General features: G+C 43.9%; 82 protein-coding genes, 2 tRNA genes and 2 pseudogenes. 50 read left to right on the top strand and 36 right to left on the bottom strand.

Going from position 1 to position 105,790, the window contains the following annotated elements; translation table 11 throughout:
- Window positions 1–304: 304 nt before the first annotated feature.
- Window positions 305–565, bottom strand: coding sequence for a hypothetical protein (locus OGH69_RS15400; RefSeq protein ID WP_265175380.1), 261 nt, complete (start codon window positions 563–565; stop codon window positions 305–307).
- Window positions 565–1,101, bottom strand: coding sequence for a hypothetical protein (locus OGH69_RS15395; protein ID WP_265175379.1), 537 nt, complete (start codon window positions 1,099–1,101; stop codon window positions 565–567). Before OGH69_RS15395 ends, OGH69_RS15400 begins: the two co-directional genes overlap by 1 nt.
- An 86-nt stretch (window positions 1,102–1,187) precedes the next feature.
- On the opposite strand from OGH69_RS15395, the gene OGH69_RS15390 reads away from it, so the two are divergent.
- Window positions 1,188–1,415, top strand: a complete 228-nt coding sequence (locus tag OGH69_RS15390) for a helix-turn-helix domain-containing protein (protein ID WP_265175378.1) — start codon at window positions 1,188–1,190, stop codon at window positions 1,413–1,415.
- 86 nt (window positions 1,416–1,501) lie between these two features.
- Here OGH69_RS15390 and OGH69_RS15385 read toward each other — a convergent pair whose 3' ends face one another.
- Window positions 1,502–1,945, bottom strand: coding sequence for a JAB domain-containing protein (locus OGH69_RS15385; protein ID WP_265175377.1), 444 nt, complete (start codon window positions 1,943–1,945; stop codon window positions 1,502–1,504).
- A gap of 99 nt (window positions 1,946–2,044) precedes the next feature.
- Window positions 2,045–2,419 carry a hypothetical protein gene (locus OGH69_RS15380; RefSeq protein ID WP_265175376.1) on the bottom strand — a complete coding sequence of 125 codons (375 nt, stop codon included), beginning with the start codon at window positions 2,417–2,419 and terminating at the stop codon, window positions 2,045–2,047.
- Between the two features lie 303 nt (window positions 2,420–2,722).
- On the opposite strand from OGH69_RS15380, the gene OGH69_RS15375 reads away from it, so the two are divergent.
- Both OGH69_RS15375 and OGH69_RS15370 read left to right on the top strand, forming a co-directional pair.
- Window positions 2,723–5,782: a metallophosphoesterase gene (locus tag OGH69_RS15375; RefSeq protein WP_265175375.1), complete on the top strand. Its 3,060-nt coding sequence runs from the start codon at window positions 2,723–2,725 to the stop codon at window positions 5,780–5,782.
- A gap of 29 nt (window positions 5,783–5,811) precedes the next feature.
- Window positions 5,812–6,585 carry a DUF1883 domain-containing protein gene (locus OGH69_RS15370; protein ID WP_265175374.1) on the top strand — a complete coding sequence of 258 codons (774 nt, stop codon included), beginning with the start codon at window positions 5,812–5,814 and terminating at the stop codon, window positions 6,583–6,585.
- A gap of 34 nt (window positions 6,586–6,619) precedes the next feature.
- Here the strand turns inward: OGH69_RS15370 and OGH69_RS15365 are convergent.
- From OGH69_RS15365 to rseP, 8 genes and pseudogenes are all read right to left on the bottom strand, one after another.
- Window positions 6,620–7,659: pseudogene (locus OGH69_RS15365) on the bottom strand (DUF3871 family protein).
- Window positions 7,631–8,488: an ATP-binding protein gene (locus OGH69_RS15360; protein WP_265175371.1), complete on the bottom strand. Its 858-nt coding sequence runs from the start codon at window positions 8,486–8,488 to the stop codon at window positions 7,631–7,633. Before OGH69_RS15360 ends, OGH69_RS15365 begins: the two are co-directional and overlap by 29 nt.
- A gap of 21 nt (window positions 8,489–8,509) precedes the next feature.
- Window positions 8,510–9,772, bottom strand: coding sequence for a site-specific integrase (locus OGH69_RS15355; RefSeq protein ID WP_265175370.1), 1,263 nt, complete (start codon window positions 9,770–9,772; stop codon window positions 8,510–8,512).
- 64 nt (window positions 9,773–9,836) lie between these two features.
- Window positions 9,837–10,724, bottom strand: coding sequence for a hypothetical protein (locus tag OGH69_RS15350; RefSeq protein ID WP_265175369.1), 888 nt, complete (start codon window positions 10,722–10,724; stop codon window positions 9,837–9,839).
- A 4-nt stretch (window positions 10,725–10,728) separates the two neighbouring features.
- Window positions 10,729–11,022, bottom strand: coding sequence for a helix-turn-helix transcriptional regulator (locus OGH69_RS15345; RefSeq protein WP_265175368.1), 294 nt, complete (start codon window positions 11,020–11,022; stop codon window positions 10,729–10,731).
- 129 nt (window positions 11,023–11,151) lie between these two features.
- On the bottom strand, window positions 11,152–12,021 hold the full coding sequence (locus OGH69_RS15340; RefSeq protein WP_265175367.1) for a hypothetical protein: 870 nt from the start codon (window positions 12,019–12,021) through the stop codon (window positions 11,152–11,154).
- 98 nt (window positions 12,022–12,119) lie between these two features.
- A tRNA-Asn gene (locus OGH69_RS15335) sits at window positions 12,120–12,193 on the bottom strand.
- 138 nt (window positions 12,194–12,331) lie between these two features.
- Window positions 12,332–13,657: an RIP metalloprotease RseP gene (gene rseP / locus OGH69_RS15330; protein WP_265175366.1), complete on the bottom strand. Its 1,326-nt coding sequence runs from the start codon at window positions 13,655–13,657 to the stop codon at window positions 12,332–12,334.
- Between the two features lie 209 nt (window positions 13,658–13,866).
- Between rseP and OGH69_RS15325 the strand changes: the two genes are divergently transcribed.
- The 5 genes from OGH69_RS15325 (at window position 13,867) to OGH69_RS15305 (ending at window position 19,588) form a co-directional block, all read left to right on the top strand.
- Window positions 13,867–14,943 (top strand): NADH:flavin oxidoreductase/NADH oxidase, encoded by a 1,077-nt coding sequence (locus OGH69_RS15325; protein WP_265175365.1) that lies wholly within the window; start codon window positions 13,867–13,869, stop codon window positions 14,941–14,943.
- Between the two features lie 66 nt (window positions 14,944–15,009).
- Complete coding sequence (locus OGH69_RS15320) at window positions 15,010–16,050, top strand: Gfo/Idh/MocA family oxidoreductase (RefSeq protein WP_265175364.1); 1,041 nt, start codon at window positions 15,010–15,012, stop codon at window positions 16,048–16,050.
- 176 nt (window positions 16,051–16,226) lie between these two features.
- Window positions 16,227–17,177 (top strand): aldo/keto reductase, encoded by a 951-nt coding sequence (locus OGH69_RS15315; protein ID WP_265175363.1) that lies wholly within the window; start codon window positions 16,227–16,229, stop codon window positions 17,175–17,177.
- 60 nt (window positions 17,178–17,237) lie between these two features.
- Window positions 17,238–18,236, top strand: coding sequence for an alpha/beta fold hydrolase (locus tag OGH69_RS15310; protein WP_265175362.1), 999 nt, complete (start codon window positions 17,238–17,240; stop codon window positions 18,234–18,236).
- A gap of 140 nt (window positions 18,237–18,376) precedes the next feature.
- Window positions 18,377–19,588: an MFS transporter gene (locus OGH69_RS15305; RefSeq protein WP_265175361.1), complete on the top strand. Its 1,212-nt coding sequence runs from the start codon at window positions 18,377–18,379 to the stop codon at window positions 19,586–19,588.
- Window positions 19,589–19,662: 74 nt separating this feature from the next.
- On the opposite strand, the gene OGH69_RS15300 is transcribed toward OGH69_RS15305, so the two are convergent.
- Together OGH69_RS15300 and OGH69_RS15295 are read right to left on the bottom strand one after the other, a co-directional pair.
- The gene (locus OGH69_RS15300) at window positions 19,663–20,622 is read right to left on the bottom strand and encodes an OmpA family protein (RefSeq protein ID WP_265175382.1); all 960 of its coding nucleotides are present in this window, start codon (window positions 20,620–20,622) and stop codon (window positions 19,663–19,665) included.
- 57 nt (window positions 20,623–20,679) lie between these two features.
- On the bottom strand, window positions 20,680–21,441 hold the full coding sequence (locus OGH69_RS15295; protein ID WP_265175360.1) for an exodeoxyribonuclease III: 762 nt from the start codon (window positions 21,439–21,441) through the stop codon (window positions 20,680–20,682).
- A 177-nt stretch (window positions 21,442–21,618) separates the two neighbouring features.
- Between OGH69_RS15295 and OGH69_RS15290 the strand changes: the two genes are divergently transcribed.
- Complete coding sequence (locus tag OGH69_RS15290; RefSeq protein WP_265175359.1) at window positions 21,619–23,439, top strand: lysophospholipid acyltransferase family protein; 1,821 nt, start codon at window positions 21,619–21,621, stop codon at window positions 23,437–23,439.
- A 100-nt stretch (window positions 23,440–23,539) separates the two neighbouring features.
- Here the strand turns inward: OGH69_RS15290 and OGH69_RS15285 are convergent, their stop codons facing one another.
- From OGH69_RS15285 to panC, 8 genes are all read right to left on the bottom strand, one after another.
- Window positions 23,540–24,916: a PQQ-dependent sugar dehydrogenase gene (locus tag OGH69_RS15285; RefSeq protein WP_265175358.1), complete on the bottom strand. Its 1,377-nt coding sequence runs from the start codon at window positions 24,914–24,916 to the stop codon at window positions 23,540–23,542.
- A gap of 74 nt (window positions 24,917–24,990) precedes the next feature.
- Window positions 24,991–26,619, bottom strand: coding sequence for a DUF4139 domain-containing protein (locus OGH69_RS15280; RefSeq protein ID WP_265175357.1), 1,629 nt, complete (start codon window positions 26,617–26,619; stop codon window positions 24,991–24,993).
- Between the two features lie 104 nt (window positions 26,620–26,723).
- On the bottom strand, window positions 26,724–28,715 hold the full coding sequence (locus tag OGH69_RS15275; protein ID WP_265175356.1) for a transglycosylase domain-containing protein: 1,992 nt from the start codon (window positions 28,713–28,715) through the stop codon (window positions 26,724–26,726).
- Between the two features lie 15 nt (window positions 28,716–28,730).
- Window positions 28,731–30,092, bottom strand: a complete 1,362-nt coding sequence (radA, locus tag OGH69_RS15270) for a DNA repair protein RadA (protein WP_265175355.1) — start codon at window positions 30,090–30,092, stop codon at window positions 28,731–28,733.
- Complete coding sequence (locus OGH69_RS15265) at window positions 30,093–31,211, bottom strand: alpha/beta hydrolase (protein WP_265175354.1); 1,119 nt, start codon at window positions 31,209–31,211, stop codon at window positions 30,093–30,095.
- A 65-nt stretch (window positions 31,212–31,276) separates the two neighbouring features.
- Complete coding sequence (locus tag OGH69_RS15260; RefSeq protein WP_265175353.1) at window positions 31,277–32,236, bottom strand: lysylphosphatidylglycerol synthase transmembrane domain-containing protein; 960 nt, start codon at window positions 32,234–32,236, stop codon at window positions 31,277–31,279.
- Window positions 32,237–32,238: 2 nt separating this feature from the next.
- Window positions 32,239–32,589, bottom strand: a complete 351-nt coding sequence (gene panD, locus OGH69_RS15255) for an aspartate 1-decarboxylase (RefSeq protein ID WP_265175352.1) — start codon at window positions 32,587–32,589, stop codon at window positions 32,239–32,241.
- 13 nt (window positions 32,590–32,602) lie between these two features.
- Window positions 32,603–33,448: a pantoate--beta-alanine ligase gene (panC, locus tag OGH69_RS15250; RefSeq protein WP_265175351.1), complete on the bottom strand. Its 846-nt coding sequence runs from the start codon at window positions 33,446–33,448 to the stop codon at window positions 32,603–32,605.
- A 106-nt stretch (window positions 33,449–33,554) separates the two neighbouring features.
- Between panC and OGH69_RS15245 the strand changes: the two genes are divergently transcribed.
- The 13 genes from OGH69_RS15245 to OGH69_RS15185 all read left to right on the top strand — a co-directional run bounded on the left by OGH69_RS15245 (window position 33,555) and on the right by OGH69_RS15185 (window position 44,818).
- The gene (locus OGH69_RS15245; RefSeq protein ID WP_265175350.1) at window positions 33,555–34,361 is read left to right on the top strand and encodes a glycogen/starch synthase; all 807 of its coding nucleotides are present in this window, start codon (window positions 33,555–33,557) and stop codon (window positions 34,359–34,361) included.
- A gap of 22 nt (window positions 34,362–34,383) precedes the next feature.
- The gene (locus tag OGH69_RS15240) at window positions 34,384–36,000 is read left to right on the top strand and encodes a BamH family beta-barrel-assembly machinery protein (protein ID WP_265175349.1); all 1,617 of its coding nucleotides are present in this window, start codon (window positions 34,384–34,386) and stop codon (window positions 35,998–36,000) included.
- 13 nt (window positions 36,001–36,013) lie between these two features.
- The gene (gene glmS / locus OGH69_RS15235) at window positions 36,014–37,861 is read left to right on the top strand and encodes a glutamine--fructose-6-phosphate transaminase (isomerizing) (RefSeq protein WP_265175348.1); all 1,848 of its coding nucleotides are present in this window, start codon (window positions 36,014–36,016) and stop codon (window positions 37,859–37,861) included.
- 63 nt (window positions 37,862–37,924) lie between these two features.
- A complete protein-coding gene (locus OGH69_RS15230; RefSeq protein ID WP_265175347.1) occupies window positions 37,925–38,509 on the top strand; it encodes a hypothetical protein in 585 nt (194 codons plus the stop codon).
- 100 nt (window positions 38,510–38,609) lie between these two features.
- The gene (locus tag OGH69_RS15225) at window positions 38,610–39,245 is read left to right on the top strand and encodes a voltage-gated chloride channel family protein (RefSeq protein WP_265175346.1); all 636 of its coding nucleotides are present in this window, start codon (window positions 38,610–38,612) and stop codon (window positions 39,243–39,245) included.
- Window positions 39,246–39,569: 324 nt separating this feature from the next.
- Window positions 39,570–40,250 carry an SIMPL domain-containing protein gene (locus OGH69_RS15220; protein ID WP_265175345.1) on the top strand — a complete coding sequence of 227 codons (681 nt, stop codon included), beginning with the start codon at window positions 39,570–39,572 and terminating at the stop codon, window positions 40,248–40,250.
- A gap of 9 nt (window positions 40,251–40,259) precedes the next feature.
- Window positions 40,260–40,937, top strand: a complete 678-nt coding sequence (locus tag OGH69_RS15215) for a hypothetical protein (RefSeq protein ID WP_265175344.1) — start codon at window positions 40,260–40,262, stop codon at window positions 40,935–40,937.
- Window positions 40,938–40,997: 60 nt separating this feature from the next.
- Window positions 40,998–41,333, top strand: a complete 336-nt coding sequence (locus OGH69_RS15210; RefSeq protein WP_265175343.1) for a type II toxin-antitoxin system RelE/ParE family toxin — start codon at window positions 40,998–41,000, stop codon at window positions 41,331–41,333.
- Between the two features lie 3 nt (window positions 41,334–41,336).
- Window positions 41,337–41,636, top strand: a complete 300-nt coding sequence (locus tag OGH69_RS15205; protein WP_265175342.1) for a helix-turn-helix domain-containing protein — start codon at window positions 41,337–41,339, stop codon at window positions 41,634–41,636.
- A 189-nt stretch (window positions 41,637–41,825) separates the two neighbouring features.
- A complete protein-coding gene (atpD, locus tag OGH69_RS15200; protein WP_265175341.1) occupies window positions 41,826–43,337 on the top strand; it encodes a F0F1 ATP synthase subunit beta in 1,512 nt (503 codons plus the stop codon).
- Window positions 43,338–43,418: 81 nt separating this feature from the next.
- A complete protein-coding gene (locus OGH69_RS15195; RefSeq protein WP_265175340.1) occupies window positions 43,419–43,706 on the top strand; it encodes a F0F1 ATP synthase subunit delta/epsilon in 288 nt (95 codons plus the stop codon).
- Between the two features lie 85 nt (window positions 43,707–43,791).
- Window positions 43,792–44,214 carry a hypothetical protein gene (locus OGH69_RS15190; RefSeq protein WP_265175339.1) on the top strand — a complete coding sequence of 141 codons (423 nt, stop codon included), beginning with the start codon at window positions 43,792–43,794 and terminating at the stop codon, window positions 44,212–44,214.
- 58 nt (window positions 44,215–44,272) lie between these two features.
- Window positions 44,273–44,818 carry a hypothetical protein gene (locus tag OGH69_RS15185; protein ID WP_265175338.1) on the top strand — a complete coding sequence of 182 codons (546 nt, stop codon included), beginning with the start codon at window positions 44,273–44,275 and terminating at the stop codon, window positions 44,816–44,818.
- A 26-nt stretch (window positions 44,819–44,844) separates the two neighbouring features.
- Here OGH69_RS15185 and OGH69_RS15180 read toward each other — a convergent pair whose 3' ends face one another.
- The 9 genes and pseudogenes from OGH69_RS15180 to OGH69_RS15140 form a co-directional block, all read right to left on the bottom strand.
- Window positions 44,845–45,312: a hypothetical protein gene (locus OGH69_RS15180; protein WP_265175337.1), complete on the bottom strand. Its 468-nt coding sequence runs from the start codon at window positions 45,310–45,312 to the stop codon at window positions 44,845–44,847.
- A 414-nt stretch (window positions 45,313–45,726) separates the two neighbouring features.
- On the bottom strand, window positions 45,727–46,359 hold the full coding sequence (locus OGH69_RS15175) for a hypothetical protein (RefSeq protein ID WP_265175336.1): 633 nt from the start codon (window positions 46,357–46,359) through the stop codon (window positions 45,727–45,729).
- Between the two features lie 311 nt (window positions 46,360–46,670).
- Window positions 46,671–46,805: pseudogene (locus tag OGH69_RS15170) on the bottom strand (helix-turn-helix domain-containing protein); the annotation flags it as partial.
- Window positions 46,805–47,356 (bottom strand): hypothetical protein, encoded by a 552-nt coding sequence (locus OGH69_RS15165; RefSeq protein ID WP_265175335.1) that lies wholly within the window; start codon window positions 47,354–47,356, stop codon window positions 46,805–46,807. The pseudogene OGH69_RS15170 and the gene OGH69_RS15165, both read right to left, overlap by 1 nt.
- A 475-nt stretch (window positions 47,357–47,831) precedes the next feature.
- A complete protein-coding gene (locus tag OGH69_RS15160) occupies window positions 47,832–48,056 on the bottom strand; it encodes a helix-turn-helix domain-containing protein (protein ID WP_265175334.1) in 225 nt (74 codons plus the stop codon).
- 3 nt (window positions 48,057–48,059) lie between these two features.
- The gene (locus OGH69_RS15155) at window positions 48,060–48,911 is read right to left on the bottom strand and encodes a DUF2975 domain-containing protein (RefSeq protein WP_265175333.1); all 852 of its coding nucleotides are present in this window, start codon (window positions 48,909–48,911) and stop codon (window positions 48,060–48,062) included.
- Window positions 48,912–48,913: 2 nt separating this feature from the next.
- The gene (locus OGH69_RS15150; RefSeq protein ID WP_265175332.1) at window positions 48,914–49,450 is read right to left on the bottom strand and encodes a hypothetical protein; all 537 of its coding nucleotides are present in this window, start codon (window positions 49,448–49,450) and stop codon (window positions 48,914–48,916) included.
- Window positions 49,451–49,453: 3 nt separating this feature from the next.
- A complete protein-coding gene (locus OGH69_RS15145) occupies window positions 49,454–49,951 on the bottom strand; it encodes a DUF2975 domain-containing protein (protein ID WP_265175331.1) in 498 nt (165 codons plus the stop codon).
- Window positions 49,952–49,954: 3 nt separating this feature from the next.
- Window positions 49,955–50,410 carry a DUF2975 domain-containing protein gene (locus OGH69_RS15140; protein WP_265175330.1) on the bottom strand — a complete coding sequence of 152 codons (456 nt, stop codon included), beginning with the start codon at window positions 50,408–50,410 and terminating at the stop codon, window positions 49,955–49,957.
- Window positions 50,411–50,594: 184 nt separating this feature from the next.
- Between OGH69_RS15140 and OGH69_RS15135 the strand changes: the two genes are divergently transcribed.
- A complete protein-coding gene (locus tag OGH69_RS15135; protein WP_265175329.1) occupies window positions 50,595–51,734 on the top strand; it encodes an aminotransferase class I/II-fold pyridoxal phosphate-dependent enzyme in 1,140 nt (379 codons plus the stop codon).
- On the opposite strand, the gene OGH69_RS15130 is transcribed toward OGH69_RS15135, so the two are convergent.
- Window positions 51,712–52,827 (bottom strand): AI-2E family transporter, encoded by a 1,116-nt coding sequence (locus OGH69_RS15130; RefSeq protein ID WP_265175328.1) that lies wholly within the window; start codon window positions 52,825–52,827, stop codon window positions 51,712–51,714. The genes OGH69_RS15135 and OGH69_RS15130 overlap by 23 nt on opposite strands.
- Window positions 52,828–53,004: 177 nt before the next feature.
- Here OGH69_RS15130 and bioD point away from each other — a divergent pair, with 177 nt between their 5' ends.
- The 5 genes from bioD to OGH69_RS15105 all read left to right on the top strand — a co-directional run bounded on the left by bioD (window position 53,005) and on the right by OGH69_RS15105 (window position 57,300).
- The gene (gene bioD / locus OGH69_RS15125; protein WP_265175327.1) at window positions 53,005–53,622 is read left to right on the top strand and encodes a dethiobiotin synthase; all 618 of its coding nucleotides are present in this window, start codon (window positions 53,005–53,007) and stop codon (window positions 53,620–53,622) included.
- Window positions 53,623–54,897 carry an adenosylmethionine--8-amino-7-oxononanoate transaminase gene (gene bioA, locus OGH69_RS15120; protein ID WP_265175326.1) on the top strand — a complete coding sequence of 425 codons (1,275 nt, stop codon included), beginning with the start codon at window positions 53,623–53,625 and terminating at the stop codon, window positions 54,895–54,897.
- A 66-nt stretch (window positions 54,898–54,963) separates the two neighbouring features.
- Complete coding sequence (locus OGH69_RS15115) at window positions 54,964–56,103, top strand: beta-ketoacyl synthase N-terminal-like domain-containing protein (RefSeq protein ID WP_265175325.1); 1,140 nt, start codon at window positions 54,964–54,966, stop codon at window positions 56,101–56,103.
- A gap of 16 nt (window positions 56,104–56,119) precedes the next feature.
- Entirely contained in the window at window positions 56,120–56,743 is a 624-nt protein-coding gene (pth, locus tag OGH69_RS15110; RefSeq protein WP_265175324.1) for an aminoacyl-tRNA hydrolase, read from the top strand.
- Window positions 56,744–56,793: 50 nt separating this feature from the next.
- Entirely contained in the window at window positions 56,794–57,300 is a 507-nt protein-coding gene (locus tag OGH69_RS15105; RefSeq protein WP_265175323.1) for a hypothetical protein, read from the top strand.
- A 57-nt stretch (window positions 57,301–57,357) separates the two neighbouring features.
- Here OGH69_RS15105 and OGH69_RS15100 read toward each other — a convergent pair whose 3' ends face one another.
- A complete protein-coding gene (locus OGH69_RS15100; protein ID WP_265175322.1) occupies window positions 57,358–60,012 on the bottom strand; it encodes a zinc-dependent metalloprotease in 2,655 nt (884 codons plus the stop codon).
- 194 nt (window positions 60,013–60,206) lie between these two features.
- Between OGH69_RS15100 and OGH69_RS15095 the strand changes: the two genes are divergently transcribed.
- The 20 genes from OGH69_RS15095 (at window position 60,207) to OGH69_RS15000 (ending at window position 93,771) form a co-directional block, all read left to right on the top strand.
- Window positions 60,207–61,142 (top strand): bifunctional riboflavin kinase/FAD synthetase, encoded by a 936-nt coding sequence (locus tag OGH69_RS15095; RefSeq protein ID WP_265175321.1) that lies wholly within the window; start codon window positions 60,207–60,209, stop codon window positions 61,140–61,142.
- Complete coding sequence (locus OGH69_RS15090) at window positions 61,139–62,461, top strand: HTTM domain-containing protein (protein WP_265175320.1); 1,323 nt, start codon at window positions 61,139–61,141, stop codon at window positions 62,459–62,461. Before OGH69_RS15095 ends, OGH69_RS15090 begins: the two co-directional genes overlap by 4 nt.
- 269 nt (window positions 62,462–62,730) lie before the next feature.
- Window positions 62,731–63,204 (top strand): hypothetical protein, encoded by a 474-nt coding sequence (locus OGH69_RS15085; protein WP_265175319.1) that lies wholly within the window; start codon window positions 62,731–62,733, stop codon window positions 63,202–63,204.
- Window positions 63,205–63,272: 68 nt separating this feature from the next.
- On the top strand, window positions 63,273–64,367 hold the full coding sequence (gene bioB / locus OGH69_RS15080; RefSeq protein ID WP_265175318.1) for a biotin synthase BioB: 1,095 nt from the start codon (window positions 63,273–63,275) through the stop codon (window positions 64,365–64,367).
- Between the two features lie 176 nt (window positions 64,368–64,543).
- Window positions 64,544–66,211: a tetratricopeptide repeat protein gene (locus OGH69_RS15075; RefSeq protein WP_265175317.1), complete on the top strand. Its 1,668-nt coding sequence runs from the start codon at window positions 64,544–64,546 to the stop codon at window positions 66,209–66,211.
- A 121-nt stretch (window positions 66,212–66,332) separates the two neighbouring features.
- Complete coding sequence (locus OGH69_RS15070) at window positions 66,333–68,570, top strand: T9SS type A sorting domain-containing protein (RefSeq protein ID WP_265175316.1); 2,238 nt, start codon at window positions 66,333–66,335, stop codon at window positions 68,568–68,570.
- A 132-nt stretch (window positions 68,571–68,702) separates the two neighbouring features.
- The gene (locus tag OGH69_RS15065) at window positions 68,703–73,370 is read left to right on the top strand and encodes a gliding motility-associated C-terminal domain-containing protein (protein ID WP_265175315.1); all 4,668 of its coding nucleotides are present in this window, start codon (window positions 68,703–68,705) and stop codon (window positions 73,368–73,370) included.
- 447 nt (window positions 73,371–73,817) lie between these two features.
- A complete protein-coding gene (locus OGH69_RS15060) occupies window positions 73,818–74,759 on the top strand; it encodes a PorP/SprF family type IX secretion system membrane protein (protein WP_265175314.1) in 942 nt (313 codons plus the stop codon).
- A 20-nt stretch (window positions 74,760–74,779) separates the two neighbouring features.
- Complete coding sequence (locus OGH69_RS15055) at window positions 74,780–76,636, top strand: OmpA family protein (protein WP_265175313.1); 1,857 nt, start codon at window positions 74,780–74,782, stop codon at window positions 76,634–76,636.
- 184 nt (window positions 76,637–76,820) lie between these two features.
- Window positions 76,821–77,693 carry a cupin-like domain-containing protein gene (locus tag OGH69_RS15050; RefSeq protein WP_265175312.1) on the top strand — a complete coding sequence of 291 codons (873 nt, stop codon included), beginning with the start codon at window positions 76,821–76,823 and terminating at the stop codon, window positions 77,691–77,693.
- A gap of 49 nt (window positions 77,694–77,742) precedes the next feature.
- On the top strand, window positions 77,743–78,216 hold the full coding sequence (locus OGH69_RS15045; RefSeq protein ID WP_265175381.1) for a regulatory protein RecX: 474 nt from the start codon (window positions 77,743–77,745) through the stop codon (window positions 78,214–78,216).
- Between the two features lie 92 nt (window positions 78,217–78,308).
- Window positions 78,309–80,150: a tetratricopeptide repeat protein gene (locus tag OGH69_RS15040; RefSeq protein ID WP_265175311.1), complete on the top strand. Its 1,842-nt coding sequence runs from the start codon at window positions 78,309–78,311 to the stop codon at window positions 80,148–80,150.
- A 1-nt stretch (window position 80,151) separates the two neighbouring features.
- A complete protein-coding gene (locus OGH69_RS15035; protein WP_265175310.1) occupies window positions 80,152–81,993 on the top strand; it encodes a tetratricopeptide repeat protein in 1,842 nt (613 codons plus the stop codon).
- Between the two features lie 578 nt (window positions 81,994–82,571).
- Entirely contained in the window at window positions 82,572–87,344 is a 4,773-nt protein-coding gene (locus OGH69_RS15030; RefSeq protein WP_265175309.1) for an Ig-like domain-containing protein, read from the top strand.
- A gap of 397 nt (window positions 87,345–87,741) precedes the next feature.
- Complete coding sequence (locus OGH69_RS15025; RefSeq protein ID WP_265175308.1) at window positions 87,742–88,167, top strand: hypothetical protein; 426 nt, start codon at window positions 87,742–87,744, stop codon at window positions 88,165–88,167.
- Window positions 88,168–89,003: 836 nt separating this feature from the next.
- Window positions 89,004–90,050 (top strand): hypothetical protein, encoded by a 1,047-nt coding sequence (locus tag OGH69_RS15020; protein ID WP_265175307.1) that lies wholly within the window; start codon window positions 89,004–89,006, stop codon window positions 90,048–90,050.
- Window positions 90,051–90,083: 33 nt separating this feature from the next.
- A complete protein-coding gene (locus OGH69_RS15015) occupies window positions 90,084–90,584 on the top strand; it encodes a hypothetical protein (RefSeq protein ID WP_265175306.1) in 501 nt (166 codons plus the stop codon).
- Window positions 90,585–90,653: 69 nt separating this feature from the next.
- Window positions 90,654–92,738 carry a T9SS sorting signal type C domain-containing protein gene (locus OGH69_RS15010; RefSeq protein WP_265175305.1) on the top strand — a complete coding sequence of 695 codons (2,085 nt, stop codon included), beginning with the start codon at window positions 90,654–90,656 and terminating at the stop codon, window positions 92,736–92,738.
- Between the two features lie 257 nt (window positions 92,739–92,995).
- The gene (locus tag OGH69_RS15005) at window positions 92,996–93,289 is read left to right on the top strand and encodes a hypothetical protein (RefSeq protein ID WP_265175304.1); all 294 of its coding nucleotides are present in this window, start codon (window positions 92,996–92,998) and stop codon (window positions 93,287–93,289) included.
- A 14-nt stretch (window positions 93,290–93,303) separates the two neighbouring features.
- Window positions 93,304–93,771, top strand: a complete 468-nt coding sequence (locus tag OGH69_RS15000) for a hypothetical protein (RefSeq protein WP_265175303.1) — start codon at window positions 93,304–93,306, stop codon at window positions 93,769–93,771.
- A gap of 83 nt (window positions 93,772–93,854) precedes the next feature.
- On the opposite strand, the gene OGH69_RS14995 is transcribed toward OGH69_RS15000, so the two are convergent.
- A tRNA-Leu gene (locus OGH69_RS14995) sits at window positions 93,855–93,934 on the bottom strand.
- A 147-nt stretch (window positions 93,935–94,081) separates the two neighbouring features.
- Between OGH69_RS14995 and OGH69_RS14990 the strand changes: the two genes are divergently transcribed.
- Together OGH69_RS14990 and OGH69_RS14985 are read left to right on the top strand one after the other, a co-directional pair.
- Window positions 94,082–95,023, top strand: a complete 942-nt coding sequence (locus OGH69_RS14990) for a ribose-phosphate pyrophosphokinase (RefSeq protein WP_265175302.1) — start codon at window positions 94,082–94,084, stop codon at window positions 95,021–95,023.
- Between the two features lie 35 nt (window positions 95,024–95,058).
- Window positions 95,059–95,667, top strand: a complete 609-nt coding sequence (locus OGH69_RS14985; RefSeq protein ID WP_265175301.1) for a 50S ribosomal protein L25/general stress protein Ctc — start codon at window positions 95,059–95,061, stop codon at window positions 95,665–95,667.
- Between the two features lie 219 nt (window positions 95,668–95,886).
- Here the strand turns inward: OGH69_RS14985 and OGH69_RS14980 are convergent, their stop codons facing one another.
- Together OGH69_RS14980 and OGH69_RS14975 are read right to left on the bottom strand one after the other, a co-directional pair.
- The gene (locus tag OGH69_RS14980; protein WP_265175300.1) at window positions 95,887–96,717 is read right to left on the bottom strand and encodes a T9SS type A sorting domain-containing protein; all 831 of its coding nucleotides are present in this window, start codon (window positions 96,715–96,717) and stop codon (window positions 95,887–95,889) included.
- Window positions 96,718–96,899: 182 nt separating this feature from the next.
- The gene (locus OGH69_RS14975; protein WP_265175299.1) at window positions 96,900–105,503 is read right to left on the bottom strand and encodes a YDG domain-containing protein; all 8,604 of its coding nucleotides are present in this window, start codon (window positions 105,501–105,503) and stop codon (window positions 96,900–96,902) included.
- Between the last annotated feature and the right edge of the window lie 287 nt (window positions 105,504–105,790).

The raw sequence follows: 105,790 nt of genomic DNA, 5'->3' as shown, positions 1-105,790 counted from the left end.
AAAACGTATAACCTTTTATGGGCTAAAAAGGAGACTTTAAAATGTCAAAATCAGCATGCAAAGAAAAGTAAACTTAATTAAAATGAAAAAGGGGCTATCCTTTTGAGACAGCCCCTTTAAAAAGCTCCCCCTCTTGGGCTCGAACCAAGGACCCTCTGATTAACAGTCAGTCACTGGATGTTATCATTTATTATCTAATACTTTCAAATGTAACCAAAATCAAAGGTTTACAATTATAAGTCTTAATACTTATTGACTCTTTTAAACAGGTGTTTTCTAAATTGTTTGACCTATGTTTGACCCATTATTTACAATGTAGCACCCTATAATAAGTATCATTTGGCTGTCCATTGTTGTAGTCAGCATAGTAAACCTTAATTCCATCAAGTTCGCAGTCTGTAGTATCTGAGGCTTGTGTCCAACCTTCCTGTGGCTGTCCTCCTTCAACGAGAGTGTAGTGGCAATCACATTGCACATTGTTTGTTGATTTACTGTCATCTCCTGAACAGGATGTAAATGCATATAGCATTATCATGGCTAATGAGCCTTTAATAACTGTTTTCATTATTTTGCTTTTTTGGTTAGTGATTTTATAATAGTGGTTATAATGGATATTACCAGCACTGCAAAGAATACATTACAGAAGCCGATATAGAAACTCTCTCCCCATGTCTTTGGCCTCTGTAAGGCTTGGAGGCTGCTGTAGTATTTTATGGCTATAATAATTCCTGTAATAGCACCTAAAGCTAATGTGATAATGGCAGTCATTATCCAACCTGCTTTTTTTGCAGGTTTATTTCGTGATTTGATAAAAGGGAGTTTCTTAGCCCTGGATTTCACTTCTTCATCTGTCATATAAAGAAACGTATATACTCCTATACCTGAAAGAATGATGAACATAATAATGATGCCTTTATAAGGCAAAGTCATACCCAGTATATTCACATCATACAGGTAAAGTGGTATAGAAAGGCTATGCTGTTGGAGATACCCAACCATAGTATAATCATTAGGCTCTTTAATCAAATACGCAATGAGAATAATGCTTATACTTATGAGTATGATGCTGACAGATATTTTTTTGTTTTCTAACATTTTCATAATAAGGACTATGTTGACATATATGTTAACCAATTAGACAAATTTAGAGCAAATTTTGATGTTGACATAAAAATCAACGTCATAGTTTGAGAGATTATACTCTACATAAGAAAGTGGGCAAGAGAATTCAGCAGATAAGGGCAGAGAAAAACATTACTCAGCAACAATTGGCTGCAGACTGTGATTTTGAAAAGAGCAGTATGTCAAGACTTGAAGCGGGGAGGGTTAATGGTACATTGTCAACATATGAAAAAGTTGCTAAAAACTTAGGTGTAGACATTATTGAACTGTTCAAGTTTTCAGATCAATCTTAATACATAATAGCTATTAATATTAATCTTTACTGTTTTCAACTTTTGAAATTTACTTCTTTAAAGCCTGTTTTTCCTCTCCTTCACATTCATCTTAACAAACCATTTTCTGCAAAACTATAGTGACCATGCCTGGTAATAATCATATGGTCAATAATAGAGAGTTCCATTAGAGCAGCAACTTTCAGTATTTTACAGGTAATATCTTTATCCTGTGAACTTGGCTGTGTATTGCCACTGGGGTGATTGTGGCAAAGTATAAGACCTGATGCATTACATTTTAAAGCAACAGCAAAAAGGAGCTTAATATCTACCACAGTACCGGATACACCCCCTTTAGATAATGGATATATTCCCAAAACTTCATTGGCTCTGTTAAGCATCAATATTTTAAATTCTTCCTGAAGCTCAATTGTGTTTTGGTTCCAGGAGCTTAGGAGTACATCCAAAGCTTCCCTACTACTCGTTACTTTAATCTTTTCACTGAGAGTTGTAGAATAAGAGACCTGTATTTCAGAAACAACATTTTTCATAGTTGACTATATTAATAGCCAAAACTTGTTTTATCAAGTCTTGGCTATAGTAGTTAATGTATTTTTTCGAGGAAGCCATTTTTAGAAAAGGCTTCTTCATTACCAGTTTATGAACGTGTCTATTGTAGCCTCAGACTTCTCAACAGGCATAGCCTTTGTAAACTTCGCCACAGGTGCATCATCAGGCTCGTAATCAAACCTGTGGGTCAAGGTAATAATCTCTCCTGTGTCTCTGATTGTGTATTCATAAGGCTCACATTCAACCTTGCTAATTTTACCCGGCATTTCAGTTCCGATTAAGGCCTTACATGTTAGCTCATCAAAAGTTGATGTAATGCTTGCTTTTCGTGCAGTAGCATAAAATTTACCTGTTTGATGTGACCTTACCATTTCAATGCCTCCTTGCACTTCCAGTACAAAGAAGTTTTTCCCATCCTCAGATGTTCTTTCCTTGTAATTAATGATTCTTACCATTTTTTAAAATTTTGAGTTATTCATTTGTGCCTTATTGTGGCACACTCATGATAAGTGAGGGTTTTGAGGGGGGGATAGGAATTTCGAAATTGGAGGGGTGGGGGAAGTGTAATAGTAGATTAAGCTCTCTTTATTATAAGTTAAAATCGTTGACCAACTACGTTGCTAAATTTTATAGACAATTTATAGACAACAAGGCAATATCAGTTGTTGTTGATATTTTACTGAATATTTGCTCGTCAATTTGTTATAATATATACATATATTTGAAAAATTAAGAACTTTAAATTCCTTTTGCTCATTATGAAAATTTTACATTTGACAGATTTACATTTTAAAGATACGAGCTCAACGAACTATAGTATAAGTAAAATTGTAAATAAAATATATGAAGAGACTAAAAACCATGGCATTCAATATATTTATTTTACAGGGGACTTAGTATTTTCCGGCAAGTCATATGATGATTTTTTAAAAGCAGAGGAAATTTTACTAACTCAACTTTCCACCAAATTTAATATACCCCATAAAAATATATTTATAACTTGTGGAAACCATGACGTTTATAGGAACCAAGAGATGTCCGTTATTACTGAAAAACTTTTCAATCTTAAAACTGAAGATGAATTGAATAGTTTTTTAAAAGATGAGAATCAATATAATGCCAGCTTGGAAAACATTAAAAACTATCTTGAATTTCAAAAACATTTTTATGAGAAAAATCAATTAGATGATACTGAAGTGGATATTTTATCGGATTTATATACAATTCATAAAAGGATATTCCATAATAAAAATGTATATATAGTCTCTATCAATACAGCATGGAGGGCGAATGATTCAAGTACTGATGCCGGAAATTTACTATTTCCTTCTGAAACGTTAAAAAGCATTATTTTGAAGTTGCCAAAAGAAAGCTTTAAGATTTTACTATTGCATCACCCTCTAACCGATTTAAGATATTGGAATCGTATATTAATTGAAGATTTGATATATGATAATTTTCACGCATTGTTTTACGGCCATACACACAAATCTCTAAATACATCCATAACTAAGAATTCTGACGGAATAGTAACTGTCTGTTCAGATGCATCATTATCAAAAATTAATAATTACGAATATGTCGGTTTTACAATTATTAACATTGATATCGATGACATGAGTATGGAACTTAAAAAATTTAAAATCGATAGTGAATTTCTTGCATATCCTAATGGATATCCATTTAATATACAAATTCCCGTTGATGATAAGAAGAGGGAACTTCTTGATTTTAGAAAAAAGGTTTTGAAATTATATGATATTGAGTTAAATAAGGCTAAAGAGATTTTCGTAAACAACTCGAAGTCATTATCAACATTTGAAGATTTATTTTCTGAGCCGATATTAAAAACAACTTCCTCAACCTCAATAAATAGCATTGCCAGAACTTCAAATTCTGCTAAAACGGTAACTTTAAAGGAGATTGAAGAAGATTTTGACAATAATTATTTTGTATATGGAAAGGATAAATTTGGTAAAACTGCAATTCTGTACAATCTATTTGTTCATTACTTAAAAAATATATCATTTTACAAGGTTCTTCCAATCTACATTGATTGTGGAGCAAAGAGTATGAAGGAATTGACTATAGAGGATATTTTTATACGCACGTATCAAATTAATAAATCATTCTTTCAACAATTAAAGAACGAATATCATTTAAGGCTTCTTTTAGATGATTATAATAAATGTGACACCAATTTTAAGACTACAATAGCAGATTTTATAACTAACAATAAAAACGTTACTTATGTTACAACTTTCGATGAAAATATTTTAAGCGATTTTCAGGAAATATCCATAGACTCAACAACGCATATAAAACTATACATTCACAATCTTACATCAAAACACGTAAGAAGTATTACCGAAAAAACTCTTAAATGTGATGTTGAAAAGACAGAAGAAATCATTAAAAAAATTAAATCAATTTTTAAGCAATTAAATTTACCTCTTAACTATTGGACTGTTTCATTATTTCTATGGATTTTTAATAACACTAATGAACAAAATTTCCACAACAATTTTGAATTAATCCAACTATATATTGACAATCTATTGGATAGGCAAAACATTGTTACAGATAAACAAATTAAAATTGAATATGAAACTTTGAAGATATTTTTAGGTGAATTAGCAAACCATTTAGTGAAAGAATATCATAAATCGAACTATAATATCAAATACGCGAAACTTGTTAATTTTATTGAAGAATATAAAGTTAGAAACAAAAGACTTGTTATCACTACGGAAGCTCTATTAACTTTAATATATGAAAAAGGAATACTAAAACAGGTTAATGAAGACCAATATACTTTTCGGTTAAAAGGAGTTTTTGAATATTTTATTGCATACTATCTGAAAGACAACAAGAGGAGCCGAGATGAAGTCATTCAAGATGACCATTTTTATTTGTCGTTTGGAAATGAACTCGAATTGGTTTCTGGATTTAATAAACGTGATTCAGATTTTTTAACTCAAATTCTTGATAAATCTTCTGGATTATTTAAGGAAACAAATGATTATTATAAGAGCATTGGAAATGCTGATGAAATTTTAATCACTAAAACATCGTCGTTAAACTTGAAGTTATCTACTTACAAAAAAGGTATTAAGACTCTTGTAAAAAAAGATATTGATACTGTAAGTGATGAAATGTCACAATTTCAAAGCACAGATAGTGATGTAAGACCGAAAAAAATGTATGATAAAATAGAATCTATTTCAGATCATCTCGAAAAAGTGCTTTTTATTATGTCAAGAGTTTATAGAAATTCGGATGTAACAGATGACAAGTTAAATAATAAAGTTTTAGATTTTATTTTAGAATCCGCTTGTAATCTTTGTTTTTTAATTATTGATGAACATGATGAAAAGGCCGATTTTGACGAAAATGTTTTTAAATTATTTACTAACTTCATACCTCTGGTAATCCAAAATTTCCTTTTTGATGCGTTAGCTCAAAATAATCTTGAAAATATCTTTTTAGATAAAATTGAAGAGTTAAAGACAACCAAAGGTAATGAACTTAAGATATTCGTTCTATATTATATGCTTGTTGATTTAGATATCAAGAATAATAAGAAATATATTGATGAGGCAATTTCTTATATTAAAATTAATAGCCTCAAACATGCCTCAATGTATAAATTGTTTTCTATGCTACTATTTGGTAGTTATAGTTCACATGCAAATAAGCAGTTTATTGAAACTGCTGCTTTAACACAAGCAAAGAAAATTGATAATTCTAAAAAGAATATTGAAACTACTTTAAAGACACTACAGAGTATATCTAATAAAAGTAAAAACGAGAAATAATAGGAAGTAAAACTTCTTAGAACAAAGAAATGAAATATCAATCGTATGACTTAGGTCAATTAAAAGGAGGAGAAATAGTAGAGGTAACCCTAAAGGGAAATTCTGCTAACGTTAAATTAATGGATAGCTCTAATTTTTCACATTATAAATCTGGAAGACGCCATACATTTTACGGAGGGCATGTTAAGCGTTCACCGTTTAAGATTCCTGTACCTCGCTCAGGGAAATGGTATATTACAATAGATTTAGGAGGATATGCTGGAAATGTGAGTTCTTCAGTCAGAATACTTCCTGGAATATTACCAGAAGCTCGCCAAACAAGGCTCTCGAATGTGCCTTCATTAGTACAAGATAGGGAAATACAATCAGAGTTTGGAGAAGAACCTATTGTGAGGAAATATGATGTATTTATTTCTCACGCATCTGAGGATAAAGACGATATTGTAAGGCCATTGGCACATGCTTTACAGAGCAAACAGTTGAGAGTTTGGTATGACGAATTTGAACTTAGAATAGGAGATAGTTTACGTCAGAAAATTGATAAAGGTCTTGCTAATAGCAGATTCGGAATTGTGGTTTTGTCTAAGAACTTTATTCGTAAGGGATGGACAAACTATGAATTAGATGGTATAATTACTAAATCTATAAGTGGTGAACAGATTGTGTTGCCACTGTGGCATAATATTACAAAACAAGAGGTGATGGATTTTAGCCCGTCTCTTGCTGATAAGGTTGCAAGAAACACTGCGAGTTTTACCATTGAAGAAATTGCTGATGAAATCGCTGAGGTAATTAATAATTAAATGATGATTAGGCACCCATTTGTGGGTGCCATTTTCAACTCAAAAACCAAGAGTAGTTGGTATCACTACTACTTAGTGCTTTAGAAATGCCTTCAGCAAAACCAAAGACATTAACTCCCCTTTGCAGAAATGTATCTACATAAGAGCCTTTATTAGCTCCTGTAAAGAGGTTATACATATTCCATAGACTTATGTTTCATTCCGGCAAAAACTCTCATCAAGGTAATAATCTTTTGCAACCGTATTTATATGCCCATCATTCAGAAGCAACTGTGGTAATTTCACTTTCTCCTTTTTTGGCAAAAAATTATATAGTCTGCTTTTCCCTATGAGTTGCGCAAATTGTTTCTCTGTAAGCTCATGCTCAGTTAAGTCCTTCATAGCTTGGATATGTTGACTGAGATTGTATGTCTCAATGCCCTGTGTAATCTTCTCTTCAAGGTCAAGTGTGCTCATTGCTCTTATTTCATCCTGAAAGCCATCTGTACTTATACATAAGTTACAGCAAACCATATTCTGAAACCCAATGAAGAACTTAAACCTCTCATGCGTCTTTTTGCTATAGAGGTTATCATGATTATACGCTCTTACACCACCTACAGTAAGGCTTAAGTCATTCCCGTTGACAGTTTCTGTGATTGCAGGTATGCGTATTATAAAAGCCATCCTCTCATAATACGTTGTTCTCTGATGCTCCTGAAGGTCTTTTGCGGCAATATGCAATGCATCAGATGTCCTTCCCTTAATTTGATGACTTACCCTTACTTCAGGTTGCTCAAAAGAGCCATCAGGAAAGAACTTACTAATGCACTTTTGGGTAACTTCAATAAATTCCTGATGTGACAATGTAATTTCATTGTCTTTAGTAAACACAGGAATTATACAGTCCTCTTTTAAATGAGTAAGGCTAACCTCATGTGTGTTAGCCACAATAAACGGACTTTTATGTATGGTCTGTTTAGGAACGTAATTACTCCTAATCCCAAAAGCAATATCATCATGTCTCTCCTCATGCTTTGGGCTTAGGAGTATTTGTGTTTCATTACTATTGATTGGTGTGAGTGCCGTTTCCATTTGATTTATGATTTAGATTAGTTAGTTGTTGTAATAGGTTTTTCTTATTTACGAAGTCTGCCTCAATGGTTTTAGCTACGTCAAAGTTCTTGTTGAATAAGTCTGTCAGCTCTTCCATAGTATTGCATTCAGTAACCAATATCTTAAGCTGCTCTTTAGTCATAGTACTATTGCACCATTCAAGTATTTTCCTGCCAGTGTGTGAGTTGATAATAAACTGTGGCTTACCCTCAAACAGGTTTGTCCTGTCCTTAGATGCTGTAGCGAAGTGCTTTATGTCTATATCGAACACTAAAGTAAACTCGTAACTGAGTTCATCCCTTTGTATAGCCTTAAGGCCTACCTTTTCAGGCACCATCTTGCCATTACGCTCACTAAGTACATAGTCCTGCTTAACCCTCAGGGTACAAATGAAATGAGCTTGCCCCTGAAGTATCTTATCAACAAATGCTTTCTGCCTTGGAGTAATTTTAGCCCAGTTGGTAAAGGAGTTTCCTGGCAGTGATGCATGATAATCTATGAGGTAGTCCCAACAGTGACTGATGCTATCCATAATGATAACTTCCATTCCTGCGTTGATACAAACATCCATAGCTTCAATATACCTTTCAGGAGAATAGGGTGGCTCTAAAGGCAGCACATTGTATTTACCCAAATGCGCATAAAGGTCTGCACTGCCATTTTCAGTATCAATGACAGCAACCTTTGATAAGTTGCCTGTTAAACCTTGTGCCAAAAGTAAGGCACTTAAACTTTTGCCTGAGCCACTTGGCCCCTGCAAGGCCATTTTGATTTTAGCCTTATTTCTTTGAGATTGTCTTAAATTCATAGTTATAATAAATAAAAAGGCCTACGCTGAGGTAGGCCATTGGTTAATATCAGTTTTGTAAATCGGAATAGATTCTTCTATGAGTTTCCTGTTGATAATATCTATATCATCTTGCTCAAATTCCTTAAGATAAGCAGTTGTAATACCTACATTACTATGTCCCATTGATTGGCTAATAGCTTCTGTACTGACTCCTAAATACCTCAGAATAGTTGCATAACTGTGTCTTGCAACATAACTTGTAACGGTACTATAAATGCCTTGTATTTCGGCAATTTTCTTAAGGTCACTATTGAACTGTTTAAGCTTCTTAGCCTTCCTGTTCTCAATTTGAACAGGTGTTAGGTCTCGATGCAGGAGTATCGGGAAGACATAGTTAGTTGTACTTTTTCTATCTCTGTATTCATCAAGTATCTTCATCACAGGGGGCAGAATCTCTATTCTAAAGCCAACCTTAGTTTTGGAGCGACTATACACTATGTAATTTCCTTGTATGTTATCCCAGGTCAACTTCATCATATCATAGAAGTTCATTCCCCTTGTGTAGAAGGAGAACATAAACAGCTTCTTTGACTGTATTAACTCTGGGTGCTGTTCCTCGTCAAGTTCCTCAATTAGCTTTATCTCTTTATGTGTTAGAGCACGTTTTAACCCTTTTCCTTTAAGCTTAGATACCTTATATGCTTTGAAGGGATAATATTTTTCATCAACAATGCCTTTTTTAATACCATCGTTAAATAATGCCCTAAGCTCTCTCATTCTTACACCTATCCCACCATCTTTACTACCTGTGCTTCTTAGATAGGTTTCATACTTGTCAAGCATCTCTACATTGACCTCTCTGAACATTAGCTTCTCATTCTTAGCAAACTTATAAAAAGAGGTCATCGTGTCTTTATATGCCCTTGCGTTGCCGGTTCTGCCTGCTAAGTTTAGGTCATTTATCTTTTCTTCCCAAAACTGTTTCATTGAAATGTTCACGTCCTTAGCTCCTCGAAATCTGCTCTCGAATTGGGTAAGGGTAAAGTCCAGCTTCTCTAACTCAAACTCATCTATTATCTTTAAGGCTTCCTCCTGTCTTTGTAGTAAAATCCTATTACGCTGAACATAATTATTATCACTTTTTTTTAATTTACTACTACCTTCATCCCAATCCTTTTTAAGGCATTTAATTCCCAGTGCTATAACTTTTGCTTTGCGGTCTTTTATAATGCTTAGAACAATAGGATATAGCCCTTCCTTAGTTGGTTTTTCTTTGAGTTTTATTCTTATACTTGCACTCATAATAAATGTGTTTTATAAGGTTGACATAATCCTGTAATACAATATATGGATTATGTCAACCATGTTAATTACTAATCAAAAAATGGAATTTATCAATGAGACTCTGCCGAAGGTTATTCCTTGTCTTTAGTAGGTCATACTTGGCTAATAGTTCACTAAATTTCTTCTTATGTATACTTTTGGTTTGCCTACTATATTGCTTTGATAGGTCAGTCCAGTAGCGTCTACTTGTATAGGTATTAAGGGCAGCTTTGTCGACTTCACAACTTATATACGAAAAGTCATCAATGATAACCATATTGTCAAACCTCTTTAGTAAGTAGTCAAATAACCTCCGTAATATATCTTTATTTAGAAGGTCAGTTATATTATACACATCAAGTTTGTTAAACTCTCTTTTCCTTATAAATTTGATTTCAAACCTGAGGATATTGTCTATAAGCCCGTATTGTTTAGCCTTGTCATACACTTTTATATAATAGTCAGTATGGTCAAACTGCATATACTCACCTTTCCCTTTAAATTTCAATCTATGGCTGTATTCTTCTCCTCCATGCCTGATGATGTTTCCTCTAATTATGTCCTCAGCAGGGATAGGAGTACTTATGTTTAAACCAAATTCAAGAACCGTTAACTTAGCATCATCCAATCCTATGAATTTACTACGTAGATAGTTTATAGTTCCAGATAGCTTAGAATATGTTAAATCATTATGATTCTGCTCTCCATTATTTTCCAATACATTATAGAGTTTATGAATTGAGTTCTTTATAAATACCACCTTGTTATTAATACCAACTTCCATGTTTTCACACGAAGCCTTATATGGATATAAGATTTCTCCACTATGGTATTCAAATATTGTATAAACCTTATCGAAGTTTTCTTTGAGAAGAATATATTCCTCAATATCCTCTTTATCATCGTAGACAAGTCTAATGAAATCTATCATAACATTAGGCTTTAAGGATACGGTTTATATAATCATTCACTTCGCTGTTTAGTTCTTCAGTGGAGGAAACCCTATTAGAAAGTAACCAACTGTCAAGCTCTGCTCTTCGGAAGTATATAATCTTACCTCCTGGTACGTAATAAGGTATTTCTTTACTACTCGTCAGCTTATATAAGGCAGACTTAGATAAGTTGAGATACCCTGCTGCTTCCTCTAAGGTTAGGAAGTTCTTGCTTAACACGTACTGCTTTTTTACTAAAGCTTCAATATCTAAAAGCTTTTTCTCAATACTATTCATCGTTTTATATTTATGAATAGGGGTGCACCAACTATTCGATTAGAGGTGCAAGATTAAGATATAAAAAAGGCTTTTATTTTAAAGTGTAATGCGGGTGTAAGATGTAGTGTAATATAAAGTGTAAGGTTATTAAATTTTGGAGAGGAAGGGTTTTACTGCTTCTGTTATTTCAGAATATTTACCTATATTATTATGCCTTAGATAATGATTTGCTTTATTAATATCATTTTGATTAAGTAGTTTCATAGACTTATTGTAAAATGCTTGACTGGCACTTATACGTGAAGCAGATAGGTTACTGAATAAAGGCTCAATAGCATTTAAATAAAACATGATGCTTCTATTATCCCTGTTGAATATGATTTTTCTATTTTCTTCTTTCGGGTTTGGAGAAATAAATACATCTAAAAACTCATCCTTTGTTACTATATCCGAATCAATTATGTTTAAAGTTACTGAAGCATAATACAGACTTCCCAAAACTTTCCCACTAACCTTTGTGCCAAAATAGGAGGATGTTGATAATTGTTTAGCAGGTCTTTTGATAGGGAAATTGGTGTTAACAAGTAATTTGTTGAGACATAGCCCTATTGTCTTAAGATGCTTTAATATAATAATTTTATGATTTGGAATAGAATTAACCTCTTTCTTTATTTTTACTAAGACATTAAGTTGTTTATTTATAAATAAATCAGCCTTACTATTCTGATATTGTATTTCACTTTCCCTTTCTTCAAGTAGCTTACAGGTTAATATAACGTTATTGGTAAGTAAGGTGTTGAGCTGGTCTTTAAAATACACTTTCCGTAAAGGATTATCTCCTTCTATATATTCACTTACGCTGTATTCAATATACCCTCCAATCTTAGATGATACTTGTGAAGGATTTATAGAATAATCATAGAAAGAGGATTCATATTTATGCAAACATTCCTTTGTTAGGAAGGTTTCAAAAAATTGTAGAGGTTTATATTTGGTACTGTCTTGGTAAAGTTTCATAATCAAAATTAAAGAAAATCATGATTTGTTTTACCTCTGTTTTACCCACATAAAACAAAAAAGCCCTTACATTGCTGTAAAGGCTTCTTCTTCAGTAGCTCCCCCTCTTGGGCTCGAACCAAGGACCCTCTGATTAACAGTCAGATGCTCTAACCAGCTGAGCTAAGGAGGAAACTGTATATTGTTCTGGTTATACCGATATTTCTGAACGTTTGCCGTAAAAGCGTTGCCTTTATTGCGGTGCAAATATATAACGATTTTTAGTTTTCGCAAATAAATTGGCGAAAAATTTAAAAGAATTTTTTAGCGTTTACTTAAAGATAAGCTGATATATATCCTTACCGAAGGTTAATACCATGAGGCTTAGCAGGATAATCATACCCACGGTTTGCACCGTTCCGGCTGCCTTATCACCCAGCCTGCGTCCGGTAATCATTTCGGCGATGGTAAACAATGCATGCCCACCGTCCAGCCCGGGTATTGGCAGCAGGTTCATAAAGGCAAGCCCTATCGAGAACAGCGCTGTAAACTTCCAGAAGAATTCCCAGTCCCATTCTGACGGCAGTGCCGAGGCAATGCCCACTACGCTTTTTACGTGCTTGTAGGCTCCTGTAGAAGGGCGCAGGATCAGTTTAAACTGCTTGATGTTATATACTACCAGGGCATAAGATTCTTCCACCGCTTTCGGCATGGCCGAAAAGAAGTTGTAATGCTCTGTTGTTGTCAGGCTGATACTGTCCCTTAACCTCTGCGTATAACCCATCGTACCGTTTTCGTCGACATTCACCATAAGTTTTACAGGCTGATTATCACGTAGGATATTTAGAGTGACTTTGCCATTCTTGTTTTTGTACGCCAGTTCGGCTGCCTGCCTCATGTAACGCAGCTTCTCATTATTTACGCCAACAATAATGTCACCTTTCCTGAGCCCTGCTTTTTCGGCATTTGAGTTAAGATTTACAGAATCTATTATGGTACTGTTTACCTTATAGTGAATGAAATCGCGGCCTTCTTTGTCAAGTATCTCCTTCTTGTCTTCATCGGTAAGCACAAGGGTCTCCACTTTGCCCTCGCGCTGAACTTTTATCGTATCACCCAACAGAATGTCTAAAACAAGCCTGTCAAAGCGTTCCTGGTACTTGCCGTCGACACTTACAATCTTGTCGCCATCGCGAAAACCAACTTTCTGCCCGGTTTCTCCAAACACGAGTCCGACATTTTGTATCTTTTCCGTTGAAGCATATGTTTTGCCATAGGTGCTGTATACTATGGTAAAAATCAGCCATGCCAGCAATACATTCACAATGATGCCTCCCAGCATGATGATAAGCCTTTGCCAGGCCGGCTTGGCGCGGAATTCCCACGGCTGTGGCTCGCTTTTCATCTGTTCGGTGTCCATGCTCTCGTCGATCATGCCCGAAAGCTTCACGTATCCGCCCAGTGGCAGCCACCCGATGCCCCATTCCGTTTCACCTATTTTCTTTTTTACCAGCGAAAAGCCCGCATCCATGAAAAGGTAAAACTTTTCTACCCTTACCTTAAACCATTTCGCGGTTATGTAGTGCCCAAATTCATGCAGTATGACCAAAATCGACAGCATGAGCAGCATTTGGCCAACCTTTACAACTATATCCATTCTTTTATTTTAGTTATCTGTAAACGCACAAAAATAGTGTTTTCTGATTACTTACATCGATTTAATTTCCGTATGCGTTTAAATGTTTGTTAATAATCGCCGCCATGGTTTTTTGGTTTCGATTTTACGGGGTAAATTTACGTGGCAGATCCAAAATCCGTAAGAATTGCTTTCGGATTGGTATCGACTGCATTAAAAAAAAGTACACCATGGCTCCATCACTCTTTTCACTGCTCCAGATAAAAAGTATTATACTCAAGAACCGCATTGTCATTTCGCCCATGTGCCAATATTCAGCGGAGGATGGGTTTGCTAACGACTGGCACCTGGTACACCTGGGGGCGAGGGCCATCGGGGGTGCGGGGCTTATTATTCAGGAAGCAACTGCCGTGTCGCCGGAGGGACGGATATCCCCACAAGACCTCGGTATTTGGAGCGACGGGCATGTTGAAAAATACAAACAGATAACAGCTTTCATCCTTTCGCAAAATGCATTTCCCGGAATACAACTGGCGCATGCGGGGAGAAAGGCGAGCATCACCGCGCCATGGCAGGGTAACCGCAAACTGACCCTGGACGAGAATGGCTGGCGTACGGTGGCACCAAGCCCAATACCGTATCATGAGAATGAAGCGCTGCCGCCTGTCGAAATGGATGCAGAGGCCATCCGTAAAGTTATTGCCGATTTTAAAGCCGCCACCAAACGCGCCCTCGAAGCGGGTTACAAAGTGCTCGAGATACACGGTGCGCACGGCTACCTGCTGCACCAGTTCCTCTCACCGCTGATCAACAAACGTACCGATGAATATGGTGGTAGTTTTGAAAACCGGACCCGCCTGCTTTTGGAAGTTGTGGATGCCGTAAATACGGAATGGCCGAACGACCTGCCTTTATTTGTAAGAGTGTCCGGGACCGATTGGGCTGACGGCGGCTGGAATGAAGATGAAACTGTAGCGCTCGCAAAGTTATTGAAGGATAAAGGCGTGGATATCATAGACTGTTCGTCAGGTGGGGCGGTGTCGTACCAAAAAATACCTGTTGGCCCCAACTACCAGGTTCCAATAGCCGAAAGGGTAAAAAGGGAAGCTCAAATTTGCACCGGTGCCGTTGGCCTGATCACCGACGCGCAACAGGCCGAAGACATTATTAAGGAAGGGAAAGCCGACCTGGTATTCTTTGCCCGCGAAGCCCTGCGTGATCCCAATATTGCCCTTACCTTTGCCCACGAGCTCCATGCCGATGTCATTTGGCCAAAGCAGTACGAACGTGCACAACTGGAAGACTAACGATAAATATTAATTTGAAAACGTCCTATTCCCCTCTCCTTTGGAGAGGGGTTAGGGTTGAGGCCTATGATAAAAACAGCACTACTCTCTTACGGAATGTCGGGCAAGGTATTCCATGCCCCGTTCCTCGAAATGCATCCCGGGTTTGAGCTTACCGGCTCGTGGGAACGCAGCAAAAAACTCATACAACAGGATTACCCCAACGTGAAAAGCTATGCCTCGCTGGAGGAGCTACTGGCCGATGATGTTGAACTGGTCATTGTCAACACGCCTGTGGATACCCATTTTGAATATGCCAAAAAAGTACTGGAAGCAGGAAAGCACGCCCTGGTAGAAAAAGCGTTCACCACCACCGTGGCAGAAGCCGAAGAGTTGAGTGCCTTAGCGAAAGAAAAAGGCCTGAAGCTGGCCGTATTCCAGAACCGCCGTTGGGACAGCGACCTGAAAACCGTAAAGCAGGTGCTCGACGAAAATCTGTTGGGCGACATTGTGGAGGCCGAATTCCGCTTCGACCGTTATAACCCTGTCCTCAGCCCAAAAGCATGGAAGGAAAGTGCCAATCCGGGTGCGGGCGTACTGCTCGACCTTGGTCCGCACCTTATTGACCAGGCGGTTTATCTATTTGGTTTCCCCGATGCAGTTTTTGCCGACATACGGCAGTTGCGGGAAAACTCAATTGTGGATGATGATTTTAGCATACTTCTGTATTACCCCGATAAAAGGGTTAAGCTGCATGCGGGCTTCTTTGTACGCGAAGGTGTACCGGCCTATGCGCTGCACGGACGTAAAGGCTCGTTCCTGAAGCAGCGTGGCGACATTCAGGAAGATGTTTTGAAAACCGGGCACAAGCCCAACCTGGCCGACTGGGGTACAGAACCCGAAGACAAGTGCGGGTTGCTCCACTGTGAGAAGAATGGTGAAGTTTTGCGCAAAAATATCCCGACACAACAGGGCAATTATTACAGCCTGTTTGACGGACTACATAAATCCATCACGGAAAATACAAAAGAACCCGTTACCGCCGATGACGGCATCAGGGTCATGAAGATAATCAATGCAGCGCAGCAAAGCAGCAAAGAGCGAAAAGTAATAGAGTTGAAAGAATAACCATTTTACCACATAGATACATAGGGTTCATAGTCTTGGCCATTTGTGGCGAAAATATAATTCCACATAGTTGAAGCGACGCTTCACTCTGTGATGCTAAATAAGGCCTTGATTATAGGAAATAAAAACTATGTGCCTATGTGGCTAAATCTTAAATAACACTTCAGGAAGTAATCATGGAAAAAAGACAATTAGGCAACACCGGCCTGCATGTATATCCCATCACCTTTGGGGGCAATGTATTCGGCTGGACGATAGATGAGAAAAAATCTTTTGAGCTGCTCGATGCCTTTACCGGCAGGGGATTCAATTTTATAGATACTGCCGATGTGTATTCGCGATGGAAGCCCGGCAACCAAGGAGGCGAATCGGAAGCCATACTTGGCAACTGGATGAAGAAGCGCGGCAACCGCAAGGACGTGATCATCGCTACCAAAGTGGGAAGCGACATGGGGCAGGGCAAGGTTGATCTGTCAAAAAAATACATCATGAAGGCCGTGGATGCTTCCCTGAAGAGATTGCAGACAGACTATATCGACCTGTACCAGTCCCATTGGGACGACCCCACAACCCCATTTGAGGAAACGCTCGATGCCTACGCTGATTTGATTAAATCCGGCAAAGTGCGCCACATTGGCGCCTCTAACCTTACTGCGGACAGGCTTAAAGAGGCACTGCAAACTGCCCAACAGCATGGATTGCCGTTATATGAAACGTTCCAGCCGCATTACAACCTGTACGAAAGGGCTGCTTTTGAGGACGGACCCGAACCGGTGTGCCTGGGCAATAACCTCGGTGTGCTGAATTATTATTCCCTCGCCAGTGGCTTCCTTACCGGGAAATATCGCTCTAAAGACGACCTTGGCAAAAGCCCGCGCGGTGGCGGCGTTGAAAAATACCTCGACGACCGCGGCTTCAAAATATTGGCGGCCCTCGATGAAGTAGCGAAAACGCTAAACACCACGCCGGCCACAGCAGCCCTGGCGTGGCTCATCCACAGGCCGTCGGTTACCGCACCCATAGTAAGCGCCACAACGATTGAGCAGCTCGAGAGCATTATGAAAGCGCCTGACCTGCCCATCACTGCCCATGAAATTGAGCTGCTGACGCAGGAAAGCGCCTGGTAAAAGGGTTGTTGCGTTGATTTGTTTATCGTTTAGCCAAACTCAAGATTTTCCATTATAACCATGCGTACTATGAAATACCTGATCATCCTGTTCGCTTTTGTAACCTTTGCCACTGCCCAGGAAAAACCACTCCAGCCTACCGGTTTGCAGATGGAAAACATCGCTTACCCATTTCCCGTAAAAGAGTTCCCGCTCAGGATACAGGGGGAAGATCTCGTAATGGCTTATATGGATCTGCAGCCGCAAAAACCTAACGGTAAAACGGTGCTCCTCCTCCATGGCAAGAATTTTCCGGCTATGTATTGGGAGCAGACGGCCAACGACCTGGCGAAAGACGGATACCGCGTCATCATGCCCGACCAGATCGGTTTCGGGAAGTCTTCTAAGCCCACTACTATCCAGTTTACCTTTCAGCTGCTGGCACAAAATACCAAAGCCCTTTTGGATAATCTAAAGGTTGCGAAAGTGTATGTCCTTGGACATTCTATGGGTGGGATGCTCGCTACCCGCTTTGCTTTGATGTACCCTGATATAACCGAAAAGCTCATCCTCGAAAACCCCATCGGGCTGGAAGACTGGAAAACCATTGTCCCGTATCAAAGCGTAGACGACTGGTATGCCGGTGAGCTGAAGCAGGATTACAAAAAGATGAAGGACTACCAGATGCAATTTTATTACGATAACAAGTGGAAGCCTGAATATGACAAATGGCTGCTGCCTGTAGCGGGGTGGACCATAAATAAGGAGTATGCTGTGATAGCCAAAACCTCGGCATTGGCCTATGATATGATATTCACCCAGCCGGTAGTGTACGAATTTGAGAATTTAAAGATGCCGGTGCTGCTCATCATAGGTCAGCGCGACCGTACCGCATTGGGCAAAAATAAGGCTCCTGAGGAAGCGCAGGAAAAGCTGGGCAACTATCCGGTCCTGGGGCGCGAAACCCAAAAAAAGATAAAAGATGCCACCCTTGTTGAACTTGACAATGTGGGCCACCTGCCACACATTGAGGCCTATGACAGGTTTATAACCCCGCTAAAGGGATTTTTGAAGAAGTAAAGTTTGGAAATTTCCATGGCGGATAAGGCATTCCGGTGAAGTTCCCATAAGGAGGTTCTGCTGCCTGAATACAATTTTGACAAAATAGTATACACCCTGTTTTAGTTAATTCTTTACTTTTATTCGGTAAAAGCATTCCAATGGAACAAGAGCTGATTGTTGCCGATGAACCTTCCAAACGATTAAAGAAGGCTTATAAGGATATGAAGGCATCCTACCTGAAACGCGTCAGGTGGGCCGTAACACTGTTCTATTTTGCCATGGGGCTCAACTTTGCCACATGGGTAAGCCGCATCCCCGACATTCAGGCCTACCTGCGCCTCTCCGAGGGCGATTTGGGGACAATATTGTTTGCCATCCCCACAGGACAGCTTTGCATGATGCCTTTTTCAGGTGGGCTGGCTTTGAAATACGGCAGCCACCGTACGGTTGTCATAGGCCTTTGTTTTTACGTCTGCGGGCTCATAGGGTTGGGTTTTGCACAGGAGCAATGGCAGCTTATGGTGGCGCTTTTCTTTTTCGGGATCTTCAGTAACCTTACCAATATTTCTGTCAATACCCAGGGAATTTATACCGAAGGGCTGTTCCGCAGGGCAGTGATGTCATCGTTTCACGGCGCATGGAGCCTGGCCGGTTTTACAGGTGCGCTTATCGGCATCGGGATGAAAAGCCTGCACGCCGGGCCGTACCTGCATTTTATTGTTGTGGCGGTAGCCATATGGGCAGTAGTTTTTTTCAACTACAGGTATCTTGTAAAAGCCAAAAGGCCGGATAAGCCCAAAGAAAAACGCAGGCGCTTCTCCAAGCCAGATACCGTCCTGCTTTGGCTGGGCATCATGTCATTCTGCTGTATGCTCAGCGAGGGCATCATGTTCGACTGGAGCGGGGTGTATTTCCGTAAGGTCGTTCATGCCGAAGGAGCCCTTAGCGGACTCGGGTATGCCTCATTCATGGCCTTTATGGCAATAGGCCGCTTTTCGGGCGACATCATCATTGCAAAATACGGACGCAAAAGAATATTGCAGGTTGCAGGCTGCATGGTGTCGGTAGGGCTGTACAGCGCGGTCGCATTCCCTTACCTGGTGCCGGCCACCCTTTCGTTTATGTTAGTGGGGTTGGGTGTCTCTACCATTATACCCATTATCTTCAGCGTTGCGGGCAACCGCCCGAACATTGCCCCCAGCATTGCATTGCAAACCGTGTCCAGTGTAAGCTTTTTGGGTTTCATGCTTGGCCCGCCCATAATAGGCCATGTAGCCGAAGCCACAAGCCTTCGTACCTCTTTTGCTATTATAGGCGTGTTCGGAATCGGCATAGCGCTTTTGGCTTCGTGGGTGAAGGGGATTGAGTAATTAGTGCTTTTCTGTAATAACATAAAAAAGGCCGGAAATCACTCCGGCCTTTGCTTATCTATGAATGCTGATGATTAAATCTCGTTCAGCATTTTTGATATTTCATCTAATTTTGGCGTCAGGATGATCTCGATCCTGCGGTTTTTCGATTTGCCTTCAGCAGTATCATTGCCTGCTATCGGGGCAAATTCGCCCCTTCCGGCAGCAGTCAGGTTTTGCGGGTTCACGCCCTTGTTCTCACGGATGATGTTCACGATGGCCGTGGCACGCTTGGTAGAAAGGTCCCAGTTATCGGTAATCTGGCCGCTTCCCTGGTACGGAACATTGTCGGTATGGCCCTCAATGAGTACCGATATTTCAGGGTTGGCCGCAAGTACTTTGGCTACCTCGACAACTGCTTTTTTACCTTCGGCGCCTACTACCCAGCTTCCGGAACCGAACAGCAATTTATTTTCCATCGAAACATATACCTTTCCATTCTTCATCTCCACGGTCAGGCCTTTGCCTTCAAAGCTGTTCAGTGCCCTTGAAAGCGTTTCTTTAAGCTTTTTAAGCCCCGCTTCCTGTGCCGCCATCATGCTTTCCAGCTCATTCACGCGCTGCGAGCGCTCCTGCAGTTCGGTTTTCAGCTTGTTTAGCCTTTCCTGTTCGGCGGCCAGCGCTTTTTCCTTTGCCTCAAGCTGTGCGAGTAGTTCACGGTTCTTTTTCATGTTGCTGTCCAGCGCGTCGCCACTGTTTTTTTCCAGTGCGGCATAAGACGATTTCAGGGTATTCAGGCTTGATTGCGATGCGGCATAGTCGGCAGCCAGCTTATCACGGTCAGCCTTCATCTTGTCCAGCTGTGCCTGCAGGTCTTTCGATTTCAGGTCCAGCTCGTTGCGTTCTTTTTCAAGCTTGGTGTTTTGGTCGGCCATCTCGCGGTTTTCCTTCTTCAGGTCGGCATACTTGTTCTCCAGGTCGGTATACACTTTCTTGGAAACGCAGGAAGTTGTCAGTGCTACAAGCAGCAACCCTACGGAAATTCTTCTTAGTATCATTTGTATTTGTTTTAGTGGTTATCCGGCCCTCCACCGGCTTTATTGTATTGATCGTTATTCAAATTCTACCAGTATGGGGCAGTGGTCGCTGTGCCTCGCCTCAGGCAATATTAGGGCACGGGTGAGCCTTTCGCGCAATGGCTCGCTCACCAGGGCATAGTCAATGCGCCACCCTTTGTTGTTGGCGCGTGCATTGCCAAAGTTGCTCCACCAGGTGTAGTTATGGGGTTCCTTATTGAAATGGCGGAAGCTGTCTATGAAACCGCTTTCCATAAAGCCTCCCAGCCAGGCTCTTTCGTTGGGCAGGAATCCCGAAACCTTTGCGTTGCGCACCGGGTCGTGTATGTCAATCTTCTCGTGGCAGATATTATAATCGCCGCAGATGATGAGGTTGGGTATCTCGTTGCGCAGGTCTGTGATATACTGGTGAAACTCGTCCATGTATCGGAATTTGTACTCATGCCTTTCCACATTCGTTCCCGATGGCAGGTACAGGCTCATCACCGAAAATTCTTCAAAATCCAGCCTGATGTTGCGGCCTTCAAAATCCATGTGCTCAATTCCCGTGCCATATACCACGTTATTAGGCTTGTGTTTGGATAGTATTGCCACGCCGCTGTAGCCTTTTTTTTGTGCAGAGAACCAGTAATGGTAGGGGTAGCCTGCTGCCTCGATTTCGTGTACCGCCACCTGGTCAACAGTTGCTTTGGTTTCCTGCAGGCAAATGATGTCGGGGTTTGCCTGTTGCAGCCATTCGATGAAGCCTTTGTTGAAGGCTGCCCGGATGCCATTTACGTTGTAGGAAATGATTTTCATTAAATTGTGTTTGATTTTCAAAAATAATTAAAAAAATAAAGTGTGAAACTTTTCTTAAAGATTCATTTAATGAACTTATGAACGGCATATTTATTGAGGTTAAATTAAAAATTAATCCAACCATAACGTTTCATCAGATTTACTATCTTTGTTTTTCGTGCGAAACACCAATGCAGAATGAGCCTAGTTACAGCCAAAGAAGTTGCAAAAGCAATAAAGACTGACAAATACGGGTTTTTAGGCACTTTCTCAGGCTGGTTACTGATGAAGGTCCTGAAAATCTCGACCATGAATAAGATATATGACAGGAACAAGCATCTTAGCGATCTTGAGTTCCTGAACGCCATTCTTGACGAGTTTCAGATAAAATTTGAAATACCGGAAGAAGACCTCAAGCGATTGCCAAAAAGCGGGGCCTATATTACGATATCCAACCATCCGCTTGGAGGGATAGACGGCATTTTGCTGCTGAAGCTGATGGTCGAGAAAGAACCCAACTTCAAGATCATTGCCAATTTCCTGCTGCACCGCATCGAGCCGCTAAAACCGTACGTGATGCCGGTGAACCCTTTTGAAAACCACAAGGATGCCAAATCGAGCGTATCAGGCATTAAGGATGCGCTGCGCCACCTGAGCGACGGTAAGCCACTGGGCATTTTCCCGGCGGGCGAGGTGTCTACTTATAAGGATGGAAAGCTGGTAGTTGACAAACCCTGGGAGGAAGGTGCCCTAAAGCTGATCAAAAAAGCCAACGTACCCGTAGTGCCCATTTATTTCCATGCCAAAAACAGCAAACTATTTTACTTCCTGTCGCAACTGAGCGATACGCTGCGTACAGCCAAGCTGCCGTCGGAGCTGCTTACGCAAAAGGACCGTGTGATCAAAGTACGCATAGGCAAGCCAATTTCTGTAGCAGAACAAAATGAGCATGAAGGGCTGGAAGCCTATTCGGAATTCCTGCGCAGGAAGACCTACATGCTGGCCAACCCGTTTGAAAAGAAAGACAGTAAACTTATCGATACATCCAACCTGAACCTCAAGATACAAAGGAGCCCGAAGGAGATAGCCGGGCCTGCAAACCTCGACAAGATATTAAACGAGATTGCTTTCCTGCGTAAGGGTGACTACCGCCTGCTGCAAAGCAAGAACTATGAGGTGTTTTTTGTTTCGGCAGACAAGATACCCAACATCCTGCATGAGCTGGGCCGCCTTCGAGAAATCACTTTCCGTGAAGTGGGTGAGGGTACCAATGAGTCGCTGGACCTGGACCGCTACGACAAATATTACCACCACATGTTCCTGTGGGATGAGCAGGCCCAATGCATTGCGGGTGCCTACCGCATGGGGCTTGGGTGTGATATCTATAAAAAATATGGCATTGACGGGTTCTACATGCACGACCTGTTCCGCTTTGAGCCGGAACTGTATGACATGATGAGCAAGTCTATCGAAATGGGGCGGGCCTTTATCATAAAATCCTACCAGCAAAAGCCAATGCCGCTGTTCCTGCTATGGAAGGGCGTTGTGCACACCACCCTGCGTTATCCGGAGCACAAGTTCCTTATCGGCGGGGTAAGCATTAGCAACCAGTTCTCAGACTTCTCCAAGTCGCTCATGATTGAGTTTATGAAATCGCATTACTACGACCCATACATAGCACAATACGTACACCCTAAAAAGGAATACAAGGTAAAGCTGAAGGATGCTGATAAGGATTTTGTTTTTGAGGAAGCGGAAGCCGACCTTAACAAGTTCGACAAGTTCATCGAGGAAGTGGAGCCGGGCAACCTGCGCCTGCCGGTGCTCATTAAAAAGTACATCAAGCAGAACGCAAGGGTTATCGCCTTTAATGTGGACCCGCTGTTCAATAACTCAGTAGACGGGTTAATGTACATACGCATTGCCGATCTTCCCGAAAGCACCGTTCGCCCTGTAATGGAGGAATTCCAAAAGGAGCTGGAGCGCAAGCTTGCCGAGAAAGGCGAGGAGCACCTGTAATAGTCCTGTTCGGTTATTTAAAAAAAACGAAGCAATCTTTCCATTATAGTGACATGGAAAGATTGCTTCGTTTTTGGCAGGATGTTAAGGCTGGGCTAACTTATTTCACTACCAGCTTATGGTGTTTTACCATGCCCGACGATTCCAACCTCATAAGGTACATGCCTGTACCTAAAGACGCAGTGTCAATGCGCGATTCGCCCGGTGCCAGGTCCTGTTCAAGTACTACTTTTCCCCTTATGTCCAGAATGCTCATCGCTACCGGGTTGTCAATGTCATTAAGCTCCACAAAAACCAGGTCGGCTGCCGGGTTAGGGTAAACAGCAAATGACCCTCCTGCAAAACTTTCCCTGCCCGCTGCTGATGCATCAATGATCTTATATACCGTGCCGCTGGTCCTTCCCGCAACATACAGGTCGCCATCGGGGCTTTCGCCAAAAGTTGTGAAATTATTGCCGCCAAATGTGGTGCTCCAGGTAATGGTGTTGCTGCTGTCCAGCACGCCTATACGGTTATTGCAGAAGTCGGCAAACACATATTTGCCCAAAAGCAACGGAAATTCTGAACCGGTATACACATATCCGCCGGTTATGGAACAGCCTCCCGTACCGTTATGCGTATACTGGGCAACAGGTTGGGTAAAGCCGGTTATGCCACTGCACTCGGACATATCATACTCAGCAAGGCCTTCATAGCACCTCCAACCATAATTGAGCCCGGCTGCTCCCTGCGCCGCAGAGTTGATTTCCTCGCGTACTTCCTGTCCTACGTCGGCTATCCATAATTCTCCATTTATCCTGTTAAAGGAAAACTTCCATGGGTTGCGCAGCCCTATTGCCCATATTTCATCTGCTCCCGCCACACCCAGATAAGGGTTTCCTGCGGGGCTGGAATAAGGCATACCATTATCTACGTCTATGCGCAGCATTTTGCCCAGCAGCGTGTTAATATTTTGCGCCCTGTTTTGAGGGTCGCCACCACTGCCGCCATCACCCATGCCGATGTACAGGTAGCCGTCCGGGCCAAATTTGAGGCAGCCGCCGTTGTGGTTGGCATAAGGCTGGTCTACGGTGAGCACTATTGAGGCGCTGCCTGCGTCGGCCTGGTTCTCGCTGCTGCTAACGCTGTAGCGGGCAATCACCGTATTGCCTGAAGTATTGGTATAGTTAAGGTAAAAATATCCGTTGGTTTCATAGTCGGGGTGAAATGCCAGGCCCAACAGCCCTCCCTCATTCGATTCGGTATCCACCAGCCCCGAGATGTTAAGGAATGTATTCAGGTCCGGGTCGTCGTCGCCATCGTTGTCGGCCATGAGCCGTATGTAGCCGCCCTGCTCCACGATATACATCCGTCCATCGGGGTCAAAGGCAATGTCGGTTGGGGCTTCAAAACCCGTACGGTATAGTTCAAGGTCGATATCCTGCGCCGCCAGGGATCCGGAGAGTGCCAGTGCGGCAAAAAGTAGATTTAATTTCATAGCTAAGTTGTATTGTGTTATCTTCCATAAAGTTACGGATTATAACACAATACAACTTACTGCTTAACAAAACATTAGAGATTTCCTACAGCAATGTTCTTCGGGTGCCGCACGCGGTAGCTCAGGCGTACCTTTTTAGTCTCGCCCGGTTTCAGCTTCATCTGCCATTGCAGCATGCCGGTTTCTTTGGCGACTTCGGCGCCGCTGCTTTCCAGCAGTTCCACCTCAAGGTTTTCCAGCGTGCTTATAGGGTACTGGTCTTTTACGGTAATGTTGGCGGCCTCTTTTTTGTTATTGCGCACAATGATATCGTAGGTAAACGTCTGCTCTTTTTTGGATGAAAGGAACTTGCTGCCCGACTTCTCGATCACCTTCACCCTTTCCACAGAGATCTTTTTGTCCCTGCCCATGCTCAGGCTCAGGGTATCGGTAGTCTGCAACGGGTCGATATACGTCTTCCCGGCATACATCCCTTCAAATATGATGTTGGCCTCACCCTTCAGCAGGTTGTATTTGGAATAGTCGGTTATCTCGGCAAGCAGGTAGGCTTCCTTGTCCACTTTAGGTACGGTAAGGTGTTTATAGGATGCAGGGAGCTTGATTTCGTTTAGGGTTACGCTATGCCTTTTGCCGTTTGAAAGAATGTCGTAAGGAATGGCAATGTCGAAGGAGACGTTGAGCTGGTTTTCATTAGCATTTGCTCCAACACTTCTGTATTCGGCTTTCTCTTTCATTACAACATCACCATTAGGTTCACCATATCCAGTGGTTATAGCTATTCCAGGGACTTGTCCTTGTAAGGTGTTTATATATCCCGAATTAGCTCTTTCCCTCATCTGTAAAGTCTGTAAAAACCATGGGTTTAGCCCCGGTGCCACGTTATTCTGGTTCGGCATCCCGCTGGAAAGGGTGAGCTTTACTTTCTTCCAGTCGAGGCCCGTTTGCTGTACCACCTGCGCTTTATATACCAGGTTGATCGGCTGCGAAATATTATCAGCCCTAAGGTCATAAAAAACGGTCCATCCGGCGTTTTGCGCCAGGTAGTCTATGGTAAGCGGCACGTTGCCGGCCACCTCGTTCATTACCTGCAATACCAGCTTTCCGTTGGAAATGTTTTCTTTTGCCTGCGTGTTGGTTTCAAGGCGGCGGTTGAGTTTTGCCAACAGCTCGTTCAGTTTCTTTTCTTTTTCGACCAATGCGTTGATGGCCGTGGCCGTTTCGGTGCGCTTGGCTTTGTAGTAGTCGGCCAGTTTCATCAGCTCGGCAACGCTAAGGCCCGACTGCTGCCCGCCCACCTGGGTGTTCTTGTCGAGCAGCTCAATGACTTTCATTTCCTGGGCCTTGGCGGTAGTGGTGCGCTCAAGGTCTTTCTGCACAAGCGTAATGCTGTCGCGTACCCTTTTCATGGCAGGCGAAGTCTCATCCGGCTCGTATTCCGAAATATAGTCGCGGGTAAATTGTACCGAGAGCACCGTGAGTCCGGATGGCGCTCCTATGCGCACGGTATTTTCGTTGAGGTAATCGGCTACATTCTTAACCACAATCTCGCTGCTCCCGGCAGGCAGGTTTACGGTTGCCGTCTGCGATAGCTCGGCACCGTTAAAGTACACCGTGGCTGCAACGGCCTTTGCCGTAGTGAATACCGGCTTTTGGGCAAATGCCATGCCGCAGGTGAGCAGGCACAATAAAAGTATCTTTTTCATAAAATGAAGTATTTATTGGTAGGAGCAGTTTTTGGCGGTGAAGGTTGGGACGGGGTGTGTTAATTTTTGACACGGATTACATTATGTTCAAAAGGGACTTAAAATTAAAAAGCCGATTTCGACAAATTGAAGAAAAACTCATCCAGTTCCATTGAATCACCAACAAATTCAGGCAGTTCGGTAATCCTCAATCGCGACCTCCCCCTTCCTGTTACCTGTACATCGCCATGTTGGGCGATGGTGTCTTCGGGAACCAGGAGGCCCCGGCGCAGCATCAGGTCCTTTATGAACTTATTGTGCTTTACGGCATACGGTTTCAGCTGGCCGGCACCGTCAAACTGCCACATGAAGGCCTTGGGCCTCGGCACGATGCTCGCCAGGAATACCGATTCGTCGAGCGATAGCTGCGATGGGTGCTTGTTGAAGTAATAATTGGCTGCCTCGCCAATGCCATACACGTCCGGCCCCCACTCAATAACATTAAAGTAAACTTCCAGCATGCGCGATTTGCCGGCTATGGCGTTGTTTTCCAATATGTAAACCAGCAGTATCTCTTCCAGCTTGCGCGAAAGGGTCTTTTCGCGCGTAAGGAACACGTTTTTCACCAGTTGCATGCTTATGGTGCTGGCACCCCGGGTAAACTCGCGGGTTTTGAGGTTCTTGATGATGGACTGGCGGAAAGCTTCTGTAATAAAGCCCTTGTGCCTGTAGTAGGATGGGTCTTCGCTGGTTAATACCGCATTTATCACATAAGGCGAAACTTCCTCCAGCGGTGTAAAGAACGGGTTGGAAGGCCCCACGACTATCGGGCGCTGGGCCCTGCCGTTGTCTATCGCACGGTAGGTAAAAGGCGTGTTGAGCTTGGCCAGGTCGGCGGCGCCGTATTTGGTGATCTTAAGCCCATCCTTTTTCAGGTTGCTGTCAAATATGAGTGCGCCGGGCTTGTTCTTGTTGTATTTGAATTCCAGGTCGTAGCTAAAGGTCCCTTCGGCCTCCATGCCTTCAAAATTGGTAAACAGACCTGTGGGCAGCGAGTTGATAAAGTCCTGCGCCGTGGTTTTCGGCAGCTTTACCTTCAGTTCGTATATAGTGTCTTCCGCCACGCTGTAGCGGGCATAGGGATTGAATTTTATATGGTTCAACTGTACGGTCGAGGTACTGTCTACAGCCATGAAATCGGGGCCGAAAAGAAAATGGTAATCAAAGCGGGCCTTGTCGATAACCACGTCTTTTCTGGCTATCCGCGGATTGTTTACCATAAAGTTGCCTATGGAGGCAAATCCGTCCACATGGAGCTCACCACCATCCATGTCGATGTTCTCCACATTCAGGTGGATGGAATCAAAACCTGATTTCAGGCCGAACCTTTCGTAAATGTAAGGGACCCTGATGCGGGAAGAATCGGAATTGAAGAATTTCAAATCGGCCTGCTTGCCCCTCGGGTCGGCCATGCCTTTCACTTTCCAGGTCTGGCTTATGCTGTCTGCCTTTACGCCGATGGTCGATTCGAGCTGTTCGTCGGCAAGGCGCATCTGTTGCAGGTTGAGGCTTACCTTACGGCCCATGTCGTCCAGGCGCAGGGTAAGGTTGTCCAGCCTCATGTCGGTAGGTACCAGGTTCAGGGCAGTGTTCAGTATGTTGTAGGCCCGTTCGGCATAGTTGGTTTCTTTCGGGCCGTCATCTTCCTGTTTGTCTTTTTTCCTTTTCAGGAAGGCATCAAAGTTTTTGCCTTTTTTGTTCCGTACCAGCTGTATGTAGCCGTTCTGCATTTTCAGCGTGCCCAGCTGCACATCGCCTGTAAGCAGCTTCAGGTAATTTACCGATGTTTTTATTTCCTGTACATGCAGCAGGGTGTCGGCATTGTTGGGCACCAGGGCGATCTCTTTCATCTCAATGCCCGAAAAGCCCTTAAAGGCTGCTTCGCCCACGGTAAAGCGGCTGTTGTATTCGCGCTCCATCTTGCCGGCAACTTTGGCTATGGCTTTTTCAAGCAGCATGTTCCGGAAAGCAAAAAAGCAGATGGTGCCAATGATGAGCAGTACCGCAACTATTTTTAAAAGTAAGAAGGCTATTTTTTTTATTCTTCTTTTACGCATCAGGGTTGTGATTTCCTAACCGAAAAGATAGCCCGCTACATCTTCAATCTTGGCTACCAGTTTTATTTCGATCAGGGTGTTTTTTAATGAGATCTTATTGTACTTAGATACAAAAATAGTGGAAAATCCTAACTTTTCCGCTTCCAGTATGCGCTGGTCTACGCGGTTTACGGGCCGTATTTCGCCGGAAAGCCCTATTTCGCCCGCAAAGCAGTAGCCTTTGCTCACCGGAATATCCTCATTAGAAGACAGTATCGCGGCTACTACGGCAAGGTCTATCGCCGGGTCATCCACATTGATGCCGCCTGTGATGTTGAGGAATACGTCTTTGGCACCCAGCCTGAAACCCGCCCTTTTTTCGAGTACAGCCAGCACCATATTGAGCCGTTTGGCATTGTAGCCTGTAGTGCTGCGCTGCGGTGTGCCATATACTGCCGAGCTTACCAGCGCCTGTATCTCTACCATCAGCGGGCGCATGCCTTCCATGGTGGTGGCTATGGCGGTGCCGCTCATTTCTTCATCCTTGTGCGAAATGAGTATTTCCGACGGATTGGTTACCTCCCTGAGGCCGCTGCCCAGCATTTCATAAATGCCCAGTTCGGCGGTAGAGCCAAAACGGTTCTTGAGCGAACGCAGTATGCGGTACACGTGGTTGCGGTCGCCTTCAAACTGCAGCACGGTGTCTACCATGTGTTCCAGTATCTTGGGCCCGGCTATGCTGCCGTCTTTGGTAATGTGGCCTATAAGGATAACGGGCACATTGGTCTCCTTGGCAAATTTTATCAGCTCGGCAGTGGTTTCGCGTATCTGCGAAATGCTCCCCGCGGTCGATTCTATGAAGTCGGTGTGCAGTGTCTGTATTGAGTCGATGATCAGCACCTCCGGTTCCAAAACCTCTATCTGCTTAAAGATGTTTTGCGTTTTGGTTTCGGTAAGCACATAGCAGTTATCGGCAGCGGGCGTAATCCTTTCGGCACGCATCTTTATCTGCTTCTGGCTTTCCTCACCCGATACGTACAGCGTGCGGTAGGGCAGCTTCAATGAGATTTGCAGCAGCAGTGTACTCTTGCCTATGCCCGGCTCGCCGCCCAGCAGGGTTAGCGATCCCGGCACAAGCCCTCCGCCCAGCACGCGGTTCAGCTCACCGTCGCCGGTATCCAGGCGCAATTCTGCCGCAGAGTCGATCTCTGTTATTTTGAGGGGCTTTGGCGCCCTTTTGGTTTCGCCTGACGATGGCTTCCAGGCCTGTTTTTCTTCTTTTTGTATTACTTCTTCAACTATGGTATTCCATTGCTTGCAGGCATTGCATTGCCCCTGCCATTTGGAATACTGCGTACCGCAATTCTGGCAGAAAAAGGTAGTCTTGAGTTTGGACATTTATCTTTCTTTGAGTTTTTCGGCCTGCTCCAGCATGAAATCCGTGGTGTATTCGCCAATGGGTTCAAGGTTATAGCTGCGCATGTAGGCTTTTATGGCTTTTTTACTGTCGCCTGTCTTTTCATAAAATAGCCCGGAGTAGTAGTCACTCAGGGTTGTTTTCGGGTATTGTTTTGAGGCCACGTCTGAAAGGTCGCGAAGTTCATCATACACGCCGTTTTTCAGTATGGCGGCTTCAATGGCCTTAAAATCGTTAAGCCTTATAGGGATTTTCAGGCCCAGGTCTTTTTCAATGATATCATATTTGTCGGTAAGGTATTTTACGTAGCCTGAAGGGAGCGTAACTATTTTTTCAAGATATTCCGACGATGATATGGGCTGGTAACAGGAAAAAATATCATACAATGATGCGGGTATGGCATGCGCCACAAGCGAATAATGGGAAGCGCCCTTAAAGTCATCGAAAAAATATTTCAGGTTGGGGTTGGTTACCGCCTTAATATTGGTGTCCAGTGTTTGTATGGCCTTGCGCTGGCTTGCCAGGTCGCCGTCGGCGGTAGCCAGGTAATAATATACGGGGGTTTGCAGCTTTGCCAGCTGTTCCGGCAGGTGTATCTCCATGTCCGTGGCCAGTTCGGGGCTCATGCTGATATAGGCATTGAATACCGGTTTTTCCTTATATAGGAAAAAGTTCATGAAGGTCGCTGTCAAGTTATGCCCGGCGATGATCTTGAAGGGGGCAATGCGGTATTTTTTTTCCAGTGACGGCACCAGCTCATAGGCCAGGAACTCAAAGAACCTTTCGCTTTGTTCAAAGGGCAGTCCGTTTTGTTCGGCTGTCTGCGTATCAAATTCGCGCTGTTCGGCATTATACTGGGTGAGCGCTACAATGATGACTTCGGGCAGGTCGTTCCAGTACTGTGTATACGCAACAATGCCCGAAAAAGGATCCAGGAGGTAGTCGCCGTCCATAAGGAAAAGCAAAGGATACTTCCTGTTCTTGTCAGTATCGTAGGATGGCGGCGTAAGGATGGTAATTTCGCGGCTCGAGTTGAGTTTTTTTGAGGGAACTTCTTCGATCTTGTATTGTGCCGAAACAGGCAGAAATACAGCCATCATAAAAGTTAATATGGTGTTTTTCATAGCATTACGGGGTTGGAGAAAATAGTTAGGCAAGATAACAATTATTTCTTTCTGTATGCAAGGGGAAGCAACAAAAATGATAATCCGCCTAAAAACAATATCTGTCCCGTTTGAGAAGTCCATACAATCCAGCCAAATGCAGCGCCCGCCGATTTGGGTACGCCATACACAAAAAGTATTTTGGCAATGGCAAAAGGAAAGAAGCCTGTACCGCCATTGGTAAAGGTTATAACGATGCTCCCTATAACGAAAGCCGTAAATACTGTGCCAAAGCTAAGTCCCGAAGTTTCAGGCAGGGCATAGATGGTGATGTAGAACATCAGCACATAGCTGAACCAAATATAGAGGGAAAGCAGCAGGAAGGGCCATTTGTTGGGCATGGTGAAAACGCTCAGCGCACCCTGCGTAAGCCCGCCTATCCGGATCTTTATTTTTTGTACCCACCCGAGTTTTGAGTAAATGAAGAAAAGCACCGAGCCCAAAAACAATATGCCTGCAATGGTTCCGTAAAACAGCAGTTGTTTAAAAGGGATGTCGGCCAGGTAGGACTGCATGGCGTCGAACTGGAGTATGGCTGTAAGGCCTACTACCAGTACCAGGAGTATCATGTCTACAATACGCTCGGCAATGATGGTGCCAAAGGCTTTGTCGAAAGGCACACCCGCATACTTGTTTATGGCTACTGCACGGCTCACCTCGCCGCTGCGCGGTATGAGCATGTTCATGATGTAGGTGATGCATACTGCGCCAAACTTAGCGCCCATGGGAGCCGTGTAGCCTATGTGGGCCAGGGTATACTTCCAGCGGTAGGCGCGGGCCCAAAAGCCTGTCAGGCCTATGATGAGCGAAATGAAAACATACAGGTAGTCGGCAGTGCGGAAGCTGTTTTTCATGCCCTCCAGTTCTGTGGGGGTAAACTGGCGGTACATGTATATAATTAAAAAAACTCCCAACAATAGTGGGAGTGCAATGCTTACTATCCTGCTTATCTTTTTTTTCAAAGCTACGTTAGCGAGTTGTCATTTTCGTTAGGGAAAACAATGGATGGCTTAAAGGTTTTGGCTTCCTCAAAGTCCATTATCCCGTAGGATATGATGATGATGATGTCGCCTTTTTGTACCTTTCTTGCAGCAGGGCCGTTAAGGGTTATCTCGCCGCTGTCCCTGTTTCCTTTGATCACATAAGTTTCGAGGCGTTCGCCATTGTTGATGTTCACAATCGAAACTTTTTCACCTTCAATAAGATTGGAAGCTTCCATCAACGCTTCGTCAATGGTAATGCTGCCTATGTAATTTAAATCAGCTCCAGTCACCTTAACGCGGTGAATCTTGGACTTTACAACTTGAATTTGCATGGCGCAAAGGTAATCAATTTAATGAAATATTGTCAATTAGCCGCACATTGCTTAAAAAAACTGCAACGAATGCCCTGTATTTCCTGTTTTCCTTTACGGTTGCGGGCTTCAGGTCGTCTTCTGCGGCAATCTCAAAATAGTCCATCGTAAACTCGGGGCGGGCGGCAAAAGCATCGTAAACATACGCTGTCACTTCAGCAGGGCTTTCATTTTCAAAACGTTGCCTTGCCTCCTTCAGGGTTTGGTAAATGAAGGCGGCCGCATCCTTTTCGCCGGTGCTCAGCCTCTGATTCCGGGAGCTCATGGCAAGCCCGTTTTCTTCGCGGGTTATGGGGCAACCCACAACATGTACCGGCAGTTTTTCCTTTTCCACCAGTTTTTTTACAATCTGCAGCTGCTGGAAATCCTTTTCGCCAAAATAGGCGTTGGCCGGCTGCACGATTTCGAACAATTTCTTAACAATGGTGCCCACACCGTCGAAATGGCCGGGGCGGAAGGCGCCTTCCATCTGGTTTTCGAGCCCGTCGAAAGAGAAATGTGCCGAAATGGTGTTGCCGTCATACATTTCGTTTACCGTTGGGGCGAACACAATGATGTCGTCGCTCACGGTCTTTATTTTTTCTACGTCGGCCTCCAATGTGCGGGGGTATTTTTCCAGGTCCTCGGGGTTGTTGAACTGCGTGGGGTTCACGAAGATACTGATTACGGTAACGCCATTTTCACGTACCGAACGCTCCAGCAGTGAGAGGTGGCCGGCATGCAAAGCACCCATTGTAGGTACAAAACCGATGGTTGTTTTAACATTTCTATAATCAGATAAAACTTTCGTTAAACCGGCTTTATTGTTGAAAATGAGCATTAACTTAAAATTAAAAATCGAAGCAAAATTAATCTTTTAGTTATTACCTGCGCAAAATTGTTTAATTTTGCGTGTTTTTACACCGGAATAAAATTAAGTATTGAAGATGGAGGATAAGAGGATATTGTATGTATCATCTGAAGTAGTGCCTTATTTGGCGGAGAATGAAGTGTCGTTAATGTCGTATGATGTGCCAAAAATGATCAATGACCAGGGTGGGCAGATAAGGATTTTCATGCCCCGTTACGGCAACATCAATGAGAGGAGGCACCAGTTGCACGAGGTTATCCGCCTGTCCGGGATGAATCTGGTGGTTAACGATATGGATATGCCGCTTATAATAAAAGTAGCTTCCATACCCAAAGAAAGGATACAGGTCTATTTCATAGACAACGATGAATATTTTAAGCGTAAAGCTACGTTTACCGATGAGGATGGTACGCTTTACCCTGATAACGACGAAAGGGCAATCTTTTTTGCCAAGGGCGTGGTTGAGACCGTTAAGAAACTCAACTGGGTGCCGGACATCATCCACGTTCATGGATGGATGGCGGCCATGCTGCCCATATACATGAAGCATTTTTATAAGGACGAAGCGCTTTTTGCCGATACAAAGATTGTAACATCCGTTTACGGACAGGGTTTTGAAGGTACGCTCGACAACGAAATGCTGAAAAAAGTGCTGTTCGACAACGTGCCCGAAAGCGATGTAAAGGTGCTGGAAGTGCCCAATTATGAAAATATCATGAAGGCGTCCATTGCCCATTCGGATGCTTTAATCATTGCCTCAGAAAACCTGCCCGAAGGGCTTAAACAGGCGGTTGAGGCTTCCGGGAAGCCTTACCTGGAGTATGTGCCGAAAGATAATTTTGCAGGTGCATATACTAATTTCTATAAAACTAAGGTTTTATAGATAAATTTTTTAAAAAAAACCTATGATCAATAGTTCCTTCGTAAAGAAATTCATTCTTGCCTTAAGCGTTATTTTCCTTGTGTCGTGCGATACCGATTACAATTCCATCGGCTCGGACATTATCGATGACGATGTGCATTATGGCATGACCAGGCTTGTTACACCGGTAACGGCATACGACCGTGCCACCAATGTGGTGCAGTCCAACAACCTTACGCTGAATACCCTTGGGGTATATGAGAACCCCGTATTTGGAAAAACCGTTGCGCACTTTGTAACGCAGGTGCAGCTGGCTACGACCAACCCAACCCTGTATGAGCCAATTGTTGATTCGGTGTACCTGTATGTGCCTTATTTCAGCGCACTGGAAGAGACCGACTCTGAGACGGGTGCAAGTACCTATACCCTTGACTCTGTTTATCCTGCTACAGGCGGTAAATTCAGGCTGGATGTGTACAGGAATGGTTATTTCCTGCGTAATTCCGACCCGGGTTCGTCTTTCGTAGACGGCCAGAAATATTATTCTGATGAGAAAAACCTTGTTGAAAGCAACCTGGTAGGCTCAAGGCTTAATAACTTTTCTGAAGCGCAAAATGACCAGTTTGCCGTTAGCGCAGCCGAGATTGAGCGTACTGCAATTCCGGAAGGACAAATGGCTGCAAAAATTGTGGAACGTAAAGCACCCGGAATTTTCCTCTATTTTGATAAGGATGAGTTCCAACAAATAATGTTTGGCGCTGCCGCACAGGGCAAGCTGGTGAACAACAACGTTTTCATGGAGTACTTCCGCGGGCTGTACTTTAAGGTAACGCAAAACGGCAACGAGTCGGTTATGGCGGTACCAAGGTTTGACCAGGGTACCATTACCATTAAGTACAGGGATTACATTGCCTGTTCCACCTGTGAGGGAGGCGAGCATAGTGAAGAGCCTGAAGCAAAGACCATGACGTTGAACCTTGACGGCAACACGGTAAACTTCTTTGAGAATACGCCAAACCCTGCCTATGCATCGGCTATAAACACATTCGACCCTGTACTGGGCGATGACAGGCTGTATGTAAAGGGCGGAGAAGGATCTATGGCGTTCATCGACATTGACGACAGCTATTTTGCAGACCTGAAGCGCGACCCTGTAACCGGGCAAAAAGTACTGGTGAACGAAGCCAACCTGGTGTTTTATGTAGATAAAGAAGCTATGGGTACTGCTGTTGAGCCGTTAAGGGTGCTGCTGTATGACATTAACAATAAAAGGCCTGTAATAGATTATTATAACGATGCCACCTATGTCACATCGGCGCCTAAGTATGATAAATACATTCATGGCGGTTTGATTGAAGTTGATTCAGATAAGCGTGGTTTCAGATACAAAATCAGGGTTACCGACCACATCAATAACCTTATCAATAAAGACTCAACCAATGTAAGGCTGGGCCTTGCGGTAACCGAGTACATTAACCTTTCGGGCAACGCGGCGCTGAAAACGCCGATAGCACTCCCTGGTTTTGACGTGAAGACATTGCCGGTATCGTCAGTAATGCACCCGTTTGGCACCATATTGTATGGGTCTAACATTCCGGTTGGCGACCCGAATTATGACAAGCGCCTTAAACTTGAAATTTATTATACCAAACCCAATTAATTAGCTATTTACTATGTGTGGAATCGTAGGTTACATCGGTCACAGGGAAGCATACCCTGTTGTTATAAAGGGCCTCAGGAGGCTGGAGTACAGGGGTTATGACAGCGCGGGCGTTGTGCTATACAACGGCTCTGACCTGACGCTATGCAAAACCAAGGGAAAGGTTTCTGACCTTGAGGAAAAAGCCGCTAAGGAAATAAGCACCGAAGGGACCATTGGCATAGGCCATACCCGTTGGGCTACCCATGGCGTACCAAACGATGTAAACTCGCACCCGCACTTTTCCAACTCGGGCAACCTTGTTATTGTGCACAACGGCATCATCGAAAACTACGAGCCGCTGAAGAAGGAGCTTATTAACAGGGGATATACCTTTAAATCGGATACCGATACAGAGGTGCTTATCAACCTTATTGAGGACGTAAAGAAAAAAGACAACCTGAAGCTGGGCAAGGCAGTACAGATTGCCCTTAACCAGGTGGTGGGCGCGTATGCCATTGCGGTATTCGACAAAGAAAGGCCTACCGAGATCGTGGCCGCCCGTTTGGGAAGCCCGCTGGCCATCGGAGTAGGCAAAGATGAGTTCTTTGTAGCATCGGATGCGTCGCCGTTCATTGAATATACATCAAATGCCATATACCTTGAAGATGAGGAGATGGCCATAGTGCGCCTTGACAAGCCGCTCAAGATAAGGAAGATCAAGGATGACTCATTGGTTGATCCGTACATCCAGGAGCTGCAGATGAACCTGGAGCAGATAGAGAAGGGCGGTTACGACCACTTCATGCTTAAGGAGATCTATGAGCAGCCGAATGTAATAAAGGATACGTACCGCGGAAGGCTTCATGCCAACGAGGGGCTTATCAAGATGGCGGGCATCGAGGACAACCTCCAGAAGTTTGTCAACGCTGACAGGATACTCATCATCGCGTGCGGTACCTCATGGCACGCAGGCTTGGTAGCCGAATACATTTTTGAAGAATTTACCCGCATACCGGTAGAGGTGGAATATGCATCGGAATTCCGATACAGGAACCCGATCATCCGTCCTACAGATGTGGTTATCGCGATATCGCAATCAGGAGAAACGGCCGATACGCTTGCCGCCATTAAACTGGCGAAACAAAACGGTGCCTTCGTATTTGGCGTGTGCAACGTGGTGGGGTCGTCTATTTCCCGTGAGACGGATGCAGGCGCTTATACGCATGCCGGCCCTGAGATCGGGGTGGCATCCACAAAGGCTTTCACGACGCAGATAACCGTGCTTACGCTTATCGCGCTTCGTTTGGCGCAGGCCAAAGGCACAATGAACAATTCGCAGTTCCACAGGTACCTGCAGGAACTTGAGGTAATCCCTGAAAAGGTTGCCGAAGCGCTTGAGACCAACGAAGTAGCCAAAGAGATCGCGGCTATTTATAAGGATGCTTCCAACTGCCTTTACCTGGGCAGGGGATACAACTTCCCGGTAGCGCTTGAAGGCGCTCTGAAGCTGAAAGAGATATCATACATCCACGCGGAGGGCTATCCTGCCGCCGAGATGAAGCACGGGCCTATCGCGCTTATCGACGAGCAGATGCCGGTAGTGGTGGTTGCCCAGAAGCAGGAGCACTACGACAAGATCGTGAGCAACATACAGGAAATAAAATCAAGGAGCGGCAAGATCATTGCGGTGGTAACCAAGGGCGACGTACAGGTAAGGGGACTTGCCGACCACGTGATCGAAGTGCCGGATACCGTGGACGCTTTGTCGCCGCTGCTTACTACCATCCCGCTACAGCTGCTATCGTACCACATTGCGGTAATGAGGGGCTGTAACGTAGACCAGCCAAGAAACCTGGCGAAGTCGGTTACGGTGGAGTAATCTTCTGATAGTATAATTTATAGACAGCCGGAATTTCCGGCTGTTTTCATTTAAGATTTTTGTATGGCTAGAGTAAAGTATACCGATGTGATGGCTGTCGTTTCGTGTGCAGGAATGATCGCATGGCTTTTGACACAATTTTTTGGAGGTATGGCAATATGGTTTTTTTCCTATCCGCTGATCATCTTTCCGGTATTGATTTTATATATTATTTCAATATTCAATACACTTATTGCTATTGGCAGGAAGGGCTTTGGAAGCAACAGGATAAAAATAATGTCCCATTGTGTCGTTGTCGTTCTTATCGTTGCATCTGCAATTTTTGATTCCGACCTGTTAAGGTCAAAGAGGATAATGACAGCAACACTTTACGACGACCTGTTTAGCTATACCCTTGTTTTAAGGCAGAATGGCTCTTGCCAGAATGAAGTTAATGGATTCATGGGCTTTAGTGAAGTGTTTAATGGGCAATATACCATAAAGGGAGATACAATCATTTTTTCAAAGATGCCGTATGACAATGAGGACTTCATTCCGGATACAATATTAATTGACAGAAGGGCAGGGGCAATATTTATTGAGAGGGATACAACAGGTAATTTCATTAAGGAGAAAGGATTTTTGAATCATTTTAAAATTGAAGAGTAGTCACCTCCGTAAAGTCTCCCGACTTCGTGGAGCAATAAGAAAGCGGTTGGGAAATTATTTCCGGCCTTTTTTTGTATGTTTACTTATCATATGCTCAATCATGGCTAAATATAAAAAGCTAATCATAGCATCAGTGATTTTCTTTCTCTTGGTAAATACTGTATATTATTGGGAAGGAACGTTAGGGATATTTTCGATGCTCACATTTCTTTTAATGGTGTTATATTTTATAGTGTTGGCCGTATTATTGTACGTCCAGATATTTAGGGCGATAACCGAAAAGTTGAGGGATAAGCCGCGGCTTTATTTAATTGGTTTAATGACGGGTGTTTTGGCTTTGGCTTTTTTCTTTCCGAATGGAATTGTGGATTTCGAAAAAATGGAAAGCGATGCTGTTCTTATTGCCCAAAGAGAAGGAGTAGCTAATTGTATGATAACATTAAAGTTACGAAAAGATTATACATTTAAGAGCAGGGAGGTATGTTTTGGGGTTGACGAGATAACGGGAACGTACAGAATAAAAGGGGATACTGTTTTTTTTGAAAGGAATCCGCTAAGGAGGAGAGGAAATTTTTATGAGTTTGCAGTAATAGAACGCCGGAAGTCTAAAAGTGAAAAAAATTTGGGTACACTGGTGACTTTTAAAAACAGTTCAGATACCACAGGGATGAGGTTCGGAATAGTTAAAATGAACTTGGCAAATAATAAGAGTAAACAGCTGAAATCGCTGAATTGATCACTGTCATTGAAATAATGAGGAATGTAACGTAGACCAGCCAAGAAACCTGGCGAAGTCGGTTACAGTGGAGTAACTGTACTGTATAAAATATATGAAACCCGTTAGGAAATTTCTTAACGGGTTTTTTTGTTGCAACTCGCTCCGCGAAGTCTCACGACTTTGCGGAAGTGATACAAGGTCTTTGACCTTAATCCTGCATGCCAGAGACATGCCAACGCATCCGCGAAGTCTCCCGACTTCGCGGAGCGTTTGTAAAATTATTTCCGGCCGCTTTTTTGCATCTTAAAATTCCCTACGTTTGCTAAAACCAATTTATAAACCATGAAAAATTTTCTTGTTGCAGCCCTGATGCTGTGCTCGCTTGCCTCTCTTGCGCAAAGCAAATTCATTGAGGTAGAAGTGACCGATACGATAACGCTGAAGCCTGTGTCATTTCAATGTAATATTTACCTGCAGGACGATTACAGCGCCATAGATACATCGGCAGTCGTATTTGATGAAAACTACGACCCGATGGCCGAGCAGGAGAAACAGAAAAATAAATTACAGGAAATAAAAAGGAAACTGGAGGCCAAAAAATATAAAGTGGGGCCGCTTTCGCCAAAAGGGGATATCATGGGCGTAAGATTGTACGGCATGAATGATAGTGGCTGGAGCGTAAACGTAAACAATGAGGCCGACATACAAAAGATAAGAGACCTGTTGGGCGTGGGTGCCTACGTGGACGTGGAAGTGATTAAATATGCCGATGAAGCCAAAGCTGAGGAACAGCTGATAAAAAAGCTCATTGAAAAAGCGAAGTCGAAAGCCGTGATCATCGCTTCGCACTCGGGACTGAAGGCAGGAAAAATACTGGAAGTGAAGGAAGGTAAAGGAGGCAGTGGCAGCGCATTTGAAACATTTATGATGGAGATGATGAAATCCAGGAGTATGGGCCGCGACAAAACAAGCTATTCCGGCAGCCTTGAAAAAACATTTGTGGTAAAGTTTGCGGCGGAGTAATTTTAGGATATGAAAAATCTGCTGGTAATTTTTTCGTTTCTTTTTTCGATGGTCTCTACCGCACAGGATAAATTTATCGAAGTGGAGGTTGAGGATACGATTACGCTGAAGCCGGAAAGGTTTGATATAGCATTATTTGTTGCAAGTGGAAGCCCTTACGAAAAAGTGGATGTGAATAATTCTTTTAATATAAAAGAAAATGAAAAGCGGCTAACGCAGAACATTGACAAAGTTAAACATCAGCTTAAGGCAAAAAGCTACAGATACAAGCAGGATGACACGCTGACAATGTATCCACCTTTGTCTGCCCCGTCAGGTGCCACTATAGTGGTAAGTTTGACAAGCGAAAAGGAGTGGGGCGAATTGAGTAAGCTTTTAAGTCAGTTTGATTTTGTCAATGCAACGATTACAAAATTTAAATTTCTAAATGAATCGGAGGCGGAGACAATGCTATACAAGAAACTTGTAGAAAGAGCAGGTATAAAAGCAGATGTTATTGCTGCGGCTTCAGGATTGATTATCAGAAATGTCATAGCGGTAAAGGAAGCTGAAGGTATGGATGATTTTGAGCTTAATCTCCATGATACTTACTTTGTTGGTGAGAACAGTAAAAAATTGCAAATGCAGGATGGTAAGCTTGTGGGCAGCCTTTATAAGAAACTGGTGGTAAAGTTTGGAGTGGAGTAATGTATGTAAAAACTAAGGATTTATTTTGATTTTGTTCACTTTTAAGATAACTTTGCGAATATGCCGAGAACAATTATATTTCACGGAAATCACTTTATAAGGTTTTATCAGGAACAGGACGATAAAGTTAAAAGCAAGATCCAGTATGTGCTTGAATTAATCAAGCAGGTGGACCGGGTGCCTGAAAAATTCCTGAAGCATTTATCCGGGACTGATGGCTTGTATGAGGTGAGAGTGGAATATCAATCCAATATATACCGGATATTTTGTTGTTTTGATGAAGGTAGGTTGATAGTTCTTTTTAATGGGTTTCAAAAGAAAACGGACAAGACACCAAAGAATGAACTGGAAAAGGCAACCGCGTTAATGAAAGAATATTTTGAACAGAAAGGATAAGTCATGAAAAATTACGACAACATAAAAACATTCGACGACCTGATTGAAGCAGAGCATGGCAGAATAGGTACCGAAAGCCGGAGCGCCTACGAAGAGCGCTCCCAAATGTTCATTATAAGTGAAATGCTGAAAGAAGCGCGCAGGGAGGCAAAGCTTACCCAGGAACAGCTGGCCGAAAAGGCAGGCACGAAGAAAAGCTACATATCTAAAATTGAAAACGGAAAAGGGAATATCCAGCTCTCTACACTCATAAGAATATTTGAAGTGGGGTTGAACAAACGGATAGGGTTAACATTCCTGTAATCGGAACATTTGCTCAAAACATTTGCCCTTAACTGATAATTCAAAACCATATTCCCAGCATTCCCCTCATTTATCGAAAAAAACGCAAAATTAAAATTGCATAATTCGTTTATAAAAAACTATCTTTGCACTCGAAAAAATAAGGTTTTTTCGCAATTCGTAAATCGCTGTTTAATAAATACATAAGCAATGTCTAAATCAATAGGAAAAGTTGCACAGATCATCGGGCCGGTTGTTGACGTAGTGTTCAGCTCGCAGGACGCCGAACTTCCAAAGATCTATGATTCATTAGAGATCACTAAGAAAGATGGTTCAAAATTAATCCTTGAAGTACAGTCGCACGTTGGTGAAAACACTGTTCGTACAATTTCGATGGACTCTACAGACGGCCTTAGCAGGGGGCAGGAAGTAACCGCAACAGGTGCTCCTATCCAGATGCCGATTGGCCCGGATGTTTACGGACGTTTGTTTAATGTTATCGGCGATGCCATTGACGGCCTTGACGAATTGCCGAAAGACGGTGCGAACGGCCTTCCGATCCACCGCCAGGCGCCTAAATTTGAAGACCTTTCAACTTCATCAGAGGTTCTTTTCACAGGTATCAAAGTAATCGACCTTATCGAGCCTTATGCAAAAGGTGGTAAAATTGGTCTTTTCGGTGGTGCCGGTGTAGGTAAGACCGTACTGATCCAGGAGTTGATCAACAATATCGCTAAGGGCCACGGTGGTCTTTCCGTATTCGCAGGAGTAGGTGAAAGGACACGTGAAGGTAACGACCTTCTTCGTGAGATGCTTGAGTCGGGCATCATCAAGTATGGTGACGAGTTCATGCACTCTATGGAGAACGGCGGATGGGACCTTAGCAAAGTAGACAAAGCCGGCATGAGGCAGTCGAAAGCTACCTTCGTATTCGGGCAGATGAACGAGCCGCCGGGAGCACGTGCACGTGTGGCGCTTTCAGGCCTTACCATCGCTGAGTACTTCCGTGACGGAGCAGGCGACAGCCAGGGGAAAGACGTTCTTTTCTTCGTTGACAACATCTTCCGTTTTACACAGGCAGGTTCAGAGGTGTCTGCACTTCTTGGCCGTATGCCTTCTGCGGTAGGTTACCAGCCTACGCTTGCTACCGAGATGGGTGCGATGCAGGAGCGTATTACATCAACTAAAAAAGGTTCGATTACATCAGTACAGGCGGTTTACGTACCTGCGGATGACCTTACCGACCCGGCACCGGCTACAACCTTTGCCCACCTTGACGCAACAACTGTACTTTCCCGTAAAATCGCCGAGCTTGGTATTTACCCTGCGGTTGACCCATTGGACTCAACTTCAAGGATCCTTACCCCGCTTATCCTGGGCGACGAGCACTACAACTGTGCGCAAAGGGTAAAAGAGATACTTCAGAAATACAAGCAGCTGCAGGACATCATCGCGATCCTTGGTATGGAAGAGCTTAGCGAGGAAGATAAACTGGCCGTATCACGCGCACGCCGCGTTCAGCGTTTCCTTTCGCAGCCGTTCCACGTGGCCGAGCAGTTCACAGGTATCCCGGGCGTTCTTGTAGACATCAAAGACACCATCAAAGGATTCAACATGATCATCGACGGTGAGCTTGACCACCTTCCGGAAGCGGCCTTCAACCTTAAAGGTACCATCGAGGACGTTATCGAGGCCGGACAGAAAATGTTGACTGAAGCGTAAAACCCGGTTGATGGTTGATAGTTGATGGTTGTCAGATTGGCCTCCAGCAACCGGCAACCGGCAACCAACAACTAAACGACTATGTTATTATTAGAAATAGTATCGCCGGAAGGCCATTTGTTTAAGGGAGGCGTTACTTCGGTAACCGTTCCGGGATCGGATGGCGAATTCCAGATGTTGGACCACCACGCGAATATCGTTGCGGTACTCGTTGAGGGAACCATCAAGATAGGTGTGCCTGATTTCAAGACCAACAAGGATTTTTCCGTAAAGTTCGACAAATCAGAAAAAGACCAGAAGTTCCTGCTTCACATAAAATCGGGAACCCTGGAGCTTAAAGACAACAGGATCATCATTCTGGTTGACTAAGTTCAGCCGGTGAAAATATAAATAGCCTCTTCGATTTGAAGGGGCTTTTTTTTGTATATTTAACTCAGCATCAAATCAATAAGCCATGAAGGTATATTTCTCACTGTTTCTAATAAGCTTCGCCATTATCCTTTTTCCGTTTTCGGGCGGTGAAGATGACCTGACGGGTGTATATGTAAGTAAAAATCCTACATTTGGCGAGAAAACGGCCATTATGTATTCACAGGGATATATGAATTTTTTGTTCCTGGGAGTAAAAGATGAGACATTAGAATTAAGGCAGGACAATACTTTTACCCGTACCTTAAATGCTTGTAAAGTTGGGCCGGTTAGTGATACCGGGAAGTGGAAGAAATCCGGGAAAACTATAATCCTTGATTTTGACACTCCGGAATATGAAGACCAATCTTTTACCATTTACAAAAAAACAAGGCTCTATATGGTAGCTGATATGGATATCGGGGAGGGTGAAACAATGCCACACCTCACGCTGCTAGAAAAGCAATAAAGATCTTTTATAAGCATAGCCCCTTCAATTTGAAGGGGCTTTTTTGTATTATTGCGGTATGCAATACAAAGAACAGGATGTCATAGTCGTTTTAGAAAATACTGGCACTTCGGCGATATTCAGACGGTTGATGTCACTGTTGCTTTTGCTTGGTTCGGTTGGCTTAACGGCCTACTGTTATTGGTACTCCCCATCTTTAGGTCATTATTTTGGGGGAGCGCTCCTTATACTGATTTTTGGCTTGCTTGCATTCGATAATTATGCTGAGGATCGCTTTAGGGTACGCTATTGCCGTACAAAATATCGTTTTGAATCTTCCCTCGGCACGCTGCATTTGACGCGAGGATGGAAACCGCTTCCGGAAACAGAGTATGTATCGGTCTTTTACCAATTGCACAGGGATGAAGATGGTGAAGTTACCGGATGTTACAATGTCAATGTGTGGCAGGAGGGCAACCGACACTTAACTGTTTTTGCCGATTACAATGCCGAAGTATGCCTGAAAGTTGCACGGAAGATTGCCATTGGGCTGAATGTGCCCTTGCTCGATGCTACAATAAAGAACAATTCAGTTTGGGTACGGCTGGATAAGGAGATGAGTTAATAAGGGGGAAAAGTTTTTTTGCTAAATTATTTTTTAGAATTTGGCCTTATTTCAAAATTGCTGTTTAAATGGTATTTATAGTCGTCAGTAAATTCTAAAATTTTTTTGCCATCTTCTGTTATGATTATCATTCCTTCAACGCTTGCTATATAAAACCACTCCCATTCCCGGATGAATTCAGAGGTTTTTATTTTAATAATCGGGTCGTCCCAACTCAGCCATGTGAGTAGATACTCATGATCTTTGAGTTCACTTTCCTTTAGCCAACTTTCAATTAATTGTTCATCTCCTTCATAATCGAAGAAAAATTGGTGGTGATTTGAAGTTTTATCCCAGTCAATCGTTGAATGGTCTGTTTTATAATAAGAGCCGGATGTGCCAAATTTAAGATTACTCAATAAGTTTATGAAATGGTCGTTTCCTAAAATACCAATTGATTCCATGTAGGTGACTCGACTGTGTAAAAAGTGCTGTTTGTTTGAAAATATTGACATAGCTATTATATTATTATTTTACCATCCGAAAAAACACCATGATGTCTCCTGGCTGGCATTCCGCACGTTGCATATCGCCTTTCTTTCCTGTTCTCAAGACAAGGGATCAGTCGAAGCGCCACGGTAAAGAAAATTCGGTCTGGGCATGGCTGGATAAAGAACTGAGTTAAACTCTTTGCTTGCGTAAATTTAACCTGTAAGTAAAATAACATCCTCCAATAATACCCAAAATTACCATTCCTCTCAGGATATTTGCGGTAAGGCAGAGGTCAGTCTCAGATGATAAAGAAATGCAATCTCCGGGATTTTCGACTTCATATCGAAGGCTTACCCCGTTATTGACTATGGCATAAACACTTAATGCTATGAGCGCTAAACAAACGATTATCCCGACTACAAACTTAGCCATGAGTATTAAAAAACCAACCTTACATTTGTCTCATAATCCCAGCCTTCCATCCAGGCAATTTTCCACTTGCCTTTTTCCTTTACAACCCTTATGTGGTAATGCTCCTGTTCCCAGTCTTTGCCAAAGCCCTTCCAGTTCCAGTAGAGTGTTGCGGTATCGGCAGTCATTTTTTCGACGACTACATGTATCTTGTCAAAATCATCCGTTGGACGGTCCTGGCATCTGCACCAAGGGTTGACATCCGACCCGCCAAAAGGAGGCATGTCTCCCTCATGCCATTCGGCTTCACCGCTGCGAAGCAATTCATCCTGCTTATTGAATATCCTGCCCATGTTATCCATGAATTCGGTGGCAAAAAGCCCTGACTTATCCATTTGAACTCTATAAAGGCTTTGCTCAATGGGGTCATAGCCCACAATCATGCTGTCCTTCATGAATGACCGGAATGTGTTGTGTGTTTTTACCGTGTCTTGCCATTTGTACACGTCTTTTACCAGCCTGGTAATTTCCTGCCTGTCCGGGTCGGCTTCCCGGGTTTCGGCTTTAGTAGCCGTTGCGTTTTCGGGTTCCTTTTCACCCTTGCAGGCAATAAGGAAAACGAATGAGCAAAGAAGGAGGGCTGTTTTTAAAGGTTTCATGTGAGGACTGGATTACAGGACTAAAGTAATAAATTTGGAGAATATTAAACCACAGGTGATTTTCAATTTTACCACAAAGCGCACGAAGAATTTCACGGAGGCCACAAAGCTGTATGCATAAAGGCCACAGAGGGTTACGCTTCGCTTTGTGCTCTTTTAAGAGTGATATTTCATCGTGCCCTTTGTGAAAGACTTTGTGTTCCTTGTGGTTAAAAAAGGACTCAGCAAGAAAATTTTTCCGTCTAACTCCCTGTTTTTGGAGAATTTTTGCTGTTAATTCGGGTTTAGAGGCGAATTTTTCCGGTTAGCAACTACAATTTATTCTCCTCCACATCCGAAATGAATTCCATGATGTCCCCCGGCTGGCAGTCCAGCACTTCGCAAATCGCTTCGAGGGCCGAAAAGCGGATTGCCTTGGCTTTCTTTATTTTCAGGATCGTAATGTCTAACTGTATTTTTTCTTTAGCGCGACACTATTTGGCTCGTAACTTGTCGTATAATTTCCATTTGCATCACGCTTATAAATTTTATAAGGTTCTCTGATTCTGTTGTGCTCCGATCTGGCTTTTAAGAACAAAGTTAGGTCTCCCTGCAAAAATGGTTCTGCATATTGTATTATCTCTCTGCATGCATTAGCAATGCTAAACCTAACTTCATCCCCAAAAGGAAAAGCAAATTCGTTGGTATTTGTTTCGGGGTCAGTTAAAGATTTTAACCGCCAAAGGGCTATTGAATTCCAATCTGATTCCAAAAAGTTGTCGCTATAGCCCTCACCCAATACAATGTTGTAATGGTAAGGATAATCTGTAAGATATGTAGTTCCTGAAACTTTGATGTACTGCTTATCTTTTCTAAAAACAATCTCGGTAAAGTATTTTTCAATTTTTATGCGATGCGTTTCGAATCCAAACTTTTCGATTTCAGGGCTAATCAAATCCAGAATCGTGTCGCCAAATAGTTTATGTTCTTCCGAAGGATTTATAAGATTCTTTTTCAATTCTGATTTGTTTTAGTTGTGGGCTATAATAGCAGAACAGAGTTGGGTGTTACGTTTTCGGATTCCTTTTCACCCTTGCAGGAAATAAGGAAAACGAATGAGCAAAGAAGGAGGGCTGTTTTTAAAGGTTTCATGTGCGGAATGTATTACAGGCCTAAAGTAATGAATTTGAAGAATATTAACCACAAGTGGTTTTCAATTTTACCACAAAGCGCACGAAGAATTTCACTGAGGCCACAAAGCTGTATGCATAAAGGCCACAGAGGGTTACGCTTCGCTTTGTGCTCTTTTAAGAGTGATATTCCATCGTGCCCTTTGTGAAAGACTTTGTGTTCCTTGTGGTTAAAAAAGGACTCAGCAAGAAAATTTTTCCGTCTAACTCCCTGTTTTTGGAAAATTTTTGCCGCTAAATCGGGTTTGGGAGCAAATTTTTCCTGCTAATTATATGTGTATGGCAAATTTTTCCGGTTAGCAGCTACAACTTATTCTCCTCCACTTCCGAAATAAACTCCATGATATCCCCCGGCTGGCATTCCAGCACTTCGCATATCGCTTCGAGCGTGGAGAAGCGTATTGCCTTAGCCTTACCGGTTTTCAGGATGGAGAGGTTGGCTGTGGTGATGCCCACGCGGTCGGCGAGTTCGTTGCTGCGCATTTTACGTTTGGCCAGCATTACGTCGAGATTGATGATAATGGGCATAGGCTAAATGGTTAGGTCGTTTTCCTGCTGCAGCTCGTAGCCGTAGTTGAGGAGTTTGCTTAACACTACCAGGGCAAGGCCTGAAAAAAGCATTATGATACTACCGCCAAAGCTCACACTGAGGTTCATGATCTGTCTCCCGCTATACAGGTCTCCCGCTGTTTCGGTAATTATGACTGACGATATGTATTTTTCAATGATTGTCCCGGTTACAAGCAGTAAAAACTGGTACAGCAGCAGGCTGTTGCCTATAAGCCAGATGGAGCGGCTAAGGGAAGCGTTAAATGTAAAGTCATTCTTTAGCCTCTTGAAAAGCTGCATCAGCCAAAACAGCACAAAAAGTACCACAGCGTATGTCGCGTAATTCCGGATGGCCAGTAGCAGTGTAAACCATAAGCTGTCGGGCCTGACAAGGATAAACCCTTCTGCAGATAACGGAGCCATATCGATTTCACCGATATCGACATTGAATTCATCGTCCGAATGCACCTGTTTCGATTGGGTTATAAAGGTTGTGTTGTAATCCGGGTCATTGAGGATGTTATTCGTTTCAAGCCGTCCGGTTTCGGAATTGCTTCCGGTTTTTAAGATAAAAGTACCACGATGGGACGGAGTGTTTTCGATCTTCGGCCGTTCGTAGCTTACCAGCGTATCAAAGGTTATGACATTCATCTTTACCGGAAGGGTGTAGCCGGTAACATGGTTGGGCATGAAGGTAAAATTGCGGTATGGGTCTTTCTGGAAAATGTCAAAAGCCAATGTTACTGCTGTCAGTACGCCGGCTAAGGCCAACAGCCCCGCCGATATGTAATACAGCCTCGAAACCAACCTGTCTTTGCGTTGTCTCTTTTTCATGATCATATTGTTAGCTGGTTCTCTTCCTGTATGAAGGTGCCTTTCTCTGCCATGCCCGAGATCAGGTAGATGAACTTCCCGATAAGGTACACAGCCAGGAATGAGGGTATCTCGCGGAAGAAGATGGTGAGGTCAAAATACAGCAGGCTGCCCATGGTAACGAACAGCAGGTACTTCGACTTTGCGAAAATGACCACCGTAGCCGCCGCCTTTCGGAACGACTCATCCTGGCCGGGTTCGAACATGCCGCCCTTTTTGATGCGCTTCAGGCTTCTGTGGAAACGCTTGAGGCCGGTTACGCAGTAAATGAGCAGCCCGGCATAAATAAGGCAAAAAGCCGCCCCGAACCATTCGTTGTTCCTGTAGGGTACCGAGGAAGTGATGGATGTGAAGTAATCACTGAAAAAATCCTTCACTAACAAATGTCCGTCTTCCAGATGGAAGAAAACTCCCATTGCCAGGTAGAAAACTGCCATGCAGGAAGCTGCTGCCATGGCCACGCGAACGGCCAGCGCGATGATGTTGATATGGTGCCTCATAATTTATACGTTTAGGTCGTTTTCTTCTTTAAGGCCCTTTGCCACCAGGAATACTTCGGAAAGCACGATGAAGAACAGGCCGAGCATTAGCACGAAGAAGGTATAGGTGTTCATTTCAAAATTCAGGTCGCCAAATCGTATGGCGTCATACAGGAACTCCGGTACAACGTCAAAGCAAAACCCTATGAGTATCGCTTTGCCTGTCTGGTCCAGCAGCACAATTACTTTATCATGGAATACCTGCTGCTTTTTGAAGTGGCCTAATACAGTTTTGAACAGGTAGAGAGCATAGGCCCAAAATCCTGCTGTGAGCAGCTTCGATACAAATACGATGTAGCCGTCGGCACCCCAGTCTTCGGCAGCAATGCCATTTATGGTAAATGGAATGTTATCGGGTGCAATGATGGCAATGGCCAGACACGGTATGCCAAATATGATGATGACCATCACAAGGATAAAAAGGATGTTGGTAAGCAGTTGGAGTAGTGGCAGTCGTTTCATGGTTTATATGGTTAAGTCATTTTCAAGTTTGATGTTGATGCCCTTTTTAACGATGTCGGAAACCCCGAGGAGGGCAAGACCAACAAGCAGGACGGTAATGTCGTAGATGACTTCTATCAGGAAATAGGAGGCCCTTTCCCTTGTGATGTCTGAAATATAGAACATATTGGGTATAAGGGTGGTCAATGCCGAGGCTGCAAGGGTATAGCCGCCGACGGTAAGGTAACGGGCGCTTTTGGTGTTGAAATATCCGTGCCGAAGGAACATGCCGCAGGCCTGTTTAATAAAGGACAGGGATATGGCCAGCAAGAGTATTTTTGCAAATACCATCGTTGTGGAGAGTAGTATTTCAGGGTTGGAATATTCGACAAAAAGCATCATTCCAAAAAGGGTCGCTGCCAGGATGCATAGTGCTGCAATGATCAGGACGGCATAATTTAAGATTCGAAATTTTATCATGGCGAATGGTTTTGATGCAAATATAAATAAATTATCGAAAAACAATAATATATATTTGAAAAACAATATTTTCTCTTTTATACCCTTTTGTTTCATCAAAAATCATCATGTAGTGGCCCTTAAATCATACAGCAGGTACCGCAAAATACCCCCGCATATACCATAAGTTCACTACTTTTGGAACATGGAAAAATTCCCTAAATCGCTTGCGGCAAAAATGGCACAGAGAGAACAGGAAAACGCCCTGCGTACGCTGCGCAAACCCACGCCCACAGTGGATTTTTCCTCTAATGACTACCTTGGTTTCGGCGCCGACAGGTCCATTTTCGATGCTGCCCACAATTACCTTTTAGAGCATGGCTTTACACAGAATGGCTCCACAGGATCGCGGCTCATATCGGGCAATCATGGTTTGTATGTTGTTGTAGAAGAGATGGTTGCGAAATTCCATAACACCGAAAGCGCCCTTATTTTTAACTCCGGATACGATGCCAATGTAGGATTTTTCTCATCGGTATCCCAAAAAGGCGACGTGGTTTTGTATGACGAGTACATCCATGCCTCGATACGGGATGGGTTAAGGCTTTCTAATGCAGCGACTTACAAGTTTCCGCATAATGATCTTGAGGCCCTGGAAGCCCTGGTCAAAAGGCATGAAGGTAAGGAGGTATACATAGTGACCGAGTCGGTTTTCTCAATGGATGGAGATAGTCCTAATCTACAGTTAATGAGCGAACTATGTAATAAATACGGTTGCCGCCTGGTTATAGATGAAGCCCATGCCATAGGCGTTTTTGGACAAAAGGGAGAGGGGTTGGTGCAGTCTTTAGAACTGGAAAACAGCGTATTTGCCAGGATTGCTACATTCGGCAAAGGCCCCGGGTGCCATGGCGCGGCTGTACTGGGTTCGCAACAGCTGAAGGATTATCTGGTCAATTTTGCCCGAAGCCTGATCTATACCACAGCACTGCCACCCCACAGTCTTTCCACGATACTGGCGGCCTACAGCCGCCTTGAAAACGCCCCGGAAAGAGAAATGCTTGCTGCTAACATATTGTTTTTCAGGGCAGAATTGCAAAGACTGGGACTGACGGATATTTTCATTGAAAGCCATTCCGCCATCCACTGTGCAGTCGTTCCCGGAAACGAAAGGGTAAGAAGCATTGCTGCGGCATTGGCAGGCAAGGGTTTTGGTGTAAAGGCCATACTGTCGCCTACCGTACCCGCTGGCAGTGAGCGGCTGAGGTTCTGCTTGCATAGTTACAATACAGAACGTGAGATAACAGGAGTATTGGGAACACTTAAGCAGCTTCTTCAGCCTTAGCAGCCTTTGCTTTGTTGCGCCGCTCCCGCCTTCGAAACCAGTTACTGTCTTCTTCCCCAAACAGATAGGCATAAGGCTGTGTATCAGGACTTAGCTCGAACAGCTTTTTGAGGATCGCAATTGTCGGGATGATGAGTATCATTCCCGTGATACCCCATATGGCACCGCCAATCAGCAGTCCTATAAAGGTTACCAATGCATTGAGGTTTACATTGCCACCCGTTATCTTGGGGGTAAGGAAAGCTCCCTCAAGTAATTGTATGAAGGTGAATGCAACTACAACTGCAATGGGATAAAAAGCGCTGTCCTTGGTCATTAGCGCAAATAGGAAAGGCAGTATAGCGCCTAGTGAGGGTCCGAGATAGGGGATGATATTCAGCATTCCTGCCAGCATCCCAAAAAATATGGCGTGTTCAATTCCCAGTGCAAACAAAACCCCGGTATTAACTATCCCAAGGATTAACATCACTTTTCCGGCTCCGACTATATATGCATGGACAATTTTCCGAATTGAAGTCATTTTTTCGAGGAGGCCTTCATTGTTTTGCCTGCGAAAAACTTTTGTAATAAAAATGGCAAGATGGTCTCTGTAAATAAGCAGGAAAAATATAAATACAGGTAAAAGGATAATATCTGAAAGCATGCCGATGGTAGAAAATATAAGCTGTGTTGCACTTGTGTTTTCCGGTTGCACGATTTCCACTGCTTTCTTCATTTCGAAACCGTTACCCATGCCGGGGTCAAATCCAAAAGTTTCATAACACCAATTATTAGCTATAATTACAAATGAATTGAGCTTATCAGTAAAATTAGACCCAAGATCCTGCACAAATCCCCGTACCTGAAAATAAATGAAAACGAATATTCCAATGATTAGTGTTAGAAATATTATCAGGCATATGAAAGCGCTTATCGAACGTGGAATTTTCCTGCGCTCTAAAAAATTGCAGGACGAAGTAAGCAGCATGGCGATATATCCGGATACTAATAATGGAACAAGCAGCGTTTTTGCTATTATCATAAAAAACACAATGATAATGATCAGCAGTGCTATATAAACCGTTTTTATGTAATTGGGTACCTTTACATCCATCAGTATTAATGTGTTAATTTATTTAATGATCCTATCAAAATTAGGAATTGTCCAACCGCTTATTGGTAATATTATATTAAAACTTTGCTAATCAGTTGGTAAAGAATTAATGCTGAAATTTTGGGTATAAACCTTATGAATGATTGAGTAAATTTGTATCTCACTATTCATTAGCCCATGAAACTTTTCATTACAGGCATTGGCACCGATGTAGGCAAGACCATAGCCTCGGCCATAATTACGGAAGCTCTCCAAGCTGATTACTGGAAACCTGTACAGGCAGGAGACATTAAGGATTCGGACAGCCACAAGATTGAACGATACATTTCCAATAGCAAAACCAGGATTTTCCAAAACAGCTATGTTCTAAATACACCGGCCAGCCCTCATTTGGCAGCAGAGATTGATGGTATAAGTATTGATATTAAAGAGATAAAAGAGCCCAAAACAGGCAACCATCTCATAATAGAAGGCGCAGGGGGTGTACTTGTGCCACTGAATGGAAATGATGTAGTAGCCGACCTGATTAAGCGTGATTATAAGGTGATATTGGTGAGCCGCCATTACCTTGGCAGTATTAACCACACGCTGATGACAATAGAAGTATTGAAAAGCAGAGGGGTAATTGTAGAGGGAGTCATTTTCAATGGCAATGAAAATACGTCCACACAGAGCATCATTCTCCAAAAAACAGGAATAAAAATGCTTGGCCGCATCGATGATGAACCCTATTTCGATAAAAACGTGATTCTTGACTACGCCGACCGTTTCAGGAATAATTTATTAGAGCTATAAATGAGTTTACAAGATAGAGACAGCCAATTTTTATGGCATCCTTACACCCAGCACAAAACTGCGACTCCTCCCATAGGAATTGTAAAAGGTGAAGGTGCATTATTGTGGGACGAAGAAGGAAAGCAATACATAGATGCCATTGCTTCGTGGTGGGTAAACCCATATGGACACAGTAATAAATACATTGCGGAAGCTATTTACAAACAGCTTACCTCACTGGAGCATGTGCTTTTTGGTGGATTTACCCATGAGCCAGCCGTTGTTTTGGCCGAAAGGCTTATGGAACTGCTTCCATCCGGTCAAAAAAAAATCTTCTTTTCGGATAACGGGTCGACTGCAGTTGAGATCGCCGTTAAGGTTGCGCTGCAATATTTTTACAATAAAGGGGATAAGCGTACTAAAATCATTGCTTTCGAAAATGCCTTTCATGGCGATACTTTCGCCGCTATGGCAGCGAGTGGCATATCCTTTTTTACCGAGGCTTTCCGTGGATCACTGATAGAAGTACAACGCATTCCCGTGCCTGTTGAAGGAAAGAAAGAGGAAAGCATTGAATCGCTAAAAAAACTGGCGTTAACCGGCGAATATGCCGCATTCATTTTTGAACCGTTAGTGCAGGGTGCGGCCGGGATGGTAATGTATGCTCCGGAAGTGCTGGACGAACTGATGGCTATCTGCAAAGGCAACAACGTCTTTACTATTGCCGACGAAGTGATGACGGGCTTTGGCAAGACGGGGAAAACTTTTGCCTGTGATTACCTTATGCGCCAGCCAGACATGATGTGCCTTTCAAAAGCGCTGACCGGTGGGACAATCCCAATGGCGATAACCACTTTTACACAGGAATTATTTGACGGTTTTTATGACGACGATGTGAATAAGGCATTGTTTCACGGGCATACCTTTACGGCCAACCCAACCGGGTGCGCTGCCGCACTGGCAAGCCTGGACTTGCTGCAAACAAACGAAATGCAGGATAACCTGGTCCGGATAAACAAAAAGCAACTTGCCTTCAGAAAGGAAATAGAAAGCCATCCGAGGGTTAAAACCGCTCGCGTGTTGGGTGTAATCCTCGCGCTGGAAATAGCACGTGAAGGCAATGAGGATTATTATGGTGGTTTCCGTAACAGGCTGTATGATTTCTTCCTGAATAATGGTGTCATCCTGCGCCCTGTCGGGAATATTGTATACATCCTTCCGCCTTACATTATAAGCGATGAATTGCTGGAAATAGTTTATGCAGTTATAAGGCAGGCAATTGAAGAGGTGCAGTAACCCAAAGGTTATTCCTGTTGGCACTAAGGAGTTTTATTGCGTACTTTTGCAGTAAAATCTACTGTATTGGTTTCACCTGTATCCATCATGTCCATTGGTTCCGTTTCCCCATTAGGCAGCAGTCCTGATGAGGTCTGGGAAAGCTATCTGGATGAACGCGCATTCATCACCAGGGGCGCACTCAATGTTCCTGTGGCAATCCTGTCTCAACGGGAAACAGATGAAGTAGCAGGGCTGCGCGATTCCAATCCTCACTACCGCCACCTGGATAATTCAGTGCTGTATGCCATCCTTGCCTCACGCCGTGCCTTGCGAATTGCAGGCTGGAATGACGGTGAATTCGGCATCAATATCGGTTCTTCAAGAGGGGCTACGGGATTGTTTGAAAAACATCATTCCGAATTCATAAATACAGGTATTACCGGGGCGCATACCTCACCTGTAACTACACTCGGCAACATTGCCTCATGGGTAGCCCAGGATGTAAGAGCTAATGGTCCGGACATATCTCATTCCATAACCTGTTCTACAGCACTTCATGCGGTACTCAATGGTGTAGCATGGCTAAGCAGTGGTATGGCTGACAGATTTCTTGTAGGTGGCAGCGAAGCTCCGCTTACACCCTTTACCATAGCCCAAATGCAAGGCATGAAAATCTATTCGCAGGAACAAGGTGAACATCCTGTTCGCGCTTTAGATCTTGAAAAAAAAGGCAACACCATGGTGTTGGGTGAAGGGGCAGCAATGACATGCCTTCAGGCCGGCAAGAATTCCCAAGCCCATGCTTATATTGATGGTATTGGTTATGCGACCGAAATGCTGGAACATGGCGCATCATTGTCTGCTACAGCGGAATGCCTGCAAAAGGCGATGCGCATGGCGATAAAGGACATCAATCCTGCCGAAGTAGATGCTGTTGTAATGCATGCCCCGGGAACTGTAAAAGGGGACCTTTCCGAATACAGGGCGATACAGGAGGTTTTTGGCGGAAATCTGCCCTTGCTCACGACCAACAAATGGAAGATTGGCCATACGTTTGGGGCTTCGGGACTTTTGAGCCTGGAGCTGGCAGTACTGATGCTACAGCACAATAAATTTGTTGAGGCACCATTTTATAACCAGGAAACAGGCCGCGACATTAAAAAGGTATTGGTAAACGCGGTTGGTTTTGGCGGCAATGCGGTGAGTGTTTTGGTCTCAAAATAGATGCTATCTTTGCACTATGAACTGGCTAACCTCCATTTTCGGAACAAAACAGGAAAAAGAACCCATTGACCCCATGAAAAAATACCTTATTGCCTGCCTGGGCAACATTGGAGCTGAATATGTAAATACACGTCACAACATTGGCTTTAAAGTCGCCGATCATATTGCTAAGCAGGAGGGAGCTTCGTTTGAAACAGTTAAACTTGGAACCCTGGCTGAAGTGAAGATAAAAGGGAAAACGGTTTTTCTTCTCAAGCCCAATACTTACATGAACCTGAGTGGTAAGGCCATTAAATTCTGGTTAGATAAAGAAAATATCCCGCTTGAGAATTTATTGGTTGTGACCGATGACCTAAATATCCCTTTTGGCACTATCCGTATAAAAGGTAAGGGCAGTGATGGAGGCCATAATGGACTGAAAAACACGCAGCAGGTACTAAATACAGGAGATTATGCGCGTTTTCGTTTCGGTATCAGCGATGATTTCAAGAAAGGCAGGCAGGTAGATTATGTTCTTGGGGAATGGGACGAAGAGGAAAAAGCAAAGCTTCCGGAACGCCTCGATATGGCTGCAGAAGCGGTGAAGTCGTTCGTACTTTCAGGGCTTGCCAATACCATGAGCAGCTACAATGGCAAATAAACCTTTCGAAATGGCTTCAAATTTGTATCTTTAGCTTTAAAGATAATTTCATGAAAAGATTAGTCCTTACGATGCTGCCATTTTTATTCATGGCCTGTGCGCCAAAAAAAGGAGTTACAGCTTTCATTAATGGAAAACACAAAATTGAAAGCCCGTGTCCTGAAGAAGGTGACTGCAAATTGGAAATACTGAAAGACAAAAGCCTTGACATTAAAGTGGATGATACCGGGAGATTGTATCATTCCATTACTGATACTCCTGGAAAAGTTTTAGTGCGCTATACCTATGATTATGATGCTCCTAAGGGTGTAATGGACGCCGGCTATACTGAAACTGTCATCTTTGAAACTGATGATGAATTTTCAAATCTAAATACAGGAAATATAAAAGGTACTAAAATGCTTTTCGGTGTACAGTGCTTCTGCCGTGGCAAGGCTGGATTTTATACGGTTAATGAAGGGAAAATCAGCTACAAAGACGAAAAATTGACAGTGAAAATACCTGACACCATTGTAGATGGGCAGCGGATTTACAGCATAGATGTTTCCTTGAAATAGAAATTAAAACGAAAGGCGCCTCAATTGAAGCGCCTTTGTTTATTTTGGGTTATAGTATTAATTCACCACAATCTTCTTCACGGCTTTTCTTGCGCCATCCTGAACGGTTACAAGATATACCCCTGACTGGATGTTCGAAAGGTTTACATTGCCTGAGAATAATCCTGTATTTTCATATGCGGCATTGTAAACTTCACGCCCCCTCAAGTCATGCACGCCAATTTGTATGGCATTTTCGCTTTCAGAGGTAAAGCCTACTGTAAAGCTCCCGTTGTTAGGGTTAGGATATAGTGTAAAATTCTTAAGGCTGAAGCCGTCCACAGCATTTACGGTTTGAGAACATATTTCAACGAACCAAGAGTTAAGAGTTCCTGTATCATCAGCACCGGCATCAGCAAAAGCCAATATCCAGTCACCCTGTGCCTGTGTTCCTTCAAATTCGGAAAGAGGCTCTGAAGGAATAAAACTTCCTGATGTCGTTGCGCCACAATTTACAGAACTTCCTGAATCACTGAAAGTAACATTCAGGTTGTTACTTGTCCCGCAAGCCATTTGCCACAATAATGCCTGTGAATTGTCCGGCCTTGCAATAATAAGTATAAGGTCACCAATGTAAGTGTGTGTAATGTTTACCCCAACATTCACTGTTTGAACAATAGAATTGTCCGGCACATTAATCGTTGATATACTATAGTTTTGACCATTGTCCGGGATATTGACAGCAGTATCATTTGTATAAGTATTACATTCTGTAACCACTTCCACTCCAATTGAAAACGGGGTCTGGTTAACCGCATAATAGATATTCCCTACGGCTTCAACCATAATTCGGCAAGAAATAGCTTCTACGTTGGGCACTGTAATGTTTTCCGACCCGTCATTCGGTGTATTGGATGCCAATACGGTAGGCCATGTAAGTCCTCCATCTGTTGAAAGGAGTATGTTGACATTTGAAGTATTAATTCCATTGCCAGTAGTGCCGGCTACATTCCAGGTTATGGCTTCGGTGCTACCCTGCTCCCAGGTAATGTTTGTTGTGTTTTGCGATGTTACTGTAAATGGCCCGGCAGTATTATTTACAATTACGTTCATGTTTTGCCTTGCCGTTTGGCCACCGTTGGGTGTATTGTTGTCCCTTACGGTAAGTGCAAAGTTGAGCGTTCGGCCCACTGTAGGCACTACTTCCCAAGTAGGAGCGAGATTGTTGTTTAATACGCTTGATAGTTCTGGCATGTACCTGTTTGGAGACGCAGAAGGATCAATTGACCTGAAGTTAGGGCCTGATGTACTTGTGGACAAGGGGGTAAAGTCTACAGTTGAGTTTGCACCATTGTTATTCGTTTGTTCCCAACAGTAGGTGAGCGCATCCCCATCAGCATCTGTACCATTGCCTTTTAATATAAATGCAGTTCCTTTTGGAATGGTACGGTTAGGTATTGCAGCGATAACGGGAGGGGTGTTATTGTTCTCTTCCAACATTGCACAGCCGCCATTGCCATTCACAAAATTAAACATCTGGTTTAAGCTTACTGCATGGAAATAATCATCGGAGTTGCTTTGTACATTTGGAGGGCTTATGCCTGCATAAGCCATGATTGTGCTTCCGCTACCAGGTTCTACAGCAGTGCTTGCGGTTCTTTGGTAAGAGTTGTTAAATGTGTGGTTAGCCCCAAATTGGTGGCCCATTTCGTGTGCAACATAGTCAATGTCAAAAGGGTCGCCCACAGGAGCCGGGCTACCGGTTACACCTTGCGCTTTAAACTGTGAACAGACAGATCCCAGTGAGGCTATTCCTCCCCCTCCTGTGCCAAATACATGTCCGATGTCGTAATTTGCAGAACCTATACCGCTATTGATGATAGGCTGTATTTGATCGATCATAGTGCCTTCATCGTTGTTTTGGAGGTTGTCTGAGGTTACAAAAATGATATTCTCATTATTAGGTACGATTTGCATGGTAAGTGACATATCCTTTTCGAAAACTCCGTTCACACGTGTCATTGTTACAGTCATTGCGGCAAGTACTGCTGCTTTTTTCTGCTCAAGAGTTCCGGCACCTACGCCGGCGGCGTTAATTTGGTAAGCAGCATATTCAATGGTGCAGGCAAGTGCAAGGCGATATGTCCTGAATAACCCGTCATTGGCCATTGTTGTGGGTGGCGGGGGCGGAACATTGTCCAAAGCAGGTTCGTTTACGCTGCAATGAAAAGTGCGGGCCGCTTTTACATTCGACTTTTTGTAAACAATGTAGTTTTGAAGATCCGCTGTGTAAGGATCGATGTATTGCGTGCCTTTGTCTGACATAATTATAGCATGCACACCGAAGATGGTCGTGCTGAATCGTATAGTAGTTGCAGGATTTTCAATGCCACGGCCTACATACGATTTAATATTAGGATGCTGCGCGCCAAGGTCCGGATGTAGTACAGGCGCTTCATATATCCTGAAATTTTCCATTTTGCCATCGGCTGTAGGAAATGAAATAAGCACATTCGAAGGCTGGCCCGAATTTCGCAACGGGGTATTTACCAGCATATTTTCTAGTTCAGGCTGGTTGATGCTAAAAGTATGGAAAATGAGCGGTGTAGAAGCTCGTTCCACCTTTCGGACCGTTGCGAGGCTTTCCCGTGGAACAGCGCTCCAAATCGGCACCTGTGCATAGGATAGTGCCGATCCTCCAATGAGCAATAGGGATAGTAGTAGTTTTTTCATAATAAAATTTACATTAATGCCTGCTAAAGTAGGAATTAAGTAGTTATATTTTAACATTCTTTGTGAATATAACATTTTTTTAGGTTGTATTCATTTTTGTCTGAAATTGTTTCCGCAAGCAAAAAGCTGAAAAACATGCCAAAATTTTGCTATGCACCCTGCATTAGTTAAATTTGCCAACTTAATACTTCGGTTTGAAAATCTTCAACTCAATACACGAATTCAGTTCTACTGCCAAAACCATAATAACACTGGGTACTTTTGATGGTGTGCATAAAGGACACGCATCCATATTGCGCAAAATTATAAGTAATAGCAGGGCATTGGGCTATGAAAGCGTGGTACTGACATTTTTTCCGCATCCCCGAATGGTCCTCCAGCAAAACAGTGCCATAAAGTTGCTTAGTACAATGGAAGAAAAGGCCCAATTGCTGGAAAGTTATGAGCTTGACAATCTTGTGATCCATCCGTTTGATATTGAATTTTCCAGGTTAACGGCTGAAGAATTTGTAAAAGATGTTCTTGTTGACAGGCTTAATATACATAAGGTAATTATTGGACACGACCACCGATTTGGGCGCAATCGCACTGCCAACATAGATGATCTCATACGTTTTGGCAATGAGTATGGTTTTGAGGTAGAAAAAATCTCAGCACTTTCAGTAAATGAGGTATCTGTAAGCTCGACTAAAATCCGGAATGCGCTTACCGCAGGCGATATAACTACTGCTAACGATTTTTTGGGTTACCCATATTTCCTGACCGGGACTGTAGTAAAAGGAAAACAACTAGGCAGGACCATTGGCTTCCCGACAGCAAATATGCATATAAAAGAAGATTACAAGCTTATCCCGGCCAATGGCGTTTATACTGTTTCGTCTGAGATTGACGGGAAAATAGTATACGGAATGATGAACATTGGGGTAAGGCCTACTGTTGAAGGTACAAGCCTGTCAATAGAAGTGCATTTTCTCGATTTGGATAAAAATCTTTATGATGCCCGTATGTGCATTGCCATCCATCACAGGCTCCGTGATGAGCAAAAATTTGAGTCCTTTGATGCACTTAAACTGCAATTGTATAAAGACAGGGAAGATACCATTGCCTACTTTAAAAAGCATAAGGTATGAAAGGGCTTTTCCGGCCAATAGATAACGCCCCACTTATTGTTTTCAGGATATTCCTTGGATTCCTGTTGGCCTGCGAAACTTTCGGAGCAATTCTTACCGGATGGGTAAAGAGCAACCTTGTTGAGCCGAAATTCACTTTTTCGCATATTGGCATGGATTGGCTTCAGCCGCTGCCCGGCAACGGTATGTACTGGTACTTTGCCGCTATGGGAGTATTGGGGCTACTTGTCATGGTTGGCTACAAGTACCGTTTTAGCATAGGGATGTTCACCCTTTTGTGGGCCGGAGCCTATTTTATGCAAAAAACATCATACAACAATCATTACTACCTGCTTATGCTGGTGTGTTTCATAATGCTGTTTCTGCCAGCACACCGATATGCTTCAATAGATGCCCGGCTGAATCCATCAGTAAAAAAGCTAACAATGCCTGTTTGGTGTTCCTGGATCATGATAGCGCAGGTAAGCATCGTTTATTTTTATGCTACTCTGGCAAAATTTTATCCGGGATGGCTTGATGGCACATTTACGCATGACCTGTTGGAACGCTCTATAACTAACCCTGCGCTGCGGGAGTTCATGACGCAAAAATGGTTTTATCTTTTCATAGCTTATGCAGGTATAGCTTTTGATATGTTAGTTGTTCCCTTGTTATTGTATAGGAAGACAAGGACAATTGCGCTCATCGCTTCGGTCATCTTTCATATCTTCAACTCAATTACATTACAGATAGGTATTTTCCCATTCTTTGCGCTTAGTTTTGTGGTGTTCTTCTATCCTCCGCAAAAAATCAGGAAGGTATTTCTAAGGCAGAAGCCCGAAGTCGCAGAAGATGGGGGTAATTATGAGGGTGCAGGGTTGCTGAAATATCTTTTCGTGCCTTACATTATTATTCAGTTGCTGCTACCATTGAGGCACTACCTTATCAAGGGAGATGTATTGTGGACAGAAGAAGGACATCGCCTGAGCTGGCGGATGATGCTGCGTAGCCGGTGGGGTGATACCGATTTCCGCATTATTGATAAAAAGACAGGAAAGAGGCTTTATTACAGTGTAAGCCACAACCTGACCCACAAGCAAAAAAGCGGCATGGAAACGCGTCCCGACATGATATGGCAGATGGCACAGCGTATTACGGAGTACTTTAAGTTTCAGGGCAAAGATGTAGCGGTATATGCCGATACGCATGTATCAGTGAACAATAGCCGTTTCAAAAGACTCATAGATCCTGATACAGACCTAGCGGCAGTTCAGTGGGATTATTTCTTTCACTGTAAATGGATATTACTGTACGATGAGCAGGGCAATTTGATTCAATAATATATGCTCAAATCAAAGTATATGCTCTGTCTTCAAATAGGTTACAAATGTTTTTATCAAACTTTTTACGTATTTAACAATCCTTTAATTTAATCATACTTATTGTATTAAAATTTTACTAATTCGTGTTTCTGTGTGCGTTTTTATAGCTAAATTCGGGTAAGGTAAACGTTAGAAAAGGAAGTGGCTCTAAAGACAGTTTTTTTAGTGACCCTCTTAACCGTTGCTGTTGATCTCTTAACTGATTATAAAACAAAAACATACTGAATATGAAAGTCTCAAGAATTTTAATTAATGGTTTGATCATCTTCATAGGGATAGCTGCATTTTTCCTTATTATGGAAAGTGCCGGGCTTAAAGACCAAATCTATCTCAGGCTGATAAATTTTATCTTCGTAATATACGGTGTCAACAGGACGATCAAGGGTAACTTTAAAGACCGTATTGATGGTTATTTTACTAATCTTGCCGCCGGCTTCCTTACATCGTTTATAAGCTTGGTGCTTGGCATTTTCAGCTTTATGTTGTATGCGGAATATAAAGGTGGTACCGACTACCTTCAAAACTTCCCGCACAGCTATATATTTGGTGGCGGAGAACCTGAAATAGGTGAATTCTGCTTCGGATTATTCCTTGAGGGCCTTGCAGCATCGATGATTGTATCATTTGCGCTGATGCAGTTCTGGAAAGATAAACTGGAGAAAATCAATGAAGTGGATGACGTTGCTCACAGGCCCCACTAATCTTTGTATGTGAAATGGCGGAGGGTTCAATGGAAATTGCTATTTTTGAAGCCACTTAAATTTCCGTTATGAGCATAAAAAGGCACGACTGGACCAAAGAAGAGATTATTGCTCTTTATAACAAGCCAATGATGGACCTGCTGTATGAGGCAGCATCCATACACCGCGAGCACCATGACCCTAATGTAGTGCAGGTGTCAACATTATTGTCCATAAAAACAGGGGGTTGCCCCGAAGACTGCGGTTACTGTCCGCAGGCTGCCCGCTACCACACCCATATAGAAGGTAACGACCTTATGAGTGTGTCGCAGGTAAAAGCACAGGCTTTGCGTGCAAAGGCCAGCGGATCATCGCGTGTGTGCATGGGCGCGGCATGGCGCAATGTAAAGGACGGCCCTGAATTTGACAGCGTATTGGAAATGGTCCGTACTATCAACAAACTCGACATGGAGGTATGCTGTACTCTTGGCATGCTTACCGAGAACCAGGCAGCGCGACTTGCAGAAGCCGGGCTGTATGCTTACAACCACAATCTAGATACGTCAGAAGAATACTATAAAGAAGTGATTTCCACACGCGGATTTGAAGACCGCCTGCAAACCATAGAGAATGTGAGGAAAACCAATGTTACCGTTTGCAGTGGCGGCATTATAGGCATGGGCGAAAGCGTTGAAGACCGCGCCGGGATGCTCGTGGCGCTGGCGTCGCTTAACCCACAGCCGGAATCGGTTCCAATCAATGCACTAGTGGCAGTGGAAGGTACTCCGATGGAAGACGAAAAGCCGGTGGAAATATGGGAAATGATACGTATGGTGGCAACCACCCGCATTGTGATGCCCGAAACACAGGTGAGGCTATCGGCAGGGCGTACCCAAATGAGCCGCGAGGGCCAGGCTATGTGCTTTTTTGCAGGAGCCAATTCCATTTTTGCAGGCGATAAGCTGCTCACCACACCAAACCCCGATGTGAATGAGGACATGAAAATGTTCGAAATGCTTGGTCTTGTTCCGCAGAAGCCATTCACCAAAGTATCGCAGCCTAAAACGGTGGAAGCCGAAGATTCGCAATATGAATCCCTTGGAGAAAAGCCACGTTGGACAAGGCCGGGCCACAAGATTGAACGCAACCTCGAGGCATCGGGCAAGAAAATGCAGGAGAATTAATCAGAAGCTAAGCAAATATAAACCCCAAAGATTTTGAATTCTTTGGGGTTTTGTCATTTATTATCGATATGTTTTGCAATCCTTACCAGCACAAATTAACCTGGCTTCCGCATAAAAAAGCTTTTTGATTTGATATAATTCTTATGCTTATATTTGGCGTACCCAAACCCTGAAACGTGAAAAAGCAAAAGAAATGTACCGGCAGCAAGGCAGCTTTCCTGGCATTATTGTGCTTTTTCCTTTGCACTTCGGCCATCGGGAATACTATTGAGCACTGCGATGCCCTGATAAAAAAAGGCATCGATGCCATGTGGGACAAGCAACACGTAAAATCGCTTGAATTCCTCACTGAGGCGCGCAACCTGGCCGAAAAGAACAGGTGGTATAAACAGCAGTTTTTGGCAACCAATAACATAGGGGCCAACTATTATACGATACTCGAATATGGAGAGGCACTGCATTACTATTTAGAAAGCTATAACATTGCTGTTAAAGAACTTGGCCCCAAGTATGAAATGGTGGTGCTGAACAATATTGCCATATTGTACTCTAAGGAAAAGAATTATGCCAAGGCACAGGAATACTTTAAAAAAGCTTATGACATAGCCCGGGAAAATAAGGATGGAACCAAAATAGGCCTCTATGCCATGAACCTTGGTAACCTTGCCAACGAAATGGGAAATGTAAAGGAAGCCAGGGTATACATACTCGAATCGTTCCCATACCTTAAATCCGATCCCCAAATGCTTGTACTGGCGCAAGTAGGCCTGGCCGATAACGACCTGTTGCAGGGCAACACGAGACAGGCAAGGGAAAAGGCCATGAACCTTTACAAAAGCGATGTTAACCTGAATTTTAATGATATAGGCACTTCGCTGATGCTTATCATCATGAAGGCCTACCTTAAGGAAGGCAATTATCCTAAAGCTATTGAAAGCGGGCACAAGCTTTTGGGTACAAAACCAAATGCCGATAACCGTAAGAAGGTTTTTGAGGTGCTCTCGGATGCGTATACCAAAAACGGTAATTATACCGAAGCGCTTCGTTACAAAGACTCCATCGTATCTGCCATAGAGGAGCTCGAGGAAACCAAGAACAAGATATTGCTCAACAGCAACGAGGCTAAATTTCGCATACAGGAATATAAAAACGAGTTGGCTATCAATGAGGAGAAAAGGTCGTCCGAACGCAACCTTTTCTACTTCATAATAGGGGGTATCATTGCCGTGGCCGCCATTATCGTGCTTATAATCCGGAACATTTCGGTCAAGCTTAGGCAAAAAAAGCTGATAGCGGAACAAAATGAAAAAGTGATTGCGCTGGAACTTGAAAAGGAAAAGCACGAAAATCTGCTGCTGGAAAAGCAGATCCGTGAAAAGGAAACCCAGGCGCTCTTGGAGCAGGAACAGCTAAAGAATGAAATAGAGTCGCGCAACCGTAAGCTCTCGGCCAAGGCGTTATATCTTTCCGGAAGGAATGAACTGATTGAGGAAGTGATATCCTCGCTCTCCCAGATACCAGACCTGGCAGGTGACCGGTCACTCTCGGGCCACATAAAAACACTGAAGGGGCACCTAAAGACCGACCACGAATGGGATAGTTTCATTACCCATTTTGAGGAAGTCAACCATGGCTTCCTAAACCGCCTTAAGGTAATGCATCCGTCTCTCAATGCAAACGACATCCGTTTCATATCTTATATCTACATGAATCTTAGCACAAAGGAAATTTCGTCGATGCTCAACATTACACCCGAAGCCGCACGGAAAAGGAAGGAACGCGTAGCATCTAAAATGGAATTGCCCGAGGATGTTTCCTTATACGATTATTTATCAAACGTTTGAGGGTTGAATAATCACGGATTTTAGGGTTTTATGTCACACTATTTCTGCATTAAATTTTTGTTATCTAATTGTTTTTACTGAAAATTGTCAGGTGAAAATTTACCAACAAAAAACAATTAGCATGAAAAAAATTACGATCCTTGCCCTGCTCCTTATGGCAGGCGTTAGCGGGCATGCGCAGTACAGCTATGAGGCTACGGATGACTATGGAAGGCTGGAGGGCATTACCTATGACCTGGAAACTGCGAATAAATTATATGCGGTTTCGCTGAACAACCACATTGTTGTTTCCTATGACAACGGTGTTACTTGGGATTTGCTGTTTGCCTACCCTAATACAGGTGCAAGGCTGACCAACCTGAGGATGCTGCCCGGCAATGAGAACCTGTGCTTTTCGGTACTGAATCTGGAGGCTGAGAACGGCATACATATATTTAATGTTGAGGACGGTGAAATAATTAGCACAATCCCTATGCCGGTGCTTGAAGGTGATGTGAATGTTAACAATTTTGATGTGTATGATAGTGAAGCTTCAACAATCATATTGAATATCAGTAATAGCGGCCATAAAGTTTTTTATACTACAACTGGTGGTGAAAACTGGACACAAGTATATGATGCCGGGGATTATAACGACGTTGCGATACAAAGTGTTGCCATTAGCCCAAATGATCCAACAAAACTGTTCATGACCCGCGGTGGCGGGCCTACTGACGTAGATGGCGGTATTTTCATTTCAGTTGATTCGGGTGAAACGTGGACGGAAAAACTCACTGGGGTAATACTGAACCCAATTGCTTTTAAGCCGGGCGTGCCTTCTGAAATAATGGTGGGCACAGATATGTTTGATTTTGATACAGATCAGAACCTGTACCGCTCTACTGATGGCGGCGAAACATGGAATATCGTTCCGTCTACCTGGACTGATATGGTAACTGATCATTTCACGGTAATAAAATACCATCCTACAAATCCGGAAATCATTTATGTGCTTGAAGAAAACGAGATAGGCTTTTCTGAAGATGGAGGTACGACCTGGCAAATAACAGCGTATCCTGAAGAGGTGTACTATGCGGGGCTTTCAGTCAGTGTTAACCCTTTCCAGAACAAGGAAGCTGTTATCACGGCAAATATGTATCCGGTTAAAACAGCCGACGGTGGATTGACACTTACTCAGGTAAAAGCCCCTTTCTATAATATTGCCAGCTTATCGGCGGTTAAGTTTGGCACTGCCGAACATTTATACTATGGTGCACAGGGCGGTTTGCTGCACAAAGACTACACAACAGGTGAAACTGACGCGTACAATATTGAGTCGGCGGCTACATTCAGCCCGAGCCAGAATGTGGTATTTGCGGATGCGCTGAACGAAGGCAGGCTGTTTATTTATGAAGGTGGCTGGATTGGCGGCAACTTGTATGTGAGTACAGACCACGGTGCTACTCGTTCTACGCTTATAAGTGCATCCGGGATTTCGGATGTGGCTACACACCCGGGCAATGACAACATCGTATATGCGGTATTGGAGGACTGGGGCAACGGATCAGTGCGCAAACTGGACATTACCGACCTTGAGAATGTGGTAGATACCCCAATAATCACTCCGGGGGAGGATGGGCCAATCGGCGGTGTGCTGGTGTATGCAGACCATGTAATTGTGGCTAAGAACGGTACGGTTTATAAAACAACTGATGATGGTGCCAACTGGACAGAGCTTTACACGGTGACAGGCACAACCATTGCCGATATTGCTGCGAACCCGCTTACTGCAGGTGGATTTGGTATTGCTACAGGGAACGGTGTATACACAACTGCCGACGGAGGCGCCACATGGACATCGGCTTTGGAAGGCGCAAATGCCCGTAAATTGGAATTCTCAGACCTTGATGCCGGTGTAATGGCAGTTGGTCTTTATAACAGTGTAGATACAGAAGATGCCTATATCAGCTACTACAATGGCGGCGAATGGATAACAGTTTCTGCAGAAGAGCTTAACTATATCCATTCGTATGGCATGGGCTTCAATTTCATAGGCGATAATATCAATGCCTACATTGGAACGGTTGACATGGGTGTAATACGTTACATCTTCCCAATAGAGGAGCTAAGCACAGACAGCCCGGCAATAGCAGCCAACAAAGTGATACTGGCGCCAAATCCGGCATCGGACATATTTACGGTACAAACCTCACAGCTTATAGAGGTTAAAAATGTTACGATTTACAGCATTACAGGCCAAAAAGTAGTCGAGTCGGCGCAACCAACAATCAATGTTTCGCATCTGGGTAAAGGTGTGTATGTAGTGAAGGCAGAAACAGCTTCCGGCGAGGCAATATCAGCCAAGCTTGTAAAAAAATAAGGAAGAGAGTTTATTAGTTTTTCCGATAGTTACCGGTTTGCAGCCCAATACAGGGCTGCAAACCATATTTAATGCCAATCCTGTTTTCAGGATACAGGCCCAAGGCCTGACAAACAAACAGCAAAAAAAATCATGAAAAGAATTATTACAGCATTATCCCTTACTATACTGTTTTCACTGTGTGGCTATGCGCAGGAATTCAGCGAGGATTTTGAAGGTGCCTGGACAACGGGTACCGGACCAAACACAGGGCCTGGGGGCGGATGGGGGATATATGATAATGGCATTGGCCTGGGCGTAAACTGGGTGCAAAGCCCGTTGAACAACCCGCTGCAGCCACCATATGAAGGCCTCCGTGCAGCCTATGTGGACAAACAAAACGTAGCTACGGGCATGGCCGAAGACTGGCTCACAACACCGCAGTTTAACGTGCCGCAAAACGCTCAGGTACGCTTTTTCTCAAGGCTTACCACACCGCAGATAGAAGGAAATATATACGAACTGAGAATATCCACGGCTGCGGTACAGGGTGATTTGGCCAGCTATGCGCTATTGGAGGACTGGACAGAAGATGAGATAAACCCCATATACAATGAATATACAGAAAAGGTAGTTGACATACCCTCTGAGTACTTTGGGCAACAGGCTTATATTGCGCTTGTTATGAAGAATGACAACGGCGACCGTTGGCTGGTAGACAACTTTAGCGTGGTCATAAAATGCATGCCGCCGACCGACATTAGCATACCCAATGTAACGCTCGATTCTGCGGAGATTGACTGGACGAATAACAGCGGGGCAACCCAATGGGAATTCGAGATAGTGGAGCAGGACCAGCCTTTTTCCGGAACAGGGGAATTTTATAGTGGCCAGCCCCCGATTTTAGCGGATGGGCTTGATGATTCTATGGTATATAAAGTGAGAATTAAGGCGATATGCGGTACGAATATGGAGAGTGACTGGAGCGAACCCTTCACTTTTTCTACAGCTTTTACCGCTCCGGCCAATGACGAGTGCAACAACGCAACAAATCTTACGGTAAATCCTACAGAAGTTTGCACCGCCACATCGCCCGGCATCATAAACGGGGCAACAGCGTCGGCACAGGGCAATACCTGTACCGGTACCGCTGATGACGACGTTTGGTTTGAGTTTACCGCCACCAATGTAAAGCACACCATAGCCATAGGCAATGTAACCGGCAACGACACCGACCTGGTGCATGCCGTATACTCGGGTAGTTGCGGTGCACTTTCGCTGGTATATTGCAGCGACCCCGATAGCAGCACCGCCAACGGCCTTGTTGCCGGGCAAACCTATAAAGTCAGGGTGTATTCCAAATCGGCCACGGCGACAACTACCACGTTTACCGTATGCGTGGGTACACCGCCCCTGCCACCGGCCAATGACAACTGCGCCACCGCGACAGCACTTTCTGTTAATCCGGATGACTCCTGCACGCTGGTTACGCCGGGCACTGTAGCCCTGGCTACCGGATCGCCCGAGGCCAACACCTGCGGGGGCAATGACGACGACGATGTTTGGTTTGAGTTTACCGCAACCAATACCTCCCACATCATTTCGCTGCTTAATGTGGCGGGAGGCACCCCGGACCTGTTCCATGTGGTGTACCAGGGCGATGTGTGCGGATCGCTTACGCAGCTGTACTGCAGCAACCCGGACAGCAGTGTGGCCAACGGGCTTAACATCGGACAAACCTATAAAGTAAGGGTATATAGCTTTACCGGTACGGGCGGGCAAACTACCTCGTTCGATATTTGTGTGGGTACGCCACCGCCACCACCGGCCAATGACGAATGCGCCACGGCTACCGTGCTTACGGTAAATCCCACGCTGGATTGCACCGCATTCGAAACGGGAACGGTAGAATGGTCTACGCCATCTGCGGAGGTGAACACCTGTACCGGTACCGATGACGACGATGTTTGGTACGAATTTACCGCTACGCAGACCACCCACAACATATCCCTGTTCAATGTAACGGGAAGCACCAACAACCTGGTGCATGTGCTGTATGAGGGCGATAACTGCGCCACCATGGCCCAGCTGTATTGCAGCGATCCGAACAACAGCACCGCGCAAAACCTTACCGTAGGGCAAACCTACAAGATAAGGGTATACACCTTCTCGGCGACAACGGGGCAGGATACGGCATTCAATATTTGCGTGACCACACCGCCGATACCGCCTGCCAATGACGAGTGCGCCACGGCTACCGTAGTGCCCGTGAACCCTACGGATGTGTGTGACCAAAAGGTTGCCGGTACGGTACTTTCGGCAACTGCATCGCCACAGTCGACAAGCTGTGCAGGATCGGCTGATGATGATGTTTGGTTCGAATTTACCGCCACAAATACAACACATCTCATAAGCCTTTCGAATGTAACCGGAAGCGCCCCGGATCTTTACCACTCGGTGTATTACGATTGTGCTGCATTCACACAGATGTATTGCAGCGATAGCAACAGCAGTGTTGCCAGCGGTCTTACGGTAGGGGAGGTATATAGGGTGAGGGTATACACAACGACCGCCCTGCCGGGACAAAACACTTCTTTTGACATCTGTGTAGGCACGCCGCCGCAGCCGCCGGCCAACGACGAGTGCGCCAATGCTGTTGCGGTTCCTGTAAATGCAGGGGCAGCATGTATAGAATCGGTTGCGGGTACGGTCTATTCGGCTACGCCATCGGGACAGGCCAATGTTTGCACCGGCACCGCCGATGATGACATTTGGTATAAATTTACCGCTACCGAAACCAACCACGATATTGCCATAACCAACATTACGGGCAGCACCAATGTTTTGGTACACGCCCTGTACCGCGGCAGCGACTGCGGAGCGCTTACGCCCATATATTGCAGTACATCCAACAGCAGCAATGCATCCTACCTTACACCGGGCGAGCAATACCTGATACGCATTTATACCTTTACGGCCGACCCGGGACAGACTTCGACATTCAGCGTATGCGTAACCACGCCCAACCAGCCGGTATTTACCGATGATACCACCTATACCGTGCCGGAACTGGTATCGGAAGTGGTAGTGAGTACTGCCTGCGCGCAGGTATCGAACCTGACATGGAAAACCGGCATTACAGAAGGCTTTGAAGGCGATAACGGTATTGCTTACTTTAATGCCAACGGCTCCGGCTTCCCTATAGAAGAGGGTGTGGTGCTGAGCACAGGAAGGGCTTTCCGTTCGCGTGGGCCTAATACTTCCGAACTTAGCGATGGCGCTGCGGCATGGAGCGGTGATACCGACCTGTTTAACTATATACAGGGACTGGGAATCGACCCTGACCTGGAAGATTATAATAACGCTACGGTATTGGAATTTGACTTTGTACCCCTTACCGGGCATATCAGCTTCCCATTTGTCTTTGCTTCCGAAGAATACGGACAGTTCCAATGCAATTTCTCAGATGCCTTTGCCTTTTTCCTGACCAATACGGAAACGGGCCAAACGACCAACCTGGCCCTGCTGCCCAATAGCAACACGCCGATTTCGGTTGTAACCATACGCGACGGGGCTAATGCCGACTGTGCCCCGGCCAACCCGGAATATTATGCGCAAAACAACCAGGGCAGCAATGCGATGGCAGCCGACATCAATTACAACGGGCAAACCGTTCTGCTCACGGCCCAGTCGGATGTTGAGGTAAACACGGTGTACCATATCAAGCTGGTTATTGCCGACAGGAATGATGAGCTGCTGGATTCGGCAGTATTCATAGGGCCGTTTGACATTGGGAATATCGACTTGGGCGAAGACTTTTTGGTGGCAACCGGCAATGCGCTGTGCGAGGGCGAAACGTATACTATCGACAGTGAACTTGACCCTGCGCTGTATACTATTGAGTGGCTGCGCAACGATGTGGTGATACCGGGCGCAACGGGCCCTTCGATCACTATAAACGAGGCAGGCAACTATACCATACAAGCACAATACATCAGTTCTACCTGTGTGGCGGTAGAGTCGAAGAATATTGAGTATTACGATTCGGTTGCAGCCACTACCGGCAACCCAGAAAACCTTGTGATATGCAACACCAACGGAACAGCCGAATTTGACTTTACCGGAAATACCGGAATCATCATCAACGGGCTGGATGCCGCTGATTATACCATCAGCTACCACGTATCGCAGGCCGATGCTGATAATGATGTGTTGCCGGTTGGCCCGCTGTATGAAAATACCTCGTCGCCACAAACCATATATGTAAGGATTGTGAACGACGTTAACGGCTGCATGGCCTTTAAGCAATTTACCATTTCTGCACAGGTAGTTAATCCTGACCTTGGTTTTGCCGAGGGTTGCCGGGGCAGCCAATATATGCTGGAGGTGCTGGCACTTGACGATTTTGACACTGAAACCGCTACCTATGCCTGGACAGGCCCTAATGGGTTTACCGCCGCTACAGGGGAGATAGAAGTGCCGGTGCCTGGAGAATATTCGGTGCTTGTAACCACTGCCGAAGGCTGTGTGGTAACGGCGAGCCGCATCATAGACGAGTTTAGCTGCGTGATCCCGAGGGGCATTTCGCCGAATGGCGATGGGAAGAATGAAACGTTTGATCTTACCGGAATGGATGTAAGGAAGATAGCTATCTTTAACCGCTACGGGCAGGAACTGTTTAGCTATGGCGCTTACGTAGACCAATGGCACGGGCAGGACAGCAGCGGCAACGAGCTGCCTACGGGTACGTACTTCTACTCGTTCGAAACCCTGCACGGGGAGACGAAGACGGGTTGGGTATACATTAACCGCGAAGAGTAGTTTAGGGAATAGGGTTACCGTATTGTTTTAAAGCGGGTTCGATATAAAATTACAAAGGCTGATTCTATATGAGCGCCCTGCAGAGACGTTGCATTGCAACGTCTCTGCGTTCGTCGAACCCACATTATTTTAACCACATAGAGACATAGGTTTGCATAGCCATTAAGCAGAGGCGGCATATTACACATAGATGAAGCAAAGCTTCATATTATGCGTTGCTTACACAAGCCTAAATGGAGTTTAGAAGAGATATATTTCTATGTGGTTAATTTTTTCGGATAGTGGGATAACAATAATACAGTAGTAAGGCGAAAAAACCTGTTTCCTTTTAAAAATCATGCATTTTAACATTAAACATGCCCATAAAGTACACGAAATTGAAAAATTTTCGTTTGCTTTGGAGGGAATTAACCAATTCAGGCCGTTTAACCAAACAAACACAAATCAATGAAGAAATTATACCTTGCAGCATTATTGGCTCTGGGTGTACTGCCAAATGCGACGGCCCAGCAGGACCCGCACTACACGCAGTACATGTACAACATGAATGTGATCAACCCGGCTTATGCGGGCTCGAAGGAGAATTTGGCCTTTGGGTTATTGTACCGCAAGCAGTGGGTTGACATCCAGGATTCCCCGAGTACGGGTACCTTTTCGGGCCACAGCCCTGTTGGTAAGAATGTAGGATTGGGCTTATCGGCGATAGTCGATGAGATCGGCCCTGTACAGGAGACCAACCTGTATGCCGACTTCTCCTATACCCTTCGCCTTGGCGGTGAACACCGGCTTGCCCTTGGCCTGAAAGCGGGTCTTACCTTCCACGACGTAGGATTGTATGACGACATCGGTAACGGCTATGTACCGGATGACAATGACCCTGCATTCCAGGAAAACGTGAACAACACGTATTTCAACGTAGGTGCAGGAGCATTCTACTACACAGAGAGCTACTATTTGGCTTTCTCGGTGCCGAACATGCTCAAGAGCAAGCACCTTGATGTACGTTCTACCGATAATGGCGATGCCTACGAATTCGGTTCAGAAGTATCGCATTACTTTTTGACGGGTGGATACGTGTTTGAGATTGGCGACAACTTCAAGCTGAAGCCCTCGTTCATGGTAAAATCGGCCTTTGGGGTAGACCCTTCGATAGACGGCTCTTTGAATGCCCTTTTCTTCAACAGGTTCGAGATCGGCGCTACCTACAGGCTGGATGATTCCTTTGGCGGCATGGTGAACTATGCCATCACCCCGAACCTGAGGATCGGCTATGCCTACGACCACATCGTATCGGACCTGAAGGTGACCACCCCTGCCTCGCACGAAGTCATGCTGCTGTTCGATGTGAACTTCCCGAAAAAAGTATCACGTTCACCACGTTATTTCTAACCTAAAGAGAGACATTTTCAATGAAAAATCTATATATATCACTTGGCTTTATGCTGGTGGCTATGAGTGTTGCGGCGCAAAACGCGGCTACCGCAGAGGCCGACAAGCTCTTTAAAAAGTTCGAGTACCTGGATGCGGCCAAAGAGTACCAGAAAATCAAATCGAAGGACGGCTATGTGTACAAGCAGATAGCCGAGAGCTACTTTAATGTATATAACAGCAAGGAGGCTGTAAAATGGTACGCCAAGGCGGTAGAGAGCAAGCAGGATGCAGAAACCTACTACCGTTATGCCCAGATGCTGAAGGCAGAGGGCAAATATGAGGAGTCGAACAAGCAGATGCAGAAGTTCGCCTCGATGGCACCGAAGGACCAAAGGGCGATTGCCTTTAACCAGGATCCGGATTACCTGCCGAAGCTAAAGACGCAAACCAGGCTGTTTGATGAGCAGTTGCTGGACATCAGCGATAAAAAATATGCCGATTTTGGTGCCGTACTGGTAGACAATACCCTGTACTTTACCAGTGCCAGGAACACGGCCAGGAGGACCTATGGCAGGAACGAGGAGCCTTTCCTCGATATGTATATGGCTACCTACAACAGCAACGGCACCATTAGCAACCCGACTCCGATAGAGGAAATCAACTCCAAATACCATGACGGGCCTGCTGCGGTGACTGCCGATGGCAATACAATGTACTTTTCGAGCGAAAGCTTTAAGGAGGGCAATTATGAGAAAGACACCCCCGGACAAAGGACAGGCCTTATATACCTGTTTGTTGCAACAAAGGTGAATGGAGTGTGGACGAACATAAAGCCGGTACCTTTTAACGGGAAAACGTGGTCTACCGGAAACCCGTCGATCAGCAAGGACGGCAAGACGCTGTATTTTGCTTCGAACAGGAAAGGTTCGCTGGGCGCTACCGACATCTGGAAAGTGGAAGTGAAAGGCAACAACACCTATGGTGAGCCGGTAAACCTGGGCAAAAAAGTGAATACGGAGGGCAATGAGAACTTCCCTTTCATAGCCGACGATAACAAGCTGTATTTTTCTTCGGACGGAAGGAAAGGCGTTGGTGCGCTGGACATTTATGTGAAAGACCTGAATGCCGACAGCGAGGCGCTGAACCTGGGCCTGCCTGTAAACTCACCGCAGGATGATTTTTCGTTCAGCTTCAATGTTACGGCCAACAAAGGCTTTTTTGCCAGCAACCGCAATGGTAACGACGACCTGTACCTTGCCACGCCTATATGCGGTGTGGATGCGGTAGTGATGGTAACCGACTCTAAGACGGGCAAGCCGCTCGTAACGGCCAATGTGGCGATACTGGATGCCAAAGGCAACATCATTGAAACGCGCAAGACCAATACCGACGGCTGGGTGACCTACAGCATTGACTGTAACACGCCCTATTCGCTGCTGGTGTCGGCAGACGGCTATACGAGTGTTTCTAAGCCGCTGGACAAGCATGCCGGAGGGAAGCAGGAGGCAAAAGTGTCGCTGGATCCTATAGAAAGCATCATAAAAGGCGACATGGTACAGCTGAACGATATTTACTTTGAATTTGACAAGAGCAACATTACCCAGGAAGGCGCCGCTGAACTGAACAAGCTGGTAGCTGTAATGAAGGCCAGGCCGAACATTGTGATCATGGCCAAGGCGCATACTGATAACAGGGGGAGCGAGGAATACAACCTTAGCCTGTCTGACCGAAGGGCAAGGGCAGTGGTGCAATATGTAATATCGCAGGGTGTTGATGAGAACAGGATATCGGGGCAGGGCTATGGCGAAAGCCAGCCGCGCGTAAACTGTACCGAATGTACCGATGAACAGCACGCACAAAACCGCAGGAACGAGTTCATCATCGTGAAGAAATAATTTGGCTACAGCATATTGTAAGGGCTGCCGGATAGCAAAAAAAGCTATTTAAGGCAGCCCTTTTTGTATAATGCGGCCTGGTTTTTGGAGTGCTTTTTTGGGCAAATTGTGAAAATTTTGGCTAGCCATAGTTTACAATTTCGCAACGCTTTATTAATTTTGCAGAGCTTAGTAACCCAGTAGTATGCCATTGAACCTAACCGAGATTGAACGTGTAAAAACCATCTCAAAGGAGGATTTTTACAATAATTATGTAAAAAAGCAAAAACCGGTTGTCATAGAAAGGCTGACAGAGGACTGGCCGGCATATACCAAATGGAGGCTTGAATACATACGGGAAATAGCAGGAGAAAAAGAAGTGCCGCTGTATGACGACAGGCCCGTGAGCCACAAAGACGGCTTTAATGAGGCACATGCGAAAATGAAGATGGCCGACTATATTAACCTTCTGCAATCAAAGCCTACAAATTACCGTATTTTCCTGTATAACCTGATGAAGGAGGTGCCGTCGCTCAAAGATGATTTTCGCTGGCCGGACATAGGGCTGAAGCTGGTCAAGCAATTGCCGATGCTCTTCTTTGGCGGGGAGAACTCTAAGGTGTTCATTCATTACGACATTGATTACTCCAACATACTGCATTTTCATTTTCATGGCAAAAAGCGCTGCATACTTTTTGCGCCCGACCAGACACCGTATTTGTATAAGGTTCCGCATGCGCTGATATCGAGGGAGGACATTGATTTTGACAACCCCGATTTTGAGAAATGGCCGGCGCTCAGGCACGCGCAGGGGCTGGTAGCCGACCTGGAGCACGGCGAGATGCTATATATGCCCGAAGGCTACTGGCATTACATGAAATATGTTACTCCGGGCTTCTCCATGAGCCTGCGGGCTTTCCCGAGGAAGATTAGCAATCTCTCCAAAGCGGTGTACAACATACTGATCATGCGGTACTTTGATAATGCCATGCGCAAGATGAAAGGCCAGGCCTGGATAGACTACAAAAACGAGCAAGCGGTCATCCGCACACACAAGAAACTTAATATACCTGTATGATCCCGCTATTTTAGCGGGATTTCTTTTATCTTTACATTGCAAAATGCAGCTGAAGGCAATGTATAAATCGTACACGGTAGATGAAGCAAAGAAAAAACTGGAGCATTATTGTGCTTACCAGGAGCGATGCCATGGGGAGGTTATACAAAAACTCAGGAGCCTGAACATGATCCCGCAGGCTATTGATGCCATTGTGGTACACCTAATCGATAATGATTTTTTGAATGAAGAACGCTTTGCGTGTGCTTTTGCGCGTGGAAAGTTCAGGATAAAGCAATGGGGACGCACCAGGATTGTAAATGAACTGAAAGCGAGAGACATTTCTATTTATAATATAAATAAAGCACTCAGGGAAATACGCGAGGAGGAATATCTGGAAAGCTTTGAGAGGCTTTTCGAGAAAGAATGGGAAGCAAGTGTTGAAAAAAGCCTGCAAAAGAAGAAAAAAAAAGTGATGGATTTTCTTTTAAGGAAGGGTTATGAAACTCATTTGGTGCTGGATAAAGTTTATAATGCTGTCTGAAATAATTAATAATTAGATATTTTGCATTTCATAAATATTTGTTAAATTTGACTGTAGCCAAAAATGACATAACGAATATTAAAGCTGAGACTATGGCTAAAAGAATTCTCCCATTCCTTTTTTTCTTACTGAGTACGGCAGCCCTTGCGCAGCACTATGATTTCAAAAAAGCCGAAATGGATGCCAGGAAGCTGATTTATTCGAAACCTGACAGTGCACTAACCATCATTAAAAGGACACTTGCCCAAAAAGGTGCACATGATACGATATACGGCAATACCTATAATATCTATGGTATGTATTTTGGGATGAAAGGCAACTCTGACTCGCTCATTTACTACACAAAAAAATCACTCACCTATCTTAACCGTTACCCAAGGAATAAAGCCCGGAGCCTGATGAATATGTCCATTGGCTACCGTAATAAGGCGGATTACAATGCGGCAATAAACCTTATTGAAGAGGCGCTGGAGCTTCATAAAAAAGAAAATAACAATGTGGGCGTGGCGATGGCCTACGGGGAACTGGCTTCCAACTATAACTACATGCTGGAGTATGACAAGTCGATTGACCTGCTGCTGAAGGCAATAAAAATACTTAAAGCAGAAAAAAATACCAAGCAGCTTGTAGCCATAAAGCAAAAACTGGCCAATACCTACCTGGCGAAAGAGAATTACCCATTTGCAATTGATCTGTATAGGGAATGCCTCGCTGAATTCAAGGCAGGGGGCATGGCCAAGAATTATTACATGACCCTGATGAACCTTGGCGAGGCACAAATACAGGTGAATGACATGGTGGGTGCACAAAAATCGCTTTCGGAGGCAGTCGTGGGCCTTGAGCCATTTGGCGATAAGGAAATGATAGGTATTTGCTACTCTAAAATTGGAAACCTTGAAAACGCTTTGGGACATTATGAGAAAGGCGTTGCTTCATTCCAAAAAGCAATGGATTACCTTGTGCCTTCGGGTTCGGGAAGGGTAGTGCGCATAGCGGGCGAATACGTCAACCTGCTGAATAAAGGCGGAAATTATAAAAAGTCGATGGAAGTGATCGCTTTGGTAGAGAAACTCAAAAAATTCAACAACGCGAACCTTCAGGACCGCATGGTATATAAAAATGCCGCCGCCGATACCTATAAAGGGACTAATAATGATAAAGAAGCAATTAAGGCTTACCAGCAAACCATTGCCATAATGGATTCGATTGCGGACCAGGAGCAACAGAGCGCTGTAGAAGAAATACAGGCAAAATTCCAAACTGAGCTGCAACGCGAAAAAAATGTAGCACTGGAGGCAAACAACCGCGTACTGCAGGCTACCATGGAGTCGGAAAAGAACCTGATGATGTTATATGTCTTGGTAAGCATAGCCATTATCGTGCTTATATTGCTGTTTTTAAGGGGTTATTGGCTGAAGGCAAAACTTCAAAAGGAAGAATTGAGATTGGTAGAATCTGAGAAGAATATGATTAGGCAACAGCACCAGTATGAGCAGGAGCTTACCAATGCCCAAAAAGAAATTATTGAAGAAAAGCAAAGAGAACTCACCTCGAGCGCATTGCGAATGGCCAATTACCAGGACGGCATCAACCAGATCATTGATAAGTGCGAATCGAATATTTACACAAAAGTTACAGAGGTGAAAAAAGATTTGCAGGGCATCATTAAGCAAAAAGACTACTGGAAGCAGTTTGAAACCAGGTTTAATACCCTGCATCCTGAATTTAGCAACACGCTTACCAACCGCTTTGAAAAACTCACCAAAAATGATATTGAATTTTGTTCTTTATTGAAGCTTAATCTTTCCAATAAAGAGATTGCATCCTTGCTGCAGATCTCACATGAAAGTGCCATTACCAAAAAATACCGTATCAAAAAGAAGATGGATATTAATGATGATGCCGACTTTGAGAAACTCCTTATGGAAATATAATATGCTTTACCGTGCAATCCTGCTGTTATCTCTTTTTATTCCGCTGATTGGATTCGGGCAGGAGCCTTTTGATTATAAAGCTGCCGAAGCCAGGATTAAAAAGCATATATTCTCTTCGCCGGACAGTACACGGATCATTATAGATGAGATACTTGAAAGGAAAGACCTTCATGATTCCATTCGTGGGACTGTCCATAACATTTATGGCATTTACTTCAGCCATATGGGGCAGCTGGATTCTTCGGAGGTCCATTATAAAAGGGCGTTGGCCTATTTAAAGAGCTATCCTAAAATACGGACGATGCCACTGATGAATTTTTCTGTAGACTACAGAAACAGGGGTATGTATGAGGAGTCTTTCCGATGCCTTAGCGAAGCGCTGGAAATTTGCAAACGGCTTGGCCTAAAGGATAAGGAGGCTATTATATATGGTAATATGTCGTCCAATTACCAGTTTATGCTCAATTATGACAAGGCAGTTGAATATTCTTTAAAAAGTATTGAGATACTAAAGCAGCAAAAGTCGCCTACACTGACTTCATCTACCCAAAAGCTGGCAAATATTTACCTGAAGATGGAGAATTTTACTTTTGCCAGGGACCTGTATGAAGATTGCCTTAAGTCCTTTATGTCTCAAAAGGATATAATGAACTATACTATAACCCTTATAAACTATGCAGAGGCGCTGCTTCATCTTAGTGAGCCCAATAAAGCTGAAAAAGCACTCCGCGAAGCCATCGGACGGCTCAAAGAGCTCAAAAATCCCGGCCACCTTGCAATAGCCTACTCCAAGCTGGGCAATATCGCAAAGGCAAAAGGCGACCTGAAAGGCGCAGGCAAGAATTATAAGTTTGCCGTTGATATCCTCACGGGATCAAACTCATTAAATTCGGTGCTTATTGCCGCGGAATATATTGAGGTGCTCAACATGAAAGAAGATTATAACGAAGCGTTGAGGGTAATAAAGCTTGTAAGGTCGCTTCCTGTATTTAATAATGTGAACCGGGAAGACAAGGTGAGGTTTGATGTCGCCGCGGCAGAAACTTTTAGTAAGACTAACAATGGCAAAGAGGCTATTGCCGGACTGGTGCGGGCTATAAAAGTTAAGGATTCCATTTCAAAGGCTGATGCCGGAAAATATTCGTCCGAAATGCAGGCGAGGTTCCAGGCCCAATTGCAGCGTGAAAAGAACAGTGCCCTCAAGGCTAAAAACCTGGGTCTGCAAAAAGAACGTGAAGCAGAAAGGGTGCTTATGTATGTGTACATTGCGGTGAGCTTTGGCATCATAGTGATAATATTGCTGTTTGCCAGGAGCCAATGGTTAAGGTCCAGGCTGCACAGGGAACAGTTAAAGAGGGCAGATAACGAAAGAGCTTTGCTTTTAAAGCAGCATGAACATGAAAAGGAACTTACAAATGCCCAAAAGGAAATAATATTGGAAAAGGAGAGGGAGCTTGCATCCTCAGCATTAAAAATGGCCAGCTATCAGGGCAGCCTCCAACAGATAGTATTGCATTTTGATGATGGAAACATCCGGACAGTAGCAGGTGCCAGAAAAGAACTCGAGGGTTTAATGAAGCAAAAGGATTATTTAAAGCAGTTCGAAACAAGGTTCAATGCGCTGCATCCTGATTTTGGGCAATCGCTTTTGTTGCGTTACGCGAACCTTACGCGAAATGATATAGAGTTTTGTTCGTTACTCAAGCTTAACTTATCGAATAAAGAAATTGCACAGCTCCTCCAGATATCTCCTGAAAGCGCTACGACAAAAAAATACCGCATAAAAAAGAAAATGGGTATTCCTGACGATGCTGAATTTGAAAAAACACTCTCCGGGATTTAAAAATACTCTCAAACATTCAGTTAATATAAAGAGGTGCAAGATTGCGCTTCTTGTCTATGGTTTTTGTCTATATAAATAGGTTTTTATCTATAAATAGCTGATTTTTAGCAAATACAAGGTGTGAAAAGTTTTTTTTGTCTATACTTTGTCTATTAAAATTTTGTTAATATTTGGAAATTATATAGTTACTTTGCCACAGAAATCAACTCCTTGCATTCCCCCTGCACGGAGTTGGATTGAGCAACCACTAAAACATTACTATTTGCTATTATGAAACATTTAACACTGTTTAAAGATAATTTTCGAGCCCCCAAATAACGAAAGTTACTCCCTGAAATAAGATGCTGCCCCCACATCTTATTCTTCTCCGATCCTCATACATTTTGATATTTTCAAGATGAAATCCTGGACACCATCATTAAAAAAAGATGGTTCTTCGGCAAGAACACAAGTCTTAAAATTATCCTAAAATCAAGAAAAATATTTTTTTTAATAAACAAGAATTGTTGTACATTTGCACCCGCAACCAAAAATCAGTTATGCCCCCATAACTGCCTAAAATTAAAAACATTACTACTATGAAAAAAGCACTATTTTTTCTGATGCTATTGCCGTGCCTTGCGGTTTCGCAGACGCTGGCAAAGTGGACAAATCAAACACCAGGTTCAATAGCTTCCAATATGAATGCTTACGCCTTTACCGGAGCAGGTGGAGTATCTATACAGGAAAATCAAAATGAAGCTTTTGGATTTCTTCTTATGGGATGGCACACCCAAGGTCTTGTAAATCCTACTTTGACTGAAAGTAAGTATTTGGAGTTTACTGCAGCTCCACATTCTGGTTTCAAAATCAATCCATCTCAATTTAAGATTAATCTCAACTCATCATCGCAGGCACCAAGGAAATTACAGGTGAAAGCTTCTGTTAATGGCTCGACGTGGGTTAATTTGACTAATGCTGCAACATCGCAGAACGAAGTGTCAATGAACCTCGAGCAAAATGTAAATCTGACGATGAATTTCCCTTCAGGTTATGTTGTAATGCCTTCGGAAACATTAAGGATCAGGGTGTATATGTATGATTGCTCCGATACATATTATACAAAGAACTTTTTAAGGAGCATGAACTATCCGACAGGAAATGCCGACGGGCCAACCCTTACGGGAACAGTAACCTCCGCTGCGGGTATAAGCCCTCTTCCTGACACAGACGCGATTTTCGAAGGTGCATCGGTAACCAGAGATGTAACCTCAAATGATATTTTTACAGGCACTACGCTAACAAATGTAGAAATCATTGCCCCATTTGTTCCTGCGGGCGAAGGTGCTGCTACTATAAATGGTAACAGCATTACCTTTACGGCTACCGCATCTACAGGTGCTAAAGTAATTCGTTACAAGGTTTACGGTACAGGTGGCTATTCTGCAGAGTCAACATATACGGTTACAGTAAATGCCTACCCAAGCCCTACGGCTAATAATGACACTGCTACAACTGGAAAAAATGTGCCGGTTACCATTCTGGTGCTTAACAATGATGTTGCCGGTAGCGGTACACTAAGTACAATCACTATTACGGCCCAGCCTCTGGGTGCCGGTGGTGCGGCGGTTATTGGCAACAATATCGTGTATACGCCATCAACTACCTTTACAGGTACGGCAACCATCAAATATAAAGTTACAAACAGCAACAACAAGCTTTCTAACGAAGCTACAGTAAGTGTTTCTGTTGTGAATGTTATTGGGGTAACGGCGAATAATGATAATATTTCTACGGCTAAGAATACTGCAATCACATTTAACCCGCTTGCTAATGATGTTGCCGGAAATAGTACAATTACATTGGTTACCCTTGCAGGCAACCCAAGCCACGGTTCTGTAACACTGAACCCTTTGACCAATGAATTTACTTACACTCCGGATAATAACTACATGGGCTCGGATTCATTTACCTATACGGCTAAAGATGCTTATAACGCAACGGCTACGGCTACTGTAAGCATATCTGTACTGCAGCCTACAATGACAGGTGCCCTGTGCGGTACATACGCTATTGGCACAACGGTACAAAATACCTATCCGCAGTTTACAACCATTACTGCTGCTGTAAACCACCTGAATGCTAACGGCATTACCTGTCCTGTAACTTTCCTTTTGATAGATAATGATTACAATAACGCTACAGGAGAGAGTTTTCCGATAATAATCGATCAATTTAACGGTTCGAGTACCAATAATACTGTTACTTTTAAACCGGCCCCTTATAAAAATGTAACCATCCAGGTTAATGATATTTGGGTTAATGGTTCAAATTACCAGGCTACTACCGTATTCCAGCTGGATAGGGCTGATAACATTATATTTGACGGAAGTAACGCTGTAAACGGTACTACAAGAAACCTTACAGTATTTAATAACAACTCGATTGATTACCGAAACCGCGCCTGTATATGGCTGGGTGCGCAAGGTAACAACGGCGCAGAAAATATTACCATTAAGCATACCAACTTAAAGCAGGGTTACAGGAATCAGCAGGGCTTGTATACAATGGGTATTTATGCGGGCCGCAATACTATTTCAAATGCAAATTCTGAAAATGGAAGGGATATTGATGTTACCCTGCTTGCAAATGGGAATAATGCCAATCTTTATGTATGGGATAACGACTTTATAAACACTAAGCAAGGTGTATATGTTCAGGGTAATGCCAACAACGTAACTACAGGTGTCAACATTTTCCAGAACGACCTTGGCGCAGAAGACAACCAGGAATCGGTAATACTCCCGGTTTCCCTGAATAACGTATCTAACTTCTCCGTATCTGAAAACCAGATTTACAACCTGTACCGTACTACTACTGCTGCAGACCTTATATCCGGTGGTATCAATGTGAAAGGTAATTCGACTAACGGATCTATCACGAAAAACAGCCTTAGAGAACTTCAGAGGCTTACTGCGGACGCCAATACCTTTGCCGGGATAGTGCTTGCTTCAACCAGCACCAGTTCAAACATCCTTGTAGCGAATAACTATATCCTTGACCCAAGGGCAAAAGGAAACGGTGGCGGCTACAGTAACGGTTTCGGTATGATTGTAGACAATGGCGGTGGGTACAGGATTTACCACAACACGGTTGTGCTTACCAAAAATCAAACGGAAGTTGGCTATTCTGCTGCACTATATGTAAACAGCAATGCCTCTAACCTTGATGTAAGGAACAATATATTTGTAAACAATCAGACACATGCCGGTACCAGAAGGTGTGCCATCATGGTAAACAATGATGTGGATAACCTGAATGCGATTTTCACTCACCTTGACTATAATAATTATTATTCTGCCGACAGGATAGGATACATTGCCAACCAGCAGGGTGTAAACCTTACATGGTTTGATAACCCAGACTTTGTATCAACATTCGGCGGATGGACATCTGCACTTAATGCAACGAATAATACTGCTAACGCCAATAATAAAGATTCTCATTCTATAAATATAGACCCGGTATTTGTTGCTACAGGCGATGTTCACCTTGCAACAAACAATGGTGAGATGAATGACAAAGGGCAGTTTATCGCTGAGATAACTAAAGATATAGACGGCCAGCTAAGGAGTACCACAACACCGGATGTGGGCGCAGACGAGTTTGGCGGTATATCGGTAATACCAACTCCGGAGCCCGGAACAGATGGAGGTATATACTGTACTACATCTACAACATGGGAAAATGGCGCCTGGAGCAACGGCCTTCCTGAAACGGGTAAAGACGTCATCTTCCGTTCAGATAAAACGTTCTCGCAGGATATGTATGCATGCTCAATTTTTGTTGAAAACGGCGCAAATGTTAACTTCATCAGCGAGTCGAATGCTTATGTAACGCACAATGTAAACGTTGAAGAAGGTTCATCGCTTACTTTTGAAAGCAGCTGTAATCTTATGCAAACGGAAAATACACAAAATATTGGTACTGTCATTGTAAAAAGGAACGGCTCTAAGCTTAAAAGGCTTGACTATATCCTGTGGTCATCGCCGGTAACCGGCACACAGACACTGCACGACTTTTCGCCAAACACGCTTGATAACAGGTTTTATAAGTATGTGAATGCGACCAACCTGTATTCATCTGTAGATAGCTATTCGACAACTTTTACAAAAGGAAAAAGCTTCCTTATCCGTATGCCAAACAACCATCCTACCACGCCAACCGTATGGACAGGTGTATTTGAAGGCACGCCAAACAATGGTAATGTTTACTATCCATTGGAATATTTAGATGCAACGCACCGCTTTAATGCGGTAGGAAATCCTTACCCATCTCCTATAAGCGTAGCTGCATTCATCGATGCGAACATCCATAATATAATCGGTACATTGTGGGTATGGAGGAAAACCAATGACTCTACCCAGTCCAGCTACTCTACAATCACAAGGGCCGGCTATACAGCAAACCAGGCTCCTGGAGGATCTTCAGCAGATAATGACCTTATTGGCAACCCGTTTGAAATTGCACCCAATGTAGGTGTGCTTAACGCAGGGCAAGGGTTTATTGTAAAGGCCAAAGGAGCGAATAAAGATCTTGTGTTCAGGAATAACATGCGTATGGATTTGAACTATGCGAACTTCTTCCGCACTGCCAACAATGACGAAACGCCTGAAGTTTATCTTTGGAGCCGCTTATGGTTGAATGTAAAAGGACCACAAGCTGAAAACTTCTCTCAAATCCTTGTAGGATATTCTTCAAATGCGACTATGGGCTATGATGATGGTTATGACGGTACTTCACTTTCCGGGGGCGATGTAAACCTTTCATCGATAATTACAGAAGGCGAAGAGGAAATGAAACTGGCAATCAATGCACGTTCTCCGTTTGTGAATACTGATGTTGTAAGGCTCGGGTTCAATACCGAAGTTGCAGGGACATTTACTTTAGAGCTTGACCATGTTGACGGCCTGTTTACAGGTGACCAGAATATTTATATTGTAGATGCGCTGACTAACAACTTCCACAATATTAAGGAGGGGAACTATACCTTCTCAAGTGAGATAGGCACGTTCAACGATCGTTTCACAATTGTATATGCTACTGAGGAAGAGCTTGGGACTACTGTACCGGTGCTTGATGCTAAAGATGTCATTGTATACCGTGACGGCAAGCAGATAAGCATGAAAGCGCCACAGGAAATAAGTTCGGTGACGGTGTATGACATGCTGGGCAGGACACTTTATGAGAACAGCAACATCAATGCCGAAGAGTTCGTGACTTCTAATATCGAAACTTCACAACAGGTTGTTATCGTAAAAATGACCTTTGCCGACAGGCAGGTTGTCTCCAAGAAAATAATGATGAACTAATTTTAGGTATTCAGTTAAAAATATGCCTACGGGAATCATACCCCATATTGAGATGGATTGCCGGGCAACGAAATTATAATGCGTAGTAAACATTATAATGTTTTAGTAAGTTTTTTTAGTGGATTTCCAGGCCTCCTTTAGTTGCAACTTAGGAGGCCTTTCACTAAAAAGTAGTTTTCATGCAGCCGCATTATAACAATATTTAAAGTTAATTATGGATGCTTCCGTAATGTTTTAGTAATTTTTTAGTTGGATGTAAGAGCCTCATGTTTATAATGACGTGAGGCTACTTATTTGTATATTAACTTAAAAAACATATAATCATATTCTGATTCTTTTTAGTAATTCATTGCTAATTAAATATTTATAGTATTTTTTCAGGTACAAAATATAATCTATGTGCAATAATATTCAAAAAATAGCTTTAAGATTTCCGATTGGCTTCTTTATTATTTTCGCTGCTATTCTAAAAGTCGGCGGTCTTTATGCGCAGTGTTCTCCCGAAGGTGACCAGGTTACCTACGGCGACAATGAATGGATAGGGTATGTATACACAAACGTAGATTTATCCGGGCCGGCCGGACCTACGGGTGCCTTTGCCGGAGCCTATTCCGGCTACATCCTTCCCGGACAGACATTTGACGTGCACCTTGCACAAAATGAACCCCTAACCGGGGACAATCTGTGCGGTTCCTTCCTGGACACTTATTCGATCAGATTCAAAATGCACCTTGACCTCGAGCCAGGCTATTATACTTTTACAGTGGGTGGTGATGACGGCTACTGCTTAAGCCCGCGGCAGTATCAATTCGCAAAGTTTTGAGACAAACCGCCTTTCATTACCGGAAGGTGTTATTTTGGTAAAAGTTGGACTTTATGACAATGCCTTTGTAAATAAAAGAATTATCATCCAATAGTCGACAGGAGTAATTTCGTACAAAACCGCGCCATGTTTAATTTTTACGCATTTTTAAAAATTTGAATAATTACATTATTCATTGAGAATTATTTATGCAATATGTTTGTTATTGTAGTTAAAAATTAAATAAAGCTGCCAACTTGTTATTTAAATATAAAAATAAAGTAATGTATTGGTTAATTAAGGTTTAGAAATATCTTTGCAGAACAGAACTGAGATATTAATTATTTATTTTTTAAGTATAGTATATTGTGAGGTTGCTCTCATAATGTTTTAGTAATTTTTTAGTTGGATGCAATTAAATCCCCTACCGTTTGGTTTGGGGATTTTTTATTTCTACTTATCTCAAAACATTAAGCTATAGTAAGAATTTGCCTGCATGCATAATGTTTACCGCCGATTTCAATAATCCGTTTATCGATAAAAACATACCGTTCATCGGAATAAGTTTTCACTCAATCGAATTGTACCTCACCTCCCGGGACTGCCGGCCTACCTTTGTCATGTAAATAATAAGGATTCCGAAAACGTAAGGTTCCTGATGAAATAAAAAGAAGGTTTTTGACCACGAAATATTGGATAGGTTTCTCTTATACTAAAATAGTAAAAATTAATGATTTGATTTCCTTATGGTTACATAGAAAATAAGTGTGACGTGGAATTATAAAATAGAAGTTGCAAGCATACATTTGCCCCAATAAAAATTTACATAAAAAGCATAGATTAAACCCCCAATTAAAATGAAAACACTACCACTTTATTTCGCCTTTTTACTTTTACCGCTTGTTGGCTTCAGCCAGGTTGATTTGGTAAAATGGGGAGGCGTTTATAACAATCAGCCTTCAAATGTGCCTACTTTTTTGGCTGGCTATGTTGCTGCAGATGAATTTACGGCAAGCAGCGACGTAAACCTTAATACAAACTGGAATGGCTTTGAAACCTCAGGATGGGGTGAAGCTAATGCCTTAGCGGATTACAGTAAATATTATCAAATGAGCTTCAGGCCGACTATAGGAGCTTCGCTTACCGTAACCAAAATCAGGTTTAAGTACCAGGGAGAATACAGGAAATTTGAAGTGCGTTACTCTAAAAACGCTGATTTCTCAGGCTCGGTATCACTTGGTATTACTAATCCTGCACAATTTTACAATACAGGCACGCAAAAAGATATTGCAACAAACATTTATGTTGCGGCAGGCGAACGCCTGTATGTAAGGATATTTGTATATGACAAAGTGGGTGGGACTACCTGGAAGATACTTCATACGAATGGAAACAATGTTCCGCCAACAATCCAGGGTGTGGTAACAGCACCGCAGCCATTGACAGGCACGTATACAATTGGCCAGGCTTTGAGCAACGATTTCAAAACCATTACAGATGCTGCCAACGCAGTGAACAATGTAGGGGTGCAGGGTCCAGTAACTTTCCTTCTTAATGATGCGGTATACAACAACACCCTTGGTGAAGTATTCCCAATCACTTTTAACCAGTTTACAGGCACAAGTGCTGCAAACACAGTAACCATAAGGCCAAATACAGGTGTTAACTCGAGGATTGATGCTTACAATGCAAACGGCACAGTACCGGTTCAGGCAGTATTCAAAATGAACGGTGCCGATAACATCATTATCGACGGAAGCAACATAGCAGGAGGTACTTCAAAAAACCTTACTATCGATAACAACGGACAGCTTACGTATACAAACCGTTCGGTTATTTTCCTTGCCAGCCCAGGCAGCAGCAATGCTCCGGAAAATGTAACAATTAAAAATGCAATCCTTTAGCAAAGTTTTACCAACGGCGATAGCTTCTACACTATGGGTGTATACGTTGGGAAAGATACATTGGCTAACAACAGCCTGAACATCGGGGCGGCAGCAGCTAAAGTGAAAAACCTTACAGTGAGCAACGTAACTTTCCTTAACGTAAAAGAAGGTGTTTACATCCTTGACAATTCAACTGCATCATCTGCGCTTCAAAATGTAGTGGTTGAGAAAAGCACTTTTGGCGGCACGACTAACGATGAAAGGACCATCACTGCCATCTATGTATCGAACCTGAACGGTTTTACCATCAATAAAAATAACATCACCGGAGTGTACAGAAGCCATAATAGCGGTGACCTTGGTTTTGCAGGCATCCAGGTTGCAGGCAACAGTACAAACGGGACCATCTCTGCCAACAATATCAACAAGGTAGAGAAAACGGTGGCAAACGGCTCAGGAATTGCAGGCATCAACCTTTCGTCTACATCGACTAATACGAATATTACGGTAGTGAACAACTTTGTGCTTGATGTAACAGGCCCAGGCAACTGAGGCGAGAACCAAAACGGTTTTGGTATCGGTATCTTCTCAGGTAGAGGTTACAAAATATACCACAATACTGTGAGGCTTACACAAAACCAGTATAACAACGCCGGTATCTCTGCAGCGCTTTTCATTGAAAACAATGTACTGAACCTTGACGTAAGGAACAACATCTTTGTGAACACACAGCCAACTAACTCTGCTCGTTTTGCCATCTACGTAGCAACAGCAGGACAGGCAACTTTTGCAACGCTGGATAACAACAACTACTACTCTGTAGATAAAATGGGCTCTATAGGCAGCTTTTACACGGTGGCAAACATCAAGACCCTTGCGCAATGGAAAACGGCTACGGGAAAAGATGGTAATGCGACAGAAGTAAATGTGAAATTCGTTTCGGAACAGGACTCGCACATCGCACCGTTTCAGGTAATCAACCAAACACTTGCGGCAGGCGCAGTGCTTAATGTAACAAATGACATTGATGGTGACTCAAGAAGCCTTACGGCTCCTTACAGGGGTGCTGATGAGTTCGGAAGCTCAAGCTGTGGCGATACTACAACCTACAATGCGGATGGCACATGGTCTAACGGTTTCCCTAACAGCAATAAGGCGGTAATCATCAATGGCATATTTGCTCCAACGACTGATATCCAGGCTTGTTCTCTAACAGTTACTTCAACAGGATCGATCATTCTTCCGGTAGGTAAGAACCTGTTCGTAATCAACCAGATCAATATAGCCGAAGGCGGAGTGCTTGAAATGAACAGCAACAGCGACCTTGTACAGGTAAGCAGCACGGTATCTAACACAGGTACAGCTACAATAAGGAGGAACAGCTCTTTGATAAAAAGGCTTGACTATACACTATGGTCATCACCGGTAACAGGTACGCAGACACTGCTTCAGTTCTCACCAAACACGCTTACAAACCGTTTTTATGTGTACAGCACTCAAAACAACCTGTACGCCAGCGTGCCGCCTGAAACAACAACATTTGCAATGGCCAAAGGTTACCTGATCCGCACACCAAATAACCATTCGGCTACAACGCCTACAGTAGTAAAAGGTGTGTTCCAGGGAACGCCAAACAATGGTACCATAACAATGCCGCTTGCCTACACAGATGCTACACATGCATACAACGCAGTAGGAAACCCTTACCCATCGCCAATAAATGTGAGTGAGTTCATCGATGCCAACATCAATAATATCGTAGGTACGCTTTGGTTCTGGAGGAAAACAAACGACAGCTCGAAATCAAGCTATTCAACCCTTACAAAGCTTGCTTACTGTGCCAATGCTGCACCGGGTGGTGAAAATGCTTATGCGGTGGATCCTCATGGGACCCTTAATACAGGACAGGGCTTTATCGTAAAAGCAAAAAGCGCTTCAAGTATTGTGTTTACGAACAGGATGCGTAAGGCAAACAGCTCAGACCAGTTCTTCAGGAATGCAATGGACCAGACAGAAGAAGGTGTAGCGGAAGCTGAGCCATCAAGGATATGGCTGAATGTAAGTACTGAAGGCGGAGTATTCTCGCAGGCGGTAATAGGTTACACCGCCGATGCAACACTTGACATTGACAATGGAATCGACGGGGTTTCATTTGCTGACGGAGATACTAATATCTACTCGCTGATTGGCGAGAGCAAGATGGCTATCCAGGGACGTCCGGCCTTTACTGCAGAAGACGTAGTACCTATGGGCTTTGATACTGAGAATGCAGGTACTTTCACCATCTCGATAGACCATATGGACGGGTTATTCCTTGGTGACCAGGCAATTTTTGTAAAAGACAACATGACCGGGGCGCTGCACAACCTTAAAGTGAGTGATTATACATTCGAATCGGAAATAGGTACTTTCAACACGCGTTTTGAAATTGTATATGCCGATGCTGCGCTTGGAACCGACAACCCTGTAGCTATCCCTGCGCAGGTTGTCATCTTCCAAAATGCAAAACAGGTAACTGTAACATCGCCTGAAAACATTAAGTCTGTTGTAGTGTACGACCTTCTTGGAAAAGTATTGTTTGTAAACAACAATGTAAATGCACAGGAACTTACAACCACTTCACTTCCTGCCCAAAACCAGGTAGTGATTGTGAAGGCTGTCCTTGAAAACGGCCAGTCGGTAAACAAAAAAGTCCTTGTGAACTAAAAAGTATAAAATTGGTAGTTTTATAAATTGGTTGGTTTGTTGAAAACCCCTTGCAGCACGTTTCTGTGGGGGTTTTCTTTTCAAAAGGCCAGGCACACAAAAGATGTTTATTAACTAAACAGGCAAAAAGCATAGATTGATAATTTTTTTATAAATTGGTTGGTTGGTGAAAACCCCTTGCAGCACGTTTCTGCAGGGGTTTTCTTTTTTAGGGATAGTGGGGAAATTCTTCTACATTTGAAGATCATGCCCAATATATGAAATACTTAACAATAGATGGCTGCCTTGGTTCTACCGGCATCAGGGACAAATATAATAGCGAATTCCTTTATCCTTCGGATTTAGGGTTAAGCCCGGCAATTATCAGCCAAATTGAAGTGTGGATGACAAAATATGAAAGTGAGCATTTTGAAGGCTTTGCCAATAAAGATGTCATTATAAAACTTGATGCTGAAGGCAGGGAAATTGCAAAAAAGATCAAAGAAGAATTAGCAGGAGTAAAGTTGGAATATTTTTCTGCAGGAACTATGGCTTGGGAAATTATCGATTGACTTAAATGAATTGTATGAAAACTATAATCACTTCCTTTTTATGTATAGTATTCGTGTCTTGTGCGAACAAGGCCGATAATGTGGAAACTACGGAGGCTGTAAAGACTGAAAATACTGGTTCAATTTTTCTTTCTAAATATGAAAATGAAAAATTGATGAAGCAATTGACAGATAAGGCAAGAAAAGGCGATACACGGGCTTTTAATGAGCTAATGGACATCTATTTTTATACCGGGCATGAAACCGACTTTTTATTTATTTCACTTGATGTAGCAAGTAAATTCCATAATACGGATGCCTATTTAGCAAATTATATGATATCCCGTTACACCGATAATGAAGATATGAAAAAGCTTGGGTATTATTACCTGCTTAAAGCAAATGAAGCCGGTAACGCGTCAGCGAAGTCAATACTGGAAGAGGAATTCAAAGGCGTTGAGATTAAACCTGCAGAAATCTATTGGAAAGAAGTTAAGCTTTAACAATCATCAGGCCTTGCAAAGGGTCTGTTGTTCCCACTAATGACATCAAATAAAAAAGGGAAGCGATTAAGCTTCCCCTTTTGTACCTGGAGTGGGAATCGAACCCACACACCTAAGTACACGAGTTTGAGTCGTGCGCGTCTACCAATTCCGCCATCCAGGCCGGTGATTAACGGGTGCAAATGTAAAAAGAAAATTTTAATTTCAGGAAAAATACGTGTAAAAATACTTTTTCGCTCGGATTAAATTCCTAAATTTGCACCTCGTTTACACAACACAACACTAACTAACTACTAAACAACAAATTAAAATGTCGTATTTTGAACCGGACGCAAAGATTTTTGCATGTTCAAACAGCACATACCTGGCCGAACAGATAGCCAAAAGCTATGGTGTGGAGCTTGGTAAGGTGACGTTCTCTAAATATAGTGACGGCGAATTCCAGCCATCGTTTGAGGAATCGATAAGGGGATTGAGGGTTTTCCTTGTGTGCTCTACGTTCCCCAGCAGTGACAACCTGATGGAGCTCCTGCTGATGATCGATGCCGCCAAGAGGGCTTCGGCCAGGCATATTACAGCGGTAATACCTTATTTTGGGTGGGCAAGGCAGGACAGGAAGGATAAGCCAAGGGTGCCGATAGGGGCCAAGCTGGTGGCCAAATTGCTGGAAACGGCAGGTGCAACCAGGATCATGACAATGGACTTGCATGCCGACCAGATACAGGGCTTCTTCGAAAAACCGGTAGACCACCTGTTTGCGTCGACCATTTTTGTGCCTTACATCAAGTCGCTTAACCTGGAGAACCTGACCATAGCTTCGCCAGACATGGGCGGATCGAAAAGGGCCTATGCTTACAGCAAATTCCTGGGCAGCGATGTGGTAATATGCTACAAGCAGCGCAAGGAGGCCAATAAAATTGAAACAATGGAGCTTATAGGCGATGTGACCGGAAAGAACATCGTGCTTGTAGACGACATGATAGATACGGGCGGTACGCTGGCTAAGGCAGCCGACCTGATGATAGAAAAAGGCGCATTGAGCGTAAGGGCGATTTGTACGCATGCTATTTTATCGGGCAATGCTTATGAAAAGATTGAGAATTCAAAGCTATCTGAACTGATTGTGACTGACAGCATACCGCTGAAGCAGGAAACTGAGAAGATAAGGGTGGTGACTTGCGCAGGCCTGTTTGCCGAGGTAATGCACATGGTGCAGAACAATACCTCGATAAGCGGTAAGTTCTTACAATAGAATTTTTTATTTATTAACTATATTAATTATTTCAAATGAAATCAATTACGATCAAAGGATCTGAAAGAGAAAGCGTAGGCAAAGCGGCAACGCGTGCGGTACGTAATGCTGGAATGGTACCTTGCGTGTTATACGGAGGAGATCAGCCAGTACATTTTACTGCAGAAGAAATGGCATTCAAAAACCTGGTTTACACTCCAAACGTACACACTGTGGTAATTGACCTTGCCGGCAAAACCTACGAGGCTATCCTTCAGGATATCCAGTTTCACCCGGTATCTGACAAAATCCTTCACATCGACTTCTACCAGCTTGATCCTGCTAAAGAGATCACTATGGAAGTTCCTGTGAAAGTTATCGGTAACTCTAAAGGTGTTATGGCCGGTGGTGTACTTCGCCTTAACCAGCGTAAGCTGAAAGTGCGTGCACTTCCTGCTAACCTTCCTGACTATGTAGAGGCCGACATTACCGACCTTGAAATGGGTAACAAGCTTTATGTAACCAAGCTTCCTACAAACAATTTCAAGCTGCTTAACCCTGATAACACAGTGGTTGCTCAGGTGAGGATTTCACGTGCTGCTATGAAAGCCGCACAAGAAGCTGCAAAAGCTGCAAAAGCTCCTGCAAAAGGAAAGAAAAAGTAATTTATCTTTTCAGCATACAAGAAGCGCTCCGGAAACGGGGCGCTTTTTTTATGCACTCCTTGACCGGGTCATTCTGAGCGGAGTGCAACGGAGCCGAAGAATCTCAGGATATGTATTACAAGAGGCTCTCATGTCCAAACATAAAGGGTCTATCTGTATATTAGGGCATAAAAAAACCATCGGAGGACCCGATGGTTTTTTGCTTATGAGGAGGGATGTTTACTGCACTACAAGCTTCCTTGTTGCAGTTTTGCCATCTTCAGTAATTTTTACTATGTAAACGCCTGAAGTAAGGTTTGATGTATTGATAGTGCCATTGTCAGTCGTGGTATTGATTACCTGTTTTCCAAGAACGTCGAATACAGTTACTGTTTTAGTGGCATTAGCGTCAGAAGTAATGTTTAGTACATTGCCGTTAAGAGGGTTAGGGAACATTTTAAGCCCGGCTATAGCATTCTCTTTTGTGCTGTTTACAGAGTTGTCTACAAATGAAAGATCATCGTAGTAGATGTATCCTCCTTCAGCAGTTGATGATTGTCTGTAGGTCCTTATCTGGTACCTGAAATGCGTTGCGTTTGCAGGAGCAGTAAGGGTCAGGGTTTTTTGTATCCAGTTGGCGTTGTCTGTAGAGTAAGAAAGGTTTTGGTCAGCATAGCGAAGCTCAGTTTCATTGTCAGGAAGTGCTGTAAAATCTTCACCAACCTGTTGCATCCACGAAGACCATATCCTTGTACGCGCATGGTCATCATTATCCAGGAACCAATAGCTTATGGTATATGAATGCCCGGGCGTTACGGGAATAAGGTCACCATATTCAAGGTACTGTGAGGATGATTGTGATTGATGCTTTAATGAAAAGCTTCCACCGTGTACTGTTGTACCCTGTGTAATGTAATTGTTGATGTAATTTTGCGTTGGGTGGGGTTCAAAGTTTTCTGCATTTCCACCTGTCCATGTTTCCGCATTGCCGTTCACAACAAGGTTGGTTTGTGCCGAAGCAGCAAAACCGGCAAGCATTAGCCCGAGGGCAAGAAAGTATTGTTTTTTCATTTTCTTTCAGTTTTTATTTTTACGGTGTAAAGGTAGTTATGATGTTATGCTTCTAAGAAAAGCCATTATTGTCAAATTGTTAGGATATGGTTACGACGCAATTCCGTATGCACTAAAAAAGAGGAAATCCCTACTGCCACAGGCGCAGTAGGGATTTCCGGTCATTGGGGGATTTCCGGCATTTAGAATATTATCTTCTTGCTTACTTTGCCTTTTTCGGTAGCTACTTCAACAATCAGCATCTGCTCCTGTGCCTGCAGCCCGCTTACCACAGTTTCGGCAGCGTTAATGCTGTTATTGCTGTACAATAGCCTGCCTCTAAGGTCATGAACGGTTACTCCGGTAATTGTAGCGACACCCGATGTAATGTTGATGTTGTTCCCATTTTTGTAAACAATTACGCTATTAGGGTCTGCCACCGGTATATCGGTATCCAGCGCCTCGGCATACACAACGTCAAACCTTCCTGCAAATGTACCGGCCTCTGTAGTAAATGCATAAGCACCATCAGTAAGGCTGTGCGTTACGCCCAGCAGGTTATCCCTAAGGAATATTTCCTGGCCTTGCATGAATACACCCTCTACATGGTCAATCGATAGGGTGTAGTTGCCGGCAGTTTGGGCTTTATAGCCCATCGGCACCTCGTCCGTATCGTCAAATGCCATCCTGGCCTGTATTCCCAGCTTGGTATCACCGGCAAATGAGTAGAGCGAAATTGCGCCATCACCTATTACTTTTCCATCCCATCCAAAGTCGATGTCAAGAGTGGTGTTTTCAGTATAAGCAATAAGCGACTGGCTGAACTGTCCTGCATCGTTCTTCAGGTTTAGCCACAGGCGCGACGCTGTAGAGGTTTGATCCTGGGCTGACCTGAACTGGTAGTTATGATGCACTCCCTGGCGCATATCGTTATCAAATACTATGCTTGTTGTCCTGGCCTGAACGATAAAGCCTTGCCCGGCATTGATAACCCATTCGTCATTCTCGTCAAGGTTATCAAATTCTCCATTGCTGCTATCCCCCCACGGGTTGTCACTGTTCACGATAAGCCCGCCCAGGGTAAGGGATACATAGCTTGAAGTATCAGCGTCATTTTTCTTCCTCCAGAAGAAAATAGATGAACCGTTTACAAGGTTATTGATATTGCGGGTATAAAACTCATAAACATTTATTGGTGACGGGTAAGGATTGCCTATTGCGTTGAATCCGCTTACATAACCCGGCTGGCCAGGGTCGTTCTGGCGAGCTACAACAGATACTGTTACGTCACCGTTGTTAGGCACCCCCACATAGGCACCTTCCCAAGCAGTTGGGTTAGTAGGATTGCTCTCGTACGAAGGGTGAATGTTAGATGCCCTTATAAGGTAGCTGCGGCCTTTGTCGAACTCAACATTACCTTCATTCATACCACTGGTCGTGTAGCCATCAGTAAGAGGGTTGTAACGGTAGAAACGGTTAGCAAGCGTGTGCGGAGAGAAGTCAATCAGGGTTTCGCCGCTTACCGGTGCTGCCCACATAGCATAGTCAAGCCTCCACATGGGTGCGCTGTTTTTCTCAACGGTCACAAATCCGCTGTTGATGTTTGGGCCATCATTCTCCTGGATAAGGTTGGCATTGTTTTGTATCGTCAGCTGGCCGCCGGTTATTATGCCCTCTTCGTCGATATCATTTACAACAGTAACAGCATTGGTTACAAAAAGGTTACTTCCTGTTTCTACGATAAGATGCCCGGTGCCTGATATGGTTAGCGTTTCAGCACTGGCTGTCTGCCCCGATGCAATTTGGGTTGTGCCGTTCATGATAGAAGCTGCGATAGTTTCACTTGGCACTACACCACACGACCAGTTTTCAGCATTGAACCAGTCGTTGTCCACATCACCCTCCCAATAGTTGGCGGCGGCGTTAAAGGCAACGCTTCCGGTAAGGTCAGCAGCAATGGCTGTACAGTTGGCATCTGTAAGCCCGGTCACTATGTAAGTAGTTGCACCCTCAGACGGAGTTACAGACAGAGCATATACACCACCGGCAAGGTCTGATGTTTCAATGGTTATTTCATGTTGTGCACTACCGTCAGAGTAGGTAAGTTCCCACGGGCCGACACCCGTAAGCGCTACAGCAATTTCAGCCTCGGCGCCAAGGCATAGCGATGACCCTTCCGATGTAATGGCGGCTGTAGGCCTTTCGTTCACTACAATTTCGGCAACCACACCGCTAAGTGCAGTAGTACATCCTGTAGCAGTATGTGTTACATTAAGTAGGGAAATGTCGTGTGTTCCGGCAGGGAGCGTGATTTCAAAAGAGCCTTCGCCGTCTGTATCAGATGTTACTTCGGCTACAGCTGTCGCGCCACCATTAATACTGTATGCAATTTCAAAAGCGGTATCCGGAAGCAGGCCTTGAAGGGCAACTACAGAAACTGTACCGTTGCAGGCCGGAGCAGCAATTACTCCTGCCACTCCGGGGGCAGGGTATACAGAAATTAACGTAGTGTTGTTGGCGCTGATTGCGCTTGAACAGCTTCCTTCGTCATTCCTGGTAAGGCTTATAACCTCAAGTGTTGCTCCATTGTCCGCATAAGCCGCTTCAATGTCAAATGTTGCATTTCCTGAAGCGTCTGCTGTTATGGTTGCTGTATTGGCATTGCCGGCAATGTTATATGCTACAGTTACTTCAGTACTGGCTAATAATCCGGTAAGGGTTACAGTTGTATTGCCACCCGAACATGCAGGGCCAGCTTGTACGCTTCCGAGCGTAGGCAATGCTTTTATTGCAATGTTGCTGCCATTGTCGTTAAGACTGAAAGTAAGCAGTAGCGCCGAAGACAGGTGCAGTACGCGTACCCTATAGTTACCCGGAGTCATTGTATTTGGCAATGTGGCCGCTATTGGGCTTGTTGCCGATGGCGCGCTGATGATGCCTGAAAAGTCGGTTGGGAATACACCGGAAGCATTCGATAACTGTACATAGTAATTACCAGATGGGAAAGTCCCGGTGGTAGTATAAGCAACGCTTATATTGTTTTGCGTGCCGGCACAATATGGGCCAAAAGCTGCAAAAGTTGTTGTGATAGACGGCGCAGTTTCTACTAAACCTTCAAGAGGCAGTTCATAGGTTGCGTTGCCGCCGCTAAACGTAAGTGTGCCTGTGTAAGTACCTACAGCAAGGCCGGCCTTCATCCTTACATATATCTGGGGGTCAGACAGGTTTACTGTACCACCGCTATAGCTAAAGCTGCCCGATGAGTTGAACCCTCCTATCCCAAGAGCAACTTCAAAATCTCCCGTTACAGAGAGGTTAATGTTTCCTGATGTTGGAGACAGGTTAGACCCTGTAACAGAGGTAATTTGTACCTGGGCCGATGCGCCCTGGCCCTGATAGGCGTGGAATGTTGTAATTGGGCTTGGAGTGGCTGAAATGGCAGGGGCAGGGGTTACAGTATATGTTACTACCCTGTTTCCTGTGCCATAGTAGTTGGTTGCTGAAACTTTTATATAATGTGTCCCAACAGGCGTAGTACCGTCAAATGATACCAAGCCGGTTGCTGTATTTACTGTTACGCCTTGTTGTAGTGGGTTATTTGCAGAGCCCGAGGCATTTGATCCTACAGCATTGAAGCTTGTTATTACAGGTGATCCACTGGCCGTTATCTGGTAGGTATCGGTATTGCCAAATACAGATGTGTCAGTAGATGTGCTGGTTACTACAGCAGCTGTGCCCGGTACTGCAGTAGCCTGTGTTATGTTTGCTGTAATGGTAAAATCATTGATGCTAAATGTTCCGCTATCTGATTGGGCATCAAAAGCGTATATTCTAATCTCCACTCCTGCAATACCATTGGTAGTTGAGGAGGTAACATTTTGCAGCGACGACAGGTCGATACTCATTGTCGATTGGTTCCCGTTATTAGTAATAGTACCGGATGAAATAGCCGATGCGTAGTTATCTATGCTTGAACGTACCTCATATTTTTTTGGACCCGTGTTGGAGCTTTGCCAGTAGCCTGTAATTGATGTAAAGTCAATTTGATAGGCTGATAAAGGTGCGAGCCTGAACGAGAAATAATCGTTAGTGCCAATGTTGTTGGCATTAGTCCACCAGCCGCTTCCGCCATACCTGCCGCTATATGAATTTATGTTGATACCTGATCCCGCACCAAGTCCTGTAGGCGAAGCAATATAAGTGGCGTTATAAGTTTGGCCCGAAGTGTATGGATTGGCTGTGCTTGAACCCGCCACACTATTAACCCAAATTGCAAGTGGGTTTGCAGATACATTGGTTTGCTGAACATCCTGTACTATGAACCATCCGTTTACTAATATAAGTTCATAATTATCAGCCTCTCCTTCAGAAACAGTTATTGGGTAAGCACCCGGTGTATTGGTGTTGGCTACCGTAACAGATGCTGTTGGCACATCTGCAATGTCCGATGTATTGTCGCCGGCCACAAAGCCGCTAAAGCTTACAGTAAAAGTTGGCATTCCTGCGCCTTTGTTAACAGTTTTGTTATCTGCAGTAACTGTAAGGTTCTTCTTTGTTATTGTGCCGGACAACAGCGGATCAGGTTGCGTAAGTGTATAATTGGCCGCTCCTGCACCTGAAAGTATGAGTGTAACATAATGTGTACCTACATCCGGCAAAGCGTATGTTCCTGTAGTGGCCACTACTGTCTCATCTCCTTCCTCAAGGCCTGTCAGGGTTACGCCGCTTACCTGGGCCGTTGTATTTCCGTTATAAACTTTGGTAGCGACTTCACCACCTTCAGCTGTAATTGTTTTAGGAGTAATATTTGCTGAAAGCAGCGTTGGCTCAGCAAGCACATAGTTGGCTGCATCACCTCCCAAAGTATAACCTGTAACGCTTACAGACCTTAGGCCTGCATTGTAGTTGTTAAAAGTGGCTATAGGTGTGCCTTCCACAGTCACAGCGTCATCATTTAGTACGCCAGTAGCTTGCGGAGTACCTGATACTGTTGCAACAGTAGTCCTGTCATATACTTTGTTTTCAGCAGCAATTCCTGTCAGTGTCAGTTGTTTTGGCATAATGTCTGCTGTCAGGCCGGTAGGTTGGATAATGGTATAGTTGGCTGCATCCGGACCTGTAAGGACAATGTTTGCAGTAACTTCAATTCCCTGTGCTACATCTGCCGAAGCGAATGTGCCTGCTCCTGTAAATGTAACCGTATCGCCAGGTGCAACACCTGCAAGCGTACCTGTAATGGTAGCTGTGGTTGTACCGTCATAAACTTTATTTGTAGCTGTGGCATTAGCAAGTGTAAGCTGCATGCCGTTGATGTTCCCCGTAAGCCCCGTTGGCTGGGTAAGGGTGTAGTTGGCAGCAGCGCTTCCTGAAAGTAAAAGGTTGCTAACCGCAATGCCTGTACCCGGTGTTTCCTGCGCAAATGTACCCGATACAATTTCTATGTCATTCTCGTCTCCGGCCACAATGCCATTAATAACTGCATTTTCAATCGTGGCGGAAGTGGTACCGTCGTATGTTTTGTCTGCAACATCAGCGCTGGCAACGGTAAGGTTTTTGGCTGTAATGTCTGCCGTAAGACCTGTAGGCTGTGTAATGGTATAGTTGCTTGCGTCTGTACCTGTAAGAGAAAGAGCAGGTGTTACCGGTTTGTTGTTTCCTGCTAGGAAATCGGCAAATGTACCCCCGCTGGTTACAGTCACGTCATCACCACTTTCTGCTCCGGTAGTTTCAGTAATTGTAATTTCGGCAGTAGTATTGCGGTCATATTCTTTGTTTTCGGCAAGAGCCGTTACGGTAATGTTTTTACTTGTAATATTGGCAGTAAGCCCTGTAGGCTGTACCAGTACATAGTTGCCCGCATCAGGGCCTTCAAGCGTAGCTGTAGAGGTGACTGTAATGCCATTATTTACATTAGGCGATGCAAAAACACCTGTACCAACGAAGGTTACAGCATCTGGTGCAACAATACCTGTTAGTATACCTGTTATGACTGCAACAGTGTTTGCATTGTATACTTTGTCAGTGGCAACGGCATTGACTATGGTAAGTTCAGCAGGAACAATGTTACCTGTCAGGCTGCCGGGCTGTGTAAGCAGGTAGTTACCGACATCAGCCCCGGTTATTCCGTATAGTGTCTCAACGGCAATGCCGTTGGCAACATCTACGGTTGCAAATTGTCCTGTACCGTCAAGGATTACTTCGTCGTCACCCACTATGCCGGTTAGCGTGCCTGTAACTTCGGCAACATCACCGCCATTGTATATTTTATCGGTTACGGCAGCATTCGCTACAGTAAGCATTTTTTGGTTTACGATAAGCTCCTGCGGTACCGCCGGGGCAGGATTGTAGTTGCTGTCGCCATCCTGCAGGGCAGTAATGGTTACGGTACCCGCACCTGTAATAGTAACGGTATTGCCTGATACTGTCGCCACATTTTCGTCAGAGCTGGTATAAGTTACGGTAAGGCCTGAAGAAGCTGTAGCGCCCAGTGTGAAGGAAGCATCGCCATAGGTAAACGGGTTAAGCGCGTCAAAAGTGATAGTTTGGTTATCCAGGCCGGTTTCAAGAATGTTTGCAAAAAGTCCTGTGGGCTGAGTAAGGGTATAGTTGGCAACGTCAGCACCTGTTATGGCATACCCCAAAACGGTTACGGGAATATTGCCGCCCGGCCCAATGTTGTCAAATGTAGCGGTTGGAGTTCCGCCAAGGCTAACATCTTCGCCAGTTACAACCCCTGTAAGTTCTGCAGTGCCTGTAATGGCAGCGTCCGTGTTCGAATCAAAATTCTTATCGGCTATCGATATTCCCGTAATGGTAAGTTCTTTAGCCGTGATGTCGGCAGTAAAATCAAAGAGGTCTTCTGCAAGCTCATATTTTGCGGCATGTGCTCCTGATAGTGAAAATTGGGCTACAACAGCTTTGCCAGTGCCTATGTTTTTATCTTCAAAAATGGCATCTGCTGCTCCCAACATTATTTCATCGGCACCCACTGCACCACCTGTTAGGGTAGCGCCAGTTATGGTGGCCGTATCGGTACCGTCATATGTCTTGCTTTGAGCCGCCGCACCGGTTATGGTAAGTTGTTTTTTATTTACCGTAAGGATCTGGTCTACATCTGTAGCGGGACTGTAGTTGTCGTTACCCGCCTGCGATGCGGCTATTAAAGTTTGGCCCGGGCCAACAATGGTAATTGTATTTCCGCTTACGGTTGCCACAGTTTCATCGAGGCTCATATAAGTTACCGGCTCGCCCGATGCGCCTCCGGTAGCAGTAAGTGTAAATGAAGGGTCGCCATAGGTTACGTTGCCCAACATGCCAAAAGTTATCGTCTGGTTGGCCTTGGTAATGTTGAATGAGTTACTATTTACAGTGTCCCAATCACTGTTAACAGGATTACTTGCTGTTAAAAAAAAGCCGTTTCCTGCGGTAGTGTGCACAAGTCCGTTAAAGGTGGCAACACCGCTTGTTGCATTAACGTTCACGGGGCTGCCGGTAAGCATGCCGGTTGAAGTTACGGATACTGATTGGTTAAAATCTGCATCGGTATTGTTATTAACGTCGCGGGCTGTTATAACTACGTTTGCCATTCCTGCACCTACGACGGCATTAGATGGATGTGTTGTAAAGGCAAGCCTGTCGGCGGTTACTTCAACGCGGTTGGCGTCGCCGGAAGTTGAACTCACCTGTTGCCCTGCATTGGTTTCGGCAAATTTAGACGTGTTTGATGTTGGCTGTGTTGTACTGGCAACCCTGAATGACATCTGAGTATTATCAGTAACCGTCGATTTAAAGGTTGCCCGAAGCGAGAAGGTTTTTGAGCTATTGTCGGGAGCTGAAAGTGTAGAAGTGAAGCCGGAAAAAGCCACGGAAGCCGAACCGGCGGTTGAGTTGACAGCTGTTTCAGCTATTTTGGTGTTACCATCAAATAGGGCAAGGCTCCTAAGGGCCGATGGATTGGTAACCGTAAAAGTTATTCCGGTAAGGCTTGTAACCAATGCGTCAGAATCGCTGGAGCCACCACCGTCGCGAATGTCAAATTGCGCCACCTCAATTGAATTGTGGGCACCCGCTGTATAAGCTATGCTTGCATCCTGGTATTGGGCATAATCTATGTTTGTTGGCTCAGCAAAAGTGCTGTTGCGTGCTATGTTTGAAGCGTTCGATTCTGTCGGAGGATTAGTCCATGTCAACACAACATTATCAAGGGCTATACCGTCCCTGCTTCCTGATCCGCTTCCAATTTCAGCATATGACCACCTGATCCAGACACCACCATTATCGTTATTGATTGACGCAGGAAGCGTTATGTTGTTATAATCAGTTACTGTTCCTTCGGCAATAGTTCCGGAAGCGTATGCTCCGGCAGACACAGCTGTGAAACCCGAAGTGGCAGATGTTGTGCTTACTTCAAGATTAAATGAATTGCTGCGTCCTTGCTCCCGGATCTTGATTACATCATAAGAAATTTTAAAATCTGTTTTGTTGGCCGTGCTGCCAATGTGTAATACAATAGAAGAGGTAGCAAAATTGCTGCTTGAGCCTAAGAGTCCGATTCGTCTTATATAGTTGTAATTGGCTCCGGTTGCTGAAGTGTTGTTACCCGTAGTCATCGTTGCATCCGCCGTGCTGCCATTGTAAGATGTCCAGCCGGTAGGATAGGAAGTACCTGCTGAGCCGGGTGTAGTATCAAAGTTCTCCGAGTAAGAAGTCCCGGAAAGCGTGACCTGTCCCCAGGAAACAACAGTAGTTAAAAAAAGGGTCAGTGCAAACAAGCCCTTTAAGGTTTTTTGATGTAGTAATTTCATCATAATTATTTTAGTTAATTTTTAGATACAATTAGGGTGAATTGTTACTTAGCAAATATTTAACATCTATGTTAATTATGAGGGAGTTATAAGTTGTATTACCGTAACCTGATGGTTATTATTTGTTTAGGTGCATGTTATGTAACTAAATTTTGTGTTAACTGATAAATGAAAAAGGGGCTGTCTCAAAAGGATAGCCCCTTTTTCATTTTAATTAAGTTTACTTTTCTTTGCATGCTGATTTTGACATTTTAAAGTCTCCTTTTTAGCCCATAAAAGGTTATACGTTT

It is taken from the genome of Flavobacterium sp. MFBS3-15, from assembly GCF_026107645.2.
GTDB lineage: Bacteria > Bacteroidota > Bacteroidia > Flavobacteriales > Flavobacteriaceae > Flavobacterium.
Note: the sequence above shows the minus strand (reverse complement) of the source record. Positions and strands in the feature narration are given on the sequence as shown.

Coding starts and splice junctions, on each gene's coding strand:
- OGH69_RS15400 (WP_265175380.1), bottom strand. CDS start 565: ATGAAAACAGTTATTAAAGGCTCATTAGCCATGATAATGCTATATGCA.
- OGH69_RS15395 (WP_265175379.1), bottom strand. CDS start 1,101: ATGAAAATGTTAGAAAACAAAAAAATATCTGTCAGCATCATACTCATA.
- OGH69_RS15385 (WP_265175377.1), bottom strand. CDS start 1,945: ATGAAAAATGTTGTTTCTGAAATACAGGTCTCTTATTCTACAACTCTC.
- OGH69_RS15380 (WP_265175376.1), bottom strand. CDS start 2,419: ATGGTAAGAATCATTAATTACAAGGAAAGAACATCTGAGGATGGGAAA.
- OGH69_RS15375 (WP_265175375.1), top strand. CDS start 2,723: ATGAAAATTTTACATTTGACAGATTTACATTTTAAAGATACGAGCTCA.
- OGH69_RS15370 (WP_265175374.1), top strand. CDS start 5,812: ATGAAATATCAATCGTATGACTTAGGTCAATTAAAAGGAGGAGAAATA.
- OGH69_RS15360 (WP_265175371.1), bottom strand. CDS start 8,488: ATGAATTTAAGACAATCTCAAAGAAATAAGGCTAAAATCAAAATGGCC.
- OGH69_RS15355 (WP_265175370.1), bottom strand. CDS start 9,772: ATGAGTGCAAGTATAAGAATAAAACTCAAAGAAAAACCAACTAAGGAA.
- OGH69_RS15350 (WP_265175369.1), bottom strand. CDS start 10,724: ATGATAGATTTCATTAGACTTGTCTACGATGATAAAGAGGATATTGAG.
- OGH69_RS15345 (WP_265175368.1), bottom strand. CDS start 11,022: ATGAATAGTATTGAGAAAAAGCTTTTAGATATTGAAGCTTTAGTAAAA.
- OGH69_RS15340 (WP_265175367.1), bottom strand. CDS start 12,021: ATGAAACTTTACCAAGACAGTACCAAATATAAACCTCTACAATTTTTT.
- rseP (WP_265175366.1), bottom strand. CDS start 13,657: ATGGATATAGTTGTAAAGGTTGGCCAAATGCTGCTCATGCTGTCGATT.
- OGH69_RS15325 (WP_265175365.1), top strand. CDS start 13,867: ATGGCTCCATCACTCTTTTCACTGCTCCAGATAAAAAGTATTATACTC.
- OGH69_RS15320 (WP_265175364.1), top strand. CDS start 15,010: ATGATAAAAACAGCACTACTCTCTTACGGAATGTCGGGCAAGGTATTC.
- OGH69_RS15315 (WP_265175363.1), top strand. CDS start 16,227: ATGGAAAAAAGACAATTAGGCAACACCGGCCTGCATGTATATCCCATC.
- OGH69_RS15310 (WP_265175362.1), top strand. CDS start 17,238: ATGCGTACTATGAAATACCTGATCATCCTGTTCGCTTTTGTAACCTTT.
- OGH69_RS15305 (WP_265175361.1), top strand. CDS start 18,377: ATGGAACAAGAGCTGATTGTTGCCGATGAACCTTCCAAACGATTAAAG.
- OGH69_RS15295 (WP_265175360.1), bottom strand. CDS start 21,441: ATGAAAATCATTTCCTACAACGTAAATGGCATCCGGGCAGCCTTCAAC.
- OGH69_RS15290 (WP_265175359.1), top strand. CDS start 21,619: ATGAGCCTAGTTACAGCCAAAGAAGTTGCAAAAGCAATAAAGACTGAC.
- OGH69_RS15285 (WP_265175358.1), bottom strand. CDS start 24,916: ATGAAATTAAATCTACTTTTTGCCGCACTGGCACTCTCCGGATCCCTG.
- OGH69_RS15280 (WP_265175357.1), bottom strand. CDS start 26,619: ATGAAAAAGATACTTTTATTGTGCCTGCTCACCTGCGGCATGGCATTT.
- OGH69_RS15275 (WP_265175356.1), bottom strand. CDS start 28,715: ATGCGTAAAAGAAGAATAAAAAAAATAGCCTTCTTACTTTTAAAAATA.
- radA (WP_265175355.1), bottom strand. CDS start 30,092: ATGTCCAAACTCAAGACTACCTTTTTCTGCCAGAATTGCGGTACGCAG.
- OGH69_RS15265 (WP_265175354.1), bottom strand. CDS start 31,211: ATGATGGCTGTATTTCTGCCTGTTTCGGCACAATACAAGATCGAAGAA.
- panD (WP_265175352.1), bottom strand. CDS start 32,589: ATGCAAATTCAAGTTGTAAAGTCCAAGATTCACCGCGTTAAGGTGACT.
- panC (WP_265175351.1), bottom strand. CDS start 33,448: ATGCTCATTTTCAACAATAAAGCCGGTTTAACGAAAGTTTTATCTGAT.
- OGH69_RS15245 (WP_265175350.1), top strand. CDS start 33,555: ATGGAGGATAAGAGGATATTGTATGTATCATCTGAAGTAGTGCCTTAT.
- OGH69_RS15240 (WP_265175349.1), top strand. CDS start 34,384: ATGATCAATAGTTCCTTCGTAAAGAAATTCATTCTTGCCTTAAGCGTT.
- glmS (WP_265175348.1), top strand. CDS start 36,014: ATGTGTGGAATCGTAGGTTACATCGGTCACAGGGAAGCATACCCTGTT.
- OGH69_RS15230 (WP_265175347.1), top strand. CDS start 37,925: ATGGCTAGAGTAAAGTATACCGATGTGATGGCTGTCGTTTCGTGTGCA.
- OGH69_RS15225 (WP_265175346.1), top strand. CDS start 38,610: ATGGCTAAATATAAAAAGCTAATCATAGCATCAGTGATTTTCTTTCTC.
- OGH69_RS15220 (WP_265175345.1), top strand. CDS start 39,570: ATGAAAAATTTTCTTGTTGCAGCCCTGATGCTGTGCTCGCTTGCCTCT.
- OGH69_RS15215 (WP_265175344.1), top strand. CDS start 40,260: ATGAAAAATCTGCTGGTAATTTTTTCGTTTCTTTTTTCGATGGTCTCT.
- OGH69_RS15210 (WP_265175343.1), top strand. CDS start 40,998: ATGCCGAGAACAATTATATTTCACGGAAATCACTTTATAAGGTTTTAT.
- OGH69_RS15205 (WP_265175342.1), top strand. CDS start 41,337: ATGAAAAATTACGACAACATAAAAACATTCGACGACCTGATTGAAGCA.
- atpD (WP_265175341.1), top strand. CDS start 41,826: ATGTCTAAATCAATAGGAAAAGTTGCACAGATCATCGGGCCGGTTGTT.
- OGH69_RS15195 (WP_265175340.1), top strand. CDS start 43,419: ATGTTATTATTAGAAATAGTATCGCCGGAAGGCCATTTGTTTAAGGGA.
- OGH69_RS15190 (WP_265175339.1), top strand. CDS start 43,792: ATGAAGGTATATTTCTCACTGTTTCTAATAAGCTTCGCCATTATCCTT.
- OGH69_RS15185 (WP_265175338.1), top strand. CDS start 44,273: ATGCAATACAAAGAACAGGATGTCATAGTCGTTTTAGAAAATACTGGC.
- OGH69_RS15180 (WP_265175337.1), bottom strand. CDS start 45,312: ATGTCAATATTTTCAAACAAACAGCACTTTTTACACAGTCGAGTCACC.
- OGH69_RS15175 (WP_265175336.1), bottom strand. CDS start 46,359: ATGAAACCTTTAAAAACAGCCCTCCTTCTTTGCTCATTCGTTTTCCTT.
- OGH69_RS15160 (WP_265175334.1), bottom strand. CDS start 48,056: ATGCCCATTATCATCAATCTCGACGTAATGCTGGCCAAACGTAAAATG.
- OGH69_RS15155 (WP_265175333.1), bottom strand. CDS start 48,911: ATGAAAAAGAGACAACGCAAAGACAGGTTGGTTTCGAGGCTGTATTAC.
- OGH69_RS15150 (WP_265175332.1), bottom strand. CDS start 49,450: ATGAGGCACCATATCAACATCATCGCGCTGGCCGTTCGCGTGGCCATG.
- OGH69_RS15145 (WP_265175331.1), bottom strand. CDS start 49,951: ATGAAACGACTGCCACTACTCCAACTGCTTACCAACATCCTTTTTATC.
- OGH69_RS15140 (WP_265175330.1), bottom strand. CDS start 50,410: ATGATAAAATTTCGAATCTTAAATTATGCCGTCCTGATCATTGCAGCA.
- OGH69_RS15135 (WP_265175329.1), top strand. CDS start 50,595: ATGGAAAAATTCCCTAAATCGCTTGCGGCAAAAATGGCACAGAGAGAA.
- OGH69_RS15130 (WP_265175328.1), bottom strand. CDS start 52,827: ATGGATGTAAAGGTACCCAATTACATAAAAACGGTTTATATAGCACTG.
- bioD (WP_265175327.1), top strand. CDS start 53,005: ATGAAACTTTTCATTACAGGCATTGGCACCGATGTAGGCAAGACCATA.
- bioA (WP_265175326.1), top strand. CDS start 53,623: ATGAGTTTACAAGATAGAGACAGCCAATTTTTATGGCATCCTTACACC.
- pth (WP_265175324.1), top strand. CDS start 56,120: ATGAACTGGCTAACCTCCATTTTCGGAACAAAACAGGAAAAAGAACCC.
- OGH69_RS15105 (WP_265175323.1), top strand. CDS start 56,794: ATGAAAAGATTAGTCCTTACGATGCTGCCATTTTTATTCATGGCCTGT.
- OGH69_RS15100 (WP_265175322.1), bottom strand. CDS start 60,012: ATGAAAAAACTACTACTATCCCTATTGCTCATTGGAGGATCGGCACTA.
- OGH69_RS15090 (WP_265175320.1), top strand. CDS start 61,139: ATGAAAGGGCTTTTCCGGCCAATAGATAACGCCCCACTTATTGTTTTC.
- OGH69_RS15085 (WP_265175319.1), top strand. CDS start 62,731: ATGAAAGTCTCAAGAATTTTAATTAATGGTTTGATCATCTTCATAGGG.
- bioB (WP_265175318.1), top strand. CDS start 63,273: ATGAGCATAAAAAGGCACGACTGGACCAAAGAAGAGATTATTGCTCTT.
- OGH69_RS15070 (WP_265175316.1), top strand. CDS start 66,333: ATGAAAAAAATTACGATCCTTGCCCTGCTCCTTATGGCAGGCGTTAGC.
- OGH69_RS15065 (WP_265175315.1), top strand. CDS start 68,703: ATGAAAAGAATTATTACAGCATTATCCCTTACTATACTGTTTTCACTG.
- OGH69_RS15060 (WP_265175314.1), top strand. CDS start 73,818: ATGAAGAAATTATACCTTGCAGCATTATTGGCTCTGGGTGTACTGCCA.
- OGH69_RS15055 (WP_265175313.1), top strand. CDS start 74,780: ATGAAAAATCTATATATATCACTTGGCTTTATGCTGGTGGCTATGAGT.
- OGH69_RS15050 (WP_265175312.1), top strand. CDS start 76,821: ATGCCATTGAACCTAACCGAGATTGAACGTGTAAAAACCATCTCAAAG.
- OGH69_RS15040 (WP_265175311.1), top strand. CDS start 78,309: ATGGCTAAAAGAATTCTCCCATTCCTTTTTTTCTTACTGAGTACGGCA.
- OGH69_RS15035 (WP_265175310.1), top strand. CDS start 80,152: ATGCTTTACCGTGCAATCCTGCTGTTATCTCTTTTTATTCCGCTGATT.
- OGH69_RS15030 (WP_265175309.1), top strand. CDS start 82,572: ATGAAAAAAGCACTATTTTTTCTGATGCTATTGCCGTGCCTTGCGGTT.
- OGH69_RS15025 (WP_265175308.1), top strand. CDS start 87,742: ATGTGCAATAATATTCAAAAAATAGCTTTAAGATTTCCGATTGGCTTC.
- OGH69_RS15020 (WP_265175307.1), top strand. CDS start 89,004: ATGAAAACACTACCACTTTATTTCGCCTTTTTACTTTTACCGCTTGTT.
- OGH69_RS15015 (WP_265175306.1), top strand. CDS start 90,084: ATGGGTGTATACGTTGGGAAAGATACATTGGCTAACAACAGCCTGAAC.
- OGH69_RS15005 (WP_265175304.1), top strand. CDS start 92,996: ATGAAATACTTAACAATAGATGGCTGCCTTGGTTCTACCGGCATCAGG.
- OGH69_RS15000 (WP_265175303.1), top strand. CDS start 93,304: ATGAAAACTATAATCACTTCCTTTTTATGTATAGTATTCGTGTCTTGT.
- OGH69_RS14990 (WP_265175302.1), top strand. CDS start 94,082: ATGTCGTATTTTGAACCGGACGCAAAGATTTTTGCATGTTCAAACAGC.
- OGH69_RS14985 (WP_265175301.1), top strand. CDS start 95,059: ATGAAATCAATTACGATCAAAGGATCTGAAAGAGAAAGCGTAGGCAAA.
- OGH69_RS14980 (WP_265175300.1), bottom strand. CDS start 96,717: ATGAAAAAACAATACTTTCTTGCCCTCGGGCTAATGCTTGCCGGTTTT.
- OGH69_RS14975 (WP_265175299.1), bottom strand. CDS start 105,503: ATGATGAAATTACTACATCAAAAAACCTTAAAGGGCTTGTTTGCACTG.